Source organism: Pacificispira spongiicola, assembly GCF_012926505.1.
GTDB classification, from domain to species: Bacteria; Pseudomonadota; Alphaproteobacteria; order UBA8366; family Aestuariispiraceae; genus Pacificispira; species Pacificispira spongiicola.
This window is the reverse complement of sequence record NZ_JABBNT010000005.1, coordinates 283,124-396,362: the sequence shown is the minus strand read 5'-3', so window position 1 is coordinate 396,362 and position 113,239 is coordinate 283,124. Positions and strand designations below refer to the sequence as shown.

Sequence of the window (113,239 nt, the reverse complement as noted above, 5' to 3'; positions counted from 1 at the left end):
ATGCATCCTGCCCGATACACGCCCCGGAATCTTTCTGGACGACGATGGGATATGTTCCGCCTGTCACGGCCATCGCGACAAGGAAACGAAGATCGACTGGACTTCGCGCGCGAAAGCGTTCGAAACGCTGGTCGCCGAAACAAAGACGCAATCCACGTCCTATGACTGCATCGTCCCGGTGTCCGGCGGTAAGGACAGTTGGTATCAGGTCATCAAGGCGAAGGAACACGGGTTGTCGGTCCTGGCGGTCACATGGCGGACACCCGCGCGCACGGAAATCGGCCAACGCAACCTGGATCGGATGATCGAAAAGCTGGGCGTGGATCACATCGACTATACGATTTCGCCGGATGTCGAACGGCGCTTCATGAAGGCGACGTTCGAGGAACGCGGCACGACCGGGTTGCCGATGCATATGGCGCTGTTCGCCATCCCGATCCGGCTGGCCGTCCAATTCCGTATCCCGCTCATCCTATGGGGCGAAAACCCGCAATTGGAATATGGCGGAAACGAGCTGGAGCGTTTGTCGAACACACTGGATGCCGATTGGTTGTCGAAGCACGGCTGTCTGGAATCGACGGATGCAAGCTACTGGTTGGGTAAGGAAGGGTTGAGCGAAACCGACCTGCATGCCTATCGATTGCCGGCGTCTCCAGACTTCACGGTGCGGTCCGTTTTCCTGGGGGCGTTCTATAAATGGAACAGCTACGAAAACACACGGATCGCCCAAGATCACGGATTTGTGTACGAACAAGGGGCGGAGCGCACGGGAACGTGGGACTTCGCGGATATCGATTGCGAGTTCATCTCGTTGCATCACTTTCTTAAATGGTACAAATTTGGATTCACGCGGGCATTCGATACCCTGTCCGTCCAGATTCGTTATGGCATGATTACACGCGATCAGGCCGTTGCGGAAATCCGGCGACGGGGGCTCGACGCGCCGAAGGCCGATATCGCGACCTTCTGTGCGTTCCAGGGGAAATCGGAGGATTGGTTCTGGGCCGTCTGCGAAAAATTCCGCAACCCGGATGTTTGGGTGCGGAGCGAGGGGCGATGGACAATTCCGGACTTTCTGATCCCTGATTGGGATTGGGGAAAACCGGAAAGCGAAATGGAACCGAGTTGATCATGGTAACACCGGAGTCCCCCAAGGATCGGCCGCGCGTAGGCATTCTGACGACCGATACCTCCCACCACGCGCGTTTCGTTCAGGCAATTGCCGAAAAATGGAACGTCGTTAAGGTTTTCGAGGAAAAACGCGAGATCAGCGCGACCTTCGAAACCAATCATGAATTTGAAAAGCGGCGCGACGCCTATGAGCTGGAAACCTGGTTTGACGGCAAGCCGACAGGCCTGCGCGACGTTGCCGACGTTTCCACATTCTCCGACCTGAACGATCCGGCCTGCGTTGCGGAAATTCGCGCGGCGGATTGCGACACATTGATCGTGTTCGGCACCGGAAAGCTGACCCAGGAAATCGTGAACCTTGCGCCAGACAAGGTGGTGAATCTTCACGGCGCGGACCCGGAACATTATCGCGGATTGGATACGCATCTGTGGGCGATCTATCATGGCGACTTCCGGGGGCTTGTGACGACCCTGCACAAGGTCAGCGCGGTGCTGGAACGCGGTGGGGTGGTGATGAAAATGCCGATCCCGCTGCACCGGGGCATGAAGCTGTTCGAGCTGCGCAAGGCCAATACGGATATCTGCATCGAACTGGCCGACAGGGGCTTGGAGATGCTGGCCAATTACGGCCAGTACATCAGCCAGCCGCAGCTCTATATCGGTCGGCACTATTCCTTCATGCCGGCCGTGTTGAAGGATCGTTGCATGACCAAGTTCGAAGAGTTCACCGCATCTCTCTGACCCGTCCCGGGGAGGGCCGACCCGCATGGCAGGCTATGACGGAATTTCATGCCCGGTAACCGGGGCGACGGATTGGTTCCTTATCAAATCCTACAATGCACCGCCGACGGGGGAGACCGACTTCGGCCTGTCCCCCTATCGCCGTGATCTGTTGCAAAGCCCGTCTACCGGCCATGTGGTGAACCGACACGATATGGACCTGTCGGATCTGTATAGCGGTGACTATTGGAACCGTACCTATGGCGGGGGACGGATGGCCGCGATGTTCGACAAGATCATGGCCCTGCCGCCGGAACGGTCCGACAACCGCGGTCGGGTCGCCTTTGTCGATGGGCATTGCGGCGATATGCGCAAGGCCGGGCGGAACAAATTGCTGGATGTCGGCGCGGGGCTGGCCGTTTTCCCCGCCGCGATGCGGCAGGCGGGGTGGCATGCGACCGCGCTGGATCCCGATCCCCGTTCAGCGGAACATGCCCGCAGCAAGGCCGATGTGGATGGTCTCGTTGCCGACTTCATGACCGATACGATCGACCGGCGCTTCGATCTGGTGACCTTCAACAAGGTCTTGGAACATGTGCCGGACCCGGTGACGATGCTGGCGAAATCGCGCGACGTTCTGACGGATTGCGGCGTCGTCTATGTCGAATTGCCGGATGGGGAGGCCGCTCTCGCCGATGCCGGTCCCGACCGGGAAGAATTCTTCATCGAACATTATTGCGCCTTTTCCGCCGTTTCCTACGCCATGCTGGCCCGTCGCGCCGGGTTCCGGCTGATGCTGTTGGATCGGTTGGTGGAGCCGAGCGGTAAATACACATTGCGCGGCCTGATGCGACCGGAGCCAGCGGCATGATCCCGGCATATTGCGAGGAACGCCTGTTCGACGGCGCCATTCTGGGTAAGCCCGTATGGGCCTTGTCGGACCCGACGAAGGCGGCGGCGGCGGTTGCGGCGGCGGAAGACCACGGGGTCGGTCTGTTGTTCCGGCGGGGCGATGCTGATGAGGATGCCTTGCTGCTGGCGGCGGGGTTTAGACGTATCGAGACACTGGTGACCCTGGGCCGCGACTTGCCGAAAAGCCAGTCGGCGCTTCCCGAGGGAACCCGGCTTGCGACGCCTGCCGATGCAGAAACCGCAGGGGATATCGCGGCGGTGGCCTTTCGCAGCGACCGTTGGCATCGCGACCCTGAAATTCCGAACGACCGGGCGGACGCCTTCAAGCGGACATGGACAGTGAACGATGTCGGGGGCAGGGCAGATTTTACCGTCCTGGCCGTGGAGGGGGAGGAGATCGTCGGCTTCAACGCGGTCCTGTCCCGTACCGACGGCCTGTTGATCGACCTGATCGCCGTTGCGCCCGGATATCAGGGGCGGGGGATCGGACGCCGCCTTGTGGACGGTGCCTTGGCTGTGGGCGGCGGGCAGGCCGATCGTATGCTTGTCGGGACCCAGGCAGAAAATACCGCGTCCTTGGCGCTTTACGCTGCCATGGGCTTCGAAACGCTGTCCCAGGCGGTGACTTGGCATTGGACCCCAGGTCGTTAAATCGACCGGTTTACCCATCTGTTGCGGTATTGTGTGCGCTGCAATAGCATCCCGCCCGCCGAGACTATGCGTTCACCAAAAGGCCGCTCAAGGCCTGTCATACCTCTCATAGAATAAGAAGCGCGTTGGCATCCCCGGCTGGACTCGGTCCGAAACCGGCGGGATAGACGACGTCATTTGGGCAAGGAAACGCGACGCTTATGAGTGCTACCACCGCTATCGGCGGCACGTCCGTGCCGGATGTTATCGCGCGCAAGGGCGGGGTGCCGCTGATCTGTCTGACCGCCTATACGACGCCGATCGCGGCGCTGGCGGATCGTCATTGCGACGTTGTCCTTGTCGGTGACAGCGTCGGCATGGTGCTGCACGGATTGCCGTCCACCCTGTCCGTGACGCTGGATATGATGATCCTGCATGGCAAGGCCGTGCGGCGCGGTGTGGAAAAGGCATTGCTTGTCGTCGATATGCCCTTCTCCTCCTATGAGGAAAGCCCTGAACAGGCATTTCGCAATGCGGCCCGAATGATGGCCGAAACCGCGTGTGACGCCGTGAAGCTGGAAGGCGGCGAAAACATGCGCGACACCATCGGTTTCCTGACCGCACGCGGCATTCCGGTCATGGCGCATATCGGTCTGACGCCGCAGGCAGTGAACCTGTTCGGCGGCTATAAGGTTCAGGGCCGGGGAGAGGCCGCCGATCGCATTCGCCGAGACGCCCGGGCGGTGACGCAGGCCGGGGCCTTTTCCGTCGTCCTGGAAAAGGTGCCGGAAAGCCTTGCGCGGAACATTACGGCGGAACTGTCGATTCCGACGATCGGTATCGGTGCGTCCCCGGCCTGCGACGGACAAATCCTGGTCATTGACGACATGCTGGGCATGTTCACCGCCTTTCGTCCGAAATTCGTCAAACGCTATGCCGAATTGGGGGAAGCGGCGGATAAGGCCGTCGCGGCCTATGCGGAGGAGGTGCGGGAACGCCGTTTTCCCGACGATAGCCATGTTTTCGGCGATGGTGAGGCACCGTCCGGGGAGGGTGCGGCATGAGTGTTCCCATCGTTCGAACCGTTTTCGACCTGCGCCGGATTGTCGCCGAATGGCGTGCTGCTGGGGAAAAGATCGCTGTCGTGCCGACGATGGGCGCCCTGCATGACGGGCATCTAAGCCTCGTGCGCGCGGCCTTGACCGGGGCGGACCGGGTTATCGTGACGCTGTTCGTCAATCCGAAGCAGTTCAACAGCGCGGCGGACTTGGCTGCCTATCCCAGAACCGAGGTCGAGGATGCAGCGAAGCTTGCGCCGCTTGGCGCGGACCTGTTGTTCTGTCCGGACGGCGATGAAATGTATCCGGCGGGGTTCGCCACGACGATTTCCATCACCGGCGTCACTGAAGGCCTGTGCGGTGCCCAGCGCCCGGGTCATTTCGATGGGGTCGCGACCGTGGTTGCGAAACTGTTCCTCCAAACCCAGGCCGACCTTGCCTATTTCGGTGAGAAGGACTTCCAGCAATTGCATGTGGTGAAGCGGCTGGCGGCGGATTTGAATATTCCCATCGATGTCATCGGATGCCCGACGATCCGGGAGGAGAACGGCCTCGCCATGTCGTCCCGCAACATGCGTCTGTCTGATACAGAGCGTAAAACGGCGATCGTTCTCGCCGCGACGCTTATGGAATCGGCAACCCGAATTGCGGTGGGGGCACCGGTCGAGGTCACGCTTTCCGAGGCGCGCGACCGTATTCTGTCCGCGGGGTTCCAATCCGTCGAGTATTTGGAATTGCGTGCGGAAGACGATCTGGCGCCGCTATCCGACTTGGAGCGGAACGGACGCTTGCTGGTCGCGGCGCAGCTTGGGGAAACGCGATTGATCGATAACGTACAGGTGCCGTTCCAGGGCGGTTAGAATATGTCCTCACCGATCCGCAAATCGTTCTTTGGCGGAGCCGGTTATCGGTGCGAACAAAGAAACAGCGGTTCCTTCCGGATCGCGAAACTGGAAGGTTTTGTTTCCCCAGGGCATTGTCTTCAGCGCGTGAACCAACGTCACCTTGTCTTTCAGGCGCGCGTAGTCCGCGTCGACGTCATCGACCTGAAATTCCAGGGTTGCGGTTCGGTTCATCGCCGGTTCTCCGCTTCCTTCCTTCCAGAGAGCGACGGTTTCTGCGGCACCAATGGCAATTGTTGCCCCCGGCGTTACGATTTCCGCAAATACGGGGGCGAGCCAGGTTGCTTCTCGCTCCGTTACCATTTCATAGAAGGCGACCATTTTCGCGATGTCGGTCGCGTAAAGGCGTGTCGATGCGAACTTCATTGTGATCTCCGATCGTTTGCGGATCCGTTGGGGCGGCATTTGGCGAGGTTCATATCGCACAGGTCTCCTGACATCGTTCTGTCAGTAATCTTCAGCTCTGGCCGCGCGGTTTTATCTTTCCTTGGACGCTGTCAGGTAGAGATACAAAGGCAGGCCCGAAGATACGCCGATCAGGCAGGTGGCGACGATTATTCCGGCTTTCTTACCGCTGGATAACCCTTTCGACACAATGGTAGCGATCACAAGGACGAGGGCGGAAATCAGGACGTCGAGACTGAAGAAGGATGAGATATTCGTCTCGAACATAGCGGAAAGAAATAGGTCGGGCGCGATCCCGTTCTCCACGAGCCATGGCAGAAAGACGGTATAGGGGGCGACCGTTCCGACGATTGCCAACGCGGCGTACAGCGGACGCATATTCATGACGTTTCTCCCTTTCGTGTAACGATTGTTACGTGTAACGTTTGTTACATTGTTTGGCAAGAAACGGGTGATCGGGGTGAGCGACCGAAACGAGCGGCGGGACGAGATATTGAGGGCTGTGGTCGATTGGATGATTGCCAATCCGAAAGCGGATTTTTCGTTGCGGGATGTCGCCTCGGACATCGGCACCTCCGCCCGGATGTTGATCTATCACTTCGGGACGAAGGATGCGCTTCTGCTGGCGGCGGTCGAAGCGGTCGGCGCGCGATGGGCTGCCGATTTATCAGCCGGTCAGGCGGGGAGTGCCAGCAACTCATTGACCGCCTTTTGGAAGACGTCCTTGGCCGATCCGAATGCGCGGGGATTGCATCTGCTAACGCTGCAATTGTGGACCCAGGCGCTGGCTGTCGGCGGCGATCTTTATCGACCTTTTCTTGACCGCCTTGTCGGCGGTTGGAACCGTATCGTTGCGGATATGCTGGTTCAGGACGGTATCGATCCCGTGGCCGCACAGCATCGCGCCTGCTTGACCGTGGCGGCGGTGGAGGGGTTGATCCTACAAGCGCTGACCGATCCCGCCGCCCCCGTCGACGCCGCCTTCACCCAGATGATCGAAGATTTGGAGCGCTGGACCGACGCCAATGCGCAGGGAGGACCCTAAGCCGCCTGCGGCTGGAGTTTCAGGATTTCTTCCAGCGTCGCGGTCTTCGGGTCCGGCAACAAAGCGATCAGACGCCGTGCTCGGTCCAAGTCTTCAGGGGTATCGACGGCGATCGAGAGATCCTCATATCCCGGATCGGCGGGCAGAACGCTATCGATCGTGAAATCAGCCGGATGCTCATAGGCATAGAGCGTCACATGTTCCCGGTAGGCCAGATCGTCCGTGGCCGCCAGAATGCGTTCCATCGCCGCGCGGGAAACCGCTTCGGCGCTTGCCCCTATTGGAAAGGAGCGGGGATAGACATTCGTTGCCAGATCGACGCCGGCGTCCAGAAACCGCCGGGCGACGCTGTCGACCACGGCGGGATCCGCAAAGGGGCTGTCGCCACAAATGCGGATGAACCAGTCCAGGCCGTTGTCGGTGCAGGCATCGGTGCAGCGTTTCGCCACATCATGCGCATCGCCGCGATAGCAACCGATGCCTTCCGCCTCGGCAAAGGCTTCAAGCGGGTCGTCGATGGCCCGGTCGCTGGTCGCCAGGATCATGTCGTTGACAATGCCGCAGCGCCGCAGCCTGTCGACGGCGCGACCCAATACCGGGCGGCCGCCTAAATCCATCAACCCCTTGCCCGGCAAGCGCCGGGAGTCGAGACGGGCCAGCAGCAACAGTGCCGCCGGCCCCCGATCGGTCTCGCTCATCTCAGTTCGCTTCCACCTGATGCTGCGCGCGGCGCCATTGTTCCGCATACCACTCGCAGTATTGCTTATAGCCGGTTTCCAGCGTCCAGGTCGGCTCGAAGCCCAGCTTTTCGCGTGCCCGGTCGATGGACAGAGTGCCGCGGATCGGTTTGTCGACGGCGCGCGGGCGTTCTTCCAGGATCGTTTCCGGCACGACCGATTTCACCACGGCGGCGAGGTCCGCGATGGTGCGGGCATTGCCGAAGGTGATGTTGAAGGTCGAACTGTCGTCGTGACCGCGATGCAGGGCCAAGGCACGGACCATGCCCTGAACCAAGTCGTTGATGTAGGTGAAGTCCAGCCTGCCGTCGCCGCCGCCTTCCAGCAGCAGCGGCTTTCCGGTCAGCGCGTTTTCGATGAAGATCTGGCTGACCCGGCGCGAAATGCAACGTTCGCCATACAGCGCGGACGGACGGATAACCGTGGTGCCCAGACCGTACTGGGTGCGATACGTCCGGACCAGACGTTCGCCCATGAACTTCGCGTTGGCATAGATGCCTTCAGGGCGGGGGAAGGTCGTCTCATCGACACTGTCGCCCTCGAAATCGCCATAGACGGTGGACGAGGACATGAACATCACTTGGTTGATGTCCTTCACCTTCGGGCGCACCAGTTCCAAAACATTGCGGAGCGTGATGAGCTGTAGGTCGAAGGCAAGGCCTGGTTCCGCCTTCGCGTCGACGGCGCTGGCGATGGCCGCCATTTGGACGACCTTTGTCGGCTGGAAGGATTCGAACACGCGACCCAGATCGGCCAGCAGCCGCGCGTCGCAGTTCATCAGTTCGACGCCGGATTCGCGCAACATCAGGAAGCGGTCTAGCAGGAAGTTCTGATAGGCGACCCGCTGCACGCCCGTCCGTTTCGGATCGTAACAATTTTCGATCAGGCTGTTGACCATCAGGTTGTCGCAAATCCCGACTGTCGCCCCCATGCGGGCGAGTTCGAGCGCGAGATTGTGGCCGATAAAGCCCGCGCCGCCGACCAGTAAAATGCGCTGGTCCGTCAATTTCGGGCGAAGCGTGTCGTAAGGTATCGAACTCATCGCGGTTCCTCCTTCTGGTCTTTCCGCTGACGGCACATGTCACCGCGTGGTCCCGCGGCTTTCTGCCGGGTTGTCACGCGATAGCGCTGTTATAGGCTTCCCGGAAGGCCTCGCCCACTCTTTTCGCCCCATCCGGTCCCAGATGCGGCCCGACGGGAAGGGAGATGGTCTGTTCGGCCAGCCATTCGGCAACCGGGAAGTCACCTGCCTTATACCCGTATTTTCCTTGATAATAAGTAAACAACGGTACCGGCCCCGGATAGTGCACCGACGACCCGATCCCTCTGTCTTTCAGCCCATCGACAACCTTGTCGCGGGATACGGATCCGTCGAGCGGCAAAACGGCGTTCAGGCAATAATGGGAAGACAGGGCCTTGCCGATGCGATCGGGGAAGACGGTCAACCCATCGATTTCCGAAAGGATCGCCCGCAATGTCGCGTCGTTTGCCGACCGCGCGGCCATAAAGTCGTCCAACCGGTTCATCTGCGACAGGCCGACGGCCGCTTCGACTTCGCTCATCCGGTAATTCATGCCCAGCGCATCGACATCGTAAATGCCGGGACGCGCCCGTTCCCCCAGCGCCCGGTTATAGCCGAAGGCCCGGCGGCGGCGCAGTTCCGTTGCAAGGTCGGAATCGTTGGTGGTCACCATGCCGCCTTCGATGGAGGTCATATGCTTCACCGGATAGAAGGAAAAGCTACCGGCCAGCCCCAAGGTTCCGGCCTTGTCGTCGCCCCATTTTGAATCGACGGCCAGCGCGCAGTCTTCCAGGACGAAGGCGCCTTTCGCCTCCGCGACCGCGTTGATCCGGTCCATGTCGCAGGGCAGGCCCAGATAATGGACGGGCATGATCGCGGCCAGCGGCCCGTCGACCGCTTCCAGCTTCGCCGGGTCCATATTGCCGGTCGCCGGATCGACATCGATGAAAACCGGCTCCGCACCCTGCAGTTCGACGGAATGGGCCGTTGCGACATGGGTCATGGCCGGAACCGCAACCCGGTCGCCGGGGCCGATCCCCCGCACGAACAGCGTTAGATGCAGGCCGGCGGTGCAACTGGACACGGCCACCGCTTCCTTTGCGCCGATACGGGCGGCAAAGGCGTCCTCGAAAGCCGGGGTGACGGTGCCGTGGACCAGCATGCCGCTTTCCAGCACGGCGCGGACGGCGTCGAAGGCCGCGTCGTCCAGTTGCGGCTTGCCGAAGGGGATCGGGGTATCGGACATTCGCGAACCTTCCGGAAAGAGATGATCTCTTAGTTACAATAGCATAGCACTGCTTTTCCTAAGCAAGTTTTACGCCAGCTTTTGCGGATGTCGTTACCGGGAAATCTTTGTTCTCCAATTTGAAAGTCGCGGTGTGGCATCATCATGCTAACTGATGTCTGATTGTTGCACCGCACAATAACAAGGGCAGGGATATGCGTCTTTCAACACAACCTGACTGGCAATACCTCGTCCGCGACTTTTACGAACTTTACCAAACCGGATCGGCGGGCGGCAGTTCGAAAATACGATCTCATCTGGCGGAGGTCCGCCGTCTCCTTGGCAAGGTGTTCGAGGACGACCCGACCATAGTTGAGGAAGAGGCCGTTGCACTGCCCGTTTGCGACCATCTGAGCCGTGCCCTGAGCAACGCAACGGGCCATAGAACGGCAAAACTGGCGCGATCCCTGGACGCCGTGCGCGATCATCTGCGTTGGCAATACGGTTATGAAAAGGTGCCGAAGGGCCTGACGCAGAAATACGGTTTCACGGAAATCATGGGGCCGCGCGGCCCGATTTTCAGCGACCGGATCATTCTGGGATTCGTGCTGTTCGGTCCGAAAACGACCTATCCGGCACACAGCCATAAGGGCATCACCGAAAGCTATTACTGCGTCAGCGGCAACGTGTCGGAAAACGATGTCGGTGTCTATGCGCCGGGATCGCTGATCTTCAATCAGGCGGGGCATAGCCACCGGATCACGACGCCGGACCGTGAACCCAGCCTGCTGGCCTGGGCCTGGGTCGGGACGGCGGAAACGCTGGTGAACAACAAGATGACCTTTGCGAAGACCTAATACGAAAAGGCCCCCCACCGAGGTGAGGGGCCTTTCCGCCGTATGAGGCGTTTTACCAACCGGCCGTATCGACGGTGCCGAGGTCGAGGAACATCGTTTCCCCGGACGCATCGTCGACGCCGTCATTGTCGGTTACGGCCAGCAGGCGGTTGTCGGCGGTGACGGCAAGACCTTCCACCTTATCCGGCGTCCAACCGTGGCCGGACTGCATGGCGGGCAGCAGGTCCATGATGACGCGCTTTTCGACGGTCGGCAGGTCTTCACCGAAGGGTTTCGGTGTAACCGTGGACAGATCAATTAGCGCGAGTTGTTTGATCGCCGCATCCGGGCCGCCCTTATTGTCGCGTTCGATGACCAGGAAGCGTTGGCCGTCCAGATGGGTGATTTCGGACAGGCCGACCCAGCCGCCGTCCTTCGGCGCGTCCAGCGGATAGCGGACGAAGGTCCAGGCTTCCGCTTCCGGGTCGAAAATGCCGAGCTTTGTAAGGTCCTTCGGATCGTCTCCCCACTCGCGCTGCACCGCGACGACGACGCGCGGCTTCCCGTCGACCGTGAATTCGGAAACGCCTTCCAGGCTGAAACGTTCCGCCTGGGCGGTCAGGGCTTCCGGCAGCGGGATTTCGCGGATGACCGTGCCGTCGGCGGCCGCCTGGATCAGCAGATGGGCCAGTTCCTTTTTCGGATGGCCTTCACTGGCCAACCAGAACCCGCCCGCGTCGCGCAGGGCGATGCCTTCCAGATCGTAATGCTTGGCGGTGCCGCCGTGCAGATCGACATAAGATGTGATGTGAACCGGGGAGGACGACACATCCAACGTGAAGATGCGCGCCGCGTCATAGAAGCTGTCACTGACTGCGAAGACCTTACCGGGCGATTGCGGATCGGCGGCCATACCGGACAGGGCGCCCCAACCGATCGGCGCGCCGGTCTTGGGATCCTTGTCGGACAGGATCGTCGGATAGGCGGGCGTATCGGACCCGAAACGATACAGACCGACGGCGGCGCGAACGTTGTCTTCGGCGCTGTCGACCTCGTTCGCGACGACGAACAGGTCACGCTGGGGCAGGGCCAGCGAGCCTTCCGGGCCGACGTTGGTCGGCAAGAATTGAACGAATTCCGGCGCCGCGCCGGTATCGCGATAGACGGCGGCGAAATTGGCGCGTTCGGCGCTGACGAAGATATAGGTTTCGCCGCCGAAGGTACCGACGGTCACGCCTTCCGGTTCCGCACCCTTCTTATGGGCGCGTTTGGCCGGATAGTGGCCGTGCCGCATGGCCATGTGTTCCAGATCGGCGCCGCTGTCGAACAGGATCGCGCCGGTCGTGTCGAAGATGGTGAAGCCGCGCGACCCTCCCTTGTAGTCGCCTTCATTCGCGGTGACGAAGCGGTTTTCATCGATCCAGGCGACGGCATCCGGTTCGCGCGGAACATCCTTGATCGAACCAGTTCCGTCGCTGGAACGGGCTTTTTCGGTCGGGATGGCGTCGGCGCTAGAGGTTCCGGCAGAGAAATGCGCGGTTACCTTGCCCGCGGCGAGGTCCACCAGGGCGATGTGGTTGTTTTCCTGCAGCGTGACGACGGCGATATTGTCCGCATTGATGGAAACGAATTCCGGTTCTGGATCGCTGGGCGCGATGTCGGCAAGGCCGGTCATATCCACGATGCGCACGGCGTCGCAATTGGTCGGCATGCCATTGCCATCGAGGTCGAAGACCGCCAAGTGTCCGGCGGGCATCTGCGGGATGACGCCGTCATTCAGGTCTTCATCGCGTTCGTTTTCGATGGCGATGGCGACGTATTTGCCGTCCGGGCTGACCGCGACGGAATCCGGTTGTCCTTTCACGTCGCAACGGGCGGCGATTTCATGGCCGTCGATAGTGACGACGGACAGGTTCCCCGACGGTTCGACATAGCTTTTGCTGGTGTTCACGCCGACCAGGGCGACACCGGCAGCCACGGAAACGGAGGTCGGTTCGCCGCCCAGGGCGACGCGGCCCAGGGATTTCGGCGCATCTGCCTGGGAAGCATCGACGAAGACGAGGGCGTTCGAGGGGCTGTCGGTGAAGATCAGCGTATTGCCGTCCTTGCTGGCGGAAATGATTTCGGCGGATGTTTCCGTCTTCCGGTCCACGCCGTCCGGCAGCGTCTCATAGACCGGGAAGGTCGCGATGCGGTTGAAGGCACCGTCGGCCAGGGCCGCACCTGCGGGGCTGAGGATCGTTGCGCCAAGCAGCGCCAGGGCGAAGGCGCGGGCACCGCGCACCGTGGGGAAGGGCATGTCAGAGCTCCAAGACTGATCTATCGGAAGGAAACCAGTCTATGAAGCGGTTCTGTGGCGGAACGGAAACGAAGCGATGAAGTTTTTGTTACCTACACCACACGGGCGACGGGGACGGCCTTGCCGTTATCCGCGGATTCCCAAGCGCTCAGGCAGATATTCATGACCTCGAAAACGTCGCGTGCGCCAACGATCGGTTCCCGGTCCTCGCGGATCGCATCAATGAAATCCGGCAGCAAATCGCCTTTTTCGATGGCGGGGTAGGGGACGTCGAAGACTTCCTCGTCTTCCGGCTGATCGCCGCGATACAGGCGGGCCGGGCCGTTCGCGTTTTCGAAGCTCAGTTTCGTGCCGTAGATGTTCAATGTGTGAATCTGGCGACGTTGCGGCGCGAAGCTGGTGGTCGATTTCGCCATCAGATCGCTGTCGAACCGCAACAGGCTGGTCATTGTGTCCGGGTATGGAAAGGTGGAATCGCGCGTAACCTTTTTCGCGGCCATGGCGGTGACTTCGGTAACCTCTTCCCCCGCGATCCAGCGCATCAGGTCGATCAAATGGATGCCGCCGCCATAGGTGACGCAATAGAAGTCCATCTTGCCGCGCCAGCCTTCGGTGATTTTCCACAGAATCTGGTGGATGTAATCACCTTCCATATAGTGCAGGTCCCCGAATTCCCCGGCGCGGACCATGTCGCGCACCGCCTTGAATCGCGGGCTTTGGCGTAGGATCAGATTGGACGAAATACGTTTACCGCTATCCGACCAGGCACGGATAACACGATCCAGTCCAGCGCGGTCCAGCGCGATCGGTTTTTCACAGAAGACATGCTTGCCCGCCTCGAAGGCGGCGACGGCCTGATCCACATGGGCGTCGTCGTAGGAGCAAATGGACACAGCGTCGATCGACGGATCGGCGATCAGCGTCCGGTAATCCTTGTGCAGATGGGGGACGCCCCGGCGTTCCGCGACGGCGGCCATTTTCGCCGGGTCGGTGTCGCAACAGGCGGTGACCTCTACCCCGTCGATCGCCTGATAACCGACGATATGCCGTTCGCCGACGCCCAGGCCGATGACCCCGACTTTCAACGGCTTCGCCATCCGTTACCGTCCGGCGTTTTCAAGCGCGACGAACATCTGATTGATCGTATCGATCACCCGCGCCGTCGCGGCATATGCGTTCTGCAACACGGTCAGGTTCGCCAATTCCTCGTCGATGTCGACGCCTAGGTCGTCGCGCAGCGACTGTTCCAAACCGGCGCGTAGAATTTCGCTTTCTTCCGCATTGTTCGTGGCGCGGTAAGCGTTCAGCGACAGGCCCGTCAGGATGCCGTTGCTAAGGCCGGTATAGTCCGTGTTGGACGTGGTCAGACCCGACCCGACAAGGCTGCGGGAACTGGAATTCATCGCCTGGACGATTTCGGTTCCGTTTTCGACCTTGAGGGATTGCGACCGGTTGTTCAGCGATGTCGCCAGGGCGAGGTTGGTTCGCGATACGTCGAGCGGTGTCGTTCCGGCTTCCGCGACAAAGAAGGAATTGCTCTGCGTCGACGATGCGGTGCCGCTGATGGAGGCGGTCGTCCCGTTGATCGTGAAGCCCAGGGCCGTCAGCGGCGTATTCGTGCCTTCGGTCAGCGCAAGGCTGCCGGCGCGGCTGCTGATTTCGATAACGCCGCCGGTGCCGATCTTCGCATACATGCCGTCCTGGGAATTGATGGCGTCCAGCATATCCTGAACCGTATCGCCGGCACCGACCGTATAGGTCACCGCGCCGCCCAGATTGGCATTGTTGAAGGTGAAGGAGTCGTTGACTGCGATGCCGTTGATGCTGCTGAGTACGGTCGTCGCGTTGACCGGAACAGTCCCGGCCGCGAATTCCTTTTCATAGGCGTAAGCCAGCGAGTCTTCCGCATCGGCGGCGATCTGGCTGGTGGTCAGGCCCAGTTCGCCGGCGGCAGTCCCGCCGATGGTGAAAGCCCCGCCGTCGCTAAGAACCTGAAGATGGCCGTTGCCGTCGACACGCGCCCGCATGTTGGTGATGCCGTTGATGGCGGTCGCGACATCATCGATGCTGTCGCCAGCATTGACGGTAACCGTACCCATCAGCGTACCGCCGATCGTGAAGGTCAGCGTGTTCCCGGCGGTGACAACGCCGCTGGTCGTCAGATCGTCATTGCCTTCGACATAGGTCGTACCGGACGTGCGCGCCGTGGAATCGTCCGCCAGAGCGAAGGCCAGGTCGTCCAACTGGTTGCGCATCTTTTCCAAGGTGCCCATGCCGCTTTCGGAACTTTCGATCGCGGTGGAGTCCGTGCGGATAAAGTTGGCCATGGCGCCCAATTCGCCATCCGGCAATTGACCGCTGGTTAGCAAATTCGGGGCTGTCGAGCCGGAAAGGGTGAGGGATCGCGTTGCCGAATCCCAACTGAAGGTTTCCGGGTCCGCATCGACCAGAACAAGACCGGATGTCGTATAGACGGCAAGCGACCCGTCGTCCCGTTCGAAGGTGCGGATCTGCGCGATATTCGCCAGCTTTTCGACTTGCGAATCGCGCAGGTTTTCGAGGTTGGATGTCGATCGTCCGCCCGCCTTTTCTGTCACTATTTTTGCGTTCAGGCGGTCGATTTCCTGCATGACGTCGTTTGCTTCCGTGACGACGTCTTCGATATTTCGCAGGATTTGATCTTCGATCAGGTCCAATCCGTCGGACAGACGTTCGATTTCGTCGACGATCCCGGCCGCGGCGATCAAAACCTCGTTCTGGGCGGCATCGCTTTCTGGGGACGCTTCCAACGCCTTGAATGCGGAGCGGAGCTGTTCGATTTCATCCACCAGCGGCGTTTGACCGTTGCTGGTCCCGAAGAGCTGTTCAACCTGTTGATACAAACCGTCGCGCACGGTGTCGGCGCGGGCGGTCGTGGTTTGCTGGAAGAAATCGCGGAGCAACCCGGTATTTGTCGCACGGGTGATGTCGCTGATCGATACGCCGCCATATTGCAGGTTTTCGAACTGTGCGATGCGTCGGTTGTAACCTTCGTTGGTTGCGTTCGCCACGTTGTCGGAAACGACACGCGTCGCGGAGTTCAGCGCGTTGATCGAGGTAACGGCGACACTGAGGGCGGAGAACAGAGACATTTTCTTTGCCTTTTCCGTGTTTCGCGCCGGCTTCGCGGACCGTTTCTACGGCCGGATGTCGAAGCCCGCGGTCAGATTTCCTTGTTCATGGCGATCGGCGCCGCGTGGCTGCCGTGCTTCACGCCGCCGGATCGTTCGTAACGCGGCACTTGGCCTGCGGCGGTGCGCGCGGCCTCGATAATGCGGTCGACGATCATCTGGCTGGACTTCGTCAGCAGCTCCAACCGGCGGCGGTTGAGCTTCATCACCGTATCGAATTCCATTGCCAGGGCCTTCAGGCGCTCGCGCAGGTCGTCCGGCAGCTTCGCACCGAAATCGACTTCCGCGGCAACGGCCGTCATTTGGTCTTCGTACAGTTTGAACAGGGCCTGTTTCTCCTTCACCACCGGCTCCAACTCGCTGGACCGGGGGCGTTCGAGAAGTTCGTTCTCGCGTTCAAGAACCGACACGAGATCCTGCAGCAGGTCGATCAGGTTATGGGCGCGGATGACGGCGTTCATGACGGCTGTCCTTCGGGTTTCGGTTCCGGCGCGCCCGCTGCGGACTGCGCCTCTTGAGCCTTAAGCAATTCTCGGGCCACGGAGTCTGCGATGCCGAAACCGCCCCGTTCCGCGATGATCTCGCCGAACTCCTGAACCAGCAGGGACCGAAAGACATTTTCGCCCTGACCCCCGCCAAACAGACCGTCGGTCGAGATTTCCTCGAACATCGGCTGCAGCATCTGGGTGGCGAAGACGGCTTCGAATTGAACCGCCGCCTCTCGGATTTTCTCCGGGGTGCCGTTTACCGGCATTTTCGGCTTGGCTTGCAGCGCGGCGCTGCCCGCCATGTCCAACATCATCTGTCCGGTCTGTTCCATCATCACATCACCTGAATTTCCGCCTGCAGGGCGCCGGACGCCTTTATGGCCTGTAGGATGGTGATCATGTCGCGCGGCCCTACGCCCAGGGCGTTCAGGCCGTTCACGAGGTCTTGCAGTTCGACACTGCCGTCGACGATGCCCAAGCGGCGGTCCTCGTCTTCCGTCACCTCGATATTCGTGCGATCGACTGTTTCCGTCGTGCCGGTGTTGGAGAACGGCGTCGGCTGGCTGACCTGCGGCGTTTCCGTGATGCGGACGGTCAGATTGCCTTGGGCCACCGCGACCGTGCTGATCCCGACATTTTCACCCATGACGATGACACCGGATTGTTCGTCGATCACGACGCGGGCCACTTGGTCCGGTTCCACGCGCAGTTGTTCGATATCGGTTAGAAGCTCGACCAACTGGCCCTGATAGCTGGGTGGGATATTCAATTGGACGGTGCTGAGGTCCGTCGCCTTGGCCGTCGGTTCGCCGACGAAGGCGTCGATCGCACGGGCGATACGACGCGCCGTCGTGAAGTCCGGGTTGCGCAGGCTCAGCTTCACGCTGCCCAACTGGGCCAGTTCGAACGGGATTTCGCGTTCGACGATCGCCCCGTTAGCGATGCGTCCGCTGGTCGGTACGCCTTTGACGACGGTTTCCGCCGCCCCCTGCGCCGAAAATCCACCGACCGCGATCGTGCCTTGCGCCACGGCGTAGATTTCGCCGTCGGCACCCAGCATCGGCGTGACCAGAAGCGTGCCGCCCAGCAGGTTGTCGGCGTCGCCCATCGCGGAAATCGTTACGTCGATCTTCGATCCCTGACGGGCGAAGGGGGGGAGCATGCCGGTGACCATGACGGCGGCGACATTGTCCGTGTCCAGGTCGTCGTTGCTGGCGTTGACGCCCATGCGCTGCAGCATGCCGACCAAGCTTTCGCGGGTGAAAACCGCGCTGTCCAGGCTGTCGCCCGTACCGTTCAGACCGACGACGAGGCCGTAACCGACCAGGATGTTGTCGCGGACGCCTTCGATATCGACGATATCCTTGATCCGCGACTGGGCGGATGCCTCCGCCGGGGCAAGGGCCCAGGCGAGAACCACGACCAGCGCGGCGGCTAGCCATCGCGTGAAGTGGTAGATCGGCCGTGCGCGGCAGTCGCCGTAGCCGGCGGAGCGTATGCGAAAATCACGTTGCAGCATCGTTCTCTCTCTCCGGGATGGACATATATTCCCGTCTCGTGACGATACTTGCGAATGCCGTGCCAAACTGAATGTTCGGTAAGGTGCAGATTTTAATAGGTTATTTTTATATCGCCGAAAGCGGATGAGGCGTTTCGGCAAAGCTTGCCGGGTATGGGATCACTTGATTCCGGGTGAGAATCCGGTGCTAGTTCTCAACTCAGGCGACACGGCGATTTCGCTCTTGGCGCAAAGCGGGTAAGGTACTTCCATGAAAGTCGACGGACCGAGCTCATCCGGGAAACCGGGGCAGGCTAAGAAAACCTCGAAGGCTGGCGCATCGAAAGGCGCGGGCTTTTCGTCCGCGCTACGCGGGTCTTCGTCGGAAGAGGAACCGGTTGAGGAAACCTCAGGACTTGCCGGTGGCGCGACGCTTGGATCCATCGATGCCTTGCTCGCCTTGCAAGGTGTCGACGCGGTCGATGCGACCAATCCCGACGGGAAGGGGAAGAACCGTGCCGCCGTCGAACGGGGAGAATCCCTGCTGAAGGAATTGGATGCCATCCGTATCGGTCTTTTGACGGGCAGCCTTTCCGTACATCAGTTGACGCAGCTCCAAAATAAGCTTGCGACTCGGACGGAAACAACCTCGGATCCGGCACTGAAGACAGTGTTGGACGACATCGAGTTGCGGGTGGCCGTCGAACTGGCGAAGCACGCCCCGCGCGACTGATCCGCAGTTTGACCCAAAAGGCGGTCCTGCGGCGATTTCAAATCCTTACAGGCCTATGCGTTACTCGGATACGCGCTTTGTACGGGAAGGCCGCACATATCCTCGAAAAAATGGGTTGTTTTGTTCTGGCACCCGCAATATAAGCCGCGCGTTCCTTTATAAGGGACCGGCTAGATCGGGAGAACGATATGTCGAGCAGCGAAGCTTCGGACGATACCGGTAGCAACGTGAAGGCGCAGATGGCGTCTACCCTGCTTCCGCCGGACTATCGCCCCCGCGATGATGAAGAGTTCATGAATCCTCTTCAGAAGGAGTACTTCCGTCAGAAGCTCCTGACTTGGCGGGCCGAACTCCTGCGGGAATCCTCTGAAACTCTGGAAAGCATGCAGTCGGAGAGCTTGGCGCAGCCGGATCTGACGGATCGTGCCTCCATGGAAACGGACCGGGCGATCGAATTGCGCACCCGCGATCGGGAGCGGAAGTTGATTTCCAAGATCGACGCGGCGCTGGAGCGCATTACTGACGATTCCTACGGTTATTGCGAAGAAACGGGTGAACCGATTTCGTTGCGCCGGTTGGAAGCGCGTCCCATCGCGACGCTGAGCCTGGAAGCCCAGGAGCGGCACGAGCGGATGGAACGCCTACATCGCGAAGACTGATCCTTCCACCGCGCATCGCGACAAGAGCCCGGGCCGATTGACCCGGGCTTTTTTGTATCTGAAAGCAGGCGGCTAAAAAATGGGGGCCCGGATGGAGAGTCCGGGCCCCGTTCGATAACGCCGCGTTGGAGAGAGAGGAGAGAGAGTACGCGGGCGTCGTCGAAGCTCTGTTTTTTCTTTAGAAGGGCATGATCACGTCGATGATCTGAGTGCCCCAGCGCGGCTGCTGGAAGTCGCTGATATGGCCGCGTCCGCCATAGGACAGCCGGGCTTCCGCGATATCGTCATAAGCCACGGTATTTTCGGCGGAGATGTCTTGCGGACGAATGACGCCCGCGATCTGCAACTCGCGGATTTCGTAGTTCACGCGCGTTTCCTGGCGTCCGTGAATGACGAGGTTCCCGTTGGGTAGGACTTGCGTCACAACCGCCGCAACGTTGAGGAGGATCGTCTCGCCACGGGTGATCGTGCCGGACCCGGTATTCGTCGTCTGACCGTCATAGGCGAGCAGCGCGGCGGGATTGACCGCTTCCGGCAGAATGGCGTTCAACGATCCGGCATAGCCGAGTAGGGAGTCGACATCGACGTTTTCGGCCGTGTTTCGACCGCGGGTCGTCGAGTTGTTCAGGGTCGCGTTGTCGGAGATATCGATGTTGATGGTCACGATATCGCCGATTTCATTGGCGCGCAGGTCCTTGAAGAAAGCCCGGCTGCCCGGTCGCCACAGCGAGTTGGGCTGATAGGCCGCCTGTACGGGGGCAGGCATCGGCATGCTGACCGGCTTGTAGTCATGCGCGTAAGTCGGATTTTCCACCGGGTTCATCGACGGTTCCTCGCCCACTTGCGCAAGGCGTTCCAGCGAGTTGCAGCCGGACAGCAGGGCAGCGGCGAGGGTCGCGGCGGCCAAGGTGCGACCGCGTTTCCAATTCCGTCCTCGTTCGTTTAACTGGCTCATCGTCTCTCTCCTTCAGGGAAGGGCGTCCGAAAGGGGCGCCTTCGGGCCTGCTCTCTTACTGTGTATTCAGTGCCAGGTTTTCGGGCAGGGTCACCATGACCCGGCCTTCATTCACCACGACGGCTTCGATCACCATATTGCTTTGCGTGTTCTGCACGCGGATGACCTCGTCCTTAGAACCGTCCTGCATGGCGCGACCTTGAACGGTCAGGGTCATGCTGCCGTTCTGTAGCATCACGCTGACCACGCGACCCTTTTCGATAAGCACCGGCGCGCGGACATCGGTGTTTGCAACCGGACGGCCGGTCGACAGGGACCGCCAGACGGCCTGACCGATCAGACGATCCGGGTCCACGATCAGATTGGTGCCCAGGTCTTCCTCATGCAGGCGCACCATCGCGATATCTCCGGGCTCGATCACATGTCCCTTGCCCAGACGTCGGGTCGGAACCGGCATCTCCACCACCCGCAGGAAGCGGCCTGCAACGGTGGTTTTGTAAAGCGGACGACCTTCCGCGGGAGCAATGACCGTGGCCGTGAAGCGCCCGGTACGGTTGTCGAGGTCGAACCGATCCAGGCGCACCGTCGGCGCGGTGGAAACCGGCAGATGGATCGGCTGCACCGTTCCGTCTGTTTCCAGTTCGACGAGGTCGTCTTCACCCGTCCGCTTGAAATAGGCGTCCCGCAGCAGGCCGGTAATGGAGTCCGCTTTCAGCATCGTGCTGCGACGGTTGACCGTGATCGTGTCGGCGGTGCTGGACGGCTGCCAATCGATACCGAAGGTCTTCGCCACCTTCCACAACCACACGGCGGGAAGAACCGTTTCCTGGCCCGGTTCCGGCGACCGAAGGACGACGCGGTCACCATACTTTTCCGCCGGGCTGAACAGATCGGCCAGAAGAACATAGTCGCCGTCGACCTGAACGATGGGGTTGATGACGACCGGGCCGCCGACATCTTCCACTTGCTGCGCCGTATCGTCTTCCGCCGCGTGGGCGGTGCCGTTGAACGCGCTGATCCCGACAGCCACGGCCATCCCCGCGAGCAGCAGGGCATAGACCAAACCGATCCCGTGCGTCGTCTTGATGTTCATGGCTTTCGTCCTTTTCGTCTTCAGTCGGACCGGTCGCGGATTAGCGCAGGTTGGTCAGGGTCGACATCATCTGGTCGGAGGTCTCGATGACCTTCGAGTTCATTTCGTAGGCGCGCTGGGCGGTGATCAGGTTTGTGATTTCCTCAACGACGTTCACGTTCGACGTTTCCAGGAAACCCTGCTGAATGGTGCCGAAGCCCGTCGTGCCCGGAACTGCGGTGTTGGGCGTGCCGGAGGCCGGGGTTTCCATGAACAGGTTGTCCCCGATCGCCAGCAGGCCCGCATCGTTGGCGAAGCGCGCCAATTCCAGCTGTCCGACATTGGACGTTCCGGTTTGGCCGTCGATGGACACGAGAACCTGACCGGACGCGTTAATGGAAATGTCGACCGCGTTGGCCGGGATGGTGATGCCCGGATTGACGGTGAAACCGTCCACGGTGACCAAGTCACCCTGCCCATCCAACTGGAACGATCCGGCACGGGTATAGGCGGTTTCGCCGCTGGGCAGATCGACCTGGAAATACCCTTCGCCGTTGATCGCGACATCCAGCGGGTTTTCCGTCAGCGTCAGGTTGCCTTGTTCCGTGATGCGATAGACGGCGGCGGTTTTCACACCCAGGCCGACCTGAACCCCGACGGGAACTGTCGTGTCGGCGTCCGAACTTTCGGACCCGACGCGCCGCAGGTTCTGATACAGCAGATCTTGGAATTCCGCACGCCGCCGTTGATAGGACGTCGTGTTCATGTTCGCGATGTTGTGGGAGATCACTTCAACGTTGAGCTGCTGAGCCAGCATCCCCGTTGCACCGATGCTCAATGAGCGCATGGTATTTCTCCTCGTATCCGTCGTTCGTGTTTCGTGTCAGATCAGGTAAGCGTTACCGAGAGGTCGTTACGCTGCGGGCTTGCCCAGCTTCTCGACCATGTCCTTGATCCGCTCATCTTCGCGTTGCAGGAACTTGGTGACGCTTTCATGCGTCCGGTTGATATCCATCATCCGGGTCAGTTCCAGGATCGGCTGAACGTTCGAATCCTCAATCATTCCCTGGGCCAGGGACGGCGTTGCGACATCGTTCGGCTCCACACCGTCCGGGGCGGAAAACAACCCGTTGGCGGCCTTCCGCAATTGTTGCGGGTCTTCGAAGTCGACGACCTGCAATTTTCCCAGGACGCCGTTCTCATTCGAGATCGTGCCGTCCGCGGCAATGGAAATCCGGCCTTCATCCGTCGGGATGTTGATGGCCCCGGCGGCGCCTTGAACCGGATAACCTTCGCCGGTGACCAATTGTCCATCGGCACTCAACTGAAAGCGGCCGTGCCGGGTGTAGCGTTCGCCGAGCGGTGTATCGACGACAAAGAAACCGGCTTCTTCCGTGATGGCGACATCGAAGTCGTTCCCGGTCGTGGTCAGCGGACCGATGCTTTGGTCTCGCGCCATGCCGACATCCTGGACAAAGGAGAGCTTTTCGGAATGTTCCGGTTTGGCGAGATATTCCTGAAAGACCAGCCGTTCCGCCTTATAGGCCGGCGTGTTGGCGTTCGCGATATTGTGGGCAACCACGTCCATCGCTCTGCGCAACCCGATCTGACGGGAAAGTCCGATATAGGTAGTATTCTCCATGGCGCGGACGCCTTTCTCTCTCTTCGTTTCCGGCCGCCCCCTCTCCAAGGATTGGCCGTCTGCTCTCTCGCCCCTCACTCAGCAAAGGGCGTGCCAGTTTTAAAAAATCATTTGAAACAATGGGTTGTTGGTGGTTTTCTGAAATCGTTGCCGGGCTGGGCAGACATATCTCGCCGGTGACAGGGAAGGTTTTTCGCATCCGGTGGCCCTGTGATAGGGTCTTTCGGGCAGGATATGCCGTGCAACGGCTGCCGGGTTGGCGCTGCCGGGTAGGCAAGGAAACGGAATAAGCGATGAGCGACGAAGACGATTTTGAAGGCGGTCCGGTAAAGAAAAAGGTCAGCGGCAAGAAGCTGATCCTGTTCATCGTCCTGCCCGTCCTGTTGTTGGGGGGCGCGGCGGGGGCCGTTTTCGCATTGGGTCTTCTGGATCCGCTTTTAGGGATCGAGGCAGAGCATCCGGAAGGGGAGGCCGCGGCGGACCATGAGGCGCCCGCGGAAGATCATGCCGCCCCGCAGGAGGTTACGCCGCCCGGCATTTTCTATCCGATGGAAGAAATTACCGTCTCTTTGAGCGGCACAGGCACGCGTAAGAATTTCCTGGTCGTCGAGATTCAGCTGGAACTCGAAAATCAGGAAGCGGTGGCGGCGGTGGAGCAGTTGCGTCCCAAGATCGTCAGTGAGTTCAACGTCTTCCTGCGCGAATTGCGGCCGGAGGAATTGAACGGCAGCGAGGGCGCTTACCTTATAAGGGAGGAGTTGTATCGGCGGGTCTCGCAGATCGTGGCGCCGACGCCGGTGAAGGATTTGCTGCTGGTCAAGATGCTGGTTCAATAGCGCCCGGAATGCTTTTGGCCCCGATATTGCTTTATGTGTTCGGAAGTCTGACTACGAAGAAGCGCGAGCGAGCAAGGTATGGCTGACGATCAGGACGCAATGGCCGACGAATGGGCCGCAATGGCCGAAGAAGATATCGGCGGCGGCGCGGATGGAGATGCGGACGCGGACGACCTTGCGGCTGAATGGGCCGCGATGGCCGAAGGCGACGACGATATGGGCGGCGGCGGTGGCTCCGCCCGTGTGCTGAATCAGGACGAAATCGACAGCCTCCTTGGCTTTCAGGAGGGCGGCGACGACGACGGATCGAAATCGGGGATCGAGGCGATCATCGATTCCGGCATGGTGTCCTATGAACGCCTGCCGATGTTGGAAATCGTCTACGACCGTCTGGTCCGGATGATGTCGACCAGCCTTCGTAACTTCACCTCCGACAACGTGGAAGTCAGCCTGGACAATATTACGTCCATCCGCTTTGGGGATTATCTGAATTCCATCCCGTTGCCGGCGATGCTTACCGTGTTCAAGGCGGAGGAATGGGACAACTACGGCCTCATCACCATCGATTCCTCACTGATCTATTCCATCGTCGACGTGCTGCTGGGCGGGCGTCGGGGAACGGCGGCGATGCGTATCGAAGGCCGACCCTACACGACGATCGAACGCAATCTTGTCGAACGCATGATCAATGTCGTGCTGACGGATCTGTCGGCGGCGTTCGATCCGCTATCCTCCGTCAGCATGCGGTTCGACCGGCTGGAAACGAACCCGCGTTTCGCCACCATCGCGCGGCCCGCCAACGCGGCGATCCTGGCGCGTCTGCGCATCGATATGGAAGATCGCGGCGGCCGCCTGGAACTGCTGCTGCCCTATGCGACGCTGGAACCCGTGCGTGAGCTTCTGCTGCAGATGTTCATGGGGGAAAAATTCGGTCGCGATTCCATCTGGGAAAACCACCTTGCGACGGAACTCTGGTTCACGGAAGTGCCGATCGAGGCGGTGCTCGACGAGGTCAGCATGAGCTTGGGCGAGGTGCTGGATTGGGAGGAAGGCATGTTCCTGCCGCTGCAGGCGACGCCGGAAACACCGGTGCAATTGCGTTGCGGCAGTATGCCCATGTTCACCGGCACAATGGGGCGCAAGGGCAGAAATATCGCCGTACGGATCGACAAACGCGCCGAAGTGGAATAGCACTCGGTCTTGCGGCACGGGTGGAGAATTCCGTTGCGACGGACACCCTAGTCAAACCGCCTTCGAATCCTGATATATTAGACTGAAGGCGGTCGTCCCGTTCTGCGGTTGTGACGGAACGGGTAGGACGATGACGGATTGGCTGGAAAGAACATGATCGGCACGGTCCTGGGAATTGCATTCGATATCGCGCTCATGATTTTGCTGGGCGTGGCGATTTTCTATGGGATTCGCCTGAACCGGCAGGTCAGCGCCATCCGCTCCGGCCGGAAAGAACTGGAAAAGCTGATTGCGGATTTCACCCAGGCCACGACCCGCGCGGAATCGGCGCTGTCCGACCTGCGTCAGGAAGTAGGCGGTTCGCTGGATGCGACCCGGAAGGCGTCGCTGAAGGCGGGGGAACTGTGCGACGATCTGGAATTCCTGATCAAACGCGGGGAAAAGGTTGCCGACGCGCTGGAAACCGGAATCCGTGCCGGGAACAAAACTACGGCGCGCGCTGGGGTCGGTTCCGTTGAACCAGCGATGGATCGTGACGAGCCGTCAGCGGCGGCGAAACGGGGCGGCAGGGCGCTGTCCGCGGCCCCGGAAGACCGCGTTGTCGCGGCCCCGGACAAGTCGGCGGCCAAGAAAGCGCGCGCGAAATCCAAGTCGGAGCTGTTGAAGGCTCTGCAGGATATGCGGTAAGAGGCGGATATGCGTGTTCGACTGATACCGATGGCGATATTCTTGGCGGCGGTGGGCCTGTCCTTCCGGGCCGGATCGGTATTTGAGGATTTCTTCGACGGCAATGGTCGATCCACCGTCAAGACGGGCACGGCTGTTGCCCAGGACGCGGAAGCCGTACCGCCTGTTCCCGGCGATACGGGGGAAATGACGCCCCTGGAACTGGATGATAGCGACGTTCCGATCATCGACGGGTCGAACGATATGCATCCGGAAGAAATCCGGCTGGCGAACAGTCTTGCGAAGCGCCGGGAAGCCCTCGATCAACGCGAAAAGGAATTGGAACAGCGCGAGGCGATGTTAAGCGTTGTGGAAACCCGCATCGCCGAAACGCAGCGCAATCTGGAAAGCATCCGCCAGGAAATCGAAAACCTCGTCGCCCGCTATGAGCAGAAGGAAGACGAGGAAAGCGAGCGCCTGCAGCGTGTCTTTGCCGCGATGAAGCCGAAAAAAGCGGCGGCGATTTTCAATACGATGGAGCTGGATACGATCCTCAGCGTGATCCGGGGGATGAGCGATCGAAAACTGGCGCCGATTCTGGAAGCGATGGACGCCGACAAGGCCGTTATCGTGACGCAGGAAATCGATGCGCGCCAAGCGCTGCCGGAATTTCGCCAATAAAGCGAAGAATTAGGTAATTCCGGTTCCGACGTTAACTTTCATGAAAGAATTCATCTATATTAACTTTGCAAGGAGGGCCTTTATGGGTACCTTCTGCATCATTATGGAATTTACCGGGCGGTCAAATGCCCGGAAAATAAGTTAGGCGAGGCGGAGTACGGACATGGCTGTCGACATGAATATGAGCATCCTGATCGTGGATGACTATAAGACGATGTTGCGCATTATTCGGAACCTTCTGAAACAGCTGGGTTTCAATAATGTCGATGAAGCGACCGACGGCAGTGACGCGCTGACCAAACTTCGGACGAAGGAATACGGTCTGGTTATTTCCGATTGGAATATGGAACCCATGACCGGTCTTCAGTTGCTGCGCGAAGTGCGTTCGGACGACAAGATGCGGAACATGCCCTTCATCATGATCACGGCGGAAAGCAAGACCGAAAACGTGATCGCCGCGAAGGAAGCGGGCGTCAGCAATTATATCGTCAAACCATTCAACGCCGCGACGCTGAAGGCGAAACTGACCTCGGTGATCGGTGCTTTCTAAGCATCGGATTGTGGGGTGATCGTCGTATGACGCCCCCACGGCACGTCTTTGAAAAGCCGCTCGACATCCGGGCGGCTTTTTCGATTCCGGGACTGCCGAGTATCGTTTCCGAGCGGTCCGCGAAGAATTGCCTGAAAGTCGTTGGATTTGTTGCGGTTTGCCGGACGAATCCGGCATAGTCGAACAATGTATGCGGAAGACGAACGGAACCTGTTCGAAGACGAACATCCGCTCCCGGTTAGACGGGAGACGGGACCGTTGCTGTTTCTCAGTCTTTTCCTGCTCTTATTGGCGTTTTTCATTCTGTTGAACTCGATCTCCTCTCTTCGCGAAACGAAGTCGCGCGACGTGCTCAGCAGCGTCGCGGCGACGTTCCAGACCGCGGCCGATCCGGATCAGAACGCCGAAGTGCTGATTTCGACTCTGGGTGCGGTTCCCGATCCGGAGAAGGTTCTGGACGAGGTTGAGCGCCTATGGCTCAGCGAAATCCCTTTCGTAAAGGTCGACCGCTTTTCCACCGGTTTGCAGATCATGGTGGAACTGCCGGTTTTCCAATTGTTCGTCGGGGCCGAACCGATGATCCGGGGCGATCGCGGCGACCTGATCGCGGCCACGGCGCATGTTCTGTCGGCACGCATGCCGGGGCAGGTCGTGGAAATGCAGGCGATCCTGTTCGTGGAGAATCTGGCACCGGTCACCATGGTGTCGGATGGAATATCCACCGGGGCGGCGGCGCGATCGGTCCTGCCGCCGCAGCAGACGCCGGGGGGCGGGGTTGCGGTAGACCTTGCCGATCCGGGCGCGCTTATCGTGGAAAGCCCCGCGGCAACCAATGCCGAAAATGATGCGGCGCTGGCCTTCCAGCGGGTCGGTAGCTTGGCCGAAGCCCTGATCGCAGGCGGTGCGCCGAAAGCCAATTTGGAAATCGGCATCCAGATCGGTAATCCGTCGAAAGTGCGGTTCCGATTCTTTATCCGCGACGAGGACCGCGCCTTCATGACCTTTGCCAAGTCGTCCGACGCGACCGCCACGGCACCGGTCGCCGACCCCGACCCCATCTTTCCGGGGGAGGGGCGGCAATGAGCGATATCCAGACCCATGGCGACGGCGATATGGATGAACCGCAGACCCGCTGGGCCGGGGCAGACGGTCGGGACGGGGGATCGGAGCGCGGTCACCCGCCGGAAGCGTCGATGCATCTGGAATCCGGTGTGCTGGACGACGACCTGCCGGAAGAAGAAGTGCTGATCAAATCCCCGATCTGGCTGATCACCTTCGGCGATGTCAGCGCCTTGATGTTGGCCTTTTTCGTGATGCTGTTTTCCATGTCGCATCTGCAATCGGAAAAATGGGATTCCATCATTTCCGTCATGGCGACGCGGGATCAGCCGCGCGTGGAGGGGAAGCCGAAGCCGGTCGGTGAGCGGGCGGTGACGCGGGTCAGTTTGGTCCCGGCCTTCCCGACGGGGTATCTGCAACGCATCCTGGAAGAAAAATTGGCCAGCGACCCGATCCTGTCGTCGATCCGAATGACGGGCTTGGACGATCAATTGGTCCTGTCGCTTCCGGCGGATCGAATTTTTACCGACGGCGTTGCGACACTGGGGGATCAAGGCCGCCGCGCACTGTCCCGATTGGCGACGGTATTTAAGCAGTTCGGCAACCGTTTGGATATTCGCGGACATACCGATCCCAACCCGCCGCCATCCGGATCCGGTTTTGCATCGAATTGGGATATGTCGCTGGCCCGCGCCTTAAGCGTCGCCCGGGGACTGGACGATGCCGGATATACCGAAGACGTCACCGTGTTGGCCTTGGCCGATGGGCAATACAGCCATATCGACCGGGATATTCCGGAGGCGGAACGCTTCAAACTGGCAAGCCGCGTCGATATCGTCATTGTGCCGGAGGCGCGCGGCCAATGAGATGTTTCCTGACCCGCGCAGTGCCGAGCTTGTTGATGGCCCCATTGCTGGTTGCGGCAATCGCCGTGTCGGCCTGGGCCCAGGACGCCGTTCGTATCCGGGCATGGCAGCATTCCGATTTCGCGCGCATCGTGTTCGATTGGCCGGTCGAAACCGGATATACGGCGACCATCAGCGGCTCCGTCCTGACGGTTCGGTTCGACCGTGCGCTGCAAGCGGATCTGGCGGCGGTGCGGGAAAGGCTCGGCGATTACATTACCCAGGCCGAAATCGACGCGGGCGGACAGGAAGTTCGGTTGACGCTGACCGGCCCGATGACATTGGGTGATTTCCGCAACGACAATTCCATCGTTGTGGACCTGCGGAAAGCCGCGGGACAGGCTGTATCGACCCAACAGGCCGCGCCGACCCAACAAGCGACGGCGCCGCAACAGGCTGCTCAACCCGCACAACCGGCTGCCACCGCGACGGCACCGCTTGCCGGGACGCTGGGAATCCGCGTGGGGGAACATCCCGGCTATACCCGGATCGTTTTCGACTGGCCGCAGGCGCCCGGCTATACCGCGACGAAGGACGGTCGGGCGCTGACCGTCGATTTCGGGCGGGGCGCGACCATCGACGTCGCCGCCTTCGAACAGACCCTGCCTGCCGGAATTCGGGTGGCGCAAAGCACGACGACCGATGCGGGCTTGCGGCTTGTTCTCGCCGTGCCCGACGTTGCGCAAATCCGACATTTTCCGTTAGAGGAAAAGGTCGTTGTCGACGTATTGGCGGACGACACGGTGCGGAACACGGCGGCGGCGCCGCTGCCCGTCGAAAGCGTGCCGCCCCTGGCTGAGAGCCAAGCAGCCCCCCAGTCGTCCGAACCGACGCCCGAACCGACATCAGAACCGGCTGCGGAAACGCCGACGTCGGAACCGGCCCCGTTGACCGAAGAACAACAGCTCGCCGCGCAAGACCGAGCCTTGGCCGGGGCATTGCAATCGGGGCAGATCGAGTTCCGAGAGGGGTTGCAACCGAATTTGCAAGTACCGCCCCCGCCGCCGGACGGGGAAGCGGCCGCACAGGAGGCGCCGCAGCGTGAAGCGATCCCCGCCCCGGAAGCTTCCGCCTCGGAACCTCCTGCCGACGAAACGCAGGTCGCGGAGGATGCCGCTGCGGCGCAGCCTGCGCCCCAGGTGGAACCGGCCATCCCGGCGCAGATGGAAGAAGTCGCGCCCGCCGGTCCGGCACTGGTAACCTATAATTTTCAATGGACGGAAGATGTCGGCGCGGCGGTGTTCCGGCGGAACGACAATATCTGGATCGTGTTCGACGAGGGGGCGCCGTTGGAACTGTCGCCCTTGCGTACAGAAGGCGCGCCGTTGATCGAACGGCTGGATCAACTGCCGATAGGTGGGGCGACCGTGCTGCGCCTTAGTGTGCCTGACCGGCGCGTGAATGCCAGTGCCCGACGGGAAGGGTTCAACTGGGTCGTCGAGTTCCGCCGTAACCCGCAGAAACCCGCGGTTCAGGCACTGATCACCGCCGATGTGACGTCTGAAATCGGGCCGCATCTGGTGTTTCCCAGTGAACGGCCCGGCGCGGCTTTGAACGTCCCCGACCCGGAAATGGGCGATACGATGCGTGTCGCCACGTTCCTGGAATCCGGAATGGGCATTGACGGATTACGCCGCTATCCGGAATTCGAATTGCTGCCGACAGCGCAAGGTGTCGCCCTGATCCGGCTGTCGGACACGGTTCTGCTGGAACGCAATTTCGACGGCTTCCAAGTTAGTGCACCGGACGGTTTGGCGATTTCCGCCGTGTCGCCGGAAGCGCCGGTTTCGTCAGGCCCCTTGTTGAGTTCACGGCGGCTGTTCGACCTGGCCGGTTGGATGCGCGGCCCGGCTGCCGAATATTCCAAGCAATGGGAGTCGCTTTTCCGGTCCCTGGCCGAAGTGCCGGACGAAAAGATCAATGCGGCGCGCATCGGCGTGGCGGGCTTCCTGATGGCGCATGATCGCGGTCAGGAAGCGCTGGGCGTGTTGCGTGTCGTGGAGGAAAGCGACAAGCAATTCATGGGGCGGCCGGAAAATGTCGCGCTGAAAGGCGCGGCCTCCGTCCTAGCGAACCGCTATCCTGAGGCACGTGACCTGTTGGCCGATCCGCGTCTGGACGGTTTCGCCGAGGCGGCGATCTGGCGTGGGGCGGCGCTGGCGGAAGCGGGCGACTATCTGGCTGCGTCCGACGCCTTCAAGCCCGGCGACAGCCTGTTGAGCCGCTATCCCTATCCGGTAAAAGGGGTGCTGGGGCTATTGCGCATCGATACGGCCTTCGCGAACCGTGATATCCGCGCGGCGGATTCCTGGATCAAGTCGCTGGAACAGGACCGCGGCGAACTCACTCGATCCCAACAGGCGGCGCTGGATTATCAGCGCGGGCGTCTGGCGATCGCGAATACCGATTTCGATCTGGGGGAAGAACTTTTCAACGACGTGATGACGTCCGGCGACAGGAAATATGCCTATCGCGCGGAACTGGCGTTGATCTCCCTCGGTCTGCGTCAGGGTTTCATGACCGACGAGGAAGCGCTGGAGCGTATGGAACGCCTGCGCTATGCGTGGCGTGGTGACCGTAGCGAGCTGCACCTGCTGCGCCGCTTGGGCGAGCTTTACCTGGACCAGCCCGACTATTTCGAAGGGTTGGAAGTTTATCGCACGGCGGTCAAATACTTCCCCGGCGATCCGGTCGCCGACGATCTGGCGGGGGAGATGGTCGATACCTTCAAGACGCTTTTCCTCGACGGTGGCGCGGACGATATGGACCCGCTGCGCTCTTTGGCCCTCTATGAGGAATTCAAGGAACTGACCCCGACCGGATCCGATGGCGACAAGATTATCGAGAATATCGCCGATCGGCTCGCGTCGCTGGACTTGCTGACGGAAGCGGCGGCGAAGCTGCAGGAATTGCTGTCGGACGAAGACCGCCTGCCGCCGGGCGAGGAGCGCGTGCGGCTGAGTTCGAAACTGGCGCTGATCTACCTATTGGACGATCAACCGACGAAGGCGGAAGAGGCACTGGCCGCCGGACGGCGCGGGTTGGAATTGTTCGATCTGGATGACCGGCTGGAGGCGGACCGCGATCGCCTGCTTGCCCGTGCGAAATTCCAGCAGGGCGAATATGATGCGGCGATCAAGGAACTGGCGGGCGACGTCAGTACCGAGGCCGACTTGATCCGCCGCGATCTGTATCGCAAGACGGAGAATTGGCAGGAATCCGCCAAGGTTCTGCAACGCCTTGCCGGTAACCCGCCCACCGACCCGTCGGAAGGCGTGGAAGGGGAACGCGGCCGCTATATCATCGGCTGGGCCGTGGCGTTGTTCCAGAACAACGACAAGGAAGGCCTGCGCGATCTGGTGGATATCTGGGGGCCGACGATGGCCAACAGTTCCCTATCCGGTGTGTTCGATTTCATCACCGACCCGGATCAGGCGCCGACCGGTGGGGACGTCCTCGCCACCGTCGATCAGTTGATCGATTCCGAACGGTTCGACGCGTTCCTGAAGGCCTATCGCGACAGGCTGTTCGCCCCGCCGGAACCGCCCAGCGCGGAAGTCAGCGCCAGCTCAAGCTGACGTCTACGGCCATCCGTAAATGGGAATCGGATTCCGAGTCCCGGTCGGCGCGCTATACCGGGTTGAAGCTCTGCACCAGGCTGCCGACGACCATGTACCAGCCATCAACAAGCACGAAGAATATCAGCTTGAAGGGCAGGGAAATCATCACCGGCGGCAGCATCATCATCCCCATGGACATGAGGACGGATGCGACGACCATGTCGATCACGACAAAGGGAACGAACAGCAGGAACCCGATTTCGAAGGCCCGTTTCAGTTCCGAAATCATGAAGGCCGGGATCAGCGCGCGCAGCGGCGTTTCCGATGGTTCGATGGCGGTCGAAATGCCGCCTATATCCATGAACAGGGCCAAATCCTTTTCCCGGACATGGCGCATCATGAATTCATGGAACGGTCCGATGGCGCGCTCAAAGGCGACGTCTTCGGGAATCTGTTCCTCGATCAGCGGCTGGATACCTTCCGTATAGGATTGTTCCAGCGTCGGCTGCATGATGAAGAAGGTCAGGAACAGCGCCAGCCCGATCAGCACCGTATTCGGCGGCGTCTGTTGCGCCCCGAAGGCCGTGCGCAGCAGAGAAAAGGCTATGATCAGTCGGGTGAAGCTGGTGATCATGACCAATAGCGACGGTGCCAGCGACAGAACCGTCAACAGTGCGACAAGCTGAACCAAACGGCCGGTCACCGTACCGCCCTCGCCGATATCGATATTGATAGACTGCGCGGCAGCGGGTGCCGATAGCAGAAGGACAGCGGCGGCGGCACCGGCAAGCCCGCCGATCAGTCCACGCTTGGCGAAGGGGAGGGGGCGGGTCACGATGCGGACTCCTTGCGATCGTCGCCGTTTTCGCCGACCGACTTGCTTCGCGCGGTGCCGATGCGCCGGATCATGGCATCGAAGGCGCCGCCGCCGCCGACCGGCCCCGCGATGTCTCTGGGCTTCGCCGGGATGGACTTTTCGATCACCGTGTCGCTCTGCGCGCCCAGCATCACCACGGCCTCGCTGTCGTCGTAGCGGACGATGACCAGACGATGGCGGGCGTCGATCGGCAGGGTTTCGATCAGGGACAAGCGGCGGGCGGTACCCGGGCGCGGGCGGTTGGTGCCCTGGCCGCCGGGACCGAAACGGCGCAGCAATACCGCTGTCAGACCGATCAGGCCAAGGACGAAAATCAGGGCGACGGCGAATTGCAGATAGTCGGTAGGATGCATATCCGAACCCGGACCCCCGTTTGAGCGCCAAGACCGAAGCCGAGAGTGTGGCCCCGTGGGAAGCGCCGCGCTTCGTGAACAACCGTCTTCATGAAAGACCGTGTTGCGGGCGTTCAGTCCTCGTCGAACCGAGGCGCCTGCTGACCGTTCAAAGCGTAGACGTAGCGAAGGATTTCCGCCACCGCGATGAAGGCCTCAACGGGAATTTCCTCCCCCACTTCCGTCGCGGCAAGGATCTCAACCAGGTCGGAATCGGCGCGAATGGGAATGTCCATCTCCTCCGCCAATTCGATAATTCTTTCAGCGAGATAGCCGCGGCCGCTCGCGCTGACTGTCGGCGCTGTGTCGGCGCTTTGCGGCTTGTAAGAAAGGGCGACGGCAACTTTTTCCGGCGGACCGGTCCGGTCGGACTCTTCCGACGTTGCGGATCGTTTTTCGTCTGGCGGCTGTGATCTTGCCATTGCCGTTCCTTGCTGAAGCACGGAATTGTATTTCAGATATTCCGTTCGAATTCAATGTATTACGGAAAATTTCTTAAAATTCGTTTAATCAATTTGATGTGTTTCCTTAACCCGTCACGCGTTCGCTGTATTTTTTCAGTAAAATTAGGTGAAATAGGAATCTGTGAAGAATTGAGTAAATAATAACCTTTTGAAAATTCAGTAAATCATGACAGGTTAGACATGACATTGGCAGGCTGCCTTCCGCCGAATCGCATGGCGAAATAAAGTTGGCACGGCGTTTGCTTTTGTTCGGATGTCACCGGCCAATCGGAGGAGAGACCGATCGGTGACAGTGGAGAATGGAGAGAGGAACAGTCCCATGTCGCTCGGAAACACCGTGCTGTTTGGTATGATGTCGGAAAAGATGTCCTGGCTGGGTCAGCGTCAGCGGGTCCTGTCGCAGAACGTCGCGAACGCGGACACGCCCAGCTACCACGCCAAGGATCTCGCCCCCCTGAAATTCACGGATGCCATGGCCCGTCAGGACCGTAGCGTCTCCCTTGCCGTCAGTTCCCCGATGCATGTCGCGTTGCCGGACAGCACGGCACGGTTCGAGGAATCGGATGCGGACAAGGTCTACGAAACCTCGGTGGACGGGAACAGCGTCGTTCTGGAAGAGCAGATGATGAAGCTCACCGAAACGACGGAAGACTACAACCTCGCGACCGGTATCTACCGCAAGTACATGGCCTTGCATAAGGCGGCCTTGGGCAGCGGTAGCGGCGGCTAAGCATCGTCGCAAAGACAGGACTGAAGGAGACGGACAATGGATGATTTTCGCGCTTCAATGTTTATCGCCGGGTCGGGCATGCGTGCCCAGGGCCTGCGTCTGCGCGTCATTTCGGAAAACATCGCCAACGCCGATTCCGTGGCAGACACGCCCGGCGGCGATCCGTACCGGCGCAAGGTTATCACCTTCCAGAACCGATTGGACGAGGCGCTTCAGGCGGATGTTGTTCGGGTTCGGGAAATCGGTGAAGATCCCAGTGAATTCGATCTGCAGTACGATCCGTCGCATCCGGCGGCGAACGAAGACGGTTACGTGATGCTGCCGAATGTGAGTACACTGATCGAGACGATGGACATGCGCGAGGCAAGCCGGAGCTACCAGGCCAACCTGCGCATGATTGAAACGGCGAAGAGCATGCACGCCCAAACGGTGAGCATCCTGCGCTAATCCCGTCAGGGATTCCCCTTAAGGGAACGGATCGGTTGGAGAGACCCGGTCCAATCCTGTATAAGAAGGGGACCTCCCCAGACGGAGGTGAGGAAGTAGGAGAGAGACGATGGCAATGGATCCGATGAGCGCCGCCGCTGCCTACCGTGCGAATGCCGGTGGGGACCGTGTGTTCAAGACGGGCACGACGGCGGAAGATACCGCGTCCAGCGGGTCCAGTTTTGTCGACCTCGTCCGGGGCGCGGCAAAAGATGCCATCGATGCGAACCATCGGGCGGAAGATCTTTCCGCCAAGGCGATGGCCGGGCAGGCAACGGTTACCGAGGTGGTGACCGCGCTGGCCGAAGCGGAATCGACCCTGAATACCGTTGTGACGGTGCGCGACCGCGTGATTTCCGCCTATCAGGAAATCCTGCGCATGCCGATTTGATCGGCGTTGACGGATCGGTTCTCCAAGAAGGCCAAACCCGTCTTTCCAACTTCTGGAATCGTGTAGAGTTACGGTCCGAGTAGGGGCCATGCCGGTCGGAACTCGGGCCCAAGAGGGAACCGATGAACGAAGCTCAGGCACTCGACATCGCGCGGGAGGCTGTTTACGCGCTGTTGATCACCGCAAGCCCGTTGATGCTGATCGGGCTTTTCGTCGGTCTCGCCATCGCGATCATCCAGGCCCTGACACAGATTCAGGAGGTCACATTGACCTTCGTGCCGAAGATCATCGTCATCTTCCTGTCCATGCTGGCTTTGATTCCGTTTATGCTCAGCCACCTGCAGGACCTTACTTACTATCTGATGGATAAGATTGTGGCGATCGGATAGGGGGATGCTGAACGCCGTCCTTTCCGCAGAGGTCTTCACCGTTTTCATGGTCTTCGCCAGGGTCGGCAGCGCCTTTGTGATCCTGCCGACAATTGGGGAGTCGTTCCTGAACCCGCGTGCACGGCTTGCCTTTGCGGTTGTGCTGTCGATTGTCGTGTCGCCGGCGGTCGAACCCGTGATTCCGACGCTGCCGCCGGATCTGCCGGGGATGTTGCGACTGCTGTTTATCGAAATCCTGATCGGTCTGTTCATCGGCACGGCCGCGCGCATCATGTTCATGGCGCTGTCCGTCGCCGGGTCGATTTATAGTTTCACCAGCGGGTTGGCCAGCGCGATGATCTTCAACCCGTTGGCGGCCGATCAGGGCGCCCTGATATCGATCTTCCTGTCGATGTTCGGGTTGCTGCTGTTGTTCGTGACCGATGCGCATCATCTGTTGATCCGCGCTGTCGTGGAAAGCTACACGCTGTTCAAACCGGGCGAATTCCCCATGGTGGGCGACATGTCGGACGTTCTGGCACGGACCACGGCGGATATGTTCAAGCTTGGGTTTCAAATGGCGTCCCCCATTGTCGTCGTGGCCCTGATGTTCTTTGTCCTGTTGGGGCTGCTGGCGCGCCTGATGCCGCAAATGCAGGTGTTCTTCATCGCCATGCCGCTGCAGATCATGATCGGTCTGTTCCTATTGATGACGACGATGAGCGGGATGATGATATGGTTCCTGACCAACTATCGGGAATTCATTATCCAGTTCCTGCCGTACTAGGCGGAAACGGGGCACGGTGACGAGAGATGTCTGACCAACCGGACGACTCACAAAAAACAGAAGAGCCGACTGCGAAACGGCTGCGCGAAGCGCGCGATAAGGGGCAAGTCGCCGTCAGCCGAGAGGTCAACACCTGGATATTGCTGTTCGGTACCGGGATTATGATCGCACTCGTCTTTCCGACGACGATGGAGGAGTTGAGCCGCATTTTCCGGGCGTTTCTGGAAAGGCCGGACCAACTTCTTACCGATTACGGCGGCTTGGGGCAGGTCATGTCCTCGCTGATTTACGAAGTCGCGATCATCATGCTGTTCCCGATGACGGTCTTTGTCGTGTTGGCCATCGTCGGCGCGGCATCCCAGACAGGCTTCAACGTTGCGACCAAACCGTTGCAACCGGAATTGAATAAGATTTCCCCGATGAAGGGGCTTCAGCGCATTTTCTCGATGAAGCAGATGGTCGAATTCCTGAAGGGGATGCTGAAGATCGTTGTCGTCGGGGCGATCGGCGTGGCGTTGCTGATGCCGGAAATGGGGCGGCTGGACATCCTTCCGACACTGGAAGTGTCGGAAATCCTACACGAGATCGAAACCTTGATGATTCGGGTGTTTATCGGGATTCTGACCATCCTGTTCATCATCGCCGGGGCGGATGTCATTTTTCAGCGTATGCAGCATATCAAGCAGCTGCGCATGACGAAGCAGGAAGTGAAGGAAGAATTCAAGAACACGGAAGGGGACCCGCAGATCAAGGGGCGTCTGCGCCAAATCCGCATGCAGCGCGCCCGCGAACGCATGATGCAGGCGGTGCCCAATGCCGATGTCGTCATTACAAACCCGACGCATTTCGCGGTCGCGCTCACCTACAAGCCGGAAACGATGGAAGCTCCGGTCCTGGTCGCCAAGGGTCAGGACAATATTGCTTTCCGGATTCGTGAGGTGGCGGAGGAACATGAGATCACGATTGTCGAAAACCCGCCCCTGGCGCGGGCGCTGTACGCCACGGTCGACATCGATCAGGAAGTGCCGCCGGAACATTACGAAGCCGTGGCGAAGGTCATATCCTACGTCTTCAACTTGAAAGGCCGGAAGACGCAGTAATGGTGGATTTGCCCTTCCTCTCTCGCGGTCGCCATGAGGCGGCACAGAAAGACGCCATCGATGCGGCTGTCGCGCGGACCCGTCACGACATGTTGGCGGCGTATCGGGCGATCAAGGCCACCGTGCTTACGATCGGCGCGGATGGGCGTGTGCTGACCTGCGACGACGGCGCCGGCTTGTTTTCCGAAGCGGAGCCGCCGCAGCGTTTGGCGTCGGTCGTTCAGGCCTTGGGGGGAACCCGGGATATTCGCGATACGATGGACATGCTGATCATGAGGGCCGAGGATCCGTCGGTGGCGGGGGCCGTCGGGAGAGCGGTGGCGGCGTCCGATCCGGTTATCGCCATGCCCGGGCGCGAGGACCGGGAGGAGGAGACCCGCTGGCTCAGCGTTTCTTCTACCGGGATCGAGGGGCCGTCCGATGGCATCGCCGAATCCATAACCGATAGGGGGGCCGTTCTGCTCGTGTTGCAGGACGTGTCCGACCGGCAACGGCAGGCGGATATGCTGGACCGGCGGGTCGCCCTGTTGAACAGGGCGCTGGACCGGGCGCCGTTCGGATTGCTGATCCTGGATGCGGAAGGACGCGTTCGGGATACGAATACCGCCTTTCGCAATCTGTTCGGGGGCAGCATCGATCCGGGTACGGATTTCGCAACACTGTTTGCGCCGGACGACGCATCGCGGATTGCGTCGCTTTTGTCCGCGACGAGAGCCTTGGGCAGCGACGCCCATCAACCGCCACCGCTTGACCTGCGCATTGCGGGTGGGGCGGAAGAACGGATCGTCACGATCTATGCCAACCGCACCATGTTGCCGGATCGCGGGCTCCCGGGCGTCGTCGTGCATGCCATCGACGCCACCGAACGAAAGCGGCTGGAAAAGCAGTTCGCCCAATCCCAGAAGATGCAGGCGGTCGGCCAGTTGGCAGGCGGAATCGCGCATGATTTCAACAATGTGCTGACCGCCATTATCGGCTTTTGCGACCTTCTGCTGCAGCGTCACCAGCCGGGCGATCCGTCCTTCGCGGATGTCATGCAGATACAGCAGAATGCGAACCGCGCGGCGGGGTTGACGCGCCAATTGCTTGCCTTTTCCCGGCAGCAGACGATCCGGTCCCAGTTGGTCGATGTGACAGACACACTGGCGGAATTGTCGAACCTGCTGCGCCGATTGTTGGGGGAGAATATCGAGCTTTCGATGATCCACGGTCGCGATCTTTGGCATATCCGCGGCGACCGTGGGCAACTGGAACAGGTCATCATCAACCTGGCCGTTAACGCCCGCGATGCGATGGAACGGGGCGGGCGGTTGATTATCCAGACCGACAAGTTCGTGTCGGAACGACACTACCGAATGCGCGAAGAGGTAATGCCGCCCGGCGAATATGTCAGCATCAGCGTGTCCGACACCGGCATGGGCATGGAGCCGGACGTGCTGTCCCATATCTTCGAACCTTTTTATACGACCAAGGAAGTCGGGCAGGGAACCGGTCTGGGGCTCGCCATGGTCTATGGGTCGGTCAGCCAGATGGGGGGCTTCGTCGCCGCGAATTCCGAAGGTCTGGGGAAGGGGGCGACATTCAGTCTGTATCTGCCGCGCGCGACCGAAACGGAAGGCGACCGCGCCGACCGGGTCGATGCGGAAGACCGGGAAGCCGTGGAACACGACGATACCGGCGGGGAACGTATCCTGCTGGTGGAGGATGAAGATGCTGTCCGTCTTTTCAGCGCGCGGGCCTTGCGGTCCAAGGGCTATGAAGTCACGGAAGCCCGTACCGGTGAGGTCGCGTTGGAAATCCTTGCAACGGCGTCCTTCGACTTGCTGATCACCGATATGGTGATGCCGAAGGTCGACGGGGCGACGCTGATACGGGAGGCGCGGGAATCGCGGCCCGACCTGCCGGTGATCTGCATATCCGGATATACGCGGGAGTCGGTGGCAAAGGAGGTCGCCGAATTGCCGGCGGTAAGCTTCCTGTCGAAGCCATTTTCCTTGAAACAGTTGACGCGCCGGGTGCGCGCGTCCCTCGAAGCCACGACTCGTAACGGTTGATGATCGATGCGATTCGGGTGATTCGCCCGATTCGGTGCGACATCGGAATGATTCGGAACATCGACGGATAATTTGTGGCTCAAGGGCCGAAGGTTCCTTTTTCTGTTGAAATAAAAATTCATAAATGAGATCAAAAATAGAACTTGAAAATAAGAACAAAGCATGTACTGTGTTCCTGTTGCATCGACAACGTGGCTGTGACAGGAAGGACCCACACGATGACGCAAACTGCGCTGCGCCTGGTGAGCAAGGAAGACATGGATAAGCAAAAAGCCCTAGAGGCCGCCCTCGGCCAGATCGAACGATCCTTCGGGAAAGGATCGATCATGAAGCTCGGCCAGCAGCATTCGCTGGATATCGAGGCGATTCCGACCGGGTCGCTCGGCCTGGACATCGCGCTCGGTATCGGCGGCGTGCCCAAGGGCCGAATTATCGAGGTCTTCGGTCCGGAAAGTTCGGGGAAGACGACGCTGGCGCTGCATATCGTTGCGGAAGCGCAGAAGACTGGCGGAACCTGCGCCTTCATCGATGCGGAACATGCGTTGGACCCGGTCTATGCGCGGAAGCTGGGCGTCGATGTCGACGAATTGCTGATCTCGCAGCCGGATGCCGGTGAACAGGCGCTGGAAATCGCCGATACGCTGGTTCGGTCCGGAGCGATCGACGTGCTGGTCGTCGACTCCGTCGCGGCGCTGGTGCCGCGCGCGGAATTGGAAGGCGAAATGGGCGACAGCCATGTCGGTCTGCAGGCCCGCCTGATGAGTCAGGCGCTGCGAAAGCTGACCGGGTCGATCAAGCGGTCCAATTGCCTCGTCATCTTCATCAACCAGATCCGCATGAAGATCGGTGTCATGTTCGGCAGCCCGGAAACGACGACCGGCGGCAATGCGCTGAAATTCTATGCCTCCGTTCGTCTCGATATCCGTCGCATCGGTCAGATCAAGGACAAGGACGAAGTCGTCGGCAACCAGACCCGCGTGAAGGTGGTGAAGAACAAGGTTGCCCCGCCGTTCCGCATGGTCGAATTCGACATCATGTATGGCGAAGGCATCTCCAAAACCGGTGAACTGCTGGACCTCGGCGTGAATGCGGGAATTGTCGAGAAATCCGGGGCTTGGTTCTCCCATAACGGCAACCGTATCGGTCAGGGCCGCGAGAACGCCAAACGGTTCCTGACGGAAAACAAGGACGTGGCGCATGTGATCGAAAACGCGATCCGGGAAAAGGCGGGCATCCTGTCGAATGTCATGCTGGAAGGGCCGGACGATGGCGAGTTGGACGAGTCCAAATTGGGCCCGGAAGACGCGCCGGACATCTGATCCGGTCTGTTTCTTCGAATGCGGGAACGGCGCCGGTCTGCGGCGCCGTTTTCGTATCCGCTATTCCATGGCTTTGGCGAGGGCCTCAAATTCCGAAACGGTCAGTTCTTCGGCGCGCTTGGTCGCGGCAATTCCGACCGATGACAGCAGGCCTTCCGGATCGGTGGTGATCGATTTCAGCGCCCCCCGCAACATCTTCCGGCGCTGACCGAAGGCGGCCTGAGTGACACGTTCCAAGGATGCCATGCTGCATGCGGTCGGTGCCGGGGTTTTCGGGATCAGGGACACGACGGCGGAGGATACCTTCGGTGGCGGTGTAAAGGCCTGCGGCGGCAAGGTCATGACCATCCGCGTATCGCAGCGCCAATTGCACAGGACCGATAGGCGGGAAAATGCCTTCTCGCCCGGGGCGGCGACGATCCTATCCGCCACTTCCTTTTGGAACATCAACGTCATGGAAGCGATGCGGTCCGCCTGTTTCAACCAGCCGATCAGCAACGGCGTTGCGATATTGTAGGGAAGGTTGGCAACGATGCGGATCGGGGCAGGGCCCAATTCCGTCACATCGACGTCCAGGGCGTCGCCGTCTATCAGGGTCAACCGACCGGCAGCTGCGGTGACCAGGGGCGCCAGTGCGACATGGCAGCGCGCGTCCCGTTCCACGGCAACGACGCGTTCCGCCCCCTGGCCCAGCAATCCCCGAGTCAATCCACCGGGGCCGGGGCCGATTTCAACGACGGTACCGGTGGAAAGGTCCCCCGCCGACCGGGCGATCTTCGCCGTCAGGTTCAGGTCCAGAAGGAAGTTCTGTCCCAGTGATTTGCGGGCCGCGAGGTCGTTTTCGGCGATGACGGTTCTAAGGGGCGGAAGGTCGGCCACGGCGTCAACGGGGTCGGTCATGACGCGTGTCGTTCCGTATCAAGTTCGGCCATCCGGCCGGCCGCCTTCAGGGCGGCGATCAGGCTATCCGGTCGGGCGGTGCCGGTTCCCGCCAGGTTGAAGGCGGTGCCGTGATCCGGCGACGTTCGGATGAACGGTAGTCCCAGTGTGATATTGACCCCGCCGTGGAAGTCCAGGGTCTTCACCGGGATCAATGCTTGGTCGTGATACATGCAGATCGCGACGTCATAAGTGCGGCGCGCTTCGGCATGGAACATGGTGTCGGCGGGCAGGGGGCCGACAATTCGTATCCCATCCGCGCGTAGCCGCGCCAGGGCGGGCTGTAGGACGGTCTCTTCTTCGCGGCCCAATGCACCGCCTTCTCCGGCATGGGGGTTGAGCCCGGCTACCGCGAGGGTTGGGGCGGGCAGGCCGAACCATCGTTTCAGGGCGGCGTCGGTGATGCGGCAGGTTTCTTCGATCGCCTCAGGCGTCAGACTGTCAGGGACACTGCGCAGGCTTTGGTGAATGGTCACGGGAACCGCACGCAATCCGCCACCTTCCAACAGCATCACGGTCCTGGCGACGCCCGCCAATTCTCCTAGATACTCGGTATGGCCCGGATGCCGGAACCCGCCCTCATACAGGACGGATTTATTGATCGGCAGCGTCGTGACGGCGCTGGCTTGCCCGGATTGGCACAGCGTGACGGCGTGCCGGATAGCGCCCAGAACACTGTCTGTATTGGCGGGGGACGGATGCCCCGGCTTCACCTGCTTTTGAAGCGGCAGGGGAAGAACGGGCAGCGCATCGTCGAAACACGCGACGGCGTCGTCAGAACTGTCGATGGTCCGCAAAGGTACCGGATCTTGCCGGAACGCGGCGATGCCTGAGAGCCATTCGGGATCGCCGATAAGGAAAAAAGGCGCCAGATCGATTTTTTTTCTTCGCTGCCAGGCGTCCAACAGGATTTCCCCGCCGATCCCGGCCGGTTCGCCCATGGTAACGGCAATGGGAGCGTCAGGTCGCATCGAAAGGCGTCCTAGAGCCGGATGTCGATGAAGGCTTCGCGGCGCAAATCGCGCATTTTCCGTCGAATGACGAGTTCCAGCTTACGGTCAGCGAGTTGTCGGTAAATCTGATCGCGCTCCGGCAATTTCAGGGCCGGCGCATCCCGTTTGCATACCATCATCAAGGAAACGCTGTTACCGGCGTTCAGAGGGACGGAGGTCTGACCGGTATCCAGGGACAGGATCGTCGACCGGATCGGTTCACGCATATCGCCGATACGGATATCGTTCAACGCGGCGATGCTCGCGTCGCTTCGACCATCCGCATATGCCTTTATGTCCTCGCAGGTATTGAAGGACGCTTTCACTTGCATCAGTTCCGTTGCAATTTGGTCCCGTGCGGCATCTGCGTTCCCAGCGGGCAGTCGCACGACCATCTGATACATGTCGACCGTCGCGTCCAGCGGGTTGCTGCCCAATGTCTGCATGTCGGTGACATACAGTAGATAATAACCGGTAATACTGCGGATCGGGGCGGACACCATGCCGGGGGACAGATTCGCCAATACGGCGTCCATATCGTCCGGCAGTTGACCGGGGCTCAACCATCCTAGATCGCCGCCCTGGCTGGCGCTGCTGCTTTCGGAAAAGCTGCGGGCAACGGACGAGAAGTCGGCACCGGACCGGATTTCGCCCAAAAGGCGTTCGATGTTTTGTCGGACCTCTATGTCGTGATCCGGGTTGTCCACACCCAGAAAAATTTCATAAACCCGCTTCTGCGGCTTGCCTGCGGCGGATTGCAAGCGGTCTAATTCCTCATCGATTTCTTCTTCCCCGACATCGATTTCGCGTACAAGCCGTCGCTGTGTGTATTTTTGCCAGAGGAGCTGGGCGCGAAGTTGATTTCTCAACGTCTGTAGGTCTACCCCCTGGCGGGCGAGGACAGAGGCCAGTTCGAGGGGGGGGATTTTGTTACGTTCGGCTAGGGCCGATATTTCATTATCGATTTCCCGATCAGTGACCGACGTACCCTTACTTTCCGCTTCCTGCATCTGCAGGCGCTCGTCGATGAGGCTGCGCAAGATCTGCGGCATCAATCGTTGCCGGGTTTGTGCATCGAGACGAAGGTTCGAAGACAAAGCCGCAAGGCGGAGCCGTTGGTCGAGATCGAGAATGGAAATGATGTCGTCGTTCACGACAGCGGCGATTCGAAGGACGTTTTCCCCGCTGCTTTGCGCCCGCGCCATTGGGGCGGTTGCCAATAGCAGGCATCCGGCCAAACCGACGAAGAACCCGATGCCAGTTAGAACATGTCGAAAAACGCCAGGCATCAGAATTCCACCTCGGTAAGGGTTTTGAATGTGAGACGGAACAACATGGCGTTCTCCTTCTCGACATCGGCACTGTAGGTGTAGTTCCGGGTAAAGCTGCTGTCGAAAATAAAGCACTCGTCTTCGTAAACAAGTTGCAGGCTGTGGCTGAGGGCGCCGCCGTCATCCGTCAGGTCGCGCAGGGTCGACGCGCGTCCCGCCCAGAAATCGTTGAACTTGCTTCCGACGCTAAGAGAAACTTGTTCGACATCATTCGCCGCGCTATCGAGGCTGCTTCGAACAAAGGTATAGTTCGATGTGACGTTGAGCCCTTCGCCGCCGACCCGGAGACTGAGTTCATTTCGGTTTGCCAGGAACTCGTCCGATTTCATGTTGAAGCGATAGTAACCGGCCAAATACTTGTTCGGAACCACGGTGACGCGCCCGACCCAATCCGAGCGGCTGTTTTCGATCCCGGTATCGAGCTTGAGGTCGTTATCGTCGTGGAAGCGGTAACTTTGACCGAGGAATGCGGACAGCAAACCGCCGTCATCGGAGTAATCGGAAACGGTGATCCCGGCGACGGCGCGTTGGCCGGTCTCCAACCTGTCCAGCCCGTTGATCCGGTTTTTCGCCAGAATGTTGATATCGTCGGTTTCGAATACGGCACTTTCGCTAAGCGGAATGCTGGGATCATTCCCGCCATTCGGTGAGGCAAAAATTGCGACAACAGGTTCGATGACTTGCCTGCCGCCTTCCGAATACCGAACAAAGGGATACCGGGACTCAAGGGCGACTCTGGGCACGACACGGCCAACAAATCCATCTTCGACGGATCTGCCTTGCTCATCAATATTCGAGATCTGATCGACATAGTAAAGATCGCTTCGCAAGCCTGCGCTCGCCGTGGTGACAATCCCGATGCTCGAAACGAATTCCTTGCGGTATCCGGTATCTAGAGAAACGCGCTGACTGTCGGCATCGTCCCCGTCGTACAGGCTCCGGACATTGGCGTTGAACGCCCAACGCCCGCCGAATTTGTCTGCTTCGCCCAGCCCGGCATAATCCAATACCGGCAGCACGACCGGGGCGTCGGATCGCTGCCCTAGCCGAAGGTCCTGAAATGTCATGGCTTTGGCCGACATGTAATTCCGCCCGCGAAACCCTTCCGCATACGCGGTCGATAGCATGGAGTTTCCTGGATCGTTCCAGAATCCATACCGGCGCAGATAGGTCTGATCGGTTGATCGATTTAGCGACCAACCCGCGCGCCAGGTTTCGTCCAGGTCGAATTTACCGTTGGAATAAATGTGGCCGCGGAATGCGTCTTCATCGATCCTTTCGATCGTCGTGTCGCCGATCCGCCGGTCATCGAAGGTGAAGCTGCCGGAGAGGTCGAATTCGCCCGTGTCGTATGCTTGCCTATATTCGCCGGAAAAGAATCCACCCTGCTCCGTCGTGAAAATTGGGTCGATGGTTGCATCGCGGTCCGGTCCGATATTCCAGAAGAACGGCGTTTGCAGAAACGCGCCCGTTGATGTTTTCGTACCGAAGGACGGCGCCAGCAGGCCGGTTTGCCGCTTCACGGTCGGGTCCGGGTGCGTGAAGTACGGCGTGTAGGCAACGGGGACGCCGTAGAGTTCCAAGCTAGCGTCGTAGTATTCGATCTGCTTGTCGGCCTGATTATGCACCACGGTTCCGGCCTTGACCTGCCACAGCGGCGGGCTGGTCGGGTCGTCTTCACAAACGTTACAGGGAGAATAGACCCCTTTGACCATTTCCGTCACATTGCCGTTGCTGCGTCGACCGCCGGCCGCGGCGATCCGAGCATTGTCAGCGAGCAGGATGCGAAGGTTTTCGATCGTGCCTTCTTTCAGATCTTCGGTCAGTTCGACATAGTCGGCAAAAATGACTTCGCCGGTTTCCTCGAGTATCTGCACGTTCCCTGACGCGGTCACGGTTTTGGAGTTCTGGTTGTAGCTCAACGTGTCCGACAGAAGAATTCGGCTGCCATGCGCGATTTCCACCGATCCGCGAGCGACGATGACGCCCAGTTCTTGATCCTGGGAGACTTCATCCGCCCGCAGCAAGATCGGCATGCCGCTGGCATCGACCGTTTGCGCCTGTTCGGGCGCGGCCTGCGAGGCCGTCGTTTGCGCGGACGCACTGATCGATGCGCCGACGGCGATCAACGATGAGAGCAGGGCGATGCCTGCCAGGGATCGTGCGCCTGTCATACGCATCAACCGTCCTCCAAATGTAACAACGCGGTAACACCCAGCATCGTACTAACCCCGGCAGGGGTCCATGCGGCGAATTCCGCCGGAATACTCATGGACAGTCCAAGCGCGTGAACGACATTGGTGAAGAAATAGAGCAGGAAGCCGGACAGGACGCCACCGACCACCATCATACCGGTGGACGAGCGACGCGACGTCCGGATTGAGAAGATCGCCGCGATCAATACCATGGCGCAAAGCAGTACTGGCGTCGCCAGCAAACTGTGCAGATAAAGCCGATGGGCGTTCGCGTTGAATCCCGCTTCTTCCATTGTCCCGATAAAGCGGGGCAATTCCCAGAAGGAGAGAGTATCCGCCGAGGCAAAACTGTCCTGGATACCCTTCATCGTCAGATTGGTACCCAGTCGGTATGTCTCCACAAACCGTGTATCGGCACCGGGTTGCGACAAATAGGCGGAATTCAATTCCCAATATCCGTTGCGCAGAACGGCGTTTGCCGCATCGATCCGTCCGACGAACCGGTCGCCGGCTTCCAGTTCGAGAACGACGACATCCTCCAGCGTGGCGGCGTCTCCGGCGCCGACGACCTTGTCGGCATGGATGACGTCCTGTTCGTCCTGGGATCCCTGACGCAGCCATACTCCGGTTTCCGACACTGCGAATTCTGCCCGGTTTTTGCCGAGATACTTGCTTTCCATCGCCTCGTAATTGGCGCGCATCGCCGCCGCGAAGGGATTGAAAATCGTGACCAAAAGGACGCCGGTAATGAAGGTTATGATGATCGGCGCGGTCAGGAATTGCCATGCGGACACGCCCGCGGCGCGCGCAACGACAAGCTCATTGGCGCGTGCCAACCGCCAGAAACACATCATGCCGCCCAACAGAACGGCGAAGGGAAGCATATCCTGTACGAGATGTGGTAGCTTAAGAAGCGACATCTGGATCAGGACTTCCGTCGTCACTTCTTCCTTTGCGGATCCCTTGCGAAGCAATTCGACAATGTCGAACATGGCGACGATCGCTAGCAATGTGGCAAACACACCGGCAAGCCACAGCAAGAAATGCCGGCTGAGATAAAGAGAGAAAATCGCTGGAATTCGCATCTTCCCGACTCCGGTTAACCCGTCGATACCGCAGTGTCGAACGGAGGGGGCCGAAGTTTGTGGCGGCGTAGTTTCACGATGGCGAACAGACCCAGGATAATTGGCAGAATAGCGTTGGCATAAATCACCGGCAGGAATACGGGCTGTTTACCAGCCAGCGACACCGTCGCCATATGACCGACAAGGATAAGGATCATCACCGATACGGCCCCGACAATCGTGAAAATATTGCCCTGGCGCGAAAACCCGCCGCGCAGGATGAACGCCAGTGCAATGGCCGCATAGCTGATCGGCAAAAGAGGTGTCGCGAGCCGGTTATGCGCTTCCGCAATCAGTTTCGGCGCATAGAACGAATCGTTCGGATCGCTATAGTCCGGTGAAATCAGGTCGGGGAGGAACCGTTCTTCCGGTTGGGTCCAAATCGTTGTGTCGCCTTCCGTCGAAACGCCGATATCGATCGTCGTCCGGTCGAATTCCACCAAATGCAGCTTTCCGTCCTTGAACGATTGACGGCTGCCGTTCACGACCAGAATGCGCGGACCTGCGGGCGATTCTACGACGGCCCCACGTTCCGCCAGGATCGTATAGGGGGCCTTCGGATTTTCCTGATTATGATACAGAATCCCGAACAGTTCCGATCCCTCGCGCTCTTTCACGAACAGCGTGATCGTGTCGCCAACGGTGGTGAAGCGTCCCTCGTGCAGGAGTGCGGCCCCCCATTGCGATCGGTTCTTTTCGACGTGAAAGCGCATTTCCTGCGCGGCGACAGGCATCAGGAATAAGGTCATGGCAACGCACAGCGCGCTGATGACCAGCGCAACGACCAGGGCGGGCTTTGCGAGTCCGAAGGAACTGAGCCCTGCGGATCGCATCACGACCAATTCGCTGTCGTTGATCATGCGGTTGTAGGTGAAAAGTACCGCGCCGAAGAAAGCGATCGGCATCACAAGGGCGACGAAACGCGGCACCATGAGAGAGGCGATATAGGCGAATTCCGTCACCGGTAGACCGCGGTTCACGATCAGATCAACAAGACGAACCGACTGGATCAGCATCACGGCAAGACACAGAACGACGGTCGCGAATACCGTCACCCCGATCAGCTGCTTCATGATATAGCGGTTCAGTCGGTTCATTTTACAACATTTAGCACTGGCGCAAGGCGTTCAGATAAGAATGGAACAATTAGCAGAAAGCGATTGATTCCGCACGTTTTTTCTCACCACAATTTTTTCAATTTACCTATTATTACTTCTCGCTTCGGCGCGGATCGAATCATCGGCACGGCTAGATTCGCAACGAACCGCTGTTTTCCCGAGGGACGGGGATAAAGTCAAGCGGACTGACTGACGCGCCATGACTGTTGAAGGGTTGATTTTCCGCCGCGTCCGGCCAAGCTATTCTCCAATCGGTATCTTGCCGCCGCACGGGCATGTCATGTTTGTTTCTAAAAAGGACCTTCCGAATGAAAATCAGTTTTTCCGAAAGTTTCGAACTGCCGAAATCCGGCCTTGTGGCCGTTGGGATCGAAGAGGGCGGGCATTTGCCCCCGGCGGCGCGCGCGGTTGATGAAGCGACCGGCGGCGCGGTGTCCCGCGCGCTCGCCGGGAACCGATTTTCCGGCAAGAAGGCGGAAACACTGACTCTGGTTGCACCGGCAGGCGTCAGTGTCGCCCGGATCGTGTTGTTCGGTGTCGGGAAAGGCCTCGAAGCGGCGGATTGGCTGACATTGGGTGGTAAACTGGTCGGTGCTGCGAACGGCGCAGGCGATAGTCAGGTCGCGGCCCTGCTCGATTGCGGCGCGGACGATCTGATCTCTGCCGCCGTCGGCGTGGCGGAAGGGGCGAAGCTCGGCGCGTATCGCTTCGATAAGTACTTCACGAAGAAAAAGGCGGAAGAAAAGCCGAGCGTGAAAGGACTTACAGTTCGCGTCGCGGGCGCGACGGCCGCGAAGAAGGCGTTTAAGGCCCGCGAGGCCGTGGTCGACGGCGTGTACCTCACACGCGACGTGGTGTCGGAGCCGCCGAACGTCATTTACCCGGAAACCCTTGCTGCGCGCTGCAAGGAGTTGGAGGAACTCGGCCTCGAAGTCGAAATCCTCAATGAAAAGAAGATGGCGAAACTCGGCATGGGTGCGCTTCTGGGAGTTGGCCAAGGGTCCGCCCGGGAAAGTTTCCTGGTGTCCATGACGTGGAAGGGCGGCGCGAAAAATCAGGCGCCGGTAGCCTTCGTCGGCAAGGGCGTGACCTTCGATACCGGCGGAATTTCCCTGAAGCCCGGCCCCGGTATGGAAGAAATGAAATGGGATATGGGCGGTTCCGGAACGGTCATCGGCCTGATGAAGGCACTTGCGGGCCGTAAGGCGAAGGTAAACGCCGTCGGCGTCGTCGGGCTGGTGGAAAACATGCCGGACGGCAATGCGCAACGTCCGGGCGATGTGGTGACGTCCATGTCCGGTCAGACCATCGAAATCCACAATACGGATGCGGAAGGCCGCCTCGTTCTGGCGGATGCTCTTTGGTACACGCAGGAAACCTTCAAACCGAAGGTTATGATCGATCTGGCCACCCTGACCGGCGCCATGGTCATCGCGCTGGGTCATGAACAGGCCGGTATGTTCAGCAATGACGACGACCTCGCCGCGCAACTGACGCAGGCCGGGAAGGACAGCGGAGAGCCGGTATGGCGCATGCCGTTGGGCGATGCCTATGACAAGATGCTGACATCCGACTGCGCCGACATGAAGAATATCGGCGGACGGGCGGCCGGGTCGATCACGGCGGCGCAGTTTCTACAGCGCTTCGTGAAGGACACGGTCTGGGCCCATTTGGATATCGCTGGCATGGCCTGGGCCAACAAGTCCACGCCGATGGTGCCGAAAGGGGCGTCCGGCTATGGCGTGCGTCTGCTCGATCGGTTCGTTTCCGACGTCTATGAGGCGAAATAAGCGTCCATGACCGAGATCCGTTTCTATCATCTGCAACGAACGCCCTTGGAAGCGGCGTTACCGAGGATGCTGGAAATGTGTCTGTCGCGGGATTGGAAGGCGGTTGTCATGGCGCGGTCCAAGGAGCGCGTCGCGGATTTGGGGGAACGGTTGTGGACATATGACGACCGTTCCTTCCTGCCGCATGGCGATGCGTCAGACGGCCATGCCGACCAACAGCCGATCTGGCTGACGGACTCCGACGAGAACCCGAACGGGGCATCTGTCCTGTTTCTGACGGATGGCGCGATATCCGATGGGATCGCGTCCTATGATCTTGTCTGTCGTCTTTTCGATGGCCGGGATGAAGAGGCGGTCGCCGCCGCCAGAAAATGTTGGTCCGCCGAAAAGGACGACGGGCATCACCTGACATACTGGCAGCAGACCGATCGCGGCTGGGAAAAAAAGGCGGAGCACGGCGCCGCGAAACCGGCATCCGAAAGCGAGTCGGCGGAAACCGCGGCGGGTATGTCCGGCGATCAGGCGGACTCGACGTAAACTTCGTCTGCAAACGGTGCCGGGGTTCCGTTTCCGATATCCAGGTAGATACGCTCACTCAAGCCGAATTCTTCCAAATGGGTGCGCGTTGTCGGGTCGTAGGACAGCGGCACGTTTTCGACGCTGTGGAACAGCATCAGAACCGGTCTTTCCCCCGTTACACTGTCCGGTTTCCCCAAAAGCGGCAATCCTAGGGATTCGACGGGAACGGCGGTGCCATCGGCGGTTCGGATAACCATCCGGGCGATCATACCGGCAGGATGGTCAATGGCGGCGAGCAAGCCTCGCAATGCCTTGGCCCGGCGTTCCTCGGGTACGAACTCGAGATAATCGCGGCCCGTGATATCGGCGCCGTGCCGCCGGACAAGCGCCGTACCGCATAAGCGGATGTAAATGCGTTTCCGGTCCTGTACTTCATGCAGGATGAAACGCGGCAGCAGGCGCGGGACGTCGGTCGGGTCGAAATCGGCGCGGGATGGGATCAGGCCGTCTCTAGGCAGTGACAACCAGTAGTCGGCGAAATCCTTGTTTCGCGGATGGATGTCCGAAATCTGTTGCGATACCACGGTGATCCTCACGCGTTTTGGCGCGGTTTTTCGTGCCCCTTTAGGCCGCGCATCAATGCCCCGGGGCATGATGCGCGCGATTTCGTTTAACATCTCTTAACAGGGATCGGAGAATTCCTGTTGATAATCATCCCGAAAGCCCTACGTTTCGCCGTGTGACGAAGGGGATAGGGGACGTCTTCATATTCCTGTCCCTGTTTGTCGATGATATCACGAATTCACACCGCAAGAGAGGACATCATGCCGATCTCACTGCCCGACCTGCCTTACGCTCAAAACGCGCTGGAGCCGCATATCACGGCCAACACGCTCAGCTTCCACCACGGCAAGCACCACAATGCTTATGTCGTGAAGTGTAACGAGCTGACCGCGGGCACCGATCTGGAAAACGCCTCGGTCGAAGAAATCACCATGGCCGCGCACAAGAAGGGCGACCAGGGTCTGTTCAATCAGGCGGCCCAGGTCTGGAACCACACCTTCTACTGGAATTCGATGAGCCCGAACGGCGGCGGCAAGCCGACCGGCGCGATCGCGGCGAAGATCGATGAGGACTTCGGTTCCTACGAAGAGTTCGCGACCCAGTTCAAGAATGCCGGTGCGACGCAGTTCGGCTCCGGCTGGGCCTGGCTGGTGTTGGACGGCGGCAAGCTGAAAGTCGAAAAGACCCCGAATGCGGGCACGCCGCTGGTCGACGGCAAGACGCCGATCCTGACCATGGATGTGTGGGAACACGCCTATTACCTGGACTTCCAGAACCGCCGCCCGGATTACATGGGCGCCTTCCTGGAACACCTGGTCAATTGGGATTTCGCGAACGCCAATCTGGCCGCCGCGTCCTGATTTTCCGGCTTGTGCCGATGGAAACGCCGCCTCGAAAGGGGCGGCGTTTTCCGTTTCTGATACCAGAACGACCGAAAGAAGCGTGACGAGAATGGATACAGTCCGGAATTTCCCAATCACCGGTATCTTGAAACCGGCCGATGCGACGGCAGTGATCATCTGGACGCCGGATGGCCGCTATCTGATGCAGGTCCGCGACGACATTCCTGGAATTTTCTATCCGGGTCACTACGGTCTGTTCGGCGGGGCGCGCGAAGACGGCGAAACTTTTGAAGAATGCGCGATCCGGGAAGTTCGCGAAGAACTGGACCTTGATATCCGCGGGCATCTACGCCCGTTCACCTCCTGCATGCTTGGTTTCGAGCCGTTCGGATATGGACGGGTCGAACGCGTCTTCTTCGATTGTTGCCTTCCGGAAGACGCGCTTACTGGCCTCGTATTAACCGAAGGCCAACGATACGAACTGATTGACGGAGAGACGCTCCTGTCGATGAAGCGGGTCACACCCTACGATGCCTTCGCCCTGTGGCAGCATATAAATGTGCGAAACAGTCCCGCTCGATAAGGTCGTGGTGATCGCCATACCGGAAGAATTTTCTACGGGGATTGATTCTTTCGTCGCGCGTCCCGCCATTTTTCGACACTGTCAGACATTCCGATTTCCTGGAAAATGGTTCGCGCCGTTGCAATCACTTGCGCGGCGGCCATTCCGGCGTGAAGACGTTTGTCGTACAGGACGAGCGGAATCAGCGTTTCCGTTCGGACGACGTCCCCGTTTAGCAAATACGACTGATCGCCGTTCATAAGGGAGGCATCGGTTCCGTAGGCGAGATGCGAAAGCCGCATCTCGCCCATCATTCTTTCGCTGGTGCGCGCTTCAAAGAGATTTACCTGGATGTCGAGTTGCGCCAAGGCGGCACCCCGCGTGCTGTATCTCCATTCCGCGAGATTGCCGGACAATGGTTCGTCCGGCGTGGGGCGGCGTATGGTATATTTCAGGAAGGGGGACGGGGTGCCGGTGGTGGAGATGAAGGCCGGTTTCGGGAGGTCGATACTGGCAAATTGATCTCCGACGAAGCCGCGCAAATTCTTTTCGAAGCCTTTGAGACCGTCATCTTTGTTATCGATGACGATGGTTGGTTGAGACTCCCAACGGATCAGGACTGCATTTGCGGGAACGTCGCTACAAGCGGTCGGTGCGGCGTCTAAATTTCCCCAAAGTACCGTATGGCAAAATGAATCCAGCACCGCTTCGGCATCATATCGACCCTGGGGGTCATAGCGCAGGATCAGCATAAAAGCGACGGCCGCAAGCCCGCCAATAATCGGTACACCCCAAGACACCCAAATATTCTTAAACAGTGCGCCGAATTTCGGGGTGCGGGGTTGGGGGACATAGACGGCGGGCCGTTCTCCAGACGACGGTGTCGTATCGGAAATCGCCTCAATATCCGCTTGGGAGGGCGCATATACCAGCAAATCCTTTACCGACGGTCGCCGAACAAGCGCGATACACCAAACCGCGCCGAAATAGATAAGCGCCACACCGGAAATGAGCCCCGCGATATAATCCCCGGTGAGAATGTCGCTCTTGGTTAGAACGACAAACGTCGCGATAACCCCGCCCAAAAGCATCAAAAGTGAAAGAGAGTAGAATTTGATGCGCGTCCACCCTGATGCCGGTGTTGCGGTAGCGAGCTCGCTAGGGCGCAGTTTCACGACCGGCGGACGTACCTCGTCTATGCGTCGAACGCCGGGTGTGTGGTCGAGTTCTTCCCGGACTTTACGGACGATAACTCGGTTGTAGAACCTGAAGACAAGGGCAATTGGAAAAGCGCCGACGAGAACCCCGGCAAAGACGGCTGCAAAGGATCCCGTCTCGCTGAAAAAGTCCGGATATCGATCATGAAGACCGTGAAAAACCAAATCCATAAAGTTTCGGGTCGGATCGGAAAAAAGCGCAAAGAGGGCGATCGCCGCGACAATCACGATCGCGATCACGACGCCGAACATGTAACTGCTGCCGAACGGTAGGGGGCGGTTCCCTTTCCAGACGCTTCGCCTTGGGGAGGCGATCTGCGCGGCAACAGAGAAGGGCAAATGATAACCGGGCGCTTCTTTCGACGGCCAATAGAGTATCCGATTGCCGGAATCGACGAAGAATCCGTGTGTCTGCCTCTCGGTGTACCCAAAGCCCAGAAAACCGTATTCCGACATTGTTCCCCCAATCGCATCGGCTTAGATAAAATTAATTCTACCCGCGTTGCGAGCGGTTGGGGAAGACTTGCTGACGGCTAAAAAACATCAATTGGGGTTGTCGCCGGAATTTTCTTTCAGAGTAATGCGGATATGGTTCACAGCCGCAGCGTGGGTCATTGGATCAAGGAAAGTGACGTCCCGCTTACGAACACCAATAATCCCGGCCCATGTCATGGGCGCCAGAATCCAAGAAAACCACGCAGCGGCTGCGAGCGCGACGACCCTGTCACCAGGCAACAAGTCGTTAATCAAGGCGAAAATAAGAATTCCTGCAGGGGCAACAATAAATGGAGCGCGTTCCAACCAAAACTTCGTTAGGCTGGGATCGCCGTCCGTTATCGATACATCGTCGTAAGCGGGATGGATTACAATTGGTGTCGGGCACGGTTGGTTCACCAATTCCGTCTTGAACGAATGCAGTCGATGTATGACGTCTTTCTTGGCGGTGCGCGTTTGGAAAAAACCTGCGATTACGGGGAACACGAATGAAAGCGGGAGTAATGTACCGAAGACGATACCAGCTGGAGAAAACAGCGTTGGGACTAGTTCTGCAATTCGTTCGCTGATGGGGATGAAGGCTGCTGCCGCCGCCATGTACACAACCATCATGGCGATTGAACCGAGGAACCATTTTAGAACACGAAACTTTTCTGCCTTTCGTTCGGTTTCGTTCGACGGCGAGAACAAATCATCTACTTTGTTGGGATCGTTCAGTGGAGCCCAAGCGAGTTTCAATGCATCAATGAGGGACAGGCGGTAGCCTGGAGCCTGTTTCGACGGCCAGAAAATCACTGTATCGTCATGATCGACAAAAAAGCCCGCTTCTTGGCTCTCGTTCGGATGCTGTCCAAGAAAGCGGTATTGGTTTGCTAAAGTCACAGCGTAAGTCCTGTTTTCTCAACTGTTCCTGCCCGCTTTGCATTAGTACGTGGGATGATTTGCTATTCAAGCGGGCAGAACGCTGGGGAGTCGTTTTATGGTGACACCCTTGCTCAATCCCGCGCCACTCGCTATCTCTCAACCTTTCTTCAAACGCCGCGAACGGGCAGTCACATGAGCAACTTGATCAAAGGCAAAACGGGCGAGTGGGAAGTGGTGATCGGCATGGAAATCCATGCGCAGGTCACGTCCAACGCCAAGCTGTTTTCGGGCGCGCCGACAACGTTCGGGGCGGAGCCGAACAGTCAGGTTTCCCTGGTCGATGCGGCCATGCCCGGCATGCTGCCCGTCGTGAATGCGGAAGCCGTGCGTCAGGCCGTGCGCACCGGCCTTGCCCTGAATTCCAAGGTCAATAAGCATTCGGTTTTCGCGCGGAAGAACTATTTCTATGCCGATCTGCCGCAGGGCTATCAGATCAGCCAGTATGAGGAGCCGATCATTGGCGAGGGCGAGATCGAGATCGACCTGGAAGACGGCACGACCCGCACCGTGGGGATTGAACGCCTGCACCTGGAACAGGATGCGGGGAAGCTGATCCACGATCAATTGCCGGAAAAGACGCTGGTCGATCTGAACCGCGCCGGAACGCCGCTGATGGAAATCGTATCGCGGCCTGATATTCGCTCGGCGGAAGAGGCGTCGGCCTATGTCGCGAAGATGCGGTCCATCCTGCGCTATATCGGGTCCTGCGACGGGAACATGCAGGAAGGCTCCATGCGGGCCGACATCAACGTGTCGGTGCGCAAGCCGGGCGGTCCGCTGGGCACGCGGGCCGAGGTTAAGAACGTCAACTCCCTGCGCTTCATTCGGCAGGCGGTCGAGGTTGAGGCCCGTCGTCAGATCAAACTGATCGAAAGCGGCAGCGAGATCGTGCAGGAAACCCGCCTGTTCGACCCGAATAAGGGGGAGACGCGGTCCATGCGGTCCAAGGAAGACGCGCATGATTACCGCTATTTCCCGGACCCGGACTTGCTGCCCATCGAATTCGACGATGCGTTCATCGCGGACTGCAAGGCGACCCTGCCGGAATTGCCGGATGCGAAAAAGCACCGGTTCATGGAGACATATGGCCTATCCGCCTATGATGCGGGCGTGTTGGTCGCGGAACGGGAAACGGCGGAATTCTTCGAAACCGCCGCGAAGGCGTGCGGCGATGCGAAACTGGCGTCCAACTGGGTGACGGTGGAGCTCTTCGCGCGCCTGAAGGAAGCGGGCCAGACGCTGGCCGACAGCAAGGTCGGCGCGGAGGGCCTGGGCGGATTGTTGGCCTTGATCAAGGATGGATCGATTTCCGGTAAGATCGCCAAGGACGTGCTGGACGAGATGTTCGAGACCGGCAAGGGCGCGTCGGAAATCGTCGAGGCCAAGGGTCTGAAACAGATTTCCGATACCGGTGCGCTGGAAGGCGTGGTCGATAAGCTGATCGCCGACAATCCGGGGCAGGTCGAGGCCTACCGTGGCGGCAAGACCGGCTTGATCGGCTGGTTCGTCGGTCAGGTGATGAAGGAAACCAAGGGCCAGGCGAACCCGGCCATGGTCAATCAGCTGCTCAAGGCGAAACTGGACGGCTAGGGCGGCCTAGACGTCCAGTCCGAACTGGGCCCGGCGCAGTTGATCGAACTGCGCTTCCAGGAAGACCAGCATTTCAATGGTCGGCACCAGCGTGATGTCGACCGACAGGCGTTTTGCCGCGTCGCGGACGGCCGTCTGCTCGGCCGTATCGTATTGATCCGCGGAGGCGATGCGGATCGCCAGATAGATCGCGATGGCCGCGACGTTCAAATCCGCGTCGATGGAAATACGACTGACGAGGTCTTCCATCCGCTCGCTGCCGATTTCGTAGTCGCGCAGGGCGTTGCGGACGTCGTCCGGCACACCGGCGGATAGCGCCAGGTCGTCAATGCCCTGCATTTCAGTTTCGGAAATAGTGCCGTCGGCGGCCGCGATCATCAGCAGCAGGTGGAAGAAGGCCTCCATCGCATCGCGCGTCGTATAGGCGTGGCCGAAATGGTAGGTGACCCAGGCATTGTATTTGACGAGGTCGGGGCCGTCCGGCGGGATCGGATACTGGTGGTCTTCGCGTACTTGGAAGATCGTTTTGCGAAAATCCCGGATGGATGCCTCGATCCGGATCAAACTGCCGATTTCTTCGCAGTCGGCGTCGTTCAAGCCCAACAGACCGGCCATTTCCGCCACGGCGGATTTTTCGGCTTCGGGATAGCGCTCGTCGGCCTGGGCCATGCGGATCGCATCGAACAAAAGCATTCGCCCCAAATGCCCGCCGGTGTCGAAATGGATGTCGGAAATTAGGTCGGACAGCGACGCGCCGTCGGGATCATACGTTTTCAAACGCGCGACCATGTCTTCCGGCAATTGCAGCATTTCGGCGAAGTTGTCGTAAAACCAGCGGTATTCGCCGTCCGAAATGACGCCATCCGCGCCGGATACGACAAGCAAAGCCTTCCCGAAGGATTCGATCGCGCCCGCCCGGCATTTTGTGAAACCGTAATTCAGCGCCGCCATCGGCGAGAGGGCGATTTCCGCGTCACTTCCGTTCATTGCAGTCCCCATGCGGATCGCTCCCCAGATGTCGTGGCGGCAACAATGGCCTGAAACCCGACGCTTCGACAAGCGCGGCTTTGGAGCGGACGTCGACAGGGAAAGCCTTTGTTACTCCCCGATAGAGGGCAGGACCTTTTTCAACATGTCCAACGTGACCGGCTTTTCCAAGGATGCCAGGACATTGAAGCCCTTTGCCTCAGCCAGGGAACCCAAAAGATTAAGATACGAATTGCTGAACCCTGAAACCAACACGATATCGCCGGAAAGCCCGCGTTTATTCAGGATATCAAGGACTTCAAATCCATCCAGGTCGTCGCTGAGGACGATGTCCAGGAAGACGAGTCGGAAGGCCGGCATGTCGTCGGAGAATTCCGAAAACGTCGTCGATGTCCAGGGCGCGCGCAGAACCTGCCAGCCCAGATGTTCAAACAGGCTTGCGTATATTTCGAAGGATACATCGTTGTCTTCGACGATGACGACCAGTGGTTTCTTGTACGAATCCATCAATGCGTCCGCGTTGTTATGACAATCCTGTAACACGCGGTAACAGGTGTTACCATCTTAAGATTGTTGCTAAATGAAATTCTGCAGGTATGGCGATTACGCCTTGCCTTTCACATAACTTCCGGGCGCCGGTTCGATCGGCGTCACGACACCGCAACCGGGTTCACGGGCGGGAACCTCCGCGCCGGAAAACTTGCCCAGCCATTTTCGCCATTCCGGCCACCAAGACCCTTCGTGCCGTTCCGCCTTTTCCAGCCAGGCGTCGGGATCCTTCACCTTCCGGCTATAGGTCCAATAGCCGTATTTCGGCTTTTCCGGGTTGGGCGGGTTCACAACGCCGGCGATATGGCCGGAGCCGGCAAGGCAGAACTTCACGGGCCCGGAATAGGTGTTTACGGCGGCATAGGTCGCCTTCCACGGTGCAATGTGATCTTCGCGTGTCGACAGGACGAAGGTCGGCGTTTTGACCGTGGTCAGGTCGATCGGCGTCCCGGCCAATTCGATGCCGTTCGGCTGTATCAGTTTGTTTTCCAGATACATGTTCCGCAGATAGAAGGAATGCATGGCGGCGGGCATGCGGGTGGAATCGCCGTTCCAGAACAACAGGTCGAAGGGGAAAGGATCCTTGCCCATCAGATAGTTGTTCACGACGAAGGACCAGATAAGGTCGTTTGCCCGCAGCATGTTGAAGGTCGTCGCCATTTCCGACCCTTCCAAATAGCCGCGCTCGTTCATTTTCGATTCCAGGGCGGCGAGTTGTTCCTCGTCGATGAAGACTTCCAATTCGCCCGCTTCCGCGAAATCGATCAGCGTCGTGAAATAGGTGACGGACTTTACCTTATCCTGCTGCTTCTTGCGGGTCAGATAGGCGAGCGTCGCCGCCGTCAGTGTCCCGCCCAGGCAATAGCCGATCATGTTGACGGACTTCTCGCCGGTAATCTTGAGGACTTGTTCGATCGCGTCGACCGGCCCTTCCATCATGTAGTCGGAAAAGGATTTGTTCGCCAGACGGGCATCTGGATTGACCCAGGAAACGACGAAGACCGTCAGGCCCTGGCTGACGGCCCAGCGGATGAAACTGTTCTTTTCCCGAAGGTCCAGGATGTAGAATTTGTTGATCCAGGGCGGCACGATCAGCAACGGGATTTTGGCGACCGTTTCCGTCGACGGTGCGTATTGGATCAACTGGATCAGGTCGTTCTGATAGACAACCTGTCCCGGGCTGGTCGCCAGATTTCCACCGACTTCGAATGCGGTCGCGTCGGTCATGGAAATCTTCAGCTTTCCTTTCCCCTTTTCCAGGTCGGAAAGCATGTTTTCAAGACCGCGAACTAGGTTTTCCCCCTTGGAATCCAAGGTTTCGCGCAAAACTTCCGGGTTGGTCATGACGAAGTTGGTCGGCGCCATCGCATCGGCGAATTGGCGGGTATAGAAATCCACCTTCTTCATGGTCTTGCTGTCCAGACCTTCCACCTGGGAAACGGTGGACTGCATCCAGCGGGCTGTCAGCAAATAGGATTGCTTGATATAGTCGAACAGCGCGTTTTCGTTCCAGGTCGGGTCCTTGAAGCGCCGGTCGTCCTGTGCCGGGGCGATCAGGTCTTCCGATTCCTGACCCAACATCTTCTTGGTCGTCGCGGCCCACAGATTCATGTAGTTCGACCAAAGATCCAAATTGGCCTTCATCACCGCATTCGGGTTTTTCAGCATCGCCTGGGTCATTTCCAGGAAAGTGTTGCCGATATTCAGCGGGTCGCCATGCCCGATCGGGCTTTCGGGATCATTCTTCTGATTGGCGAGGAATTCCTGCACGAGGCGTTGGCTGCGTTCCGCGATGGCGGTCATCTGATGGGACCATTCGATCGGGTCGGGCCAGGCCGTGCTGTCTTCGGGTGTCGTTTTTTCGCTACCCATACCAAAAGAACTCCTTATCCCGTCTTACGCTACGGGAAATGTGTGATGTTTCGCCGTGCCGTTAGGCGCGAGCATAATCCCAATTGCAGCAAGGGTATAGGGGGGGCTTGTTGCGATTTTATGGCGTCGGGTTCGCGGCATGGCCTATATGTTCCCGATCGGGGCCGTGTCGGTTGCCGAGAGACCGCACCGCTTCTATGATGCGCGCCCATCGCCGGTCGAGTCGGAACCGGTGTTTCCGAACAGGTATCGGGTGAGGGTTCATGCAGGGTGATTTTCCACGTTCAACGGTCAGTCTTTCGATCCGTGCCGCCTTGGCGGCGGCGGTGCTTTTCGGTGTCACGGCCTGCGACAGCAGCCGCGACGTCGTGGATGCCGTCAATCCGGTGAAATGGTTCGAAGGCGACGAGGCCGCGAATTCCGAACCGAAACCGATTCCCGGTGAGGACGGCGACTATCCGGCCATCGGCGCCGTTCCCGACCGTCCGGAAGAACCGGCGATCAAACGGGAATACATGCAGCTTGCCGACGTTTTGGCGGCCGACCGGGAAAATGCACTGTATACAGACGAGGTGATCCGGCGTGAGGCCCCGCCCGTCCGCGTGATCACGCCGCCGGATCCGACCCAGGAACCGGCGGAACCGCCGACGGCGTCCGTCATTACGGCCCCGCCTGAATCGGTCCCGCCTGAATCGTCGCCCCAGCCCGCACCTCAACCGGTCCCGGTTCCGCAGGCTACGCCGCAACCGGCCCCGCAACCGGCACAGGTACCCCAGCCTGCACCGGCGCCGAGCCCGTCTCCCAGTCAGGCGCAAACCGCGCAGGCAGCGCCGCAACCGGCCCCCGCGCCGCAACCTCTGACGCAATCGCAGTCTTCCGCGCCCGCTCCGGCCTCCGCGCCGCCGCCGGCACCGAATGTAGCCCAGGCGGCACCGGCCACCGGCGCGGCGGCGGCCACGCGCACGCAGATGATCGCGACGATCTATTTCCCCAGCGGCGGGGCCCGCCTGACGGAACGGGATCGTGAAATCTTGAATCAGGTTGCTGGCATTTATAGTCGAGATGGCGGCAAACGTGTCGTCATCGTCGGCCATTCCAGCCGGTCCGGGGCTAGTGGCGATGAATCGCAACAGGCCCTGGTGAATTACAAGGTTTCTTTGGACCGTGCGGCGGCCGTCGGCCAGGTGCTGGTCAGCGCCGGTATCCCGATCGAACAGATCGTCGTGGATGCGCGCGGGTCAAAGGAACTGAAATATTCCGAGGAAACCCCGGCCGGCGAGGCGGGCAACCGCCGGGCCGAAGTTTTCCTGCAATACTGACACCCCTAAATTTCGCGCCGCGTTCACCCGGCCCATTGGGATCCTGACTGTCGATGATCGAAACCTTCCACCGCATCAAACGTCTGCCGCCCTATGTCTTCGCCGAAGTGAACGCGCTGAAAGCCGCTGCCCGTGGCCGGGGAGAGGATGTCATCGATTTCGGCATGGGCAATCCGGATACGCCGACGCCGAAGCATATCGTCGATAAGATGATCGAAGCGGTGCAGGATCCGCGCACCCATCGCTATTCGACCAGCCGGGGCATTCCTGGGTTGCGCAAGGCCTTGAGCGGTTATTACGAGCGCCGGTTCGGTGTATCCGTCGATCCGGAAAGCGAGGTCATCGTCACGCTGGGCTCCAAGGAAGGGCTCGCCAATCTGGCGCAGGCGATCACCAGCCCCGGCGACATCATCCTGGTACCGAACCCCTGCTACCCGATTCACAGCTTCGGCTTCATCATGGCGGGTGGATCGATCCGCAGCCTTCCGGCGGGCGGGGAGATGAACCAGCCGCTGGATCAGTTCCGCCGCAGCTTCATGGATGCCCTGACCCGCGCCGTCGCGCATTCGATTCCGAAGCCGCTGGCCGTCGTCTTGAATTTCCCGCAGAACCCGACGGCGCAATGCGTCGATTTGGATTTCTATGGTGAGGTCGTCGAGTTCTGTAAGCATCACGAAATCTACATCCTGTCCGACATCGCCTATTCGGAAATCTATTTCGGGGAGGTGCCGCCGCCGTCGATCCTGCAGATTCCGGGTGCGCGGGATATCGCGGTTGAATTCTCGTCGCTGAGTAAGACCTACTCCATGCCGGGATGGCGTGTGGGCTTCGCGGCGGGAAACAAGCAGCTGATCGCCGCGCTGGGCCGGATCAAATCCTATGTCGATTACGGCGCCTTCACGCCGATCCAGGTGGCCGCGACGGCGGCGCTGAACGGTCCGCAGGATTGCGTCGACGACCTGCGCCGGATGTATAAGGACCGCCGCGACGTTCTGGTCGAAGGGCTGGCCCGTGCGGGATGGGAGGTACCGTCGCCGGAAGCGACGATGTTCGTCTGGGCGCCGTTGCCGCCGCGATTCAGCAATATGGGGTCCTTGGAATTCTCCAAACTGCTGCTTGAAGAAGCGAATGTCGCCGTCGCGCCGGGTGTCGGATTTGGAGAATATGGCGAGGGGTACTTGCGTTTCGGGCTCGTGGAGAATACCCAGCGCATACGTCAGGCGCTGCGGTCCATGCGGACCTTCCTGAGCGAGGGGTCCTGAGTGGGGGGTAACGCCGCACGGCGCGTTCATGGTCAAAAGGTAGGGTACGGCAATGGCCGAGGTATTGAAAATCGCGGTTGCGGGGTTGGGGACGGTCGGTGCCGGCGTTGTCTCCCTGCTTCAGAAAAATGGCGATCTGATCGCGCAGCGCTGCGGACGGCACGTGACCGTGACCGCGGTTTCCGCGCGCGACAAGGCCAAGGACCGTGGCTGCGACCTGACCGGCATGACGTGGTTCGACGATGCCGTGACCATGGCGCGGGAGGCGGATTGCGACCTGTTCGTTGAACAAATCGGCGGTAGTGAAGGCATCGCGAAGGAAGCCTGCGAGGCCGCATTGTCGTCCGGCAAGCATGTCGTGACCGCAAATAAGGCCTTGCTGGCCGTTCACGGCACGGCATTGGCCCGTCTGGCCGAAGAAAACGGTGTCAGCCTGAATTACGAGGCAGCGGTCGCCGGGGGTATTCCGATCATCAAGGCGATGCGCGAAGGTCTCGCCGGAAATCGGATCAATTCGGTGCAAGGCATACTGAACGGCACCTGCAACTATATTCTGACGACGATGCGCGAAACGGGCCGGGCCTATGCCGACGTTTTGGCCGAAGCGCAGGCATTGGGCTACGCCGAAGCCGACCCCAGCTTCGATGTCGATGGCGTGGATGCGGCGCATAAGCTCGCCATCCTGGCCGCGCTGGCCTTTGGGCGCGAGGTCGATTTCGACGGCGTGCATATCGAAGGAATCAGCCGTATCGCGGCGGTCGATATCCAATATGCCGAGGAGCTGGGGTTCCGGGTGAAGCTGCTGGGCATGGCAGAAGCCCATGACGACGGCGTCATGCAGCGTGTGCATCCGGTCCTGGTGAAGGGCGATGCCCCGATCGCCGCCGTGGAAGGCGTGTTCAACGGCGTCGTCATGGAAGGCGACGCGGTCGGCACGTCGGTTCTGGAAGGACGCGGCGCCGGGGCGGGGCCGACGGCCTCCGCCGTGGTCGGCGACATCATGGATATCGCGGCCGGACGGTTCGTGCCGGTCTTCGGCGTGCCGGTGTCGGCGCTGCAACCGGCGGCCAGCCTGTCGATGGATCGCCGCTTTGGGGCCTATTACGTCCGCCTGCGCGTGATCGACAAGCCGGGTGTTATCGCCGGTGTAACCGCCGCCCTGCGCGACGAGAAAGTGTCGATGGAATCGATCATTCAGCGCGGTCGCGATCCGAACGAACCGGTCGACGTCGTCCTGACGCTGCACGAGACGACGGAAGCGGCGATGAACCGCGCCTTGCAAAGAATCATGGATTTGGATGCGGTCATAGAACCGCCGCACATGATCCGTATCGAACGCTGATACGGGTCGGAATAACACTGCCAAGAGGATAGCTGAATGCCCAATATGGACCGCAATCTTGTTCTTGATGCCGCCCGCGTGACGGAAGCGGCCGCGATCGCCTCCTGGCGTTGGTGCGGTCGCGGCGACAACATGGCCGCCGATCAGGCCGCCGTGGACGCCATGCGCACGGCGCTGAACCGCCTGGACATCCGCGGCCGCGTCGTGATCGGCGAAGGCGAGCGGGACGAGGCCCCGATGTTGTTCATCGGTGAAGAAGTGGGTACCGGCAAGGGGCCGCATGTCGATATCGCGCTGGACCCGCTGGAAGGCACGTCGATTACGGCGAAGAACCTGCCCAACGCGCTGGCGGTCATCGCCTTTGCCGAAGGCGGTAAGCTGCTGCACGCGCCGGACGTCTATATGGACAAGATCGCGGTCGGCGGCGGGCTTCCCGGCGGTATCATCGATCTGGACGTGTCGCCGGAAGTGAACCTGCGCCGCGTGGCGGAAGCGAAGGGCAAGAAGGTGTCGGACATGATGGTCTGCATCCTGGACCGTCCGCGCCATGCCGATCTGATCAAGGCGGTCCGTGCGACGGGCGCGGGCATCACCCTGATCGGCGACGGCGACGTTTACGGCGTTATGGCGACCAGCCAGAGCAACAGCGGGATCGATATGTATATGGGGTCCGGCGGGGCGCCGGAAGGCGTGCTGGCCTGTGCCGCGCTGCGCTGCATCGGCGGCCAGTTCCAGGGCCGTCTGCTGTTCCGCAATGACGAGGAAAAGGAACGCGCCCACCGCATCGGCGTGCATGACCTGGATCGCAAATACGATATGATGGAACTTGCGGCGGGCGACGTGATTTTCGCGGCGACCGGCGTGACCGACGGGAACCTGCTGAAAGGCGTCGAAATGACCGATGGCGGGGCACGGACCCAGTCGCTGGTCATGCGCTCGTCCACCGGTACCGTCCGCAAGATCGAAACCGTGCACGATTTCTCGCGTAAGGATTGGATCAAGATCTGATCATGACCACCGCCGAGCCAGAAGCCTTTCTCGGAGTGTCGCGGTCGGCCTCCGGCAAGCGCTGGGAGGCTCGGCCGGACGACGCGCGGCTCACCGCGGCTCTGGCACAGCGTTACAGCCTGCCGGAGCCGGTGGCCCGCGCCATGGCGGCGCGCGGCATCGACCTGGATGCCGCCGAGGCCTTCCTCGATCCGAAATTGTCCCGTGATCTGCCCGATCCGTCGCATCTGCGCGATATGGATGCGGCGGTATCACGGCTTGTGGCGGCAATCCGTGAGGGCGAGGGGATTGCCGTCTTCGGCGATTACGATGTGGACGGGGCGACATCCTCGGCCTTGCTGTTGCGCTATATCCGTGCCGCCGGTGGCCGGATAGAGGCCTATATCCCGGACCGCCTGGCGGAAGGTTATGGCCCCAATTTACCTGCCTTGGTGAAGCTGAAGCAGCAAGGCGCGGCGGTCGTCATCACCGTCGATTGCGGGATCACCGCCTTCGATGTTCTGGGGGCGGCGGCGGATGAAGGCGTCGAAGTCCTGGTTGTCGATCACCATGTCGCGGAACCGCGCCTGCCGCGTGCCGTAGCCGTCGTGAATCCCAATCGCCTGGATGAAGACAGTCCCCACGGCAATATGGCGGCCGTCGGCGTGACCTTCCTGCTGATCGTCGCCTTGAACCGACGCCTACGCGCGGAGGGTTGGTTCGACGGCAAGCGGGAGCCGGATTTGATGGGGCTGCTCGACCTCGTCGCGCTGGGCACCGTTTGCGATGTCGTGCCGCTGACCGGCGTGAACCGGGCACTCGTGGCGCAGGGGCTCAAAGTCATGGCCCGGCGCGGCAATATCGGCCTGTCCGCGCTGGCCGACGTGGCGCGCGTCAGCGAGGCGCCGGGAACGTACCATGCCGGGTTCCTGCTGGGGCCTCGCGTGAATTCGGGGGGACGTGTCGGCGAGGCCGGTTTGGGCACGGAACTTCTGTCGACCGAAGACGCCGCCCGCGCGCAGGTCATCGCGCAGCGCCTGGACGCTTATAACGAGGAACGGCGCGCGATCGAAAAGGACTGCCTGGACGCTGCCATCGCGCAGGTAGAGGCTTCGGGGGACGAGGATGCGCCGGTAATCGTCGCGGTGGCGGAAGGCTGGCATCCCGGTGTGATCGGCATCGTCGCCGGGCGTTTGAAGGAACGCTATAACCGTCCGGCCTGCGTCGTCGCGTTGGACGACGATGGGATCGGCAAGGGCTCCGGTCGCTCCGTCCCCGGGATTGACCTCGGTTCCGCCGTGATCGCGGCGCGGCAACAGGACCTGCTAATCAACGGTGGCGGCCACAAGATGGCGGCGGGATTCACCGTGTCGGCGGCAAATCTTTCCGGGTTTGTGTCCTTCCTGCGCGAACGCATCGCGCTGGAGGCGGGGGAGGGCGGCCTGGTCCCCGTGCTGAAGTTTGACGGGGCCGTTACTGCTGCCGGTGCCAGTCTGCCGCTGGTGGAGGCGCTGGAACGGCTTCAGCCCTTTGGGCAGGGGAATGCCGAACCCCGCTTTGTCCTGCCGGAAGTACGCCTTTATCAGGCGGATATCGTCGGCGAGGACCATGTGCGCGTGCTGGCCGGCGACGCGGCGGGGGGCCGGGTGAAGGGGATTGCCTTCCGATGTGCCGATACACCGCTAGGGCAGGCCCTGTTACGGGCCAGAGGGGATCGCCCGATCCATCTCGCCGGGCGCTTGCGCAAGGACAGTTGGCAAGGGCGGGAAAGCGTCCAACTAATGATCGATGACGCGGCGGAACTTTAAAAGGTCTGTCTACCGATTAGCCCTTAAGCTCAGTTGCCGTTCGCACCATTTCATCGACCGTGCGTAAGGCCGTTGAAGCGGAGGAATAGGCGCGCTGCGTGACGATCATATTGGTGAATTCGTTGGCCAATTCCGTGGTCGACTCCTCAACGGCTTGTGGGACGAAGGCCGCCATGCTCGTGTTCTCGAAGTCGTAAAGGACTATTTCGCCGCTATTCGGACCGACACGCCAATGCGTGTTCCCGGAATCCAGCAGTCGGTTCGGTTCGGTCGTATTGCCCAGAGCCAGACGCGCGATCGGGCGCTGTTGACCGTTGGAGAAGACACCGACGACGTTACCGTTCTTGCCCAGGAAGACGTTCGACAACTGACCTTGAGGGTTGCCGTTGACCTCCAAATCCAATTGGTCGGATTCGTTGCCGTATTGCGTGGACCCGGCAAGGCTCAGGGTCACGCTGTTGGACGCGCCGGATAGGGTCCAATCGACGCCGACGGAAATTTCGTCGGTCGCGACACCGTCGATCGTCTCAAGGTCGCCAGACGGCGAAAAAACCATGGTCAAGGGCTGTGCCGCGGGGGCGGTTACCGTCCCGTCTGTGCCTGAAAGCGTCATTTCCCAGGTATTGGTCGCGGCGACTTTGGTAAAGGTTGCGATCAACTGCTGTTCGTCGTTCAAATTGTCGTCGATACCCGTGCCGTCATAAATCGGCATGTCGAAACTATACGTATCGCCGGCCGCCGCCGTTGCCGGCAGGTTAACGCCCAGACTGGCCAACGTGGTGGCTTCTGCCGGGAAGGTGGCGGCCTCGTTATCGATACGGATGGGTTGCAGCGACGATGTGTTCGTAGTGTCGATGTCAAAAGTGTTGTTGGAATCGTCATAGGGCCATCCTAGGACGTAGTTGCCCTTAATATCCGTAAGATATACTTCCTCATCGCCTGCATCGTTGGTCACCAGGGTTCCGGCGAAGCGACCGGCATCCGTCAGTTCCAACGTGTCGTCCGACGGTGTCACGGATGTGGAGGTGACAAAGAACCCCCGTCCTGAAATCGCCCCGTCGAGGTCGAGGCCGGACGTGGTGATGACGCCTTCCCTTGTCCGGAATACCTGCTGATGCGCCTGTGTTCCCATCAACTGGGGCGAGACTGACCCGGCATTCTTCGATCCGACCATGTCCTGGAACCGAATCTGACCGGCCTTATACCCGGTCGTGGTCGTATTCGCGATATTGTCGCTGATATTCCCGAAGGCCACGGAATTCGCGCGCATCGCGGTGACCGCGGACGAAAATAGGGAATAGGCAACCATGTTCAGCCTCGCAAACCAAGTTCCGCCCCATGCAGACGGGGCCCGGAATAATGCAAGCAATATCCGTGCCGAAATCGCCGGTTCGGAAATTTGCAAGAAATGAAGTTTTGTTGAAAACAGGCGCTTGACCAAAGGCTCCGGCCTCTGTAATTACCCGCTCGCAAGCGGACAACATACCGCTGCCTCTACTGCGACCCCTTCGTCTAGAGGCCTAGGACACCGCCCTTTCACGGCGGCAACACGGGTTCGAATCCCGTAGGGGTCGCCACTTTCTTCCCATGACAATGAATATCAAAATGTTCGCAACGGTGTATGCCGTTCGTTCACGTTGATCCGATCCGTGTTTGGCGCTCGGAAATCGTCACCTCACCACATAACTGCTGATCGCGGTGGGAACGAATTTACGGATGTAAAACTGATCCAGATCAAATGGTCCCCGGGCGAATTGCCGTAAGCAGGCGCCTTTCGACAAGGCACCTTGATGACGGATGTTTCTCTTCTGACCGGGCGCCCAAGAACATGGTGGAGCACGGATACGCTGCTGAGGTGGGGGCACGGCCCCGCCACGGCATGGATCATCCTTATCTGTTCGTTGGTGCTGACCTTTGCCGCATGGCAGATTTCGACACATTTTGTCGAACAGCGCGCACGCGACCGTTTCGAGTATGCGGCTGGGGAGGTTAAGGACAAAATCCTGCAGCGGATGATCGAATACGAAGCGGTCCTTCGAGGCGGTGCCGGGCATTTCGCGTCGTCCACAGACGTGACCCGGACAGAGTGGCGCAGTTACGTCCATGCCCTGAAAATCGAAGACTATTACCCCGGCATCCAAGGCCTCGGTTTCGCCCGAATGGTCGATGCGGCGGCGCGTCGGGAATACGAGGCGCGGATTTCGGCGGAAGGGTTTCCGGATTTTACGATCAAGCCGGACGGGTTCCGCGACGTCTATTCGGCGGTCGAGTTCCTGGAGCCGTTCGATTGGCGCAATCAGCGTGCCTTCGGATACGACATGTATTCGGAGCCGGTGCGCCGAGATGCCATGATACGGGCCCGCGACACGGGCCTACCGGCCTTGTCGGGCAAGGTGACCCTTGTCCAGGAAACCGCAGAGGATGTTCAGGCGGGGTTCCTGGTCTACCTGCCGGTCTATCGACCCGGAACGGTGCTTGAAACCGTGGAGGATCGCCGGAACGCGCTGGTCGGGTTCGTCTATAGCCCATTTCGTATGAACGACTTGATGCATGGGATACTGGGCGCGGGCCTGCCCGGGATATCCTTCCGGATATTTGACGGTCTGTCGCAGGACGAAACAGCCCTTCTATTCCATTCCGCGGATACGAAACCCTTGGCGGCGGTGACGGAACAAGGGGAGGTGCGGGAGCCGGGACATATTCGCGACGGTGGGGCGGATTCGGTCTCCAGCGCCTTTCAATTCCTGTCTTCCATTAAGGTCGGCGGGCATGACTGGACGCTTGATGTCTATGCGAACCGGAGTTTCGTCGATCGGCGGGACGAGAGACAGCCGCTGTTCGTTGCCGTCGCCGGCGGCGTGATCGACCTGTTGTTGTTCATTGTGATCTATCTCCTGTGGCGCCGCCGGGAATGGGCGGAACGCAAGGCTGACGAAATGACCGGCGATTTGAAAGTCTTCTCGCATGCCATCGATCAAAGCCCGGTCAGCGTAATCATCGCCGACACGGCTCGAACGATCGTCTATGTGAACCCCCAATTCACGGCGTCCAGCGGCTATGCCGCCGACGATGTTATCGGCCGGAAGGCCGATTTCCTATTGCTCGATGACGAGCATCCGACGGATGCCAAGAAAATTTGGGCATCGGTGGAAGCCGGCCATCGTTGGGCCGGCGACCTGATGCATCGCCATAAAACGGGGGAGGCATATTGGGAGTCGGTCTCGATCAGTCCGGTATATTCCGACGAAGGCCGGGTAAGCCATTTCTTGGCGATCAGTCAAGATATTACCGAGCGTCGGAAACTGAACGAGGCGTTGAGCGACAATGCCCGGCGTTTCTATGCGGCATTCGAGAATATTGCGACCGGGGCTATCGTTACGAATGACGCGGGCAAGATCGAGGTCTTCAACCGCGCGGCGGAACGCATCTTCGGCTACAAAGCGGACGACGTCGTAGGCGAAAACGTTTCAATGTTGATGCCGGATGCCTATGCGACCGAACATGACGGGCAAATGGCGCGCTACCGCGAAACAGGGCGAAAGCGGATCGTCGGCATCGGTCGGGACGTTCACGGCCGTCGGAAGAACGGCGAAATCTTCCCGATGCATCTGGGGGTCGGCGAAATCCAAATCGGCGATCAGCGGTCCTATATCGGGTCGGTGACCGACTTGACCGAAATCGTCGAAGCCCGAAATACCATTCAAAAGGCGTTGGAAGCGGCAAATGCCGCGAACCGCGCGAAATCTGAATTCCTGGCGTCCATGAGTCACGAGTTACGTACGCCGTTGAACGCGATCATCGGTTTTTCCGAAATGATGGGGCAGCAATTCTTCGGTCCGCTGCCGCCGCAATATGTTTCCTATTCCGACAACATCAATGCGAGCGGAAAGCACCTTTTGTCGCTCGTGAACGATCTATTGGAAATCTCGCGGATCGAAGCGGGCAAGATCGCGTTGGTATGGGAAGAAACTCACGTCGACAGCGTCATCAAACAGTGTGTCGCCCTGACGGAGCAGGCTTGCTCGATCAAGAGCCAGACTCTCAATGTCCAAATGGACGACCCGTTACCGACGCTACAGGCGGATCGTCGGGCCCTGAAACAGGTGCTGTTGAATCTGATCACCAACGCCCAGAAATACACCGGCGAAGGCGGCCATATCGACGTTTCCGCCCATGTGCGCGGTGACTCCATGGAAATTGCGGTGACCGATGACGGGATCGGGATCGCCGAAAAAGACCTGCCGCATGTGACGGAGTTTTTCGAACAAGGCAATTCCGATCCCTATATCAGCGCGAAGGGGTGGGGGTTGGGCCTCGCGATCTCGAAATCCTTGATCGTTCTGCATGGCGGGGAGATCAAGATCGACAGCACGTTGGGGGAGGGGACGACGGTTACGGTAAGTATCCCGCTTACCCAATCCGACTGAACGCCCCGCGCTTAGTTGAAGGCGACGGAGGCATAGGCTTCATCGATTGCCTCCTGCTGCCACTGGGTCGGCGGCGTGGGAGCAGCCTGACCGCTCATCGGCAGGAAGGTTCCCTCGTTTACCTCATCCAGGGTCACCGTGCCGTCGACACTGCTCACGTCGATCGCGCCTTCGGTCAGCATAAAGCCGTAATGGAGTTCGCCGGGCGGCATGCCGGCGGCGAGCGGACCGCCGAAGAAGCCCGTACCGCGGATACCGATCGTGGCGACCGGCGTCGAAACGCTGACGGCGTCGTGATCCGTGCGGGCGACGGCACCGGACAGGAACAGGAACGTGCCGTCCAAAATTCGGAAAGATTGAGCCACGACCCCGGTCTCGCTGGCTTCGAAACTATAGACGAGATCGTCCATCACGAGGCGCGCGCGTTCTCCCAACGTGATTTGCGAAGAATCGATGAAGACGATTTCAAGCCGTGCGTCATCGCCGGTTTCGATCAAGGCGTCTTCATAGACCGGCGATCCCGCCGTCAAGGGCGTGACATTTTCGTCCATGGCCTGGCTCGCGGCGCCTAGCAGCTTCGTGACCTTCCCGATTTCTGTTTGGGCCGAGGCCCGGTCCGGTGCGGTTATCGCCGCAAGGAAGGCGAGAAAGAGGATCGACATCAGCCGCATCAATAAAGCTCCCGGTTCGGTCCCATCCGTGTGGAGCCTAACGCGAAAAGGGGCCGCCTGCATCCTCTGCCTTCGAAGGCTTTGCCAGGGGGCGGACTCCCGCCTTGTCGGACAGGCCTGTGCTTCAATACCGTGGAAACCGGCTTTTTCTCTCGACATCGTGTGGTGCGACACCTCTATGTAGCCGGTGAACGGGTTGGAAATACTGCAAAAAGCGTGGACTGTTCCGAGCGACGAATAATCGTGACTGATCCGGGGTGCCTATCCGAACATGTCCGATACGATGCCCTTGTACCATCCAAGGGACTCTTCGTAATTCGCCTGTCGCTTCTCCGGTTCTTCATGCATCTGGCTGATGAATCCGGCGGTCGACGCGATTTTCCCGTCGCCCGGTGCGTATTGACCGCCGACCTTCACGGAATCGTCCGTCGCGATCAGGCTCCAGCAGGTATTGGCATATTTCGCCGGGAACAGTTTCGATCCGAGCAGATCGGCGCGGAGCGTCATGGATGCGACCTTGGCCTGACTGTTGGCGGCGAAGGCGGACTTGGGCATGTCGCCCGCGATGCTGGCATCCCCGATGACGAAAATATCCGGATCGGCCTGGGAACGCATGGAGGCCGGATCGATCGGGCAATAGCCGCTGTCGTCGGTCAGGCCCGCGCTGAGCGCGATTTCACCGGCGCGCTGGGCCGGAATGATGTTCAGCAGGGCACCTTGGAAGGTGTCCAGATCGGTTTCAACCGTGCCGCCCGCGACGTCGACATGCTGAATGCCGCCGTGAATATCCGGGCCATACCATTCGACCATCCCCGGATAGTGGTTTTCCCAGCCTTCCAAGAACAGGCCCTTTTTGGAGAATTTCTCCTTCACATCCAGGATCACGACCTTGGAATTGGTCAGACCCTTCGCCTGCATCAGATGCGCCATCATCGATGCGCGTTCGTACGGGCCGGGCGGGCAGCGATAGGGATTGGGCGGCGGCAGGATGATGACCTTCTGGCCGTCTTCCAACGCGTCCAGTTTCTCTTTCAGGATTTGCGTTTGCCGTCCGGCTTTCCAGGCGTGGGGCGCGTCTTCCGACAGGGCCTCCGAATAGCCGGGGACGCTATCGTATAACAGGCTGATACCGGGGGAGACGACCAACCGGTCATAGGGAACCTTACTGCCATCCGCGAGGACGACTTGCTTCGCATCGCGGTCGATGGCCGTGGCATGGGCGGTGATCTTCGCGATGCCGTAGCTGCTTTCCAGCGTGTCGTATCCGTGCGTGATGGACTCGAAATCCCGATATCCGCCGAGATAGAGGTTGGAGAAGAAGCAGGTCGTGAACTTCTCTGCCGCGTCGATCAGCGTGACGTCGAGAGCGCCTTTGGAATCCTTGGCGATATAGCGGGCCGCCGTCGCGCCGCCCGCGCCGCCGCCAAGAACGACGACGCGCGGTTTCGTTTCGGCGCGCAGGATGGACGGCATGCCCAATGCGGCGGCACCGGCGCCGAGGGTCCACAGAACGGTCCGTCTTGTTGTCGTTGTCATTGTTTACTCCTCCCGTGGGTCGTTGCCGCCTTCATATGGAACCGGGTCAATTTGGAGACAGGCTGCCGAAATAGGCGGCCAGCGCGGCCATCTCCTCGTTACCCATGCTCGACGTGATCAGTTTCATGACTTCATTGTCACGTATGTTGCTCTGATACGCGAGCAAGGCGCGAATGAAATAATCGCGAGGTAGTCCGACGATGGACGGAATGCCGTCGGCATGACCGGATGCCTGATGACAGGTCACGCATTCGGTCGACAGATATTCACCATAGGCCGGGTCGCCTTCGGTTTGCAGGACAATCGACGCCATATCCGACGATACAGTGGGGGCGGGGGAGACCGCCGTCACATCGTCCGCCGGTTTCGCGCCGGAATTCTCGCGCAGCCAGTCGATCAGGGCGGCGCGATCTTCCGCATCCACCATCCCACGGAAGGACATCCGGTTGCCGGGGACGAAATCGCGTGGCTTCGACACGTATTCGGACAGGGTTTCGGCGGTCCAGGTCAAACCGTCTTCACCGGCCTTTAGCATAGCCTTGGAATAGGCGAATCCGTCGACCGAGCCCGCCTGCCGCCCGAGGATCCCGTCCAGATGCGGACCGACGCGGTTCTTTGCGCCGGGGCCGATTTCATGGCAGGACCGGCAGGGATCGAACGGCGTTTCGGCGCGACCGTCCAGTCGCGCCGAAACCAGGGTGATCAGGAAGAAAAGCACGAACAGCGCCGCCCTCTCCCCCGATCCAAAGAGGAAACGGGGAGGTGAGTGTCGGGCGGAAAGGCATGCTGCCATGATCCCTCGCTAGTCGACCTGTCCTCCGCCTTCGCCTTCGTCACTGTCGGGCGTCACGTCGAGGACACGGGCGCGCATGGTAATTTTTGCGGGCTCCGCTTTGCAATCCGTCATACAGGGGTCGGCATCCGCCTTCCAATGGGGTTCTTCCTGCCGGTCGTCGGCAATGAAGTTTTCTTCATTGGGCAGGTGGATATCGGTGAAGTTCTCGCTGTTCAGCTCAAACGCCTCATCCGTGACGATGTCGTTGAGATACAGCAGATAGGCCGTGATCGCATAGACTTCGTCATTCGTCAGTGAGCGGGCGTCGCCGAAGGGCATGGCACGCCGGACATAGTCGTAGACCGTGGACAGATAGGGCCAGTAGGACCCGATGGTCTTTTCCGGGCGCTCATCGGTCAGCGTATCCTGACCACCCGCCAGGACCGGCCAACGGTCGCGGCCTTCGCCGAAATCGCCGTGACAGGTCGCGCAGCGTTCGGTGAAAACGACCTCGCCTTCCGCAACGGTGCCTTTACCGGCGGGTAAGCCCATGCCATCGGGGCGGATGTCGATATCCCAGGCGGCGATTTCCTCGGGCAGGGCGACCCGGCCCAGGCCCATCGGACCGGTGCTGGGTTCGTAATCGGCATTTTGCAGGGCCGGGGTTGGGGCGGTTTGCTCCGCAGTTTCTTCTGCCGTCGGGGTCGATTCCGGTTCCGCCGTGTCCATATCCGCACCGGCACTGAAGCTCGCCAGATAGGCAAGGACGTTTTCGATGTCCGCTTCCTTCTTAAGACCGGCGAAGGCCATCTTGGTCTTCGGGATCATATCCTTCGGCTTATGCAGGTAGGTCGCGAGCGTATCGGCGCCCCAGACAAGGCCGCCTGCGCCCGCTTCCTTCATCGCCGGGGAGTATTTGAAATCGTCCAGCGATCCGGCGACACGACCGAAGACATCGTTCAGTTCGGGACCGACCCGGTGTTTTGCGCCATCGCCGACCATGTGGCAGGCCATGCATTTCTTGAACACCTTTTCCCCGGCATCGATATCGCCGGAAGCCAGGACCGACCCCCCGGAGAAGGCGATTGCCGCGGTGGCCAGCAGAACGGATTTAGGAAATTTCAACATTTTCGGTCACTCCGTCGGCACGGACATACCAGGTCTGAATGCCGTTGTTGTGGTAGATCGAATTCTCACCGCGCGCGGCGCGCAGGGCGTCCTTGGTTGGCTGGACATTGCCCAATTCGTCGATGGCGCGGGATTGCAGGAACAGTTCCGAACCGTCCCAATCGAATTCGTAGTAGAACCGGTGCAGGGATTTCGACAGGCTGGGCCCGTCGATCCGCGCCTTATGCCAGTTTCGTCCGCCGTCCAGGGTTACGTCGACGTCCTTAATCGTGCCGTTGCCGGACCAGGCGAGGCCTGTGACGACGGTGCGGCCCTTACCGTGGGTGATCGGGGCTTGCGGGCTTGGGCTGGTGATGACGGATTTCACATCCATGACCCAGGTGAAGCGCCGCGCCTTCCCATTGGCGAGGAGGTCGGTGTATTTCGACGTCTCTTCGCGCTGGTGCCACGGCTTGTCGCCCACTTCCAGGCGACGGAGCCATTTCACCCACATATTGCCTTCCCAACCGGGCACGACGAGGCGGACCGGGTACCCTTGTTCAGGGCGAAGTGCCTCACCATTCATCTTAAAGGCGACGAGGCAGTCATCGAGAACCTTTTCCATCGGGATGGACCGGGTCATGGCGGCGGCATCCGCCCCTTCGGCCAGCAGCCACTTGCCGTCGGTCTTCACGCCCGCTTCTTCCAGCAGGGCGCGCAGCGGCACACCGGTATAGACGACATTGTGGACCATGCCATGGGTGAACTGACAGCCATTCAGCTGTGCGCCGCGCCATTCCATGCCGGAATTTGCCGCGCATTCCAGGAAGTACGCGTGGTTCTGACGCGGGAAACGCATCAGATCCTGCATCGTGAAGACCAGCGGCTGTTCGACGAGGCCGTGGATCATCAGGCGATGTTGCATCGGATCGACCTCTGCGACGCCCCCGTGATGGCGTTCGAAGCACACACCGTTCGGCGTGATGATGCCGTCCAGCGCATGCAGCGGCGTGAAGTTGATCGACGAGGTCGTATCCGCCGTCAGCCACGCGACATTGCGGCGAACGACATCCGCCTCGAATTCCGACGGCATACCATAGGGCGCGGCATCGACGCCGTCGCCGAGATACCGGTTCCAATCCTGGATATCGGTGATTGCCGGATCGCCGGCTGCTATTGACTTGCCGGCGGTCAGACCGGCCATCAGGGCGGCGCCGCCGCCTGCCAAGCCACCCCGGAGAAGGGCGCGGCGGGAAGGGTTCTTCACCCCTTGGTCCCGTTCAGACATGATGCTTTCTCCACTCACATTTTCACTTTGACCGACGACGTGTCCTCCACGGACACGACCGGGTTTTCTTTCAGGTGATTTTCAACGACATCCCAGACGGGCGGGCCTTCCGTGCCTTCGTTGACCGAGGCCCAGCCGGACACGATGTAATCGCGGTCCGCCTGGATCGGTTCCCCGGTCGACAGCAGGGTCATGTCGGAAATGCGCGAGCCCATGGCCGCAGTCGGATCGATCGAATAACCCATGCCGCCGACGCGGACCATGTCGCCGCCTTGCTGGTAATAGGGGTCGGGGTTGAACAGGTTGTCGCCGACATCTTCCAGGATGTCCTTCAACATCTGGCCGGACATGCTGCTGCGATAGGCCGCCGGATAGGTCATGGCCGTGGCGTTGTGCACGTCCTCGAAGGTGATCGCCTGTCCCGGCAGCACGGAGGTACCCCAACGGAAGCCCGGCGACAGGGCGATTTCCGCGTCGCGCTGGGACAGCAGCGCCTGACAGATCAGGTCGTCGAAGGTGCCGTTGAAGTTGCCGCGCCGGTACAGCAGCGTTTCCGTCCGCCCCAATTCGCGGGCAAGGTCGGCGGCGAACGGTTCCCGCAATTGGGTGACCAGCGCCGTCATATCCGCGTCCGGTTCGATGACGTCGGAAAAAACGGGGATCAAATTGTAGGAATAGCCGTGCACCGCGCCGTCGCGGACATCGAGGTCGAGCCGCGAGACGAATTTTCCGTTGGAGCCGGAGGCGACGATCAGCGTTTGGCCGACCTGAATGACGTCGGGTAGCGCGTCATGGGTATGGCCGGACAGGATGACATCCAGACCGGTCACCCGGCTGGCCAGCTTCCGATCCACGTCGAAACCGTTATGGGACAGCAGCACGACAAGTTCCGCCCCCTCGGCGCGGGCCTTGTCGATATTCGCCTGCACATCCTCTTCCCGAATGCCGAAGGACCAGTTGGGGATCATGTAGCGCGGGTTGGCGATCGGCGTGTAGGGGAAGGCCTGACCGATCACGGCGACTTGGGCGCCGCCGCGTTCGAACATCTCGTAGGCCTTGAACGCGGGTTCGTCCCATTCGGCGTCGTAAACGTTGCCGCACAGGAAGGGGAAGGGCAGGGAGTCGACCAATTCGGTGACGCGGTCCGTGCCGTAGGTGAATTCCCAATGCGCGGTCATCGCATCGACGCCCAGCGCGTTCATGACCTCGACCATGTCCTGGCCTTGCGTTTGCTGCGCGGTGTAGCTTCCCTGCCAGGTATCGCCGCCGTCCAGGAACAGCGTGTTGTCCGGTCGATCGGCGCGGATACGCTTTACGATCCGCGCGATGCGGTCGACGCCGCCCATGCGGCCATAGGTCTTCGCGAGGCTGACGAAATCCTCGGATGTCAGGGCATAGGCTTCCGGCGTCCCGGCCTCGATGCCGAAGCGCTGGAGGAAGTCCTTGCCGGTCAGATGCGGGGGCAGTCCCGCGACTTCGCCGACGCCCAGATTGATCGACGGTTCGCGGAAATAGAGCGGCATCAACTGCGCGTGCAGATCGGTCAGGTGCAGCAGCGTGACGTTGCCGTATCCCTGCATCCCCAGCAGGTCGTCTTCCGTCAGCGCCTGTTGTGCCGCCGCGCGGCTCCAGCTCCCTGTCAGGCCGGGCCCGGCCAGTCCGGCCACTGCCGCCGAAGCCACCAAGAAATCGCGCCGTGAAATCATCGCTCTACCCTCGAATTTTGGTCAAACCGAACCTGTTGCGGAAAGCGTATCCGCAAAACGCCACCATGCTTGTTTAATCTAAGGACGTGGCTCTTAAGAGAGCCTGGGGAACGGTTTCACGCGCGTTGGGAAACCGTTCCCCGTCCCGGCTGTTACTGACGGACCGCCGGGGTTTCGACCGACAGACCGGTACCGCGCCAGGTCACGTAGACTTCCAGCGCCATCAACTCATCCGAAAATGCTTTCGGGAATTCCGCCCGCGTATCCCGGATGCAGCCGCGGAAGCGGTTATGCAGGGACACCAGCGCGGATTGCTTCAGGCGATAGGTCGGGAACCCGTTGACCTGACCCTGGCTGAGGTGATCCGCGCGGATCATGTTGCCCATCGAGTCCTCGTGGCAGTTGGAGCACGAGAGGTTCAACTGGCCCGTACGGGTGTAATAGGTGTCTTTGCCGCGATCCCACCAGGACTGCATATCGCCCTGACTGAGGTCGACCGACATCGGTTCGCCCAGAGACTGATTTTTGATCAGGGCGGTCATCGCCTTCTGATCCTTGGCGTCGAACTTGTAGGGTTCAGCGCCCATCTGTTCGGTGCGGCATTTGTCGATTTGCAGCTCGATGTTGATCGGGCGGTTGGCATCCTTATCCCATTTCGGATAATGCGCGCCGACACCCTTCATCGATTCTGAAACGTCGCCATGGCATGTCTCGCAGGACTTGCCGGCGGTCCCTTCGGGTGTCGACCAGATTTCCGCGGCCCGTTCGACTTCCAGCATACCGGGGTTTTGGAAGCTGTCTGCCTCCACCGCACGGGTTTCCGCCTCACGGAACAGCCAGCCCGACAGAACCTCGTCGAACGGATGGCCTTCCGGCGCGGGCGCCCGCGTGATCATCGGCTGACCGTCGATTTCCAGCGTATCGTCGACCGGATCGGCGTGTGCCAGACCGGCGAAACAGCCAAGAGCGATACCGCCGGCGAGGCTGATTATCGTTAGTCTTGTCTTCACAGCGTGTCCTCCTCCACTCCTTAAATTTTTATGCCCGCCGGCTTACCGGTGCGGCAGCCGGCGGATTGGTTTTATTTGACCTCGATATCCTGCTCGTGGGTGATGACGGTGCCGTCATCGTCGACCCAGCTAAATTTGAACGTGCCGCTTTCCGGAACGCGCGCATTGAATTCGAAATACGGGTTCGCGGAAATTGCCGGTTCCATGTTGCAGGAAAATACCGCCTGACCGTTGAATTCGCAGGTAAAGGTATTGAGGATCTTGCGCGGAATGGCGTTGCCGTCCTTATCCTTCCGCTGACCCGATTCCATGTCGTGGCTGATCAGCGTCTTGATCGTGATGATTTCGTCTTTCGCCGCCGACTTCGGCAGCTTCACGCGGGGTTTGGGTGTAGACATTTTTTCTCTCCTGCCGTCCGTCAGCCGCCGCAGCCGCCGATGGTGACCTTAATTTGCTTCTGATCCATGAACACCGATCCGTCGTTCATCTTCGCGACGGCGACGACGTTCTGGGTTTTGGCCAGACGCATGCGGGTCGTGGCGGCGGCCGTGCCGCTCATCGGGGTGAAGTTGAAGGTGGCGACGCCCGGAGACGGGTTGCCGTCGGCCAGCAGAATGACGGACTCGACATAGGAATCGGCGGTCATCGGGCTGTCGACCGTAACGCCGATCGGAACGGTGTTGCCGTTTTCCGCGATCTCCGGCGCGTCCAGGGTGATCTTGCCCGCTTCGGGCGTTTTGCCGCCGGTGAATTCCATTATGTGCTTCTGCGTGTCCTCTTCGGACGCAAAGGCCGGCATGCCGAAGGGAAGGGCGGTCGCGACGACTGCGCCTGCACCGGCAACCAGGGCCTGACGACGGGTAAGCGTCATAAGATGTCTCCTCACTTAAAAGGCTTCGGGTTTATTCGTCTTTGAGCGTCACCAGGAAGGCGACGATGTTTTCGACATCCTGCGCCGACAGGATCGTCTTGCCGTGGAACTTTTCCGCCACGTTCTTGCCGACATGCAGCGAATAGAAACCGGGCATCCGGGAATCCGGCCCGAAGACCTGTTTCGCATCGACGACGATGGCGCGCAGCTGCGCCTCGGTCCAGCGCGATCCCGCGCCGTCCAGGTCCGGACCGACATTGCCGTGGAACAGCTCTGATTCCATGGCCGTCGTCGTATGGCAGGCCAAACAGTTGCCGAGCTTACGGTTCTTGAAGGCATCCGCCCCCGCTGCCGGATCGCCCGGCATACCGGTCAGCGACTCGCTGACCTGCATCTCGTTGAATGCCACGTCGTTCGGGGCCGTATCCGCCGCATTGGCGGTACCTGCAAAGGTCACTGCGGCAAGGGCCATGGCGCCGGATAGAAAAAATGCGCTGCCGGTCTTCATCGGACTGTCTCCTCCTCCTCGTTCCTTCCTGTTGCGGCCGTTCCTAGTGTTTGGAAACGATCCGATCAGGTCGTCATTCTTCGTTCTTACGGTGTCTCGTATCGAATTGCTCGCACTTTGTCGCGCGTGTTCCGAAATCCCCGCAATTTTGTCGAGCCTATTCCTGAATCTCTCGGGGAACAAGGTTTATATATCAAACATTGAATGTTTTGTTCCCAAAGCGATCGATCAAGCCGGTTCACGACGGTTTCGTTACTCCGCATCCAGACGTCCGGACGCCCGCAATTCTTCGATCACGCGGGCATGATACTTCTGGAAATGCTCGTCGGTTTCGTAACCCTTGTCGTGAACCCAGCGGAACATGTTCAGGAAGGTCCACTTGCCGAAGGCGCCGGGCATGGTGGACACGGCGGCCTGTACGACGGTGCCGTCTTCAGGGGCGGTTTCCGGCATGAACAGGATCGTCGGCGTGAACAGAACGCCCCATTTGCGGGCGGCGGTCTTTTCCGTCAAAACCTCGCCATCCAGATCGGTCACTTCCTCGTCGCCGAACATGTTGTATTGAACGATCTTGTAGTTCGCCTTGATGTAGTCGCGGACTTCCGGATCGGTCAGTAATTCCTCATGCATCTTCTTGCAGTAGATGCAGCCGCGCTGTTCGAAGACGAGGGCGAGGCGTTTTCCTTCCTCACGCGCTGAATCGATGTCTTCGCGGATGTCCTTGAAGGTCAACGAAAACCAGTCTTCCTTGTGCAGGCCGTCCTCACCGACTTCCGCCAGAGCCGGAACGGCGAATATCGAAAGCCAGCAGGCGAGTACGATTTTCAGAGCATGTTTCATAGGGACCTCCGTTAGCCGATTTCGGAAAATATCGGAAAGGTTTCGAGCAACCAGAAAGAAATCTCCTTCATCTGCCCGGTCATAAATAGAATTCCGGTCAGGACCAGCAATGCGCCCATAACCATTTCGACCTTGTGCATATGCCGTTTGAAGCGCGCGGCCCAGCCCAGGAAGCGGCTGGCAAAGGCGGCGGCGAGGATGAAGGGGACGCCGATCCCGATGGAATAGACAGCCAGCAGTCCCGCACCGCGCCAGACGGTATCGCTGGACCCGGCAACGAACAGGATCGCGGCCAGGACCGGACCGACACAGGGCGTCCAACCGAAGGCGAAGGCCAGCCCCATGACGAAGGCGCCGATCATGCCCGGCGGCTTGCGGTCGACCTGCACCCGTGCTTCGCGATATAGCAGCGAAATCCTGAAAATACCCAGGAAATGCAGGCCCATAATCAGGATGACGACGCCGGCGATGATCGACAGGATATCGAAATACTGCGCGATGGTCTGGCCGATGATACTGGCCCCGGCGCCGAGCGAGACGAAGACCACGGTGAACCCGCCGACGAAGGCCATGGCGATCGGCACGAGACGGCGTGCGGCAGACGTCGTACCGTCCTCGTCGCGCAATTCTTCGAAGCTGATCCCCGCCAGATAGGCGAGATAGGGCGGCACAATGGGCAGCACGCAGGGTGATACGAATGAAAGCAATCCGGCCAGCAATGCGGCCCCGTACCCGACATCTAGCATTCAACGTTTCCTTTCGGCCCGGTCGTTCTATATCCGCGTTTTATATCCGCCTTGCGGGGCGTCGGGCTTCCCTTGATACAGTTGCAAATATATGCAAAAATTTAAATATGTTTCAATCTGAAAGCGTCGTCATGAACCGAAAAATCCATCTGTGGGCGATCGTGTCAGGCGCCATGGCGGCTATGTGCTTTCTATTGCTTCAGGGCGTTGCGTCCAGCGGAAGTGCTGCGGAAATGATCTATGTCCAACGCGACGGCTGTCCATGGTGCAAGGTGGTCGACACAACTGTCGTGCCGATCTGGAACAAGACGGAAGAAGGGCGGCGCGCCCCGCTGCGCCGGGTCGATTCCGATGCCGCCTGGCCTGAGGACCTGAAGGATATAACGCCGGAACGGCTGACCCCGACCTTCATTCTGGTGGAAGATGGCGAAGAGATCGCGCGGCTGCGCGGCTATCCGGGGGAGCATTTCATCTGGCCGATGATAACGGAAATGGTCGGGAAACTTCCCCAATAAGACGTTATAAAGAAGCCCGAAATCAAAATTCGAAAGGGAGGACATCATGCGGATCAGGAACACACTAGCGGGCATGGTCGCCGGTACACTGATGGGTGCCGGGATTACCTTCGGCGGCGGCGTCGCCTCGGCGCAGGATGCCGTTTACGAAGTGAAGGTGATGACGCCGGAAATGGCGCTGTCCCTGGCGCAGGCGACGTTGGAGGCCTGCCGGGCGAAGGGGTATCAGGTTGCCGTTGCGGTCGTCGACCGCTTCGGCATTCCCCAGGTTCTGCTGCGGGATCGGATCGCCGGGGCACATACACCGGACACGGCGACGCGAAAGGCCTGGACGGCGGTCAGCTTCCGTACGGATACGCAGGACCTGACCGGGACGACGGGGCCGGACAGCGACGGGTACGGTTTGCGGCAGATTACGAATGCGCTGGTTCTCGGCGGCGGTATCGTGGTTGAGGCACAGGGCAGCGTGCTGGGCGGCATCGGGGTTTCCGGGGCGCCGGGCGGGGCCATGGACCATGAATGCGCCAAGGAGGGCCTGGAGTCTCTGGCGATGGAATTGGAGTTCTAAAAGAAACGGTGGCCTTCGGACCGGGATTGTCATAAACGCGTCGCGTTGCCTAGACGAATCCCGGTTTGAATGCTACGCATTATCAATCTTACGAGTTTTATAGGACAATCTGATCGATGGCGGAACTTGCCACGGAGCCGCAGGATAATGATCCTTTGGTCATGGACGAATCCATCGAAGGCGCGGCGGAGGCGGCGGCTTTTCTGAAGGCGCTGGCACATCCGGCCCGGCTGAAGATTCTGTGCTGGCTGGCCGATGGGGAGCGTAGCGTCGGTGAGTTGGAACGCCTGCTGTCGGAACGGCAAGCGGCCGTTTCCCAGCAATTGAGCCGCCTGCGCGAAGACAATCTGGTCACCACGCGGCGCGAGGGGAAACAGATTTTCTACAGCCTGTCCGGCAGCGACGCGGAAGAGATCATCCGCATCCTTTATGACCGGTTCTGCCGGGATAAGGCGAAGCCCTAACCGGTTCGGCTTCCCAGGAAGGGGAGCCCGATACGGCCTTCCACCAGATAAACCAGACCCAACCGCGCCCCGAACACCATGGCGGCGATCGCGATCGGGGCCGACAGCGCGAAACAGGATGCGGCCGACAAGGCCTGTCCGACGGAGCAGCCCAGCGCAAGGATCCCGCCGACGCCCATGAAGGCGCCGCCGATCATGTGTCTGCGCAATTCCCGGACATCGTCGCAGGCTTCCCAGTGGAAGCGGTGCTGGATCAGGGTGGTGACCAAGGCGCCGACAACCACGCCGACGACCGTGCCGATCCCGAAATCGGCGGCGGAACTCATATAGGTCATGAAATACACCAGCGTGCGCCCGGATGGTGCGACGAAAGTGTAGGATTGGAAGGCGACTGGATCGAAGCTGTAGTCGCGCAAGATGGATGTCACGGTCCAGCCGAGCGCGATAACGATACCGACGGTTAGGCCGGAGACCAGATGTTTCGCCGATCTGCGAAACGACGCATCCTTGAAGCTCCAATAATACAGGGCCCCGACGGTGATCAGGATGCTGGCCGGGACGATGTTGTGGCCCGTCAACGCGCTGAGCAGCAGACCGATATGCTGACCGCCGATTTCGTTGAGCGGCAGCGCGAAGGATTCGAGCCAAATGCGGATCGGCGCAAAAATGCCGGACAGCGTGGCATAGGCGCAGACACCGATGACCATGAAGACGACCATGGCCTTCAGATCGCCGCCGCCGACCCTGGCAAGGACGCCATAAGCACAGGTTCCGGTCAGCGCCATACCGATGCCGAACAAGGTGCCGCCCACGGCGATGCCGATCAGGCTGAGCGGGGAGGTGATGTAAAAGCTGTCCCGTAGGTCGATCAGCCCGTTCCACCATAACAGATGGACCAGCAGAACCGCGGTGCCGATGGCGACCGCCCAGGAGCGTAAGCGCCTGTTGTCGCCGCCATAAAGCGAATCCTCGATCGCGCCCAAGGTACAGAACCGGCCCCACCGGGCGGCGACGCCCAATGCAAACCCACCGAGAAACCCGCATAGGATCGCGAGCGTCGTGGCCGAAAGCTCCATGGCTTTCCTCTCCTTGTCGAAGCCGGTCGTTTGATTGCCGGTTTTCTGTGTCAAACCGTCGCATCTAAAAATTAGAATGTAAAGTCCGGCGCATTCTGCGATTCTTTCGAAATCCGCTGGGCCAAAGGGAAAAGGCACGACATCGAAATTCGGCGGTAGGGGGCGAGATGGAAAGCTTGCTGGCATCCAATGAGGTGTCCGATCTGACGAAAGCCGGCTTGGGCGGTATCGTCGTCGGGGTGCTATTCGGATATTGCGCGGTGCGCAGCCGGTTCTGCCTGCGCAGTGCCTGTATCGAATTTTGGCGCCTGCAGCCGGGTCGGCAATTCGCCGTCTGGCTGCTGACCTTCGGGGCGGCGCTGTTTCTGACGCAGCTTTTGTTCCGGTCCGGTCACTTGTCCGCGACGGAGGTTCGCCAGCTTTCCACCGCCGGCACCTTGTCCGGCGCGGTTATTGGCGGGGTGATGTTCGGGATCGGTATGATCCTGGCGCGCGGCTGCGCCAGTCGCCTGCTTGTATTGAGCGGGACCGGTAATATGCGGGCGCTGGTCGCCGGGCTGATCGTCACCGTTGTGGCGCAGGCCAGTCTGACCGGCATTCTGTCGCCCCTGCGTCTATGGCTGTCCGGTCTGTCCGTTCTGTCACCGTCGGAACGCGACCTGACCATGATCTTTTCGCCGAATGCAGGGGTGATCGCCGGGGCGGCGATTGTGGCCGTCGCGCTTGTCATCTCCCGGCGGCAAAAAATCGGGGGCGTCATGGCGCTTACCGGCATTTTGGTAGGAGGCAGCGTGGCGCTGGGCTGGGCCTTCACGGCGGCGCTGGCGCGGGTGTCTTTCGACCCGGTCCCGGTCGGCAGCGTCAGTTTCACCGGCCCGTCCGCCGACACGCTGATGGCCTTGATCGCCACGCCGTCGATTGTTCCCAGCTTCAGCATCGGCCTCGTCCCCGGCGTGTTCGTGGGGGCGTGGATCGCCGCCGTGACGACCGGTGAGTTCCGCATTCAGGCATTCGATCGGGAAACCGGGATGGTGCGCTATCTGATTGGCGCGCCGCTGATGGGGTTCGGCGGTATGCTGGCCGGCGGCTGTGCCGTCGGGGCCGGGGTTACCGGCGGGGCCGTTCTCTCTCTGACGGCCTGGATCGCGCTGTTCGCCATGTGGATTGGGGCGGGTATCGCCATTTTCCTGTTCGACCGTCAATCGGCCTGATTTCACACGGTTTTGCGGCAAGAATGCGTTCACAAGAAAAAATAACGCAAATTAAGTGGAAATATTCTTGAAAGACGATATCTCTTTGTGGATTTTATCGCGCCCCGGAGGTCGGCGGGTGCGACAGGCGGTCTGCAAGGAGATATCAGCGCCATGGAAGCTTTCTTGACGTCGAACGACATCAGCGATTTCGCGAAAAGCGGGATCATCGGGCTGGGCATTGGCGCGATCTTCGGCTTCGTCGCCGCCTATAGCCGCTTCTGCCTGCGCAGTGCGTGTATCGAACTTTGGCAGTTCCGACCGGGCCAACGGACGGTCGTCTGGCTTCTCGCATTCGCCGCCGCCCTCGCGGGAAGCCAGTATCTGTTCGTCACCGACGAACTGTCGGCGCAGGAACTGACGCAACTCTCCAATCCGGCATCTCTGTCCGGCGCGGTGATCGGCGGGGTCATTTTCGGGATCGGCATGACGCTGGCGCGGGGCTGCGTCAGCCGCATGGTGATCCTTGGCGCGACCGGCAATGTCCGGGCGATTGTGACCGGCATGATCTTCGCCGCGGTGGCGACGGCCAGTTTTACGGGGCTTTTAGCGCCCCTGCGTCAGTGGATTTGGGAATTGTGGGTCGTTCCGCCGTCGTCGCTGCATCTGGCGCTGTTCGGTCCTGACGGGATGGGCCTTGGCATCGGTCTGGCGGTGCTGGTTCTGGCGGTCTTGTTCGCGTTCAAAATTCGTGCGCCGATCCTGACAAGCCTGGCGGCGCTGGTGGCCGGTGGGGCCATCGCCTATGCCTGGCATATCAATGCGGGCCTGTCGCGGTTCGCGTTTGAACCGATGCCGATCAATTCGATCAGCTTCACGCGCCCGTCAATCGACATGCTGACCATGGGGCTGACGCAGACCGGTATCGAACCGGGTTTTACCATTGCCCTGGTTCCGGGCGTTTTCCTGGGCGCGGTGGTCGCGGCGCTGTTGCAGCGCGAATTCAAGGTGAAGGTCTTCGACGCTGAGAGCGGCACCCTGCGCTATATCTTCGGGGCCGTGCTGATGGGATTGGGCGGCGTGCTGGCGGGCGGGTGTTCCGTCGGGGCCGGGGTTGCGCTGACCTCCATCCTGTCGCTGACGGGCTTCGCCGCGCTGGTGTCCATGATCGTGGGGTCGGGCATCGTCGTCCTGTTGGAAGGACGCGTGGAATGGTCGAAACGCGCGGGTTGACGCGGGATTAAAGAAATTTCCGGAACAGCTTGGTGTGATCGAACAGGTCTTCCAGTGTTTTCATCCGGGCCTTCGTTTCTTCCCAGCAATCCGCCTGGACGGCGGCGATCAAGCTTTCCACTAGCGTCATCGGTACGACCGACGAATCCCAGGCCGACGGCACCTCGATCCGCAGGTTGAAGGTGACCGTCGAATGCTTGGATGCCGGTGATCCCCACTGATCGGTGATCAGCACGACGGACACGCCGCGCGACTGTGCGACTTCCGCCAGCCGGACGATATTGTGTTCGTACCGGCGGATATCGAAGACGACCAGAACGTCGCCTTCCTGCATATTCAAAAGATAATGCGGCCAGGAATTGCTGTTCGACGCGACCAGTGTAACGTCGGGCCGGATGACCTGCATATGCGTGAAGAAGTAGTCCGCCAGAGACCGCGTGATGCGACCGCCGACAATGTGCAGCGCATGCCGCCGGTCCGACAGCAACGATACGGTCCGGTCGAAAGCCTCGATATCGATCTGTTTCAGCGAATTGCGCAGGTTGTCCAACACCGATTCGGTGAAGCGGTAGAGGATATGGGTCGTATCCGCATCGCTGGCCCAATGGTCGTGTTTGGTGATCGGGTCGGAGATCGCGGCTTCCAACTCTCGGCGCAGGGCGGCCTGTAAATCCGGGAACCCTGAAAAGCCCAGCTTCCGGGCCATGCGCGCGACGGTAGGGGCGGAAACGCCCGCTTCCTCCGCCACCGTCGTGATCGATCCCATGCTGGAGACGGGGTAGTTTTCCAACATCCGGTTGGCGAGCTGTCGTTCGGCGCGGGTCAGGGATTCGAATAGGGCGCGGATTCGCTGTGAAACGGTTTCGAATTCTATATCCGGCATTTTCTTGTATCCCCCCGAAGGCCTCCACCAATCGCGCCTTTTCAAAAGTGTAACGCGTCGATGGCGTGTTTGAAATTATATTTTCGGAATTGTTCTTGACGAAAAAAATCACCATGAAATGATGGATTCAAGGTGATCGCGCCACGTGGATGGTGCGACGCAACAACAGGGTGCGAAACCGTTTGTACGGTTGCCGAGGCGGGGAGCCCCAGGGAAATCCCTGGGAAGCCAAGGGTCAAAAGGGGAGCAGGGTGTTGGGGGTATACCAGCACGATCTTATCGATACGAGCCTGGTTTGGTGTGCCAATCGCACCGGACGATCCGATATCGTCCTGGTCTGCGAGCATGCGTCCAACTTCATCCCGCCGGAATTTCAGGGCTTGGGCCTATCGAATGCCGCGCGGTTGAGCCATGCGGCCTGGGACCCCGGCGCGCGGGCGGTCGCTGTCGGTCTGTCGACGGCACTGGACGCCGTTTTGGTGACGCCGCGCGTTTCCCGCCTCGTCTACGATTGCAATCGCCCGCCGGATGCGGCCTCCGCCATGCCGGAACGCAGCGAGATTTACGATATCCCCGGCAATTATGCGTTGGATGCGGCTGCGCGGCAGCGGCGCGTTTCCGGCGTGTACGACCCGTTCCGCGCGGCGGTGCGTGATGCGTTGGAGACACGGCGTCAGGCCGGCCGGTTGCCGGTGCTGGTAACCATCCACTCCTTCACGCCGGTCTATCACGGAACGGCGCGGGAAACGGAGATCGGCATTCTGCATGACGACGACTCGCGTCTGGCCGATGCGATCCTGGCGCGGGACGGGGGGATGTTGGGACCGTTCCGCCTGTCCCGGAACGATCCTTATGGGCCGGAAGACGGTGTTACCCATACATTGCAGTCCCTGGGCATGGCGCTGGGCTGTGTCAATGTGATGATCGAGATCCGCAACGACCTGATCGACAGCGCCGCCGGGCAACAGATCGTAACGGACCTTTTGCAGGACCGTCTTTCGGCGGCGCTGCAGGATTTGGCGTTGACCGAGTTGGTGAACGACGTCGACGGACGGAACGGTTAAGGAGGAGGTATGGCAGGGTTCATGCGGCGCTATATCGTGGCGATCGAACACGTCAATCGCGTGATCGGCCGGTTCGCGATGTATCTCGTCTTCATCCTGATGGGCGTGTTGTTGTGGTCGTCGATTTCCAAGACGTTATTCGACCCGACCCTGTGGACGCTGGAAACCGCGCAATTCGTGATGGTCGCCTACTATGTTCTGGGCGGGCCATATTCGATCCAACTCGGCTCCAACGTTCGGATGGACCTGTTCTATGGCGGTTGGTCGCCCAAGGTGAAGGCTTGGGTCGATTCCTTCTCCGTCATCTGCCTGCTTTTTTATCTTGGGGTCCTGTTGCAGGGGGCCCTGACGTCCATGGCCTATTCGCTGGGATATTTCGGGACGGAACCCTATGCGTTCTATGCCGACCTGATCGGGGCGTTCCTGACCGGCGGGCCGGATGCCGCAATGGAAGTCATGGGATATCTGGAACGCAGTTCCACGGCGTGGCGGCCCTTCATGTGGCCGGTGAAGCTGATCCTAGTTGCCGGGGTGTTTTTGATGCTGCTGCAAGTGCTGGCCGAGCTCTTTAAGGATATCGAGCGAATCCGCGATGGGGAGGAAACCGCGTGATGTCCTACGAGTGGATCGCAATTTTAATGTTCTCCTCGATGATGCTGATGCTCATGACCGGGCAGCGCGTCTTCGGGGCCATCGGTTTCGTCGGCTGCGCCGCGGGTTTATTGCTGTGGGGCGTTGGCGGGGTCGATATTCCGTTTTCCGCGGCGATGAAGTTGATGAAGTGGTATCCGCTGCTGACCCTGCCGATGTTCATCTTCATGGGCTATGTCCTGTCGGAAAGCCGGATCGCCGACGATCTGTATAAGATGTTCCATGTCTGGATGGGGCCGGTGCGCGGCGGTCTGGCCATCGGGACGATCGGTCTGATGGTGCTGATTTCCGCGATGAACGGATTGTCGGTTGCGGGGATGGCCATCGGTGCGACCATCGCGCTGCCGGAATTGCTGCGCCGGGGCTATGACAAGATCATGGTAACGGGTGTCATTCAGGCGGGATCGTCGCTGGGCATCCTGGTGCCGCCCTCCGTCGTGTTGGTGCTCTATGCCATGATCGCGCGGCAACCGGTGGGACAACTGTGGCTGGCGGGCGTCATTCCGGGTCTGATGATGGCCGGGCTGTTCATCCTGTATATTTATGTCCGGTGCCGGTTCCAGCCGGAACTGGGGCCAGTCCTGCCGAAGGAAGAACGCCAAATTCCGATGTCGGAAAAGCTGCGCCTGCTGCGCGCGGGCATGCTGCCGATCGGCATTTTCGCATCCATGATGATCCCCTTCGTCAACGGCTGGACCTCGCTGGTCGAAAGTTCCGCAATTGGGGCCATCGTCGCCTTCCTGGCCGCCGTTCTGAAGGGGCGCATGACGAAGAAGGTGTTCGAGAACACGGTGCGCAACACGCTGGGCATTTCCTGCATGTTCATGTGGATCATCCTGGCGGCGCTGGGCTTCGGCGCGATCTTCGACGGGCTAGGCGCGGTGAAGGCGATCGAAAATCTTTTTACCGAACAATTGGGCCTCAGCCCCTGGATGATCCTGATCCTGATGCAGCTCAGCTTCATCGTCATGGGCACTTTCCTGGATGACACCGCGATGCTGGTCATCGTCGCGCCGCTCTACGTGCCCCTGGTCGGCGCCATGGGGTTCGACCTGATCTGGTACGGCGTTCTGTACACGATCACGACGCAGATCGCCTATATGACGCCGCCTTTCGGCTACAACCTGTTCCTGATGCGCGCCATGGCGCCGCCCGAAATCGGGCTTCGGGACATATACCGATCGATCGTGCCGTTCGTCGCCGTGATGGCGCTGGCGCTGGCGATCGTCATGATTTTCCCGCAGATCGCGCTCTGGCTGCCGGACACGGTCTACGGGAAATGACCCGAGTGACAGAGAATAAAAGAGCCCTGGGAGGGGGCCGCGTTATCGTTACAATAACCTGAGAAACAGAGGAGGTTCGGTTATGACTTCAAGACGTACATTCCTGAAAGGTGCGGCAATGGCGGCACCGGCGGCTGCGCTGGCGACGCCGGCAATCGCACAGTCCACCATCAAATGGCGCATGCAGACCTACGCCGGTCCGGCCCTTGCCGAGCATGTCGTGAAACCCGCTATCGACATGTTCAACAAGATCGCGGGCGACCGCATGCAGATCGAGCTGTTCTTCGCCGATCAGCTGGTCCCGACGGGCGAATTGTTCCGGGCCATGCAGCGCGGCACGATCGACGCGGTGCAGTCGGATGACGACAGCATGGCCTCGCCGACGGAAGTCACCGTCTTCGGCGGCTACTTCCCGTTCGCGTCGCGCTATTCGCTGGACGTGCCGGTCCTGTTTAACCAGTACGGCCTGAATGAAATCTGGGACGAGGAGTATTCCAAGGTCGGTGTGAAGCACATTTCCGCCGGGTCCTGGGATCCGTGCCATTTCGCGACGAAGGACCCGATCAACTCCCTGAAGGATCTGGAAGGCAAGCGCGTCTTCACTTTCCCGACGGCGGGCCGTTTCATGGCGCAGTTCGGCGTCGTGCCGGTCACGCTGCCCTGGGAAGATATCGAAGTCGCCGTGCAGACCGGCGAACTCGACGGGATCGCCTGGTCGGGCATCACCGAAGATTACACGGTCGGTTGGGCGGACGTAACCAACTACTTCCTGACCAACAATATCTCCGGCGCCTGGGCGGGATCGTTCTTCGCCAATATGGATCGTTGGAACGAGCTGCCGGAAGACCTGCAGACCCTGTTCCGCGTCTGCTGCGATCAGTCGCACTATTACCGTCAGTGGTGGTATTGGGGCGGTGAAGCCAGCCTGCGCGTCAACGGCACGAAAATGAAGCTGACGTCGATTCCGGATGCGGAATGGGCCACGGTCGAAGAAGCAGCGCTTGTCTTCTGGGACGAAATCGCGGCTGAATCCCCGACGAAGGCGAAGGTCGTCGAGATCTTCAAAAAATACAATGCCGACATGCAAAAGGCGGGACGTCCGTACCGCTACACCTAAGGGCGACGGTTCCGGTGCGCTTCGGTGCGCCGGAACCCTTCCCCAATACATCACCATTTTCCGGAGCGGAGTTTTTAAATGCCGGTGGTTCTGAGTTTCGAGACGCTGAAATCGCAAGTTGCCGACGGCACGGTGGACACTGTCCTGGCCTGCATCGTCGATATGCAAGGGCGTCTCCTGGGCAAGCGTTTCCACGCGGCGCATTTCGTGAACAGCGCCTGGGAAGAAACGCATTGCTGCAACTATCTTCTCGCCACCGATCTTGAAATGTCGACGCCGGAAGGCTTCGAAGCCACCAGTTGGGAACGCGGTTACGGCGATTACATCATGAAGCCGGACCTGACGACCCTGCGGCCCGTGCCGTGGCTCGAAGGCACCGTTTTGGTTCTGTGCGACGTGCTGGACCATCATACGCATGAACCCGTGCCGCATTCGCCGCGCGAAATCCTGAAACGTCAGGTCGCGCGCCTGGAGGCCATGGGGCTGACGCCGATGATGGCGACCGAACTGGAATTCTTCCTGTTCGAGAAGAGCCTGAGCGAACTGCAGAAATCCGGGTATCGTCCTCTGGAGCCGATCAGCGGCTATAATGAGGATTACCATATCCTGCAGACCACGAAGGAAGAACATGTTCTGCGCCCGTTGCGCAATCATCTCTATGCCGCCGGTATTCCCGTGGAAAACACCAAGGGAGAAGCCGAAGCCGGCCAGGAAGAATTGAATATCAAATACGGCCCCGCGCTGCTGACCGCCGACTACCATACGATCGCGAAACACGCGACGAAGGAAATCGCTTGGCAGCAAGGCCATTCGGCCAGCTTCATCGCCAAATGGCACCAACGGAAGGTCGGGTCTTCCACCCATGTGCATCAGTCGCTGTGGCGCGACGGACAGCCCGCCTTCTACGATGCGGACGATAAGCTGGGCATGTCCGACTTGATGAAGAATTACATGGCGGGGTTGATCGCCTATGCGCCGGACATAACGTATTTCCTGGCGCCCTATATCAATAGCTACAAGCGGTTCCAGAAGGGCTCCTTCGCGCCGACCCGCATGGTCTGGTCGGTGGACAATCGCACGGCGGGGTTCCGGCTCTGCGGCGACGGTACCAAGGCGGTTCGCGTCGAATGCCGTATCGGCGGGTCCGATCTGAACCCCTATCTTGCCATGGCGGCGCAGATCGCAGCCGGTATCAAGGGGATCGAGGACAAGATGCCGTTGGCTCCGCCGCTCAGCGGCGATGCCTATTCCGGCGAGTCAGGCCAAATCCCGCGCAGTCTGCATGTCGCCCGGGAGAAGCTGTTGGACTCGAAGATGCTGCGGGACGCGATGGGCGACGCCGTCGTGACCCACTATGCCCGCGCGGCGGAATGGGAAATCGAGGATTTCGAAGGCGTGGTGACCGATTACGAGATCGCCCGCGGATTTGAACGGGCCTGACGCCCAAAAGCCTGAGGCCCAAAAGAAAGATGGATCGAATGAGTAACGTGCTTCGTTGTATCTCCCCGATCGACGGATCGGTTTTCGCTGAACGCCCCGTCCTGACGAATGCCGAGGCGGATGCCGTCGTCGCGCGCGCCCAGGCGGCGCAGGCCGACTGGGCCGCGCGTCCGCTGACGGAGCGGATCGACTTGGTCATGAAGGGGGTCGCGCGTCTGGGCGAAATGAATGACGAGATTGTGCCGGAACTGGCGCATATGATGGGCCGCCCGGTCCGTTTTGGCGGGGAATTCGGCGGCGTTAAAGAACGCGCCTCCTATATGGCCGGGATCGCGGAAGAAGCGCTGGCCCCGCTGGTGATCGAAAGCAGCGAGGCCTTCGACCGGCGGATCAAGCGGGTGCCGCAAGGCGTGGTCTTGGTCATCGCGCCCTGGAACTATCCCTATATGACGGCGATCAATACCGTCGCCCCGGCCCTGATTGCCGGGAACACGGTGGTCCTGAAACATGCCAGTCAAACGCTGTTGGTCGGCGAACGCATGGTCCGCGCCTTTGTCGAGGCCGGTGTGCCGGAAGACGTGTTCCAGAACGTGTTCCTGGATCACGACACGACCAGCGCGCTGATCGGGGCCGGGCATTTCGGTTTCGTCAACTTCACCGGGTCCGTCGGGGGCGGTCGCGCCATCGAACGGGCGGCGGCGGGGACCTTTACGGCGGTCGGCCTGGAACTGGGCGGTAAAGACCCCGGTTACGTCATGGAAGACGCGGATCTTGGCAAGGCCGTCGATACGCTGATGGACGGCGCGATGTACAATGCGGGTCAGTGCTGCTGTGGCATTGAGCGCATCTATGTCGTCGAAAGCCTGTACGAGGATTTCGTCGACAAGGCGATTGTCTTCGCGGAGGCCTATAAGTTGGGCAACCCGCTGGACGAGGCGACGACATTGGGCCCGATGGCGAACAAACGGTTTGCGGCGGAAGTCCGCGCCCAGACCAGCGAGGCCGTGGCGGCGGGGGCTCGTGCCCTGATCGACCCGTCGCGGTTCCCGGAAGATGACGGCGGTACCTATCTGATGCCGCAAATCCTGGTCGATGTGACGCACGACATGCGGGTGATGCGCGATGAAAGCTTCGGCCCCGTCGTCGGTATCATGAAGGTGAAGGATGACGAGGAAGCGATCCGCCTGATGAACGATTGCGATTTCGGCCTGACCGCGTCGCTGTGGACGGCGGATATCGACCGGGCCGACGCCATCGGCGACCGGATCGAAACCGGCACGGTCTTCATGAACCGCGCGGATTATCTGGACCCGGCGCTTTGCTGGACCGGCTGCAAGGATACCGGACGCGGCGGCGCGCTGTCGGTGATCGGCTTCCACAATTTGACCCGCCCGAAATCCTATCACTTCCGGAAGGGATGATAGACAGGCCGTCAGGTTTATCGCGGATTTCGTTTTCGGAAGACCTGATTTACTGTCCTTCCATGATCCGCGATGCCCTGGCCCGGTTGGCCGAAAAACGACTGACGAGATGGACGGCCCTAGCTTTGGTTGGGGCGTTGGCCGGTGTGCTGTCCGTCGCGGCATTGTGGGCGGCCTATGTTTCCATTCGCGATTGGCAGTTTCGCGACCTCGACGAACAGGCGCGGCGGAACCTCGATCTTTATGCGGTGGAACTCGGCCTGACCCTGGCGCAGTTCGAGGCCGTGCCCGACCTGATCGCCAAGCATCCCGCCATCGTCTCCTTCATGTCCGGATCGAAGGACGACCCTGTGGAGGTCGAACGCCTGAATCGCCTGTTGGAGACGATGAATGCGGAAGTCGGGTCGTCCGACGTCTATGTCATGGATCGCACCGGCATGACCTTCATCGCCAGCAACTGGCGGTCGGCGGCGCCCTTTGTCGGCAAAAGCTTCGAATATCGGCCCTATTTCAGGCAGGCGCTGGCCGGGGGACGGGGGCGCTTCTTCGGACTCGGCACCACATCCGGCGTGAGGGGCCATTTCTTTTCCGCGCCGGTTCGTGACGGTCTGGGCCGGATTATCGGCGTCGTTGCGGTGAAGGTGCCCAGCGGCCCGCTGGAAGACCTGTGGAATGCGCCGGGGACGCTGATCGTGACGGATGAACTGGGCATCGTTTTCCTGTCCAGTGACCCGGCCTGGGTCTATGGCGCGTTGAGCGAGGTGACGGAAAGCGGCATGGCGCAACTGATCGCCACGCGGCGCTATGACCTGGAAAAAGTCCGGCCGCTGCCCATTCGCATTCAGGCCCAATTGCCTCTAGGCGCATTGGTGGAACCGGAGGAGGGCAGCCCCGCGCTGTTGGACGGCGAACATTTGATGGTCTCGCGCAAGGTGCCGGTCATGGCGGCGACGGGGACGGTTCTGGTCCCGACGGCGGATGCCCGCTTCCGCAGCCTGATGCTCACCCTATTGACCGGCTTCGCGGTGGCGAGCCTGTGGCTGGTGGCGCTGGCCTTGGTGCAGTATCAGCAGAACCTGTCCCAGCGGCGGCGGTTCGAGGCGGAACGCGCCAAACATTTGGAAGAATGGGCCGGGGAACTGGAAGCCCGCGTTGTCGAGCGCACCCGCGAATTACGGCAGGCCAACGACGCCTTGTCCGTGGAGATCGGCGAACGCGAAAGCATGGCGGACCGCCTGCGCGCGATGCAGGGGGACTTGATTCAGTCGGAAAAGCTGGCGGCCTTGGGCAAGATATCCGCCGGGATCAATCACGAATTGAACCAGCCCATCGGTGCGGTTCTCGCCTATGCCGACAATGCGCGGAAATTTCTGGAGCGCGGTATGAACGACCGGGCGGAGGAAAACCTGAAGGAAATCGCGGAATTGTGCGACCGAATGGGTCGCATCGTGCGTGATCTGAAGGTTTACAGCCGCCAGGAACCAGTGACGGTCGAGGTTCTGGGCCTGCGCAAACCGTTGGGCAGCGCGCTGCGTATTCTACGGCATCGTATATCGGATTTGGGGGTTGAGGTGACCGGGCTGGAGACCGTGCCGGATATTCAGGTCCTGGGCGCGGAAACCGGACTGACGCAGGTTCTGACCAATCTGGTCAGCAATGCCGCTGACGCGATGGCGGAAAACGACGGGCCGCGTCGTCTGACCGTGTCGGTCGATTGGCCCGATCTGTCGACGATCACCGTCATCCTGGCGGATACCGGCCCCGGCATTCCCGAAGAATCGCAGGAACGCCTGTTCGATCCTTTCTTCTCCACCAAGAAAGGAGAAAAAGGAATGGGCCTCGGCCTCGCCATTTCTCGGAATGTGATGCGCAGTTTCGGTGGCGATTTGAGCGCCCGCAACCGTCCGGACGGCGGCGCGGCCTTTTATATCTCGTTGAAGCGGGCGGTACCGATGTCCGCCGTGGCGGAGTAGGGGCGGGCGGATGGCGACGGTATTGCTGATCGAAGACGACCCGGCCCTGCGCAAGGCCTGTGCTCAGGCATTGGAATTGGACGGGATCGCGGTCGATCCCCTGGGCGATGCGGAAAGTGCGGTGAAGCGCGTCTCTGCGAGTTTCGAAGGTGTCGTCGTCACGGATGTCAGGCTGCCGGGAATGTCCGGCCTGGACCTGCTGCGCGCGCTGAGGGAAATCGATCCGGAAATTCCGGTTATCCCGATGACGGGGCACGGCGATATCGCCATGGCGGTGGAGGCGATGCGCGACGGCGCCTACGATTTCATCGAAAAGCCGTTCCCGCCGGAACGCATGGTGGAAGCCGTGCGCCGCGCCTTGGAAAAGCGGCGGCTGGTGATCGAAAACCGTAAGTTCCGGGCACGTTTGGAACGCGCCGACGGGATGGAGGCAATGCTGATCGGCGTCGATCCGGCGACCGAAGCGCTGCGTCGGCATCTAAGCGCGGTCGCGGCCAGCGATGCCGATGTGCTGATCCTGGGGGAGACCGGGACAGGTAAGGAAGTCGCTGCGCGGTGCCTGCACCGGTTCGGGCCGCGTGCCGAAAAGCCTTTCGTCGCAATCAATTGCGGCGCGTTGCCGGAAACCGTGGTGGAAAGCGAGTTCTTTGGACATGCACGGGGCGCTTTCACAGGCGCCGCACAACGCCGTATCGGTAAGTTCGAGGCGGCGAATGGCGGCACCGTCTTCCTGGATGAAATCGAAAGCATGCCGCCGGACATGCAGGTGAAGCTGCTGCGTGTCTTGCAGGAACGGGTGATTGAGCCACTGGGCGAAAACCGGCAGGTGCCGATTGATATTCGTGTCATCGCCGCGACCAAACGCGACCTGAAGGACGCGGTTAAGGACGGCAGCTTTCGTGAAGACCTGTTGTATCGGCTGGACGTCGTGTCCGTCAGCCTGCCGCCCTTGCGGTCCCGACGGGACGATATCCCGGTCCTGTTCGACCATTTCGCCGCCCAATCCGCGGCCCGGCGGAATGTTGCGCCGCCCATGCGCGATTCCGCGCTGACCGCGCGTCTGATGGCGGAAGACTGGCCGGGCAATGTTCGGGAGCTGAGGAACCGGGCCGAACGGTATGCTCTGGGCCTCGATTTGCCGGGGCCGATAGGGGAGGCGCCGGGGCACAGCCTGCCGGACCGTGTTGCCGCCTTTGAGAAGGATCAGATCCTACGCAGCCTGCGCCAATTCAACGGATCGGTGAAGGCGTGCCACGAAGCGCTCGGCATCGGTCGGAAGACGCTATACGAAAAATTCCAGCGCTATGGCATTCAGCCGTCGGAATTCCGCGACGACTAACCGACGGGCGCGCCGGTTTGTGCGGGTTCCCGCACGGCCGACCGGCTTTTGTGCGGGAATCCACACAAGTATCCCGCGCGGTTCTGTGGTATCATTCAAAGACAACATTGAAAAATAAGAAGAATTCCATTCGGACTCGATGCGTCTGCTTTGGCACGCCCGTTGCGGATGGAAAGACGGCATTCACGCCGCGAAGGTGTGACAATGACCATACGGACATACCGTAAACCTTTTGGGAGGATACAATGCGGAAATTCCTTACCGTGGCGGCTGCGGCCGCCGTGTCTGCTTTCCTTGGCGCCGCCGGTGCCCAGGCGCAGGATGCGTGCCAGGACGGCGAAGTCGTCATCAAATTCAGCCACGTCACCAATACCGACAAGCACCCGAAAGGGATCGCTGCGAACCTGCTGGCCGAACGCGTGAATGCGGAAATGGACGGCAAGGCGTGCATGATCGTCTACCCGAACTCTCAGCTGTATAACGACGACAAGGTTCTGGAAGCCATGCTGATCGGCGACGTCCAGATGGCCGCGCCGTCGCTGTCGAAATTCGAAACCTTCACCAAGAAGTTCCGTATTTTCGACCTGCCCTTCCTGTTCGAGGACGTGAATGCCGTCGATCGGTTCCAGAATTCCGAAGACGGTCAGGCGCTGCTGAACTCCATGCGTAAAAAAGGTCTGTTGGGCGTTGCCTTCTGGCACAACGGCATGAAGCAGATGTCGGCGAACAAGCCGCTGCTGCTGCCGGAAGACGCGAAGGGCCTGAAGTTCCGTATCCAGGCGTCGGACGTGCTGCAGGCGCAGTTCGAAGCCCTGGGCGCGGTGCCGCAGAAAATGGCCTTCAGCGAAGTCTACGGCGCGCTGCAGACCGGCGTCGTCGACGGCCAGGAAAACACCTGGTCCAACATCTATGGCCAGAAGTTCTTTGAAGTTCAGGACGGCTCGACGGAAACGAACCACGGTATCCTAGATTACCTCGTCGTGACGTCGACGGAGTTCTGGGACGGCCTGGACGACGGTGTCCGTGACCAACTCGCCCAGATCCTGGCGGAAGTCACTGCCGAGCGGAACTCTGCGTCGACCGCCGTCAACGAACAGAACCGCGACCTGATCGTTCAGGCCGGGTATGTCGTGCGGACCCTGAACGCCGAACAGCGCGCGGCCTGGGTTACGGCGATGAAGCCGGTTTGGGCCCAGTTCGCGGACGGCATCGGTGAAGACCTGATCGCCGCGGCGCAGTCCTATAACGCCGGTAACTGATAGACCAATCTGATCGGTGACGTATTCGGGCGGCGGTGCGACACGTGCCGCCGCCTGATGCGCACCGACCGCGTACCGAATTTTGCGTACCGAACACTGTTCGCCGGTCAATGGGCGCGTCGGCTGCGTGAGGGGAAGGAAATGCAAAAACTGGGGCTTTGGGTCACCCATCTGGAAGAGACGCTGATCGCGTATATCCTGGGGACGATGACGGTCGTGACCTTCATCAACGTCGTCCTGCGCTACGTGTTCAACAGCGGCATCCTGTGGGGCTTGGAATTCGTCGTGTTCCTGTTCGCCTGGCTCGTCCTTCTGGGCGCATCCTACGGCGTGAAGGTGAATGCGCATATCGGTGTCGACGCGATCCTGAACTTGGTATCGCCGGGCCTGCGTAAATTTCTGACACTGCTATCCGTCGCCGCCTGTCTTGTCTTTGCAGGCCTGATGTTCGTCGGCGCATGGGATTACTGGTGGCGTTTCGCGACCAAGGCGTCCTTCATGGAAGTTGCCGATATCCCGATGCCGGATGTGCTGCAATTCGTGTCGGCCTTCATGAACGATGGCGAAGAATACGAAAAGCTGCCCCGTTTCATTCCCTACTTCATCCTGCCGCTCAGCATGGCGTTGCTGGCGTTGCGGTTGCTGCAGGCCGGTTGGCGTGTCTGGACCGGAAAGCAGGACCTCATCATCGTCAGCCACGAGGCCGAAGAAGCCGTTGAAGAGGCCGGGCGTACCATGCGCGAAACCGAAAATACCAATCGGCAGGGAGGGAACTGACCATGACCGCCATTCTTCTGTTCGTCATCGTCATTACCCTCCTGTTGATGGGGGTGCCGATCGCCATCGCGTTGGGTCTGTCCAGTGTCGGCTTCCTGTTGCTGTTTTCCGACGCGTCGCTGGCGTCCATCGCGCAGACAATGTTTTCCGCCTTTCACGGGCATTACACGCTGCTGGCCATTCCTTTCTTCATCCTGGCGTCGTCCTTCATGTCGACCGGCGGTGTCGCGAAACGCATCATCCGTTTCGCCATCGCCTGCGTCGGGCATGTGCGGGGCGGGCTTGCCATTGCGGGTGTTTTCGCTTGCATGCTGTTTGCGGCGCTCAGCGGGTCGTCCCCGGCGACGGTGGTGGCCATCGGGACCATCATCATCGCGGCGATGCGTCAGGTCGGCTATACTAAGGAATTCGCAGCCGGTGTCATCTGTAACGCCGGTACGTTGGGCATTCTGATCCCGCCGTCCATTGTCATGGTCGTTTATGCAGCTTCCGTCGATGTATCGGTCGGGCGCATGTTCCTGGCAGGCGTGATCCCCGGCATTCTGGCGGGCGTCATGCTGATGGTCGGGATTTACGTCTATGCGCGGATGAAGGGCCTGCAGCCACAACCTTTTGCGGGGATGAAGGAAATCCTCGACTCCGCCCGCGACGCGGCCTGGGGGCTGTTCCTGATCGTCGTTATTCTGGGCGGGATCTACGGCGGTGTGTTCACGCCGACCGAAGCGGCCGCGGTTTCCGCTATTTACGCCTTCTTCGTCGCGAACTTCATCTATCGCGATATGGGACCGTTCAAGGATCACATGCCCTGGGGCAATCCGGTGAAGCTGATCTACGGCACGGTCCAGACCCTGTGGCACCCGGACACGCGGGCGACGCTGCTGGAGGCTGGCAAGCTAACGATCATGTTGCTGTTCATCATCGCGAACGCGCTGATCCTGAAGCATGTCCTGACCGAAGAACAAATCCCGCAGACCATCGCGGCGGCCATGCTGGACGCGGGCTTCGGTCCCGTCGTCTTCCTGATCGTGGTGAACCTGATCCTGCTGATCGGCGGTCAGTTCATGGAACCGTCGGGCCTGATCGTCATCGTCGCCCCGTTGGTCTTTCCGATCGCCATTCAGTTGGGGATCGATCCGATCCATCTGGGGATCATCATGGTCGTGAACATGGAAATCGGCATGATCACGCCGCCGGTCGGGTTGAACCTGTTCGTAACGTCAGGGGTCGCGCAAATGCCCATGATGGACGTGGTCCGCGCCGCGTTGCCGTGGCTGGGCATCCTGTTCATCTTCCTGATCATCATCACCTACGTCCCCTGGGTGTCGACATTCCTGCCGACGACCTTCCTGGGGCCGGAGATTATTACGAAGTAACCGGATCAATCGGTTCGATCGCCGGCCGGGCGCGTTCCAGGACGCGTCCGGCGGCGATCAAAATGTCTTCCCGATATTTCGGCCCGACAAGCTGCACCCCCAGGGGCGTCGTGCCGTCTTTGCCGGTGGCAACGGTCAGCGCGGGAATCCCCAAGGTTGGCAAGGCGACCTGGGTCAACTGGGCCTCCAGGACACGGTCGAAGGATTCCGGGGATTGGATGTCCAACAGGTCCGGGAACGGCTTTTCCCCCGATACCGGCAGCAACAGGACCGGATAGCGGGTCAGGAAGGTCTGCCAATCCCGGACGAGCCCGAAACGGGTCTGCAAGGCATCCATCAGCGGCTCCACGCCGTAATTGCCGGCATGGCGTTCCAGTTGCTCGATCACGAAAATGGCATCCGGATCGCCTTCCTTTTCGATGGCGCCCATGACGCTGCGGCGGAAGTCGGACACCCATAGGACCGCCTGTATGGCGGCGGCGGTGCGCAGGGACGGGCAGTCGACCTCGTCGACTTCCCAACCGTCGTCGCGCAGGCGCCCGGCAGCATCGCGCAGGGCTTCCACGACAACCGGATCGACGTCCAGGCCTTCCGGGGCACAACACAGGGCCGCCCGCTTCGGCAGGGCGGGTTGGTCGTCGGATACCGGCACATACCAAGCGTCGCGCGGGTCCGGCTGGCTCATCGCCGCGAGACCCAGTTGGATATCGTCCATGCACCGCGCCAGGGGGCCGGACACGGCCATGATCTGGGCGCCGATATGCCGGTCGGGCGCGGTGAAGTTCACCGCCGGAATGCGACCGAGACTGGGCCGCAAGCCGTTCAGACCGCAGGCATAGGCGGGATAGCGGACAGAACCGCCGATATCCGTGCCGTGGCCAATCGCGCCGATTCCGGATGCGGTCGCGGCGGACGCACCGCCAGACGACCCGCCCGGCGTCAGGGCAGGGTCGTGGGGATTGCGGGTGTGGCCGTGTAGGCTGTTCCGCGTAAACCAGCGCAGGGAGAACGCCGGCGTATTCGTCCGTCCGACGATAACGGCCCCGGCTTTCTTCAGATTGGCGACGACCGGATTGTCGGTTTCCGCGATCAGATCCTTTTGCAGCCGTAATCCGTTGGTCGACGGATGTCCGGCCTGATCCGTGTTGCATTTGATGGTGACGGGCACGCCCGCCAGGATGCCCGGATCTTCGCCCATTTCGACTTTGCCGTCGATAGCCGCGGCGGTTTCCAGGGCTTCCTCGTCGCAGAAACCGACGACGGCATTGATCTTGCCGTTGACCGCGTGCAACCGGTCCAGGCTGCTGCGAATCACGGCGCTGGCGGATACCGAACCGTTTCGAACATTCCGGGCGGTTTCGGCTCCGCTCCAACGCCAATAGTCGCTCATTGCTATCCTTGTTTGCTGCGCCGGATCAGGCGTTCCGGCTGGAACGGATCCAGCAGGGCCGCAACCCGGTTGTTGACGAACAGTTCCTTCAACAGCTCCGCCACCAGCGGTGCCAGTGTCATTCCGGAATGCATGGTGGCAAGTGTCAAGCCGGACAGACCGGGCAGGCGTCCGACAACGGGCAGTCCGTCTTCCGGGATCGGCCGGGCCGCGATGGTGGTTTTCGCGATGGATAGGGGACCCAGACCGGGCATCATTTTCTCCGCCGCGCGCAGCATGCCTTCCGCCGTTGCGGCGGGATCGTCCAAGGCGCCGGGTTTGTGTTCGCTTTCGCCGATCATCAGGCTGCCGTCGCGCATCTGCTTGACGTGGATATGATCGGACCAAAAGGCGCGTTGCATTCGTGCCTCGACTGGCCGGGTAATGACCAGAAGACCCGGTTTCGGCTTCGTCGGCAGGGTCAAGCCGACCTCCGACAGTAGGGAGGCGGAGCCGGTTCCGGCAGCGATGAGCGTTTCGGACGCTTTCATTTTGCCGTAATTCGTTTCGATACCCTTGACGGTATCGCCATCACGAATCAGGGCCTGTGCCAATCGCCCGAAATGCAGGCGTGCCCCGGCCGCCACGGCGGCTTGCAGGAAAATCTGAACCGTCGCTAGACCGTCAACCAGCCCGTCATCCGGGGAGGACAGCGCGTGTTTCGGTGGGGTCGCGATCAACGGCTCGACCGACCGGATACCGTCGGCGTCCAGCAGCGTCGCGGGGGGGATCGGCTCGTCGTCCAGCATATCCGACTCCCATAGCAGGGTGCCGGTCCAATCAATCGGCAGGGCGCCACTGAATTCCTGGTCCCAGTCATGCCATGCGGCAATCGCCGCCCGCCGGAAGGAGAAATAGGCAGGGTCGCTGCGGGCCGAAATCGCGTTGATCCAGGCCCAGGAGCCGCCCGACGCCCCTGCAGCGGGCGACACGGCGTCCACCAGATCGACGGACCAGCCCGACGCCGCCATGCGATAGGCGGTCGCCGCCCCGACGATCCCGGCGCCGACGATCAGAATACTGCGGGAATCGTTAGATTTATCGGGCATGGGAATTCTCCTGCTGAGGGTAATTCGGCCGGTCTTTCCAAGAGGGTAGCGTGCGCCGTTGGACGCAAACAAGCCGAGAATGGTCGAATTTTTTCAAGACAGTACTTGTTTCTGGATGATAGGCTCGTGAAAAATATCGGTGGTAATTCGATTAATTCGATGCTGTCGACGCGCCCGGGATCGCGAGAAAAAATATTTGTGGAACAGGGACATATGGCGATGCTTTTCCTAAAGCCGTATGGAAAGAGCAGGGGACACCGAAAGACATGTCGAAGATTTTAGCGACCATTGCCCAACGGCTAGGCCTTGGGTTGGTAACGCTTTTCGTGGTCACGCTGATCATCGCCGGGATGATCGAGGCGCTGCCCGGGGATTTCTGCCAGGCTATTCTGGGCCAGTCGGCGACCGAATCGACGGTTCAGGCGTGCCGCCGGGAAAACGGCTTCGACCAGCCTTTTGTGACGCGATACGTCACCTGGCTGGGAAACACGGCGACGCTGGACCTGGGAACGTCACTGTCGAACAAACGCGACGTAGGGGAATTCATCACGGTTCGGCTTGAAAACACGCTGTTCCTGGCGGCCTTTGCGGCGATTGTCGCGGTGCCGCTGGCGCTGACCCTCGGTATCTTGGCGGCGCTTTATCGGTACAGTTGGTACGATCGCTTCGTGAACGTATTTACCCTGACCTCCATTTCCTTCCCTGAATTCCTTGTCGGTTACATCATGATCCTGTTGCTGTCGGTGATGACATCGACATTGGAAGGCGGTTCCTGGTTCCCGGCGCTGGCGACGGTCCGACCTGAAACCAGCTTCGCCGACCGCGTTCATCTGGTCTTCCTGCCGGCCATGACGCTGACCCTGGTCGTTGTTGCGCATATGATGCGCATGACGCGGGCCGCGATCATCAACCTGCTGGCCAGTCCCTATATCGAAATGGCGCGGCTGAAGGGGATCAAGAATTCTCGGATCATCGTCAAACACGCCCTGCCGAACGCCCTGGCGCCGATCGTCAACGTTGTGGCGATCAACCTTGCCTATCTGATCGTCGGCGTGGTGGTGGTGGAAGTTGTGTTCACCTATCCGGGGCTGGGCAAAAGCCTCGTCGACGCGGTGAAGTTCCGCGACATTCCGGTAGTTCAGGCAAGCTGCATGATCTTCGCCCTGACCTATATCCTTTTGAACCTGACCGCGGATGTGCTCTCGATCGTGAGCAACCCGCGTCTGCTGCACCCGCGGTGAGGAGACGATAACGATGAGTACGGTACAATCACCGGAGGCCGACCCGACCCCCATCGTGGAATCGGACGGCAAGATGCTTCGACAGGTGGCGTGCTTCGCGGCGCTGGCTTACCTGATGTTCCTGTTTTTTAGCCATATCGGCACCGAACTGACATCCGCCATAGGCGGTATCGCCTGTTCGCTGGTCGCGGTGCTGCTGATTTATCGCGGTTGGTCGGGTTTGGGGCTGAACCGGATGCGCAGCGACATAGTCGCCGCCGGTATCTTCATATTCATCTTGGGCAGCCTGACCGCGCTGGGCCGGTTCATGGAATCGCCCTGGTCCGCCTTTTTCGGGCTGGTCGGGTTGGAAATCTTCCTGCTGGCCGTTACCGCCGGATGGAAGGAAGTCCGCAAGGCGCCGCCGACCGCTTTGTTCGGGGTCGGGATCATCTTCATTTATATCATGGCGTCCTGTCTGGCTTCCATCATCGCACCCTATGGCGAGGCATCGGTTGTCGGTCAGACTTATATGCCTTGGGGTTCGGAACTGAAGGACGGCGGCATCGCGTTGCTGGGCACGGATCAATTGGGGCGCGATACGCTGTCCCGCCTGATCTACGGTGCGCGGAACACGGTCGGCGTGGCCCTGGCGACCACGGCGCTGACCTTCTTCGTCGGCACCTTCCTGGGCCTGATGGCCGCCAGCCTGCAAGGTATCGTCGATCAGGGCCTCAGCCGCGTCGTCGATGTCTTGATGGCCATTCCGCAGTTGATTTTCGCGCTGCTGATCCTGACCGTGATCGGGGACGGCGTCCTCAATATGGCCCTGGTTATCGCGATGTTGGAATCGACCCGTGTGTTCCGGCTGGCCCGGGCGGTCGCGCTGAACATCGTCGTCATGGATTATGTCGAGGCGGCGAAGCTGCGCGGCGAAAGCCTGTTGTCGATCATCTGGCGCGAGGTCCTGCCGAATGCGACGGCCCCGCTGGCGGCGGAATTCGGTCTGCGGTTCTGCTTTGTGTTCCTGTTCATCGCGTCGCTCAGCTTCCTCGGCTTTGGCTTCCAGCCGCCGACGGCGGATTGGGGCTCCATGGTCCGTGAAAGCGGTAACCTGCTGAACTTCTTCACGATGATGCCGAGCATGGGGATCACGCCGTTGGTTCCGGCATTCTGCATCGCGCTGTTAACCGTTGCCGTGAACTTCGTCGTCGACTGGTTCCTGCACAAAATGAGTGGGCTGAAAGAATGAGCGATAAGAACAGAGGTCAAAAAGGCGACGTTCTCCTCGAAATGAAAGGCCTGCGCATCGAAGGGCGGGCTGACGAGGAATGGATCGAAATCGTTCACGGCGTGGACGTGACGCTGCGCCGGGGCGAGGTTCTGGGGCTGATCGGGGAATCCGGGGCCGGGAAATCCACCATCGGACTGGCCGCCATGGGCTATGCCCGCGATGGGTGCCGAATCAGTGGCGGCGAGATTTGGTTCGACGGTAAGGAGCTTCGGTCGGCCAGCGAGGATGAGCGCCGCGCCCTGCGGGGGCGTCGCATCGCCTATGTCGCGCAATCGGCGGCGGCGTCGTTCAACCCGGCGCATAAACTGATCGACCAATATTGCGAAAGCCCGGTACAGCACGGCGTTTCCAGCCGAGCAGCGGCGGAAAAGGACGCGAAGGACCTGTTCCGGCGTCTGCAATTGCCGAATCCGGACACGATCGGCTTCCGCTATCCGCACCAGGTTTCGGGCGGGCAGTTGCAGCGCGCGATGACGGCAATGGCCATGTCGTGCCGCCCGGACCTGATTATCTTCGACGAGCCGACGACGGCACTGGACGTCACGACGCAGATCGAGGTTCTGGCCGCGATCCGCGATATCGTTGAACAGTTCAACACCGCGGCGATCTATATCACCCATGACCTCGCCGTCGTGGCGCAGATGGCCGATACGATCAAGGTGCTGCGCTACGGCAACACGGTGGAGGAGGGCGACACGCGGGCCATGCTGTCCGCGCCCAAGGAGAAATATACGTCGGATCTTCTGGCGGTTCGCACGTATAAGCGGGACGAACGCCCGCGTCCGGAAGCTGAGCAGCCGTTGCTGCAAGTGCGCGGCGTCGATGCGTCCTATGGCCCGGTGCCGGTATTACACAATGTGTCCATCGACATATACAAGAAGCGGACGGTCGCTGTTGTCGGGGAATCCGGTAGCGGTAAAAGCACGACCGCCCGTGTCATCACGGGCCTGCTGCCACCGAAGAACGGTGACGTGACCTATGCGGGGCAGACACTGCCGCCGGATTACCGCCAACGCAGTAAGGATCAACTGCGTAAGCTTCAGATGATCTATCAAATGCCGGATACGGCGCTGAACCCGAAATCCCGCATCCGCGACGTGATCGGCCGCCCGGCGAATTTCTATCTGGGCTATTCGGGCAAGCAATTGACGGAACGGGTGCGCGAATTACTGCGCCTCGTCGAATTGGAACCGGACCAGTATATGAACCGATTGACGACAGAACTGTCCGGCGGACAGAAGCAGCGTATTTGCATCGCGCGTGCCCTGGCGGCCGACCCGGAACTGATCATCTGCGATGAGGTTACGTCGGCGCTCGACCAATTGGTTGCGGAGGAAATCCTGAAACTGCTGCAACGCATGCAGGACGAACTGGACCTGTCCTATATGTTCATCACCCATGACCTTGCCACAGTGCGCGCCATCGCGGACGAGGTTGTGGTGATGCAGAGCGGTCGGGTCGTCGAATCCGGCCCGAAGGAGGAGATGTTCACCCCGCCGCACCACGATTATACGGACCTGCTGCTGTCCTCCGTTCCTGAAATGGATCCGGATTGGCTGGACCGTCTGTTGGAGGAACGGGCGGAATTGGCCAAGCAAGGCCGCGTCCTCAAGGCTGCGGATAACTGATGCCGACAAGGCCGGTCGCCGGTGACTTTATCGATCCGTCCGAAGAGGGCCTGTTCGATCAAGACGGGCTGGCGACCGGCTTCTTCTATTACCGGCAATGCGACTTGGCGTCCGATGTCTTCTTTGACGATATCGGAATGGGCGTGCGTGAACGGCACGCGTTGCAGCGATCGAATTTCGCGGCGACGGCGTCCCTGGAGATTTTCAACCCGGTCCGGCACGGGGAGAGCGTTACCTTCGACGTATCCGTGATCCGCGTCGGCACCAAATCCATGACCTATCGAATCCGAATGAACAGTGTCGGTGACGGCGCCCTGCGGGCCGTCGTGGAGTCCGTCGGTGTCTGCATGGACATGGCCGCAGGTCGCCCCATGGCCCTGCCGGACGAGGTAAAGGCACGGATTCAAGCCTATCTCGAATAGCCGCGTCACTGCTGACACTCTGTTGTCAGCATCGGATTGCTAGTGTCTCCCCGACAGCAACAGGGGAGACCATAGAGATGAGCATTATCGAGTCCGGCTTCGATACACGGCCGATCCGAATGGAAACGGTTTGGCAGGTGACCTTCCAGGCACCGACCGAGGATATCGACAGGGTCTTCGAGGCGGTTGCCGCCGTCGCCGGGTTGGAACATGGGAAGACCGATCGGAACGGATATCGGGCCGCCGCCGGATTTGAATATTACCGCCCGCTGGAAGGAACGCCGACCGGGGCGGAAACCGAAGCACGGAAACGCCCGGATGTTGAGGAAATGCGTTTCTTTATCCCACGGGACGAGACCGTCCTGAATGACGTGATTGAGGCAATATACGAGGTTCATAGCTATTATGAGCCGGTCATCACGGTCGTTGATGCTTTGCGTAGCAGCTGCAAGGGGTTGGACGATAGCGCCAATCCGCATCGTTGGTGGAACAAGGGCGGTGACTGGAAAGTGCAGGGATAACGTCGGGATATGAATGAACCGAAAGATACCCCCGTGGTCGAAATCCGTCCCGCCGATTGGGACGGGTTTTCGGCGGTGATGGGCGAAAAGGGCGGCTGCGGCGGGTGCTGGTGCATGCTGTGGCGGCTGTCGAAGCGCCAAATGGAGGCCGGGATGGGGGACGGCAACCGGGATGCCATGCGCGCCTTGTTCGCGGACGGCCCTGGGCCGGACGACATCGGGCCGGGCCTGATTGCGCGCGTCGACGGACAGCCCGCCGGTTGGATTCAGATTGATCGGCGATCCGCCTTTCCGCGCCTGGAAACGTCGCGCGTCCTGAAGCCTGTCGACGATGCGGATGTGTGGAGCATTGCGTGTTTCCTGGTCGACAAGCGTTACCGGCGTCAAGGCCTGTCAGCGATGCTGTTGCGGGCGGCCTGCGACCATGCGGCGCGGCAGGGCGCGCGGATCGTGGAAGGATACCCGATCGATACGCCGAACCGGAAATATGCGCCGGTCTATGCCTGGACCGGGTTTGTCGGCGCGTTTCGGGATGTCGGCTTTACGGAAGTCGCAAGGCGGTCCGACACGCGCCCGATCATGCGCAAGGTGCTTTAGAACCGATAGGACAGGCTGATCGCGCCCCATTTGTCGATCTTGTCCTGCTGTTCGAATTCCTTGGTTCGGATGACATAGGTATAGGTCATCCGCCAATCGTCGTATTGCAGGGCGAGGCCCGATTGGAGATCCGCCACCAGATAGCGTTTATCGACGCTTTGGCTGTCCCGGAAGGTGTTGCCGTCCAGGAAGATGTTGCGCAGGACCAAACGGGTTCCGGCACTGGTAAACACATACCAGTTGAACCCGTTTGTGGGACGGATATAAGCGCTGCCCGGCAGGCTGGGGCGAATACGCGGCGGGCCCATATCGGTCGTCAGATCGCGGCCCAGGCGCAACGTCGCGCCACCGGATAGATAGGTCTGGATATTCCCCAGGGAGAATCCCGAATTCGGCACAAGGTCCACGTTCAGGCCGGGACCAAGTTCATCCTTCCAGATGCGTTGGGTATGTTCATAAATGACGTTGAAGCCCGGTTCGTTTTCCAACTGATTGTCCCAGCCGCGTGGTTCCGTGAAATTGAACCATTTATGCCATTGCTTATGCGTTTTGGAGGCAAGGGAAGCGGGACCGACGACACCGACTTCCAACAGGACGGTATCGCTGCGCGAGGCATCCGGGGCGGCGGCGATCAGGCCGCCGCCGACATACAGCCATCCGGCATAGGGACGGTCGTCGCGGATCGGATTGGGGTCGGTGATATCCTCAGGCGTGTACATGTTCTGACCCAAGCTGTAGGTCGCGCGGGCTCGTGCGCCATGCGGCCAGAAGGGGATCAGATTCGCGACCACGGCGATCGGGTCGGTTTCCGACGGCAGATATTCCCGCGTCGTATATCCGACGGCCGTGCCATGCGTGAAATGGCGGTCGGTGCCGGCGCCGAAAAGATCGTTTTCGATCATGAGGCTGGCGGTGCCGCGGTCGTCGGGGATCGTCGTTCCCGGTTGCGGCGCTTCCGCATGCGCGGACAGACCGGCGCAGAGAAGCGGCATCGCCAGGGCCGACCCGCGTAAGAATTCCCAGAACCGCATTTTTTCCGCCTTTTCCCAACCGCGCGAACGCTTCACAATAGCAAGATGGAACAGATTTAGGGGAGGTGATCGTGACCGTCCAGACTACAGCCAATCATTGGGGCAGTTATAAGGCACATGTTAGGCAAGGTCGGATCGAATCCCTGGAACCTTTGGTGGAAGGAGACGAAGTCTCCGAAATGTCGGCATCCATCGTCGATACGGTGGATTCCCCGGCGCGCATCCGCAATCCCGCCATCCGGAAGAGCTGGCTTGAAGGCGGTCCCGGTACGGCTGGCGACAAGCGCGGTTCCGATCCTTTCGTTGAGGTCGATTGGGATACGGCGCTGAACCTGCTGTCCGGCGAAATCGAACGTGTTCGCAGCCAGTTCGGCAACGAGGCGATTTATGCCGGGTCCTACGGCTGGGCCAGCGCCGGACGGTTCCATCACGCGCAGAGCCAAGTCCACCGCTTCTACAACATGGCGGGCGGTTATACCCGGTCGGTGAACGCCTATTCCTTTGCGGCGGCGGAGGTGATCCTGCCGCATATCCTGACCACGTTGCGCAATACGATGGTGCAGGCACCCAGTTGGTATGAGATTGAACAGCATACCGATTTCACGGTCGCCTTCGGCGGAATCCCGATCAAGAACGCGCAAATTCAGAACGGCAGCCTGGGTGTCCATACCGTTCGGGACTGGATGAAACGCTTGGGCCGGTCGAAAGGCGAATTCCTGGGGATCAGCCCGATCCGCGACGATATGCCGGACGAACTGGGCGCATCCTGGATGCCGATCCGTCCGAATTCCGATACGGCGCTGATGCTGGCGCTGGCTCATTGGCTGGAAATCAATGACAAGGTCGATCGCGCCTTTCTGGATCGTTACACGGTCGGATACGAAAAGTTCCGTCCCTATCTGTTGGGCGAAACGGATGGGCAGCCGAAAGACGCGACCTGGGCATCGGCCCTGTGCGGGGTGCCGGTGGCGGATATCCTGGCGCTTGCGGAAAAGCTGACGAAGGGCCGGGTGCTGATTTCCATGTCATGGTCGCTGCAGCGCGCGGACCATGGC

At 60.2% G+C, this 113,239-nt stretch carries 108 protein-coding genes and 1 tRNA gene (2 of these 109 cut by a window edge); 61 read left to right on the top strand and 48 right to left on the bottom strand.

Features of this window, described 5'->3' with window-relative positions:
- The 6 genes from HH303_RS17730 to panC form a co-directional block, all read left to right on the top strand.
- On the top strand, positions 1-1,129 hold the 3' portion of the coding sequence (locus HH303_RS17730; protein WP_169626697.1) for an N-acetyl sugar amidotransferase. 17 nt of this gene lie to the left of the window's left edge; 1,129 of the gene's 1,146 nt are visible here — the last part of the coding sequence; the start codon falls outside the window, past its left edge; the stop codon is at positions 1,127-1,129.
- Between the two features lie 2 nt (positions 1,130-1,131).
- Positions 1,132-1,872, top strand: a complete 741-nt coding sequence (locus tag HH303_RS17725; RefSeq protein ID WP_169626696.1) for a formyltransferase family protein — start codon at positions 1,132-1,134, stop codon at positions 1,870-1,872.
- A 25-nt stretch (positions 1,873-1,897) separates the two neighbouring features.
- Positions 1,898-2,722 carry a class I SAM-dependent methyltransferase gene (locus HH303_RS17720; protein ID WP_169626695.1) on the top strand — a complete coding sequence of 275 codons (825 nt, stop codon included), beginning with the start codon at positions 1,898-1,900 and terminating at the stop codon, positions 2,720-2,722.
- Entirely contained in the window at positions 2,719-3,414 is a 696-nt protein-coding gene (locus tag HH303_RS17715) for a GNAT family N-acetyltransferase (RefSeq protein ID WP_169626694.1), read from the top strand. The genes HH303_RS17720 and HH303_RS17715 overlap by 4 nt, the downstream gene beginning before the upstream one ends.
- Positions 3,415-3,614: 200 nt before the next feature.
- On the top strand, positions 3,615-4,457 hold the full coding sequence (panB, locus tag HH303_RS17710) for a 3-methyl-2-oxobutanoate hydroxymethyltransferase (protein WP_169626693.1): 843 nt from the start codon (positions 3,615-3,617) through the stop codon (positions 4,455-4,457).
- Positions 4,454-5,311, top strand: a complete 858-nt coding sequence (gene panC / locus HH303_RS17705) for a pantoate--beta-alanine ligase (RefSeq protein ID WP_169626692.1) — start codon at positions 4,454-4,456, stop codon at positions 5,309-5,311. The genes panB and panC overlap by 4 nt, the downstream gene beginning before the upstream one ends.
- Positions 5,312-5,320: 9 nt before the next feature.
- Here the strand turns inward: panC and HH303_RS17700 are convergent, their stop codons facing one another.
- Positions 5,321-5,719, bottom strand: coding sequence for a VOC family protein (locus HH303_RS17700; protein ID WP_169626691.1), 399 nt, complete (start codon positions 5,717-5,719; stop codon positions 5,321-5,323).
- Positions 5,720-5,830: 111 nt separating this feature from the next.
- Positions 5,831-6,142 (bottom strand): DUF2834 domain-containing protein, encoded by a 312-nt coding sequence (locus tag HH303_RS17695; protein WP_169626690.1) that lies wholly within the window; start codon positions 6,140-6,142, stop codon positions 5,831-5,833.
- A 76-nt stretch (positions 6,143-6,218) separates the two neighbouring features.
- Between HH303_RS17695 and HH303_RS17690 the strand changes: the two genes are divergently transcribed.
- Positions 6,219-6,803 (top strand): TetR/AcrR family transcriptional regulator, encoded by a 585-nt coding sequence (locus HH303_RS17690; protein WP_169626689.1) that lies wholly within the window; start codon positions 6,219-6,221, stop codon positions 6,801-6,803.
- On the opposite strand, the gene HH303_RS17685 is transcribed toward HH303_RS17690, so the two are convergent.
- The 3 genes from HH303_RS17685 to HH303_RS17675 all read right to left on the bottom strand — a co-directional run bounded on the left by HH303_RS17685 (position 6,800) and on the right by HH303_RS17675 (position 9,807).
- A complete protein-coding gene (locus tag HH303_RS17685) occupies positions 6,800-7,501 on the bottom strand; it encodes a cytidylyltransferase domain-containing protein (RefSeq protein ID WP_169626688.1) in 702 nt (233 codons plus the stop codon). The genes HH303_RS17690 and HH303_RS17685 overlap by 4 nt on opposite strands.
- 1 nt (position 7,502) lies before the next feature.
- Positions 7,503-8,582: an NAD-dependent epimerase/dehydratase family protein gene (locus tag HH303_RS17680; protein ID WP_169626687.1), complete on the bottom strand. Its 1,080-nt coding sequence runs from the start codon at positions 8,580-8,582 to the stop codon at positions 7,503-7,505.
- 73 nt (positions 8,583-8,655) lie between these two features.
- Entirely contained in the window at positions 8,656-9,807 is a 1,152-nt protein-coding gene (locus HH303_RS17675) for a DegT/DnrJ/EryC1/StrS family aminotransferase (protein ID WP_169626686.1), read from the bottom strand.
- Positions 9,808-10,001: 194 nt separating this feature from the next.
- On the opposite strand from HH303_RS17675, the gene HH303_RS17670 reads away from it, so the two are divergent.
- The gene (locus tag HH303_RS17670) at positions 10,002-10,643 is read left to right on the top strand and encodes a dimethylsulfonioproprionate lyase family protein (RefSeq protein WP_169626685.1); all 642 of its coding nucleotides are present in this window, start codon (positions 10,002-10,004) and stop codon (positions 10,641-10,643) included.
- Between the two features lie 52 nt (positions 10,644-10,695).
- On the opposite strand, the gene HH303_RS17665 is transcribed toward HH303_RS17670, so the two are convergent.
- The 6 genes from HH303_RS17665 to HH303_RS17640 all read right to left on the bottom strand — a co-directional run bounded on the left by HH303_RS17665 (position 10,696) and on the right by HH303_RS17640 (position 18,098).
- Positions 10,696-12,921 (bottom strand): esterase-like activity of phytase family protein, encoded by a 2,226-nt coding sequence (locus tag HH303_RS17665; RefSeq protein WP_169626684.1) that lies wholly within the window; start codon positions 12,919-12,921, stop codon positions 10,696-10,698.
- Positions 12,922-13,013: 92 nt separating this feature from the next.
- Complete coding sequence (locus tag HH303_RS17660) at positions 13,014-14,018, bottom strand: Gfo/Idh/MocA family protein (RefSeq protein WP_169626683.1); 1,005 nt, start codon at positions 14,016-14,018, stop codon at positions 13,014-13,016.
- A 3-nt stretch (positions 14,019-14,021) separates the two neighbouring features.
- Complete coding sequence (locus HH303_RS17655) at positions 14,022-16,052, bottom strand: FlgK family flagellar hook-associated protein (RefSeq protein ID WP_169626682.1); 2,031 nt, start codon at positions 16,050-16,052, stop codon at positions 14,022-14,024.
- 71 nt (positions 16,053-16,123) lie between these two features.
- Complete coding sequence (locus tag HH303_RS17650) at positions 16,124-16,552, bottom strand: hypothetical protein (protein ID WP_169626681.1); 429 nt, start codon at positions 16,550-16,552, stop codon at positions 16,124-16,126.
- Positions 16,549-16,914 (bottom strand): rod-binding protein, encoded by a 366-nt coding sequence (locus tag HH303_RS17645; RefSeq protein ID WP_169626680.1) that lies wholly within the window; start codon positions 16,912-16,914, stop codon positions 16,549-16,551. The genes HH303_RS17650 and HH303_RS17645 overlap by 4 nt, the downstream gene beginning before the upstream one ends.
- The gene (locus tag HH303_RS17640) at positions 16,914-18,098 is read right to left on the bottom strand and encodes a flagellar basal body P-ring protein FlgI (protein ID WP_169626679.1); all 1,185 of its coding nucleotides are present in this window, start codon (positions 18,096-18,098) and stop codon (positions 16,914-16,916) included. Before HH303_RS17640 ends, HH303_RS17645 begins: the two co-directional genes overlap by 1 nt.
- Positions 18,099-18,348: 250 nt before the next feature.
- On the opposite strand from HH303_RS17640, the gene HH303_RS17635 reads away from it, so the two are divergent.
- The gene (locus HH303_RS17635) at positions 18,349-18,810 is read left to right on the top strand and encodes a flagellar assembly protein FliX (protein WP_169626678.1); all 462 of its coding nucleotides are present in this window, start codon (positions 18,349-18,351) and stop codon (positions 18,808-18,810) included.
- Between the two features lie 239 nt (positions 18,811-19,049).
- Complete coding sequence (dksA, locus tag HH303_RS17630; RefSeq protein ID WP_169626848.1) at positions 19,050-19,469, top strand: RNA polymerase-binding protein DksA; 420 nt, start codon at positions 19,050-19,052, stop codon at positions 19,467-19,469.
- Between the two features lie 178 nt (positions 19,470-19,647).
- On the opposite strand, the gene flgH is transcribed toward dksA, so the two are convergent.
- The 4 genes from flgH to flgF all read right to left on the bottom strand — a co-directional run bounded on the left by flgH (position 19,648) and on the right by flgF (position 23,138).
- Positions 19,648-20,424, bottom strand: a complete 777-nt coding sequence (gene flgH / locus HH303_RS17625) for a flagellar basal body L-ring protein FlgH (RefSeq protein WP_169626677.1) — start codon at positions 20,422-20,424, stop codon at positions 19,648-19,650.
- 55 nt (positions 20,425-20,479) lie between these two features.
- Entirely contained in the window at positions 20,480-21,517 is a 1,038-nt protein-coding gene (flgA, locus tag HH303_RS17620) for a flagellar basal body P-ring formation chaperone FlgA (protein ID WP_169626676.1), read from the bottom strand.
- 40 nt (positions 21,518-21,557) lie between these two features.
- Positions 21,558-22,343, bottom strand: a complete 786-nt coding sequence (gene flgG / locus HH303_RS17615) for a flagellar basal-body rod protein FlgG (RefSeq protein WP_169626675.1) — start codon at positions 22,341-22,343, stop codon at positions 21,558-21,560.
- A gap of 66 nt (positions 22,344-22,409) precedes the next feature.
- On the bottom strand, positions 22,410-23,138 hold the full coding sequence (gene flgF, locus HH303_RS17610; RefSeq protein ID WP_169626674.1) for a flagellar basal-body rod protein FlgF: 729 nt from the start codon (positions 23,136-23,138) through the stop codon (positions 22,410-22,412).
- 293 nt (positions 23,139-23,431) lie between these two features.
- Here flgF and HH303_RS17605 point away from each other — a divergent pair, with 293 nt between their 5' ends.
- From HH303_RS17605 to HH303_RS17570, 8 genes are all read left to right on the top strand, one after another.
- Positions 23,432-23,974 carry a flagellar basal body-associated FliL family protein gene (locus HH303_RS17605; RefSeq protein ID WP_169626673.1) on the top strand — a complete coding sequence of 181 codons (543 nt, stop codon included), beginning with the start codon at positions 23,432-23,434 and terminating at the stop codon, positions 23,972-23,974.
- A 78-nt stretch (positions 23,975-24,052) separates the two neighbouring features.
- Complete coding sequence (gene fliM, locus HH303_RS17600) at positions 24,053-25,165, top strand: flagellar motor switch protein FliM (protein WP_169626672.1); 1,113 nt, start codon at positions 24,053-24,055, stop codon at positions 25,163-25,165.
- Positions 25,166-25,318: 153 nt separating this feature from the next.
- Positions 25,319-25,852: a DUF6468 domain-containing protein gene (locus tag HH303_RS17595; protein ID WP_169626671.1), complete on the top strand. Its 534-nt coding sequence runs from the start codon at positions 25,319-25,321 to the stop codon at positions 25,850-25,852.
- A 9-nt stretch (positions 25,853-25,861) separates the two neighbouring features.
- Entirely contained in the window at positions 25,862-26,512 is a 651-nt protein-coding gene (locus HH303_RS17590) for a MotE family protein (RefSeq protein WP_169626670.1), read from the top strand.
- Between the two features lie 163 nt (positions 26,513-26,675).
- Positions 26,676-27,062: a response regulator gene (locus tag HH303_RS17585; RefSeq protein WP_169626669.1), complete on the top strand. Its 387-nt coding sequence runs from the start codon at positions 26,676-26,678 to the stop codon at positions 27,060-27,062.
- Positions 27,063-27,320: 258 nt separating this feature from the next.
- Entirely contained in the window at positions 27,321-28,145 is an 825-nt protein-coding gene (locus HH303_RS17580) for a hypothetical protein (RefSeq protein WP_169626668.1), read from the top strand.
- Positions 28,142-28,987, top strand: a complete 846-nt coding sequence (locus tag HH303_RS17575; protein ID WP_169626667.1) for an OmpA/MotB family protein — start codon at positions 28,142-28,144, stop codon at positions 28,985-28,987. The genes HH303_RS17580 and HH303_RS17575 overlap by 4 nt, the downstream gene beginning before the upstream one ends.
- Positions 28,984-32,604, top strand: a complete 3,621-nt coding sequence (locus HH303_RS17570; RefSeq protein WP_169626666.1) for a tetratricopeptide repeat protein — start codon at positions 28,984-28,986, stop codon at positions 32,602-32,604. Before HH303_RS17575 ends, HH303_RS17570 begins: the two co-directional genes overlap by 4 nt.
- 52 nt (positions 32,605-32,656) lie before the next feature.
- Here the strand turns inward: HH303_RS17570 and fliP are convergent, their stop codons facing one another.
- The 3 genes from fliP to HH303_RS17560 form a co-directional block, all read right to left on the bottom strand.
- Positions 32,657-33,421, bottom strand: a complete 765-nt coding sequence (gene fliP / locus HH303_RS17565; protein ID WP_406611457.1) for a flagellar type III secretion system pore protein FliP — start codon at positions 33,419-33,421, stop codon at positions 32,657-32,659.
- Positions 33,418-33,816 carry a FliO/MopB family protein gene (locus HH303_RS20145; protein ID WP_227421903.1) on the bottom strand — a complete coding sequence of 133 codons (399 nt, stop codon included), beginning with the start codon at positions 33,814-33,816 and terminating at the stop codon, positions 33,418-33,420. Before HH303_RS20145 ends, fliP begins: the two co-directional genes overlap by 4 nt.
- Positions 33,817-33,929: 113 nt before the next feature.
- Positions 33,930-34,277: an EscU/YscU/HrcU family type III secretion system export apparatus switch protein gene (locus HH303_RS17560; protein WP_169626665.1), complete on the bottom strand. Its 348-nt coding sequence runs from the start codon at positions 34,275-34,277 to the stop codon at positions 33,930-33,932.
- A 361-nt stretch (positions 34,278-34,638) separates the two neighbouring features.
- Here HH303_RS17560 and HH303_RS17555 point away from each other — a divergent pair, with 361 nt between their 5' ends.
- The 8 genes from HH303_RS17555 (at position 34,639) to recA (ending at position 41,554) form a co-directional block, all read left to right on the top strand.
- Positions 34,639-35,049, top strand: a complete 411-nt coding sequence (locus HH303_RS17555; protein ID WP_169626664.1) for a flagellar basal body rod protein FlgB — start codon at positions 34,639-34,641, stop codon at positions 35,047-35,049.
- A gap of 36 nt (positions 35,050-35,085) precedes the next feature.
- On the top strand, positions 35,086-35,496 hold the full coding sequence (flgC, locus tag HH303_RS17550) for a flagellar basal body rod protein FlgC (RefSeq protein ID WP_169626663.1): 411 nt from the start codon (positions 35,086-35,088) through the stop codon (positions 35,494-35,496).
- A gap of 109 nt (positions 35,497-35,605) precedes the next feature.
- The gene (locus tag HH303_RS17545) at positions 35,606-35,926 is read left to right on the top strand and encodes a flagellar hook-basal body complex protein FliE (protein WP_169626662.1); all 321 of its coding nucleotides are present in this window, start codon (positions 35,606-35,608) and stop codon (positions 35,924-35,926) included.
- A gap of 122 nt (positions 35,927-36,048) precedes the next feature.
- Positions 36,049-36,315, top strand: coding sequence for a flagellar biosynthesis protein FliQ (fliQ, locus tag HH303_RS17540; protein ID WP_169626661.1), 267 nt, complete (start codon positions 36,049-36,051; stop codon positions 36,313-36,315).
- A gap of 4 nt (positions 36,316-36,319) precedes the next feature.
- Positions 36,320-37,081, top strand: coding sequence for a flagellar biosynthetic protein FliR (fliR, locus tag HH303_RS17535; protein ID WP_169626660.1), 762 nt, complete (start codon positions 36,320-36,322; stop codon positions 37,079-37,081).
- 26 nt (positions 37,082-37,107) lie between these two features.
- A complete protein-coding gene (flhB, locus tag HH303_RS17530; RefSeq protein ID WP_169626659.1) occupies positions 37,108-38,181 on the top strand; it encodes a flagellar biosynthesis protein FlhB in 1,074 nt (357 codons plus the stop codon).
- Positions 38,181-40,235, top strand: a complete 2,055-nt coding sequence (locus HH303_RS17525) for a response regulator (protein ID WP_169626658.1) — start codon at positions 38,181-38,183, stop codon at positions 40,233-40,235. Before flhB ends, HH303_RS17525 begins: the two co-directional genes overlap by 1 nt.
- A 218-nt stretch (positions 40,236-40,453) precedes the next feature.
- Positions 40,454-41,554, top strand: coding sequence for a recombinase RecA (gene recA / locus HH303_RS17520; protein ID WP_169626657.1), 1,101 nt, complete (start codon positions 40,454-40,456; stop codon positions 41,552-41,554).
- A 60-nt stretch (positions 41,555-41,614) separates the two neighbouring features.
- On the opposite strand, the gene rsmA is transcribed toward recA, so the two are convergent.
- The 6 genes from rsmA to HH303_RS17490 are packed head-to-tail and all read right to left on the bottom strand — an operon-like array spanning position 41,615 to position 49,232.
- Positions 41,615-42,454, bottom strand: coding sequence for a 16S rRNA (adenine(1518)-N(6)/adenine(1519)-N(6))-dimethyltransferase RsmA (gene rsmA / locus HH303_RS17515; RefSeq protein WP_169626656.1), 840 nt, complete (start codon positions 42,452-42,454; stop codon positions 41,615-41,617).
- On the bottom strand, positions 42,451-43,464 hold the full coding sequence (gene pdxA, locus HH303_RS17510; protein WP_169626655.1) for a 4-hydroxythreonine-4-phosphate dehydrogenase PdxA: 1,014 nt from the start codon (positions 43,462-43,464) through the stop codon (positions 42,451-42,453). Before pdxA ends, rsmA begins: the two co-directional genes overlap by 4 nt.
- 11 nt (positions 43,465-43,475) lie before the next feature.
- The gene (locus HH303_RS17505; RefSeq protein WP_169626654.1) at positions 43,476-44,774 is read right to left on the bottom strand and encodes a peptidylprolyl isomerase; all 1,299 of its coding nucleotides are present in this window, start codon (positions 44,772-44,774) and stop codon (positions 43,476-43,478) included.
- Positions 44,774-46,996, bottom strand: coding sequence for an LPS-assembly protein LptD (locus tag HH303_RS17500; RefSeq protein WP_169626653.1), 2,223 nt, complete (start codon positions 46,994-46,996; stop codon positions 44,774-44,776). The genes HH303_RS17505 and HH303_RS17500 overlap by 1 nt, the downstream gene beginning before the upstream one ends.
- Positions 46,996-48,096, bottom strand: coding sequence for an LPS export ABC transporter permease LptG (gene lptG, locus HH303_RS17495; protein ID WP_169626652.1), 1,101 nt, complete (start codon positions 48,094-48,096; stop codon positions 46,996-46,998). Before lptG ends, HH303_RS17500 begins: the two co-directional genes overlap by 1 nt.
- Positions 48,097-48,110: 14 nt before the next feature.
- Positions 48,111-49,232 carry an LptF/LptG family permease gene (locus HH303_RS17490; protein ID WP_169626651.1) on the bottom strand — a complete coding sequence of 374 codons (1,122 nt, stop codon included), beginning with the start codon at positions 49,230-49,232 and terminating at the stop codon, positions 48,111-48,113.
- Positions 49,233-49,561: 329 nt separating this feature from the next.
- Between HH303_RS17490 and HH303_RS17485 the strand changes: the two genes are divergently transcribed.
- Positions 49,562-51,043, top strand: coding sequence for a leucyl aminopeptidase (locus HH303_RS17485; RefSeq protein WP_169626650.1), 1,482 nt, complete (start codon positions 49,562-49,564; stop codon positions 51,041-51,043).
- 6 nt (positions 51,044-51,049) lie between these two features.
- Complete coding sequence (locus HH303_RS17480; RefSeq protein ID WP_169626649.1) at positions 51,050-51,580, top strand: DNA polymerase III subunit chi; 531 nt, start codon at positions 51,050-51,052, stop codon at positions 51,578-51,580.
- Here the strand turns inward: HH303_RS17480 and HH303_RS17475 are convergent.
- Positions 51,562-52,146 (bottom strand): PAS domain-containing protein, encoded by a 585-nt coding sequence (locus HH303_RS17475; RefSeq protein ID WP_169626648.1) that lies wholly within the window; start codon positions 52,144-52,146, stop codon positions 51,562-51,564. The two genes, HH303_RS17480 and HH303_RS17475, sit on opposite strands and share 19 nt — an antisense overlap.
- A gap of 240 nt (positions 52,147-52,386) precedes the next feature.
- Between HH303_RS17475 and HH303_RS17470 the strand changes: the two genes are divergently transcribed.
- Positions 52,387-52,986 carry a superoxide dismutase gene (locus HH303_RS17470; RefSeq protein ID WP_169626647.1) on the top strand — a complete coding sequence of 200 codons (600 nt, stop codon included), beginning with the start codon at positions 52,387-52,389 and terminating at the stop codon, positions 52,984-52,986.
- A gap of 91 nt (positions 52,987-53,077) precedes the next feature.
- Positions 53,078-53,551 carry an NUDIX domain-containing protein gene (locus tag HH303_RS17465; protein WP_169626646.1) on the top strand — a complete coding sequence of 158 codons (474 nt, stop codon included), beginning with the start codon at positions 53,078-53,080 and terminating at the stop codon, positions 53,549-53,551.
- Between the two features lie 32 nt (positions 53,552-53,583).
- On the opposite strand, the gene HH303_RS17460 is transcribed toward HH303_RS17465, so the two are convergent.
- Together HH303_RS17460 and HH303_RS17455 are read right to left on the bottom strand one after the other, a co-directional pair.
- Positions 53,584-55,203: a hypothetical protein gene (locus HH303_RS17460; protein ID WP_169626645.1), complete on the bottom strand. Its 1,620-nt coding sequence runs from the start codon at positions 55,201-55,203 to the stop codon at positions 53,584-53,586.
- Between the two features lie 87 nt (positions 55,204-55,290).
- Complete coding sequence (locus HH303_RS17455; RefSeq protein WP_169626644.1) at positions 55,291-56,124, bottom strand: hypothetical protein; 834 nt, start codon at positions 56,122-56,124, stop codon at positions 55,291-55,293.
- A gap of 174 nt (positions 56,125-56,298) precedes the next feature.
- Between HH303_RS17455 and gatB the strand changes: the two genes are divergently transcribed.
- Positions 56,299-57,756: an Asp-tRNA(Asn)/Glu-tRNA(Gln) amidotransferase subunit GatB gene (gatB, locus tag HH303_RS17450; RefSeq protein WP_169626643.1), complete on the top strand. Its 1,458-nt coding sequence runs from the start codon at positions 56,299-56,301 to the stop codon at positions 57,754-57,756.
- Between the two features lie 6 nt (positions 57,757-57,762).
- On the opposite strand, the gene HH303_RS17445 is transcribed toward gatB, so the two are convergent.
- The 3 genes from HH303_RS17445 to HH303_RS17435 form a co-directional block, all read right to left on the bottom strand.
- Positions 57,763-58,743 (bottom strand): TerB family tellurite resistance protein, encoded by a 981-nt coding sequence (locus tag HH303_RS17445; protein WP_169626642.1) that lies wholly within the window; start codon positions 58,741-58,743, stop codon positions 57,763-57,765.
- A 111-nt stretch (positions 58,744-58,854) separates the two neighbouring features.
- Positions 58,855-59,250 (bottom strand): response regulator, encoded by a 396-nt coding sequence (locus tag HH303_RS17440; protein WP_169626641.1) that lies wholly within the window; start codon positions 59,248-59,250, stop codon positions 58,855-58,857.
- A 96-nt stretch (positions 59,251-59,346) separates the two neighbouring features.
- Positions 59,347-61,164 carry a PHA/PHB synthase family protein gene (locus HH303_RS17435; RefSeq protein ID WP_227421901.1) on the bottom strand — a complete coding sequence of 606 codons (1,818 nt, stop codon included), beginning with the start codon at positions 61,162-61,164 and terminating at the stop codon, positions 59,347-59,349.
- 263 nt (positions 61,165-61,427) lie between these two features.
- Here HH303_RS17435 and HH303_RS17430 point away from each other — a divergent pair, with 263 nt between their 5' ends.
- Genes HH303_RS17430 through recJ form a run of 5 tightly spaced genes read left to right on the top strand, consistent with a single transcriptional unit; the run spans position 61,428 to position 67,882 of the window.
- The gene (locus HH303_RS17430; RefSeq protein WP_169626640.1) at positions 61,428-62,483 is read left to right on the top strand and encodes an OmpA family protein; all 1,056 of its coding nucleotides are present in this window, start codon (positions 61,428-61,430) and stop codon (positions 62,481-62,483) included.
- A 53-nt stretch (positions 62,484-62,536) separates the two neighbouring features.
- Entirely contained in the window at positions 62,537-63,745 is a 1,209-nt protein-coding gene (locus HH303_RS17425; RefSeq protein ID WP_169626639.1) for an LL-diaminopimelate aminotransferase, read from the top strand.
- Between the two features lie 52 nt (positions 63,746-63,797).
- Entirely contained in the window at positions 63,798-65,087 is a 1,290-nt protein-coding gene (locus HH303_RS17420) for a homoserine dehydrogenase (RefSeq protein ID WP_169626638.1), read from the top strand.
- A gap of 45 nt (positions 65,088-65,132) precedes the next feature.
- On the top strand, positions 65,133-66,095 hold the full coding sequence (glpX, locus tag HH303_RS17415) for a class II fructose-bisphosphatase (protein ID WP_169626845.1): 963 nt from the start codon (positions 65,133-65,135) through the stop codon (positions 66,093-66,095).
- 2 nt (positions 66,096-66,097) lie between these two features.
- The gene (gene recJ / locus HH303_RS17410) at positions 66,098-67,882 is read left to right on the top strand and encodes a single-stranded-DNA-specific exonuclease RecJ (RefSeq protein WP_169626637.1); all 1,785 of its coding nucleotides are present in this window, start codon (positions 66,098-66,100) and stop codon (positions 67,880-67,882) included.
- 16 nt (positions 67,883-67,898) lie between these two features.
- Here the strand turns inward: recJ and HH303_RS17405 are convergent, their stop codons facing one another.
- Positions 67,899-69,191, bottom strand: coding sequence for a flagellar hook protein FlgE (locus tag HH303_RS17405; RefSeq protein ID WP_169626636.1), 1,293 nt, complete (start codon positions 69,189-69,191; stop codon positions 67,899-67,901).
- Between the two features lie 192 nt (positions 69,192-69,383).
- Between HH303_RS17405 and HH303_RS17400 the strand changes: the two genes are divergently transcribed.
- A tRNA-Glu gene (locus HH303_RS17400) sits at positions 69,384-69,459 on the top strand.
- 213 nt (positions 69,460-69,672) lie between these two features.
- Positions 69,673-72,309, top strand: a complete 2,637-nt coding sequence (locus HH303_RS17395) for a CHASE domain-containing sensor histidine kinase (protein ID WP_169626635.1) — start codon at positions 69,673-69,675, stop codon at positions 72,307-72,309.
- An 11-nt stretch (positions 72,310-72,320) separates the two neighbouring features.
- On the opposite strand, the gene HH303_RS17390 is transcribed toward HH303_RS17395, so the two are convergent.
- The 12 genes from HH303_RS17390 to HH303_RS17335 form a co-directional block, all read right to left on the bottom strand.
- Entirely contained in the window at positions 72,321-72,980 is a 660-nt protein-coding gene (locus HH303_RS17390) for a FecR family protein (protein WP_169626634.1), read from the bottom strand.
- A 261-nt stretch (positions 72,981-73,241) separates the two neighbouring features.
- On the bottom strand, positions 73,242-74,516 hold the full coding sequence (locus HH303_RS17385) for an NAD(P)/FAD-dependent oxidoreductase (protein WP_169626633.1): 1,275 nt from the start codon (positions 74,514-74,516) through the stop codon (positions 73,242-73,244).
- A gap of 46 nt (positions 74,517-74,562) precedes the next feature.
- A complete protein-coding gene (locus tag HH303_RS17380; RefSeq protein ID WP_169626632.1) occupies positions 74,563-75,234 on the bottom strand; it encodes a cytochrome C in 672 nt (223 codons plus the stop codon).
- Positions 75,235-75,318: 84 nt separating this feature from the next.
- A complete protein-coding gene (locus tag HH303_RS17375) occupies positions 75,319-76,419 on the bottom strand; it encodes a c-type cytochrome (protein ID WP_169626631.1) in 1,101 nt (366 codons plus the stop codon).
- A complete protein-coding gene (soxC, locus tag HH303_RS17370) occupies positions 76,403-77,686 on the bottom strand; it encodes a sulfite dehydrogenase (protein ID WP_169626630.1) in 1,284 nt (427 codons plus the stop codon). The genes HH303_RS17375 and soxC overlap by 17 nt, the downstream gene beginning before the upstream one ends.
- A 14-nt stretch (positions 77,687-77,700) precedes the next feature.
- The gene (gene soxB / locus HH303_RS17365) at positions 77,701-79,392 is read right to left on the bottom strand and encodes a thiosulfohydrolase SoxB (protein WP_169626629.1); all 1,692 of its coding nucleotides are present in this window, start codon (positions 79,390-79,392) and stop codon (positions 77,701-77,703) included.
- 152 nt (positions 79,393-79,544) lie between these two features.
- Positions 79,545-80,402, bottom strand: coding sequence for a sulfur oxidation c-type cytochrome SoxA (gene soxA, locus HH303_RS17360; protein WP_319637450.1), 858 nt, complete (start codon positions 80,400-80,402; stop codon positions 79,545-79,547).
- A 71-nt stretch (positions 80,403-80,473) separates the two neighbouring features.
- Positions 80,474-80,800 carry a thiosulfate oxidation carrier complex protein SoxZ gene (gene soxZ / locus HH303_RS17355; RefSeq protein WP_169626628.1) on the bottom strand — a complete coding sequence of 109 codons (327 nt, stop codon included), beginning with the start codon at positions 80,798-80,800 and terminating at the stop codon, positions 80,474-80,476.
- A gap of 20 nt (positions 80,801-80,820) precedes the next feature.
- Positions 80,821-81,273, bottom strand: a complete 453-nt coding sequence (gene soxY / locus HH303_RS17350; RefSeq protein WP_169626627.1) for a thiosulfate oxidation carrier protein SoxY — start codon at positions 81,271-81,273, stop codon at positions 80,821-80,823.
- Positions 81,274-81,304: 31 nt separating this feature from the next.
- Positions 81,305-81,781, bottom strand: a complete 477-nt coding sequence (gene soxX / locus HH303_RS17345) for a sulfur oxidation c-type cytochrome SoxX (RefSeq protein ID WP_169626626.1) — start codon at positions 81,779-81,781, stop codon at positions 81,305-81,307.
- Positions 81,782-82,033: 252 nt separating this feature from the next.
- Positions 82,034-82,621, bottom strand: coding sequence for a thioredoxin family protein (locus HH303_RS17340; protein WP_169626625.1), 588 nt, complete (start codon positions 82,619-82,621; stop codon positions 82,034-82,036).
- An 11-nt stretch (positions 82,622-82,632) separates the two neighbouring features.
- Positions 82,633-83,367: a cytochrome c biogenesis CcdA family protein gene (locus tag HH303_RS17335; RefSeq protein WP_169626624.1), complete on the bottom strand. Its 735-nt coding sequence runs from the start codon at positions 83,365-83,367 to the stop codon at positions 82,633-82,635.
- Between the two features lie 131 nt (positions 83,368-83,498).
- Here HH303_RS17335 and HH303_RS17330 point away from each other — a divergent pair, with 131 nt between their 5' ends.
- The 3 genes from HH303_RS17330 (at position 83,499) to HH303_RS17320 (ending at position 84,914) form a co-directional block, all read left to right on the top strand.
- Complete coding sequence (locus HH303_RS17330) at positions 83,499-83,882, top strand: thioredoxin domain-containing protein (RefSeq protein WP_227421900.1); 384 nt, start codon at positions 83,499-83,501, stop codon at positions 83,880-83,882.
- A 46-nt stretch (positions 83,883-83,928) separates the two neighbouring features.
- A complete protein-coding gene (locus tag HH303_RS17325) occupies positions 83,929-84,450 on the top strand; it encodes a GlcG/HbpS family heme-binding protein (protein ID WP_227421899.1) in 522 nt (173 codons plus the stop codon).
- A gap of 116 nt (positions 84,451-84,566) precedes the next feature.
- On the top strand, positions 84,567-84,914 hold the full coding sequence (locus HH303_RS17320; RefSeq protein WP_169626623.1) for an ArsR/SmtB family transcription factor: 348 nt from the start codon (positions 84,567-84,569) through the stop codon (positions 84,912-84,914).
- Here the strand turns inward: HH303_RS17320 and HH303_RS17315 are convergent.
- A complete protein-coding gene (locus HH303_RS17315) occupies positions 84,911-85,990 on the bottom strand; it encodes a YeeE/YedE family protein (protein WP_169626622.1) in 1,080 nt (359 codons plus the stop codon). The genes HH303_RS17320 and HH303_RS17315 overlap by 4 nt on opposite strands.
- A gap of 167 nt (positions 85,991-86,157) precedes the next feature.
- Between HH303_RS17315 and HH303_RS17310 the strand changes: the two genes are divergently transcribed.
- Together HH303_RS17310 and HH303_RS17305 are read left to right on the top strand one after the other, a co-directional pair.
- Positions 86,158-87,201: a YeeE/YedE family protein gene (locus HH303_RS17310; protein ID WP_169626621.1), complete on the top strand. Its 1,044-nt coding sequence runs from the start codon at positions 86,158-86,160 to the stop codon at positions 87,199-87,201.
- Between the two features lie 153 nt (positions 87,202-87,354).
- Entirely contained in the window at positions 87,355-88,413 is a 1,059-nt protein-coding gene (locus tag HH303_RS17305) for a YeeE/YedE family protein (protein ID WP_169626620.1), read from the top strand.
- 7 nt (positions 88,414-88,420) lie between these two features.
- Here the strand turns inward: HH303_RS17305 and HH303_RS17300 are convergent, their stop codons facing one another.
- A complete protein-coding gene (locus HH303_RS17300; RefSeq protein WP_169626619.1) occupies positions 88,421-89,296 on the bottom strand; it encodes a MurR/RpiR family transcriptional regulator in 876 nt (291 codons plus the stop codon).
- Positions 89,297-89,547: 251 nt separating this feature from the next.
- On the opposite strand from HH303_RS17300, the gene HH303_RS17295 reads away from it, so the two are divergent.
- The 11 genes from HH303_RS17295 (at position 89,548) to HH303_RS17245 (ending at position 102,993) form a co-directional block, all read left to right on the top strand.
- Positions 89,548-90,360, top strand: a complete 813-nt coding sequence (locus HH303_RS17295) for an N-formylglutamate amidohydrolase (protein WP_319637449.1) — start codon at positions 89,548-89,550, stop codon at positions 90,358-90,360.
- A gap of 9 nt (positions 90,361-90,369) precedes the next feature.
- The gene (locus HH303_RS17290) at positions 90,370-90,972 is read left to right on the top strand and encodes a TRAP transporter small permease subunit (protein ID WP_169626617.1); all 603 of its coding nucleotides are present in this window, start codon (positions 90,370-90,372) and stop codon (positions 90,970-90,972) included.
- Complete coding sequence (locus tag HH303_RS17285; protein ID WP_169626616.1) at positions 90,972-92,294, top strand: TRAP transporter large permease; 1,323 nt, start codon at positions 90,972-90,974, stop codon at positions 92,292-92,294. The genes HH303_RS17290 and HH303_RS17285 overlap by 1 nt, the downstream gene beginning before the upstream one ends.
- A gap of 82 nt (positions 92,295-92,376) precedes the next feature.
- Entirely contained in the window at positions 92,377-93,411 is a 1,035-nt protein-coding gene (locus HH303_RS17280) for a TRAP transporter substrate-binding protein (RefSeq protein ID WP_169626615.1), read from the top strand.
- Between the two features lie 78 nt (positions 93,412-93,489).
- On the top strand, positions 93,490-94,851 hold the full coding sequence (locus tag HH303_RS17275) for a glutamine synthetase family protein (RefSeq protein ID WP_169626614.1): 1,362 nt from the start codon (positions 93,490-93,492) through the stop codon (positions 94,849-94,851).
- 38 nt (positions 94,852-94,889) lie between these two features.
- A complete protein-coding gene (locus tag HH303_RS17270; RefSeq protein ID WP_169626613.1) occupies positions 94,890-96,272 on the top strand; it encodes an aldehyde dehydrogenase family protein in 1,383 nt (460 codons plus the stop codon).
- Positions 96,273-96,334: 62 nt separating this feature from the next.
- The gene (locus HH303_RS17265) at positions 96,335-98,245 is read left to right on the top strand and encodes a sensor histidine kinase (protein ID WP_169626612.1); all 1,911 of its coding nucleotides are present in this window, start codon (positions 96,335-96,337) and stop codon (positions 98,243-98,245) included.
- Positions 98,246-98,255: 10 nt separating this feature from the next.
- Positions 98,256-99,584: a sigma-54-dependent transcriptional regulator gene (locus HH303_RS17260; protein WP_169626611.1), complete on the top strand. Its 1,329-nt coding sequence runs from the start codon at positions 98,256-98,258 to the stop codon at positions 99,582-99,584.
- 245 nt (positions 99,585-99,829) lie between these two features.
- Positions 99,830-100,843 carry a TRAP transporter substrate-binding protein gene (locus tag HH303_RS17255; protein ID WP_169626610.1) on the top strand — a complete coding sequence of 338 codons (1,014 nt, stop codon included), beginning with the start codon at positions 99,830-99,832 and terminating at the stop codon, positions 100,841-100,843.
- Positions 100,844-100,984: 141 nt separating this feature from the next.
- Positions 100,985-101,620 carry a TRAP transporter small permease gene (locus HH303_RS17250; RefSeq protein WP_169626609.1) on the top strand — a complete coding sequence of 212 codons (636 nt, stop codon included), beginning with the start codon at positions 100,985-100,987 and terminating at the stop codon, positions 101,618-101,620.
- A 2-nt stretch (positions 101,621-101,622) separates the two neighbouring features.
- Positions 101,623-102,993: a TRAP transporter large permease gene (locus HH303_RS17245; RefSeq protein ID WP_169626608.1), complete on the top strand. Its 1,371-nt coding sequence runs from the start codon at positions 101,623-101,625 to the stop codon at positions 102,991-102,993.
- On the opposite strand, the gene HH303_RS17240 is transcribed toward HH303_RS17245, so the two are convergent.
- The gene (locus tag HH303_RS17240; protein ID WP_169626607.1) at positions 102,983-104,383 is read right to left on the bottom strand and encodes an amidase family protein; all 1,401 of its coding nucleotides are present in this window, start codon (positions 104,381-104,383) and stop codon (positions 102,983-102,985) included. The two genes, HH303_RS17245 and HH303_RS17240, sit on opposite strands and share 11 nt — an antisense overlap.
- Positions 104,384-104,385: 2 nt before the next feature.
- Positions 104,386-105,471 carry an NAD(P)/FAD-dependent oxidoreductase gene (locus HH303_RS17235; RefSeq protein WP_169626606.1) on the bottom strand — a complete coding sequence of 362 codons (1,086 nt, stop codon included), beginning with the start codon at positions 105,469-105,471 and terminating at the stop codon, positions 104,386-104,388.
- A gap of 266 nt (positions 105,472-105,737) precedes the next feature.
- Between HH303_RS17235 and HH303_RS17230 the strand changes: the two genes are divergently transcribed.
- The 6 genes from HH303_RS17230 (at position 105,738) to HH303_RS17205 (ending at position 111,153) form a co-directional block, all read left to right on the top strand.
- Positions 105,738-106,712, top strand: a complete 975-nt coding sequence (locus tag HH303_RS17230) for an ABC transporter permease (protein ID WP_169626605.1) — start codon at positions 105,738-105,740, stop codon at positions 106,710-106,712.
- Positions 106,713-106,725: 13 nt separating this feature from the next.
- On the top strand, positions 106,726-107,943 hold the full coding sequence (locus HH303_RS17225; protein WP_227421898.1) for an ABC transporter permease: 1,218 nt from the start codon (positions 106,726-106,728) through the stop codon (positions 107,941-107,943).
- Positions 107,940-109,613, top strand: a complete 1,674-nt coding sequence (locus HH303_RS17220; RefSeq protein ID WP_169626604.1) for an ABC transporter ATP-binding protein — start codon at positions 107,940-107,942, stop codon at positions 109,611-109,613. Before HH303_RS17225 ends, HH303_RS17220 begins: the two co-directional genes overlap by 4 nt.
- Positions 109,613-110,035, top strand: coding sequence for an acyl-CoA thioesterase (locus tag HH303_RS17215; protein ID WP_169626603.1), 423 nt, complete (start codon positions 109,613-109,615; stop codon positions 110,033-110,035). Before HH303_RS17220 ends, HH303_RS17215 begins: the two co-directional genes overlap by 1 nt.
- 77 nt (positions 110,036-110,112) lie before the next feature.
- Entirely contained in the window at positions 110,113-110,556 is a 444-nt protein-coding gene (locus HH303_RS17210) for a hypothetical protein (RefSeq protein ID WP_227421897.1), read from the top strand.
- Positions 110,557-110,565: 9 nt separating this feature from the next.
- Positions 110,566-111,153, top strand: coding sequence for a GNAT family N-acetyltransferase (locus tag HH303_RS17205; protein ID WP_227421896.1), 588 nt, complete (start codon positions 110,566-110,568; stop codon positions 111,151-111,153).
- Here the strand turns inward: HH303_RS17205 and HH303_RS17200 are convergent.
- Positions 111,150-112,184 carry a lipid A deacylase LpxR family protein gene (locus tag HH303_RS17200; protein ID WP_227421895.1) on the bottom strand — a complete coding sequence of 345 codons (1,035 nt, stop codon included), beginning with the start codon at positions 112,182-112,184 and terminating at the stop codon, positions 111,150-111,152. The genes HH303_RS17205 and HH303_RS17200 overlap by 4 nt on opposite strands.
- Before the next feature lie 71 nt (positions 112,185-112,255).
- On the opposite strand from HH303_RS17200, the gene HH303_RS17195 reads away from it, so the two are divergent.
- A protein-coding gene (locus tag HH303_RS17195; RefSeq protein ID WP_169626602.1) for a molybdopterin-dependent oxidoreductase crosses the window boundary here: on the top strand, positions 112,256-113,239 show its beginning. Its footprint extends 1,326 nt past the window's final position; only the first 984 of its 2,310 coding nucleotides appear in the window; the start codon lies at positions 112,256-112,258; the stop codon falls past the right edge of the window.

What these genes read in the sequence shown, in the direction of transcription:
- HH303_RS17255 (WP_169626610.1), top strand. Translation starts at nt 99,830, where the DNA reads ATGCGGAAATTCCTTACCGTGGCGGCTGCGGCCGCCGTGTCTGCTTTC.
- HH303_RS17210 (WP_227421897.1), top strand. Translation starts at nt 110,113, where the DNA reads ATGAGCATTATCGAGTCCGGCTTCGATACACGGCCGATCCGAATGGAA.
- HH303_RS17390 (WP_169626634.1), bottom strand. Translation starts at nt 72,980, where the DNA reads ATGCGGCTGATGTCGATCCTCTTTCTCGCCTTCCTTGCGGCGATAACC.
- pdxA (WP_169626655.1), bottom strand. Translation starts at nt 43,464, where the DNA reads ATGCGACCTGACGCTCCCATTGCCGTTACCATGGGCGAACCGGCCGGG.
- HH303_RS17435 (WP_227421901.1), bottom strand. Translation starts at nt 61,164, where the DNA reads ATGGGTAGCGAAAAAACGACACCCGAAGACAGCACGGCCTGGCCCGAC.
- HH303_RS17375 (WP_169626631.1), bottom strand. Translation starts at nt 76,419, where the DNA reads ATGTTGAAATTTCCTAAATCCGTTCTGCTGGCCACCGCGGCAATCGCC.
- HH303_RS17440 (WP_169626641.1), bottom strand. Translation starts at nt 59,250, where the DNA reads ATGGATTCGTACAAGAAACCACTGGTCGTCATCGTCGAAGACAACGAT.
- HH303_RS17645 (WP_169626680.1), bottom strand. Translation starts at nt 16,914, where the DNA reads ATGATGGAACAGACCGGACAGATGATGTTGGACATGGCGGGCAGCGCC.
- HH303_RS17655 (WP_169626682.1), bottom strand. Translation starts at nt 16,052, where the DNA reads ATGTCTCTGTTCTCCGCCCTCAGTGTCGCCGTTACCTCGATCAACGCG.
- HH303_RS17325 (WP_227421899.1), top strand. Translation starts at nt 83,929, where the DNA reads ATGCGGATCAGGAACACACTAGCGGGCATGGTCGCCGGTACACTGATG.
- recJ (WP_169626637.1), top strand. Translation starts at nt 66,098, where the DNA reads ATGACCACCGCCGAGCCAGAAGCCTTTCTCGGAGTGTCGCGGTCGGCC.
- HH303_RS17590 (WP_169626670.1), top strand. Translation starts at nt 25,862, where the DNA reads ATGCGTGTTCGACTGATACCGATGGCGATATTCTTGGCGGCGGTGGGC.
- fliR (WP_169626660.1), top strand. Translation starts at nt 36,320, where the DNA reads ATGCTGAACGCCGTCCTTTCCGCAGAGGTCTTCACCGTTTTCATGGTC.
- soxC (WP_169626630.1), bottom strand. Translation starts at nt 77,686, where the DNA reads ATGTCTGAACGGGACCAAGGGGTGAAGAACCCTTCCCGCCGCGCCCTT.
- HH303_RS17250 (WP_169626609.1), top strand. Translation starts at nt 100,985, where the DNA reads ATGCAAAAACTGGGGCTTTGGGTCACCCATCTGGAAGAGACGCTGATC.
- HH303_RS17395 (WP_169626635.1), top strand. Translation starts at nt 69,673, where the DNA reads ATGACGGATGTTTCTCTTCTGACCGGGCGCCCAAGAACATGGTGGAGC.
- HH303_RS17235 (WP_169626606.1), bottom strand. Translation starts at nt 105,471, where the DNA reads ATGCCCGATAAATCTAACGATTCCCGCAGTATTCTGATCGTCGGCGCC.
- HH303_RS17695 (WP_169626690.1), bottom strand. Translation starts at nt 6,142, where the DNA reads ATGAATATGCGTCCGCTGTACGCCGCGTTGGCAATCGTCGGAACGGTC.
- HH303_RS17220 (WP_169626604.1), top strand. Translation starts at nt 107,940, where the DNA reads ATGAGCGATAAGAACAGAGGTCAAAAAGGCGACGTTCTCCTCGAAATG.
- HH303_RS17265 (WP_169626612.1), top strand. Translation starts at nt 96,335, where the DNA reads ATGATCCGCGATGCCCTGGCCCGGTTGGCCGAAAAACGACTGACGAGA.
- fliQ (WP_169626661.1), top strand. Translation starts at nt 36,049, where the DNA reads ATGAACGAAGCTCAGGCACTCGACATCGCGCGGGAGGCTGTTTACGCG.
- HH303_RS17570 (WP_169626666.1), top strand. Translation starts at nt 28,984, where the DNA reads ATGAGATGTTTCCTGACCCGCGCAGTGCCGAGCTTGTTGATGGCCCCA.
- HH303_RS17490 (WP_169626651.1), bottom strand. Translation starts at nt 49,232, where the DNA reads ATGAACCGACTGAACCGCTATATCATGAAGCAGCTGATCGGGGTGACG.
- HH303_RS17465 (WP_169626646.1), top strand. Translation starts at nt 53,078, where the DNA reads ATGGATACAGTCCGGAATTTCCCAATCACCGGTATCTTGAAACCGGCC.
- HH303_RS17405 (WP_169626636.1), bottom strand. Translation starts at nt 69,191, where the DNA reads ATGGTTGCCTATTCCCTATTTTCGTCCGCGGTCACCGCGATGCGCGCG.
- panC (WP_169626692.1), top strand. Translation starts at nt 4,454, where the DNA reads ATGAGTGTTCCCATCGTTCGAACCGTTTTCGACCTGCGCCGGATTGTC.
- glpX (WP_169626845.1), top strand. Translation starts at nt 65,133, where the DNA reads ATGGACCGCAATCTTGTTCTTGATGCCGCCCGCGTGACGGAAGCGGCC.
- soxY (WP_169626627.1), bottom strand. Translation starts at nt 81,273, where the DNA reads ATGACGCTTACCCGTCGTCAGGCCCTGGTTGCCGGTGCAGGCGCAGTC.
- flgA (WP_169626676.1), bottom strand. Translation starts at nt 21,517, where the DNA reads ATGAACATCAAGACGACGCACGGGATCGGTTTGGTCTATGCCCTGCTG.
- lptG (WP_169626652.1), bottom strand. Translation starts at nt 48,096, where the DNA reads ATGCGAATTCCAGCGATTTTCTCTCTTTATCTCAGCCGGCATTTCTTG.
- HH303_RS17665 (WP_169626684.1), bottom strand. Translation starts at nt 12,921, where the DNA reads ATGCCCTTCCCCACGGTGCGCGGTGCCCGCGCCTTCGCCCTGGCGCTG.
- HH303_RS17430 (WP_169626640.1), top strand. Translation starts at nt 61,428, where the DNA reads ATGCAGGGTGATTTTCCACGTTCAACGGTCAGTCTTTCGATCCGTGCC.
- HH303_RS17480 (WP_169626649.1), top strand. Translation starts at nt 51,050, where the DNA reads ATGACCGAGATCCGTTTCTATCATCTGCAACGAACGCCCTTGGAAGCG.
- HH303_RS17285 (WP_169626616.1), top strand. Translation starts at nt 90,972, where the DNA reads ATGTCCTACGAGTGGATCGCAATTTTAATGTTCTCCTCGATGATGCTG.
- rsmA (WP_169626656.1), bottom strand. Translation starts at nt 42,454, where the DNA reads ATGACCGACCCCGTTGACGCCGTGGCCGACCTTCCGCCCCTTAGAACC.
- HH303_RS20145 (WP_227421903.1), bottom strand. Translation starts at nt 33,816, where the DNA reads ATGCATCCTACCGACTATCTGCAATTCGCCGTCGCCCTGATTTTCGTC.
- HH303_RS17605 (WP_169626673.1), top strand. Translation starts at nt 23,432, where the DNA reads ATGAGCGACGAAGACGATTTTGAAGGCGGTCCGGTAAAGAAAAAGGTC.
- HH303_RS17670 (WP_169626685.1), top strand. Translation starts at nt 10,002, where the DNA reads ATGCGTCTTTCAACACAACCTGACTGGCAATACCTCGTCCGCGACTTT.
- HH303_RS17560 (WP_169626665.1), bottom strand. Translation starts at nt 34,277, where the DNA reads ATGGCAAGATCACAGCCGCCAGACGAAAAACGATCCGCAACGTCGGAA.
- HH303_RS17340 (WP_169626625.1), bottom strand. Translation starts at nt 82,621, where the DNA reads ATGAAACATGCTCTGAAAATCGTACTCGCCTGCTGGCTTTCGATATTC.
- HH303_RS17595 (WP_169626671.1), top strand. Translation starts at nt 25,319, where the DNA reads ATGATCGGCACGGTCCTGGGAATTGCATTCGATATCGCGCTCATGATT.
- HH303_RS17685 (WP_169626688.1), bottom strand. Translation starts at nt 7,501, where the DNA reads ATGAGCGAGACCGATCGGGGGCCGGCGGCACTGTTGCTGCTGGCCCGT.
- HH303_RS17545 (WP_169626662.1), top strand. Translation starts at nt 35,606, where the DNA reads ATGGCAATGGATCCGATGAGCGCCGCCGCTGCCTACCGTGCGAATGCC.
- HH303_RS17260 (WP_169626611.1), top strand. Translation starts at nt 98,256, where the DNA reads ATGGCGACGGTATTGCTGATCGAAGACGACCCGGCCCTGCGCAAGGCC.
- HH303_RS17290 (WP_169626617.1), top strand. Translation starts at nt 90,370, where the DNA reads ATGGCAGGGTTCATGCGGCGCTATATCGTGGCGATCGAACACGTCAAT.
- HH303_RS17525 (WP_169626658.1), top strand. Translation starts at nt 38,181, where the DNA reads ATGGTGGATTTGCCCTTCCTCTCTCGCGGTCGCCATGAGGCGGCACAG.
- flhB (WP_169626659.1), top strand. Translation starts at nt 37,108, where the DNA reads ATGTCTGACCAACCGGACGACTCACAAAAAACAGAAGAGCCGACTGCG.
- HH303_RS17335 (WP_169626624.1), bottom strand. Translation starts at nt 83,367, where the DNA reads ATGCTAGATGTCGGGTACGGGGCCGCATTGCTGGCCGGATTGCTTTCA.
- HH303_RS17555 (WP_169626664.1), top strand. Translation starts at nt 34,639, where the DNA reads ATGTCGCTCGGAAACACCGTGCTGTTTGGTATGATGTCGGAAAAGATG.
- flgF (WP_169626674.1), bottom strand. Translation starts at nt 23,138, where the DNA reads ATGGAGAATACTACCTATATCGGACTTTCCCGTCAGATCGGGTTGCGC.
- HH303_RS17715 (WP_169626694.1), top strand. Translation starts at nt 2,719, where the DNA reads ATGATCCCGGCATATTGCGAGGAACGCCTGTTCGACGGCGCCATTCTG.
- HH303_RS17280 (WP_169626615.1), top strand. Translation starts at nt 92,377, where the DNA reads ATGACTTCAAGACGTACATTCCTGAAAGGTGCGGCAATGGCGGCACCG.
- HH303_RS17505 (WP_169626654.1), bottom strand. Translation starts at nt 44,774, where the DNA reads ATGCCTGGCGTTTTTCGACATGTTCTAACTGGCATCGGGTTCTTCGTC.
- HH303_RS17305 (WP_169626620.1), top strand. Translation starts at nt 87,355, where the DNA reads ATGGAAGCTTTCTTGACGTCGAACGACATCAGCGATTTCGCGAAAAGC.
- HH303_RS17635 (WP_169626678.1), top strand. Translation starts at nt 18,349, where the DNA reads ATGAAAGTCGACGGACCGAGCTCATCCGGGAAACCGGGGCAGGCTAAG.
- HH303_RS17700 (WP_169626691.1), bottom strand. Translation starts at nt 5,719, where the DNA reads ATGAAGTTCGCATCGACACGCCTTTACGCGACCGACATCGCGAAAATG.
- HH303_RS17315 (WP_169626622.1), bottom strand. Translation starts at nt 85,990, where the DNA reads ATGGAGCTTTCGGCCACGACGCTCGCGATCCTATGCGGGTTTCTCGGT.
- HH303_RS17725 (WP_169626696.1), top strand. Translation starts at nt 1,132, where the DNA reads ATGGTAACACCGGAGTCCCCCAAGGATCGGCCGCGCGTAGGCATTCTG.
- soxB (WP_169626629.1), bottom strand. Translation starts at nt 79,392, where the DNA reads ATGATTTCACGGCGCGATTTCTTGGTGGCTTCGGCGGCAGTGGCCGGA.
- HH303_RS17425 (WP_169626639.1), top strand. Translation starts at nt 62,537, where the DNA reads ATGATCGAAACCTTCCACCGCATCAAACGTCTGCCGCCCTATGTCTTC.
- HH303_RS17485 (WP_169626650.1), top strand. Translation starts at nt 49,562, where the DNA reads ATGAAAATCAGTTTTTCCGAAAGTTTCGAACTGCCGAAATCCGGCCTT.
- fliM (WP_169626672.1), top strand. Translation starts at nt 24,053, where the DNA reads ATGGCTGACGATCAGGACGCAATGGCCGACGAATGGGCCGCAATGGCC.
- flgC (WP_169626663.1), top strand. Translation starts at nt 35,086, where the DNA reads ATGGATGATTTTCGCGCTTCAATGTTTATCGCCGGGTCGGGCATGCGT.
- panB (WP_169626693.1), top strand. Translation starts at nt 3,615, where the DNA reads ATGAGTGCTACCACCGCTATCGGCGGCACGTCCGTGCCGGATGTTATC.
- flgG (WP_169626675.1), bottom strand. Translation starts at nt 22,343, where the DNA reads ATGCGCTCATTGAGCATCGGTGCAACGGGGATGCTGGCTCAGCAGCTC.
- HH303_RS17240 (WP_169626607.1), bottom strand. Translation starts at nt 104,383, where the DNA reads ATGAGCGACTATTGGCGTTGGAGCGGAGCCGAAACCGCCCGGAATGTT.
- HH303_RS17420 (WP_169626638.1), top strand. Translation starts at nt 63,798, where the DNA reads ATGGCCGAGGTATTGAAAATCGCGGTTGCGGGGTTGGGGACGGTCGGT.
- HH303_RS17385 (WP_169626633.1), bottom strand. Translation starts at nt 74,516, where the DNA reads ATGACAACGACAACAAGACGGACCGTTCTGTGGACCCTCGGCGCCGGT.
- HH303_RS17445 (WP_169626642.1), bottom strand. Translation starts at nt 58,743, where the DNA reads ATGAACGGAAGTGACGCGGAAATCGCCCTCTCGCCGATGGCGGCGCTG.
- dksA (WP_169626848.1), top strand. Translation starts at nt 19,050, where the DNA reads ATGGCGTCTACCCTGCTTCCGCCGGACTATCGCCCCCGCGATGATGAA.
- HH303_RS17245 (WP_169626608.1), top strand. Translation starts at nt 101,623, where the DNA reads ATGACCGCCATTCTTCTGTTCGTCATCGTCATTACCCTCCTGTTGATG.
- HH303_RS17320 (WP_169626623.1), top strand. Translation starts at nt 84,567, where the DNA reads ATGGCGGAACTTGCCACGGAGCCGCAGGATAATGATCCTTTGGTCATG.
- HH303_RS17215 (WP_169626603.1), top strand. Translation starts at nt 109,613, where the DNA reads ATGCCGACAAGGCCGGTCGCCGGTGACTTTATCGATCCGTCCGAAGAG.
- HH303_RS17675 (WP_169626686.1), bottom strand. Translation starts at nt 9,807, where the DNA reads ATGTCCGATACCCCGATCCCCTTCGGCAAGCCGCAACTGGACGACGCG.
- HH303_RS17640 (WP_169626679.1), bottom strand. Translation starts at nt 18,098, where the DNA reads ATGCTGCAACGTGATTTTCGCATACGCTCCGCCGGCTACGGCGACTGC.
- flgH (WP_169626677.1), bottom strand. Translation starts at nt 20,424, where the DNA reads ATGAGCCAGTTAAACGAACGAGGACGGAATTGGAAACGCGGTCGCACC.
- HH303_RS17330 (WP_227421900.1), top strand. Translation starts at nt 83,499, where the DNA reads ATGAACCGAAAAATCCATCTGTGGGCGATCGTGTCAGGCGCCATGGCG.
- HH303_RS17660 (WP_169626683.1), bottom strand. Translation starts at nt 14,018, where the DNA reads ATGGCGAAGCCGTTGAAAGTCGGGGTCATCGGCCTGGGCGTCGGCGAA.
- HH303_RS17270 (WP_169626613.1), top strand. Translation starts at nt 94,890, where the DNA reads ATGAGTAACGTGCTTCGTTGTATCTCCCCGATCGACGGATCGGTTTTC.
- HH303_RS17200 (WP_227421895.1), bottom strand. Translation starts at nt 112,184, where the DNA reads ATGCGGTTCTGGGAATTCTTACGCGGGTCGGCCCTGGCGATGCCGCTT.
- HH303_RS17460 (WP_169626645.1), bottom strand. Translation starts at nt 55,203, where the DNA reads ATGTCGGAATACGGTTTTCTGGGCTTTGGGTACACCGAGAGGCAGACA.
- soxZ (WP_169626628.1), bottom strand. Translation starts at nt 80,800, where the DNA reads ATGTCTACACCCAAACCCCGCGTGAAGCTGCCGAAGTCGGCGGCGAAA.
- HH303_RS17300 (WP_169626619.1), bottom strand. Translation starts at nt 89,296, where the DNA reads ATGCCGGATATAGAATTCGAAACCGTTTCACAGCGAATCCGCGCCCTA.
- soxX (WP_169626626.1), bottom strand. Translation starts at nt 81,781, where the DNA reads ATGAAGACCGGCAGCGCATTTTTTCTATCCGGCGCCATGGCCCTTGCC.
- HH303_RS17575 (WP_169626667.1), top strand. Translation starts at nt 28,142, where the DNA reads ATGAGCGATATCCAGACCCATGGCGACGGCGATATGGATGAACCGCAG.
- HH303_RS17275 (WP_169626614.1), top strand. Translation starts at nt 93,490, where the DNA reads ATGCCGGTGGTTCTGAGTTTCGAGACGCTGAAATCGCAAGTTGCCGAC.
- HH303_RS17680 (WP_169626687.1), bottom strand. Translation starts at nt 8,582, where the DNA reads ATGAGTTCGATACCTTACGACACGCTTCGCCCGAAATTGACGGACCAG.
- HH303_RS17230 (WP_169626605.1), top strand. Translation starts at nt 105,738, where the DNA reads ATGTCGAAGATTTTAGCGACCATTGCCCAACGGCTAGGCCTTGGGTTG.
- HH303_RS17310 (WP_169626621.1), top strand. Translation starts at nt 86,158, where the DNA reads ATGGAAAGCTTGCTGGCATCCAATGAGGTGTCCGATCTGACGAAAGCC.
- HH303_RS17500 (WP_169626653.1), bottom strand. Translation starts at nt 46,996, where the DNA reads ATGCGTATGACAGGCGCACGATCCCTGGCAGGCATCGCCCTGCTCTCA.
- HH303_RS17470 (WP_169626647.1), top strand. Translation starts at nt 52,387, where the DNA reads ATGCCGATCTCACTGCCCGACCTGCCTTACGCTCAAAACGCGCTGGAG.
- HH303_RS17650 (WP_169626681.1), bottom strand. Translation starts at nt 16,552, where the DNA reads ATGAACGCCGTCATCCGCGCCCATAACCTGATCGACCTGCTGCAGGAT.
- recA (WP_169626657.1), top strand. Translation starts at nt 40,454, where the DNA reads ATGACGCAAACTGCGCTGCGCCTGGTGAGCAAGGAAGACATGGATAAG.
- HH303_RS17205 (WP_227421896.1), top strand. Translation starts at nt 110,566, where the DNA reads ATGAATGAACCGAAAGATACCCCCGTGGTCGAAATCCGTCCCGCCGAT.
- HH303_RS17585 (WP_169626669.1), top strand. Translation starts at nt 26,676, where the DNA reads ATGGCTGTCGACATGAATATGAGCATCCTGATCGTGGATGACTATAAG.
- gatB (WP_169626643.1), top strand. Translation starts at nt 56,299, where the DNA reads ATGAGCAACTTGATCAAAGGCAAAACGGGCGAGTGGGAAGTGGTGATC.
- HH303_RS17720 (WP_169626695.1), top strand. Translation starts at nt 1,898, where the DNA reads ATGGCAGGCTATGACGGAATTTCATGCCCGGTAACCGGGGCGACGGAT.
- HH303_RS17225 (WP_227421898.1), top strand. Translation starts at nt 106,726, where the DNA reads ATGAGTACGGTACAATCACCGGAGGCCGACCCGACCCCCATCGTGGAA.